Origin of the sequence: Nonomuraea indica (assembly GCF_002850745.1) — a bacterium.
Taxonomy (GTDB): domain Bacteria; phylum Actinomycetota; class Actinomycetes; order Streptosporangiales; family Streptosporangiaceae; genus Nonomuraea; species Nonomuraea indica.
The window spans coordinates 55234-167942 of the sequence record NZ_PJOK01000049.1 but is presented as its reverse complement, the minus strand read 5'-3'; the positions used below and the strand labels follow the sequence as shown (position 1 = coordinate 167942).

The following is a 112709-nucleotide window of genomic DNA, read 5'->3' as shown; positions in this document are numbered from 1 at the left end:
CGGCCTGGCCGCCCAGCCGTCCCTCGGTGCCCACCTCGCGGGCCACCCGGGTCACCTCGGAGGTGAACAGGGAGAGCTGGTCCACCATGCCGTTGAACACCTGGGCGATCTCGCCGAGCAGGCCGCCCGCGTCGTCGGGCAGCCGGGTGCCGAAGTCGCCGTCCCTGACCGCGGTCAGTCCGGCCAGAAGCTGGCGCAGCTCGGGCTCCATGGCCTTGCTGACGCCACGACCCGCCTTGTCCCGCGTCGTCGGACGCGCGCCGCTGGCCGCCATCTCGCCCATCTCCACTCTCACTCCAGTCAACGGCATGCCACGGCGCATACCAGCGCCTCATTATCGTCATCAGGGGCACAGCGGGCAGGCGAACAGCCTTCCGCTCCCGTGACTCTACCGGCCGAGTTGTGGGTGTTTCGCGAAGTTTGGGGACTAGCACCCTTTATTCGCAAGAGTGATATTCCTGTTGCGAATGGGCCTGCCGTCAGCCGTGAGGCAGCCGGAAGGTCCCGTCGGGCAGGTGCTCGGCCAGGCCGTCGGCGACCAGACCGTCCAGGGCCCGCTCGCGTTGCACCGCGTCGTCCCACACCACGTCGAGCGCCTCCTTGGGCACCGGGCCGTGCGCCGCCCGCAGCACGGCGAGCAGACGGCCCCGGCACTGCCGGTCGGTGCCGGCGTACGTCTGGCCCTTGCGCGCCGGGCCCGCGTGCGGCGGCTTGCCGGCCAGCCGCCACGCGCAGGTGTGCGCGATCGGGCAGTCGGCGCACCGGGGCGAGCGGGCCGTGCACACCAGGGCGCCCAACTCCATCACCGCCACGCCCCAGCGGGCCGCGCCCAGCTCCGGCAGCAACGCCTCCGCCAGCCGCCGCTCGGCCGCGGAGGTGGCCTGCGGCGGGTACTCCTCGGCCCGTACGGCGCGGGCGAGGACCCTGCGCACGTTCGTGTCGAGCACCGCGTGCCGCCCGCCGTAGGCGAAGCTGGCCACCGCGGCGGCGGTGTACTCGCCGACGCCCGGCAGCGCCAGCAGCGTCGCGTGGTCGGACGGCACCTCGCCGGCGTGCTCCTCGGTGATGGCCCGGGCGCAGGCGTGCAGCCGCAGCGCCCGGCGCGGGTAGCCGAGCCGCCCCCAGTGCCGCACCGCCTCGCCCGGCGGTTCGGCGGCCAGCGCCTTGGGCGTGGGCCACCGTTCCATCCACTCGCGCCAGACCGGCAGCACCCGCACGACCGGGGTCTGCTGAAGCATGATCTCGCTCACCAGCACGCCCCACGGCGTCGCGCTGGCGGCACGCCACGGGAGATCCCGGGCGTTGGCGTCGTACCACTCCAGAACGGGGACGTGTAGGAGGTTCGGCTCAACCACGCGCCCCAGCGTATTGCGAGATGGCAAGAGACGGCGTGTCGTCCACGTCAAGCAGCCACTCCGTCACCATGCTGTGCGTATGGATCCGGATACGATGCGTGACGGCGGCGACGGGGGTGGCGACGTCTACTGGCGGCGGCGCATGAGCGTGCTCATCGCCGTGCTGGTGGTCGTGGCCGTCGTGGCATGGGCCTGCTCCAGCGGGGGCGACGGGCCGCAGCGCTCCTCCAGCGCCGACTCCTCGGCGAGCGCCACCCCGGCCGCGGATCCCCTTCTCGCGGGACTGCGCACCCTCGCCCTCGGCACGGCGAGCCCCACGCCCACGCCGAACCCCACCCCCAGGACCACCGCCCCCGCCGCCAGGCAGAAACGCCCGGGGGAGCCGTGCGACGAGGCCGAGCTGGTGCTCAGCCTGCAGGGCAAGCAGGAGGTGTACGCGGCGGGCGCCTGGCCGAACTTCCTGGTGACGCTGGTCAACACCGGGCCGGTGATGTGCCGGGCCGACGTGGGGCCGCGGGCCGTGGAGGTCCGCATCACCTCGGGGGAGGACCGGATCTGGTCCACCTCCGACTGCGTGAGCGGGTCCGGCGCCGAGGTGCGCGAGCTGCAGCGGGGCGTGCCGTTCGTGCGCTCGGTCGACTGGGACCGGCGCCGCTCCACCGCCGACTGCCGCTCCGACCGCCCCACCGCCCTGCCCGGCACGTACGTGGCCGTGGCGCGCATGGGCAAGCTCAAGAGCCACAAGGGCGTCTTCCACCTGCGCTGACGACGCCGGGACGAGCCTGCCGGTCAGACGTAGCGTTCGAGGATCGAGGACTCGGCGAGGCGTGACAGGCCCTCGCGGACGCTGCGGGCGCGCGACTCGCCGACGCCGCCCACGGACTGCAGGTCGTCGATGCTGGCCGCCAGGAGCTTCTGCAGGCTGCCGAAGTGGTTGACCAGACGGTCGACGACGGTGGCCGGCAGGCGCGGCACCTTGGCCAGGAGGCGGAAGCCGCGCGGGCTCACCGCGCCGTCGATCTCGTCGTCGTGACCGAGGACGTGGGCGACGGCCGACAGGTCGAGCAGCTCGCTGCCCGAGAGCCGGTCGAGCTCGTGCATGGCGTCGGACAGGCGGCGGGCGCGCCGGGCCGGCGAGGCCGGGAGGTAGTCGCGCACGACCAGCTCGCGCTCGGAGTCGACGCCCGCCACCAACTCGTCGAGCTGGAGCGACAGCAGCCGCCCGTCGGTGCCGAGCTCGACCACGTAGCCCTTGATCTCGTCGGAGATGCGCCGGACCATCTCCAGGCGCTGGGCGACGGCCGCGACGTCACGGACCGTCACCAGGTCCTCGATCTCCAGCGCCGACAGCGTGCCGGACACCTCGTCGAGGCGGTGCTTGTAGCGCTCCAGCGTCGCCAGGGCCTGGTTGGCCTTGGACAGGATGGCCGCCGACTCCTCCAGGACGTAGCGGATGCCGTCGAGGTAGAGGGCGATGATCCGCATCGACTTGCTGATCGCGATGATCGGCAGGCCGGTCTGCCGGGCGACGCGCTGGGCGGTGCGGTGGCGGGTGCCCGACTCGTCGGTCGGGATGCCGGGGTCGGGGACGAGGTGCACGGCGGCCCGCACGATCTTGTGATCGTTGCTCACCACGATCGCGCCGTCCATCTTGGCCAGCTCGCGCAGCCGGGTCGCCGAGAACTCGACGTCGAGCTCGAACCCGCCGCTGCACACCTGCTCGACGAGGCTGTTGTAGCCGAGCACGATCAGGCCGCCGGTCTGCCCGCGCAGGATCCGCTCCAGACCGTCGCGCAGCGGCGTGCCCGGAGCCACCGCGGCCAGGGCTTCGCGACGGCGGTCGTCCAGACTCCTGTCGTTTGGCACCAGACCCCCGTGTCGTTCGTCACGCCCAGCTTAGCGGCGCTATGTGACGTGTGTGAGAGCGTCCCAGACGTTCTCCGCCTCCACCACCTCGAATCCCGGGGCGAACGCCACCGGCCCCACCCGCACCAGGGACCGCTGACCGTTGCGCTTGCCGCCGCCCTCGTCGAGGGAGCCCGCGGGCACCAGCCCGCGCCGGAACCCGAGCCGCGCGGCCTCGCTCAGCCGCCGGCGGACGTCCTTGACCGGGCGCAGCTCGCCCGCCAGGCCCACCTCGCCGAGCGCCACCAGCCCCGCCGGGAGCGGCTTGTCGCCGGCGGCGCTGGCCACGGCGAGCATCACCGACAGGTCGACGGCCGGGTCGGCCAGCTTGATGCCGCCCACGGTCGCGGTGAACACGTCGCAGCCGCCGAGCTTCGCGTTGAGCCGGCGCTCCAGGACGGCCAGGATCATCTGCACCCGATAGGTGTCGAGCCCCGAGGAGGTGCGCCGGGGCTGCTGCGCCTCCGTGCGCGCCACCAGCGCCTGCACCTCGGCGGGCAGGGGGCGGGTGCCCTCGACGGTCACCGTCACGCAGGTGCCGGGCACCGGGCTGCTGCGCCGCGAGACGAACAGCCCGCTCGGGTCGGTGATGCCCTCGATGCCCCGCTCGTGCAGGTCGAAGCAGCCGACCTCGTCGGTCGGGCCGTAGCGGTTCTTGATCGCGCGGACCATGCGCAGCCGGGAGTGCCGGTCGCCCTCGAAGTTGAGCACCACGTCGACGAGGTGCTCCAGCGTGCGCGGCCCCGCGATGGAGCCCTCCTTGGTGACGTGGCCGACGAGCACCGTCGCCATGTTGCGCTCCTTGGCCAGCCGCACGAGGTTGGCGGCGACCTCGCGCACCTGGGTGACGCCGCCGGGCACGCCGGTGGCCTGCGCGGAGCCGATGGTCTGCACCGAGTCGACGACGAGCAGCCGGGGCTGCACCTTCTCGACGTGGGTGACCAGCGCCGACAGCTCGGTCTCGGCGGCGAGGTAGAGGCGGTCGCGGATCGCGCCGATGCGGTCGGCGCGCAGCCGCACCTGTGCGGCCGACTCCTCGCCCGTGACGTAGAGGACGGTCTCGCCCTCGGCCATGCGCGCCGCGGCCTCCAGCAGCAGCGTGGACTTGCCGATGCCCGGCTCGCCCGCCAGCAGGATGACGGCGCCGGGGACCAGGCCGCCGCCGAGCACCCGGTCGAGCTCGGCCACGCCGGTGCTGCGCGCGGCGGCCACCTCGGCCTTGACCTGGCCGATCGGCATCGCCGGGGCCGTGGTGGCGCCCGCCTGGACGACGTTGACGCCGGCGCGGGCGCCCTCCTCGTCGACGGTGCCCCACGCCTGGCACTCGCCGCACCTGCCCACCCACTTGGTGGTGCGCCAGCCGCACTCGGCGCAGCGGTATCCGGGCTTCGGGGCTGTCTTGGCCATGCGGAGCAGGCTAGCGGTCCGCGCCGACAATCCGCGGCGCCGACGGCGCGCGCCGGGTCAGGCCAGGCCGAGGTCCGAGACGAGCATGCGCTTGGGGCGGGCGCCGACGACCTGCCTGACGGGCTCGCCGTCCGCGAACAGCAGCAGCGTCGGCAGGCTCAGCACGCCGTAGCGGGCCATGATCGTGGGGTTCTCGTCGGTGTTGAGCTTGCCCACGGTCAGGCCGTGCTCGGCCTCGATCTCCGCCAGCACCGGAGCGACCATCCGGCAGGGCGGGCACCACTCGGCCCAGAAGTCCACGAGCACCGGCCTGTCGCTCTGCAGCACCTGCTCGTCGAAGTTGTCCGCGGTCAGCGTGATCATCGTTCTCCCTTGAAGAAGCAGCCGGCGCACGACTCGCCGAGCTGGGCCGCCACCTCGGCGCGGCGGGCGAGCAAGACGCGGATCTCGTCGTCGATCTCGGCCAGCTTGCGCCGGTAGACGGCGACGGAGTCGCCGCAGGCGCCGCCCGAGCCGTGCCCGGCGCGCAGGCAGTCGACGAACGGCCGGGTGTCCTCCAGCGTGAAGCCGACCGACAGCAGCGAGCGGATCTCGGCCACCAGCCGGATGTCGTCCTCGGTGTACTCGCGGTAGCCGTTGGCCCCGCGCCGGGCGGTGAGCAGGCCGTGCTGCTCGTAGTAGCGGAGCGAACGGGTGCTCACTCCCGTACGCCCGGCCAGCTCTCCGATGCGCATGCCACCACCGTAAACATTGACACCGGCGTCAAGGTCAAGCCCTAGAAGTGCCGCCAGCGCAGCACGTTCGGATAGGCCAGCTCCAGTCCGGGCGTCTCGGCGATCGCCTGCTCGGCCACCTTCGGCGCGAACTCGATGCGCAGCACCGCCTCCAGGTCGGCGCGCCGCTCGAACACCATCCGCAGGTCGAGCGGCTGCCGCTGCCAGCCGTGCCGGTCCCAGAAGGCCTCCACCTCGCGGACGGAGTAGCCGGGCACCGTGCGGGAGAACCACCGGCCGAACGCTCCACGGCTCGCGTCCAGGTCGATGACGAAGGCCGCGCCGCCCCGCCGCACCACCCGCGACAGCTCGCGCAGGCCGGGCTCGCAGCCGGGGCCGAAGAAGTACGCCCAGCGCGCGACCGCCACGTCCACCGAGGCGTCGGGCAGCGGCAGGTCCTGGGCGGCGGCGGCGTGCACCTCGACGCCGGCCAGGTCGGCGCAGCGGCGGCGGGCCAGCGCAACCAGGTCGCCGTGCGGCTCCACGCCGATCACCCTGGCCGCCTCGGCCGCGAAGGCGGGCAGGTGGTAGCCGGTGCCGCAGCCGATGTCGAGCACCGTGCCGCCGGCCCACGACCGCAGCGCCCGCATGGCGGCGTCGGCCGCGCCGTCCGGGTCCACGGCGCGGTTCTCCAGCTCGTAGACCTGCGGCGTGTTCCAGATGTTGGGACTCGGGACGGCGCCTTTGGCGATCCGGGGCATGACCCAACCGTAGGGGTCGCGCGCCAGAACCGTGTCACCGGCTTAGGCTGGCAACGTGGCTGATGTCATCCGCGTGCCCAATGCGAAGATCGCATTGTCCACCGCCTCGGTATACCCCGAACGCACCCCCGACGCGTTCGAACTGGCCGCCCGCCTGGGCTACGACGGTGTCGAGATCATGGTCGGCGCCGATCCGGTGAGCCAGGACATCGACGTGATCGAACGGTTGTCGGACCACTACCAGGTGCCCGTGCTCGCCATCCACGCGCCGTGCCTGCTGGTCACCCAGCGCGTGTGGGGCCGCGACCCGTGGGCCAAGCTGGTCAGGGCGCGCAAGGCGGCCGAACGGCTCGGCGCCTCGACGGTGGTGGTGCACCCGCCGTTCCGTTGGCAGCGCGACTACGCGCGCGACTTCGAGACCGGCCTCGCCCGCATGCGCGAGGAGACCGACGTCACGTTCGCGGTGGAGAACATGTTCCCGCTGCGGGCGAGGAACAACGACGTGGTGCCCTACTCTCCCGACTGGAATCCCATCGACTACGACTTCCCGCAGGTCACCCTCGACCTGTCGCACACCGCCGTGTCCGGCTCCGACGCGATGGAGATGGCGACCAAGCTCGGTGACCGGCTGGCCCACCTGCACCTGGCCGACGGTCTCGGCGTGACCAACAAGGACGAGCACCTCGTGCCCGGCCGGGGCAACCAGCCGTGCGCGCAGATCCTCGAACGGCTGGCCGGCTCGGGCTACACGGGTCTGGTCGTGCTGGAGATCAACACACGCAAGGCGGCCAGCCGCTCCGAGCGGATCGACGACCTGGCCGAGGCGCTCGCGTTCGCCCGGCTGCACCTGGCGGCCTCCGCATGAGCGTGGGGCCGATGCGCGAGCTGGCCCGGGTGTTCGACGGGGTCGCCGACGCCTACGACGCGGGGCGGCCGTCCTACCCCGACGAGCTGTTCGCCGCGCTGGCGGAGGTGTCGGGGGTGGACCTGGCCGGGGCGACGACGGTCGACGTGGGCGCCGGCACGGGCATCCTGACGCGCGCCCTGCGGGCCCGCGGGTCGCGGGTGGTCGCGGTGGACCCGAGTGCGGAGATGCTGACCCGCCTGGTGTCCCGCTCCGGAGAGGAGGGCGGCACGACGGCCTCCGCCGCGGTGCGGGCCGACGGCAACGCGCTGCCGCTGGCCGACGGCGTGGCCGACCTGGTGACGTACGCGCAGTCCTGGCACTGGCTCGACCCGGTGGCCTCGATCGCCGAGGCGAGGCGGGTGCTGCGTCCCGGCGGCGCCATCGCCGGCTGCTGGAACCTCACCGACGCCCGGCAGGCCGAGTGGCTGGCCGCCCACGAGGCGCTGCTGGCCGAGGAGTGCCCGGCCTACTGGGGGCAGGCGCTGGAGGAGTGGTCGGTGCCGCCCATCGCCGAGGCGTTCGAGGTGGTGGCCGAGCGCTGGATCCCGTGGACCCGGCTGGCCGGCATCGAGGAGTTCCTGCTCGGCATGCGCTCCCACTCCTACATGGCCGAGCTGCCGCCGCAGGCGGCCGACGCGCTGGTGGAGCGGCGGCGCGCGGAGCTGCGCAGGACGTTCCCCGGCGGGGTGGTGTCGGTGCCGATGCGCGTCTACCTGGCGGTGGGCCGGTGACGACCCGGCGGCGGCCGGGCCGCAGGCCCGGTTCGGCCGACACGCGTGGCGAGATCCTGGCGGCGGCCCGGCGGGTGTTCGCCGAGAAGGGCTTCGACAAGGCCACGGTGCGCGGCATCGCGCGGGAGGCGCAGGTGGACCCGGCCCTCGTGCACCACTACTTCGCGACGAAGGAGGGCATGTTCGCGGCGGCGCTGCAGCTGCCGCTCAGTCCCGAGGTGGTCGTGCCGACGGTGCTCGACGGTCCGCGCGAGCAGGTCGGGGAGCGGCTGGTCCGGCTGATCCTGAGCGTCACCGCCGCGCCCGAGACGCGCGAGCCGATGCTCGCGCTCATCCGCTCGGCGATGACGCACGAGCAGGCGGCCGCGATGTTCCGCGAGTTCGTCTCCAACGCGCTGCTGCTGCGGGTGAGCCATACGCTGGACGTGCCGCACCTGCGCATCGAGGCGGCGTTCGCCCAGATGTTCGGCGTGGTGATGGCCCGCTACGTGCTCAGGCTGGAGCCGATGGCCAGCGCCGACCCGGAGGAGCTCGTCGAGCTGCTGGCCCCGACGATCCAGCGCTACTTCACGGGGTAGAGCACTGTTCCGGAGGGTCGGCGGCCCGTAGGGTGGGTCGCATTACCCCAGAATGTTACTCGTGGGTAGGATTCTGGGGTGACCTGGTCATTGCGTGGATGACCGGCGTCCGTACGCTGGCAGCCAACGTCGTCTGTGGGAGGGCCCGTGCTCTGGGTAGCCATCATCGGACTCATCATGACCGTCCTGGCGGTGGCCGCGGCCGGCCGTCGGACGATGTTCCTGTACAAGCTGGCCACCGTCGGCCCACCCGCCCCCGAGCGGGTCGAGTACGCCAGGGCGCACGCGGCCGACGAGGCCAAGGCGCAGCTCGTCGAGGTGTTCGGCCAGAAGAAGCTGCTCAAGTGGACGCCGTCCGGCGTGGCCCACTTCTTCGTCATGTGGGCCTTCTTCATCCTGCTGACCGTCTACATCGAGGCGTACGGCGCGATCATCCAGGGGGCGATCACCGGCCGGCCGGACTTCCACATCCCGCTCATCGGCCAGTGGGCGGTGCTGGGCTTCCTGCAGGACTTCATCGCGGTCGCCTGTCTCCTCGGCCTGGTGGCGTTCGCCGTCATCCGGGTCAGGAACTCGCCGAAGACGCTGGGCCGCAGGTCTCGCTTCTCCGGCTCCCACCTGGGCGGCGCCTGGCTCGTGCTGTTCATGATCTTCAACATCATCTGGACGCTCTTCCTGGCGCGCGGCGCGGCGGCCGCCAACGGCAACCTGCCCTACAGTTCGGGCGCCTTCGTCTCGATCGCCCTCGGCGACGTCCTCCCGGCCAGCCACCTGCTGGAGCAGATCGCGCTGCTCCTGCACATCGGCTTCATGCTGGTGTTCCTGGTCATCGTGGTGAACTCCAAGCACCTGCACATCTTCACCGCGCCGCTGAACGTGCTCTTCTCGCGCCGCCCCGACGCCCTGGGCGCCGCGCCGGAGCTGCGCGTGGACGGCAAGCCGGTCGACTTCGAGGACGAGGACCTCGACCCCGAACGGCTGGGCCGCGGCAAGATCGGCGACACGACGTGGAAGGGCTTCCTCGACTTCTACTCCTGCACCGAGTGCGGCCGCTGCCAGTCGCAGTGCCCGGCGTGGAACACCGACAAGCCCCTGTCGCCCAAGATGCTCATCCTCGACCAGCGTGACCACGCCTTCAAGGTGGCCCCGTACCTGCTGGCCGGCGCGTCCACGGAACACGCCGACACCGACGTGCTGGCGCTGCTGGAGAAGCCGCTCGTCGGCGAGGACGGAGTCATCCACCCGGACGTCCTGTGGTCGTGCACCAACTGCGGCGCCTGCGTCGAGCAGTGCCCGGTGGACATCGAGCACATCGACCACATCCTCGACATGCGCCGCTACCAGGTCATGGTCGAGTCGTCGTTCCCGTCCGAGGCGGGAGTGATGGTGAAGAACCTGGAGAACAAGGGCAACCCGTGGGGCATGTCCGAGATGAAGCGGGCCGACTGGATCGCCGAGCTGGACTTCGAGGTCGAGGTCGTCGAGGACAAGATGCCCGAGGACGCCGAATACCTCTTCTGGGTCGGCTGCGCCGGAGCCCTGGAGGACCGGGCCAAGAAGACGACCAGGGCCGTCGCCGAGCTGCTGCACATCGCCGGCGTGAAGTTCGCCGTGCTCGGCCCGATGGAGGCGTGCAGCGGTGACCCGGCGCGCCGCCTGGGCATGGAGTACCTCTTCAACATGCTGGCCCAGCAGAACATCGAGACCCTGAACGAGGCCGGCGTCAAGAAGATCGTCGCCACCTGCCCCCACTGCTTCAACACGCTGGCCAACGAGTATCCGCAGCTCGGCGGCACGTACGAGGTCGTGCACCACACGCAGCTGCTCGCCAAGCTGGTGGACGAGGGCAGGCTGACGCCGATCACGCCGATCGAGGAGAAGATCACGTATCACGACCCGTGCTTCCTCGGCCGCCACAACAAGGTCTACTCCCAGCCGCGCGACATCATGTCCAAGGTGCCGGGCGTGCAGACCCAGGAGATGCACCGCCACAAGGACCGCGGCTTCTGCTGCGGCGCGGGCGGCGCGCGCATGTGGATGGAGGAGCGCATCGGCAAGCGCATCAACACCGAGCGGGTGGACGAGGCGCTGACCACCGATCCCGACACCGTCTCGACCGCCTGCCCGTTCTGCATGGTGATGCTCGGCGACGCCATCAACGAGAAGAAGAACAGTGGCGAGGCCAAGGAATCCCTTGAGGTCGTGGACGTGGCCCAGCTGTTGATCAAATCGGTCAAGACCCCTTCCTGACCCGCGAAAGTCGGACTCCTCCACAGCTCCTGTGGAGGAGTTCCGCATGTCAGGAGGCGGATGCGGAGAAAATCCGCCATCCACATAACGGGAAAATCACGGTAACCTCAACGACGCATGGCTTCATTCGACGGGGAGGGGGCTCGCGATGCGCGTCGTCGTCACAGACGCGGAAGTCACGCTAGCCGACGTGCTCTCCCTGAGACTCGCCATGGAAGAGCCGTTGGGGGACGGCACCGAGCTCGTGCTCAGACACCGGACCACGGGGGTCGAACGTGACGTGCTGCTCGGCACACCGGGAGCCCGGACGGGGGAGGCCAGCGTGGCCGTCTCGCTCGCGCCCCTGAAACTCACCGCCGGGCGCTGGGACACCTACCTGCGCCGCGACGGCAAGCGCACCCGGCTGCACAGCATCGACCCGGGCTTCTCGCTCGACCATCTCGACGCGTACGCGCTGTGCAAGCGGACCATGGCCTACCGCTCCTACCGCACGCGCAACGGCTACCTCGCCCTGAAGATCTCCGACGCCGAGCCGGTCGCCGAGGTGCGCGCGATCTGGTTCCGGGAGGGCCGCTTCGAGGTGACGGGGCTGCTGGCCTTCACCGGGCTGGCCGACGACGACGTGCGCCACGAGGCCCGGCTGTCGCTGCAGCGCAGGCAGTCCGACGGCTCCGTGCTGCGCGCCTCGGCCACCGTGCAGGGGGTGCGCTTCCACGCGGCGTTCTCGCTGGTGGACGTGCTCGCCGCCGATCCCGGCGGGTCCGGCACGTGGGAGCCCTCGCTGGAGGTGGAGGGCGTGACCCGGCCGCTCAAGCTCGGCTCGCGGCTCGACGACGTCGACGGCAAACGCCGGCGCCTGCACTACCCGTCGGCCCGGATCGACGGCGTGCCCATCCGGCCCTGCTACACCGCCGACGACGAGCTGCGCATCGAGGTGGGCGGGTGAGGATCAGCCTGATGCTCTCCTCCGCGTACGGCATGCGCGGCGACGTCCGCTCCACGCTCAACCTGGCCGGGGCCCTCGCCGAACGGCACGACGTCGAGGTGATCAGCATCAGGCGGCACCGGGACAAGCCGTTCTTCCCCGTGGCGCCCGGGGTCACCATGCGTTCGGTGATCGACGTCAGGCCCGGCGTGCGCCACCTGCTGCCGCGCGGCCAGGTGCGCACCGAGGTCGCGCTGTGGCGGCTGCTGCGCGGGATCAGGTCGGACGTGCTGATCACGACCAGGCCGTCCCTGGGCGTCCAGGCGGCCAGGCACGCGCCGCGCGAGGTGCTCAAGCTGGCCCGCGAGTGGAGCCGCCCCTCGGTGCCCGCGCCGGTGAGAAGGTACTATCCCCGGCTCGACGCGGTCGTCACCGCCACCGAGAGCACCGAGGCCGAGTGGACGGGGCTGCTGGACGGCGGGCCGGCCGTGCGCACCGTGCCCGACGCGCTGCCGAGCGGGCCGTGGCCGCGCTCCCGGATGGACAACCGCATCGTCGCCGCCGGCGGCAGGTGGGTGCCCGTCAAGGCGTACGACCGGCTGATCAGGGCGTTCGCCACGGTGGCCGACAAACGGCCCGACTGGCGGCTGAGGCTCTACGGCGGCGGCCCCGAGGAGCGGCGGCTGCGCGAGCTGGTCCGCGACCTCGACCTGCACAACCACGTCTACTTCATGGGCACCACGCCCGACCTGGCGGGGGAGTTCGCCAAGGCGTCGATCGTGGCCAACACCTCGCGCAGCGGCGACCTGGGCATGACCGTGCTGGAGGCCATGGGGTGCGGGGTGCCGGTGGTGGCGTTCGAGGGGGCCAGGGGGCCGGCGGAGTTCGTGGCGACGGGCTACAACGGGGTGCTGGTGCCCGAGGCCGCCGCCGCGGACCTGGAGCTGCTGGCCGCGGCGCTCCTCGCGCTGATCGACGACGAGCGCAGGCGGCGCTCGCTGGCCGCCGGCGCGCTGGAGACCGCCGTCCGGCACGCCGCGGACGAGGTCGCCCCGCAGTGGGAGAAGCTGATCTCCGAGCTTCGCTGACACGATACGGGATCCGGGTATCGTGGAGGCATGCATGGCTACACCGCGGAGAAGCAGGCGTACCTGACGAGGCTCAGGCGGGTCGAGGGCCAGATCAGGGGCCTGCAGCGCATGGTCGACGAGGACGCCTACTGCATCGACATCCTCACCCAGGTGTCCGCGGCGACGCGCGCCCTGCAGGCGGTGGCCCTGGGGCTGCTGGAGGAGCACATCTCGCACTGCGTCGCGGACGCGATCAACAACGGCGGACCCGAGGCGGACGCGAAGGTCAAGGAGGCCTCGGCCGCGATCGCACGACTCGTCCGTTCCTGACGCGCTCCTGCGGTGATCCGGAGTTCATGCGGCGTCTCGATGGCGTCAAAGAGCTGCCGGGGACGAATCCGCCAGCAGAAAGATCGCTTGAATGACTAGTCATCTGGGATGAAGTCAGCCATGCCCCAACGCGGTCCCGGACTCCTCAGGAGTCCGGGACCGAATGTGTTGATCTTTTTCAGGCCGAAGTCCGCAATCCGAGCGCGTCGTCGAGCTCGTCCAAGGTCAGCCGCCGCTCGCTGATAGCGACAGCGGTAAGCACCTCGGCGTAGAGCGCAATCTCGTCCAACGCGACACGGTCGTGGACCCGAGAGTCCAGGTCGTCGTGCCCCACCGCGTCGTCCTTCCTTCCGCAGCCCACACCCTCTACGAGGTTACGGCGGAGGCCTCTTCGGCGACATGGCCCATCGGAGTCATTCCTTTCGGCGTCACCCTGGCCCCACCGGGATCATTTCCCGAAGCAGAGATCACAATTCAGCGAATTGTCTGCTGTCTAGAGTGATAAGGGGATATGGGCGAGGTAAGGGGGAAATAGCGGTGTTAGTGGTTTAGGGGTGGATGTCGTCGCGTTCGTGGACGATCCGCAGCACGAGCGCCGACTGCCCCGCGAACCCGCGATCCGGCACCCGCGCCCCACTCACGCCGCGCCACGCCAGTCCGGCGGCGTACGCGGCCCCCAGCACCGCCGCCGCGCTCGCCCGGTCGGGCGGCTCGATCTCGAACCCCGACACGACGGGCCGGTGCGGCATCCGCGACAGGGCCTCCCGCGCCTTCCTGGCCGCCGCCGGCACCGCGCTGACGCCCCACCGCGTCTTGAACCCCCCTACCCGCCCCACCCCACCCGGTACGGCACCCCCAGGCCCCGGAGTCCCAGGTACCGGGCTGCCAGGCACCGGGCTGCCAGGCATCGGGGTCCCAGGCACCGGCGTCCCGTCGGTCCCGTGGGTCCCGGTTCCGGGCATGCCGGTTCCGGGCATCGGGGTCCCGTGGGTCCCGGTTCCGGGCATGCCGGTTCCGGGCATCGGGGTTCTGGGCGTCCCGGCCGCAGGCATGCCGGTTCCGGTCCTGGGATGCCCCGGCCCCGCACCGGCGCCGGGCGCGCGCTCACCGGCGCGGGACTCACGGGCCGGGTGCCGGACGCCGCCGGGACCGCCTGTCGGGCCGGAGACCGCGGGACGGCCCGTAGCGGTGCCGCCGCCCGCTCCGGTGGGGTCTCCCGCCCGCCCGTCCCACCAGGCGCCTGAGGGATGCCCGGCACCCGAGGCGGCCGGACCCGTGAAGTGGCCGGTGGCGGGGATGCCCGGACCGGCGGACGCTGTCCCGCCGGTCGGCTGGGCGTGGCCTGGGGGGTGGGACGGGCCGGTCGGACCGGCGGTGGGGCGGTGCGGCGGGGGGAGCGGCTGGGCGGGGCCGAGGACGGGAAAGCCGTCGGGCTGGGTGGCCTCGGCGGCCGAGGTGCCGGTGAGCCCCGCGCGGGACAGTTCGTCGTAGGCGTGCCTGAGCCGGTGGTCGAGCATCCCCGGCAGCAGCCCCTTGGAGTCGGACAGGTCCGCGAGCAGCGTCGCCGCGGCCCGCGCCGGGTCCGGGGTGAACGACAGCGCCTCCACCAGGTCGTAGACCGTGTGGCAGAAGTGCGCCCGGGGGTCGGTCTCCACCAGGAGGGCGCGTCCCAGCCTTGGCGGGCAGCGTTCCAGCCACGCCCGCCGTAGCGACTCGTCGTCGCGCCGGGCGGCCGGCTCGTCCAGGCCGGGCCGGTTGAGCGCGGGCTCGACCATCGTGAGCAGCGCCAGGGCGCGGGGCCTGAACCGGGCGTCGGCCAGCAGGATCTGGGCCGTGTCGGCCATCACGGCCGTCAGTCGCAGCGCCTCACGGTGCCGGCCGGCGCGCATCCGTTCGGCGACGAGCCGGACGAGGTCGAGCAGCGGTGGGGCCGGCACCCAGCGCACCCACTCGTCGCCGGGCAACGGGCGGCGCAGGTACTCGCCGAAGACGGTGAGCAGCCGCTCGTTGCCGTCGAACGCGGGCGCGTACGCGCACCACATGACGGTCCCCCAGACGGCGGCGACCGTGCTCGGCACGTCGCCGGCGAGGATCTCGTCGAAGGCGGTCAGCGGGAAGTCCAGCTCGGACCTGCGGCCGGCGGCGCGCACCAGCACGCGGATCTGCTCGGTTACGTGGGCGGGCACGTCGGGACCGACGAACGCCTGCGTCGAGCCCGGCTCGGCGGCGAAGTCGGGACCCCGGGGGATGACCCGGGCGGGCAGCACCGCGGCGGCGTGCCCGGCCCGGCGCACGTGGGCGCCTCGGGGCGGTGGGGCCAGGTGCCAGCGGCCGTCGGCCGGGTCGTGCAGGTGCCAGCGCGCGTGCGCGCCGAAGAGCCAGCGGTCGCCGTCGGGCGTCACCAGGGTCCTGGACGCGATCACCTCGGCCCGCGCGGGCACGGGAAGCCGCTCCCAGCGCGGGTCCGCGACCAGCGCGCGGACCTCCGCTTCGGTGGCGGTGAACGCATCCCACGGGGGCACGGCGGCCATCGTACTTGCCGCCTGTGGAGCGGCGGCGAGCATCTACCCGGCAGATCCTCCGTTATGGTGACAAAAGGTCGGCATGTCGAGGGGGCCGCCGCGTGGCGTCACGAAAGCGGTGTCGCCTGGCGGTGCCGGAGTGCCTTGGCCATGTAGGTGTCGGGTGTGCGGGCGAAGGAGGCGCGATCGTCGTCGGTGAGCTCGCGCACGATCCTGCCAGGGACCCCGGCCACGAGCACCCCGGCCGGGATCGTCTTGCCGGGGCCGACCAGGGCTCCGGCCGCGACCAGGGTGCCCGCTCCGACGCGGGCGCCGCCGAGCACGATCGCGCCGATGCCGATCAGCGCGCCGCGCTCGATGTGAGCCCCGTGCACCATGGCCTTGTGGCCCAGGCTCACGCGGGACTCCAGGATCGCCGGCTCGCCGGGGTCGGCGTGCAGGCAGCACAGATCCTGTACGTTGCACTCCTCGTCGATCTCGATCCGCTCGTCGTCACCCCGGAGAACGGAGCCGTACCAGATGCTCGACGCGCGGCCCACCTGCACGTTGCCGACCACGACGGCGCCGGGCGCGATGTACGCCTCGGGATGGATGTCCGGGGACGCCCCGCCGTCCAATGCTGCGATGTACACCCGTCACATCGTAATTCCCGCCCCAGGTCTGGCGTTCGGGTTGCGGACGTGGGCAGATGGCAGGAAAGTCGTTTCCTGACGTCTCGTTGCCAGACCCTCACAACCCGCAGTTTTCCCCCGCCTCACGCGAATCTTTAGGTATCCCCATGACAAACCAGCACGAGAGCTTCCCCGACCTGATGCAAGAGGACACCTTCGAGGTCGTCATGCGCGGCTACAACCGCCGCCAGGTCCACGACTACATGATGCGCACCCGCAACCAGATCCGGGATCTGGAGGAGCGGCTGGCTCGGGCGATCGAACAGGCGGAGCAGGGTCGCCTGGAGCTGGCGGAGGCCAGGCGGCGCATGGTCGAGGGACCGCAGAGCTACGAGGACCTCAGCCCCAGGCTGGCGCAGATACTCAAACTGGGCGAGGAGGAGGCGGCGGCCAAGCGGGAGGAGGCCGAGGCCGAGGCGGCCAGCGTGCGTGACGCCGCCAGGTCGGAGGCCGACCGGGTGCTGACGTCCGCCCGCGAGACGGCCGACAACCTCCTCAGCTCGGCGCAGACGGAGGCCGAGCGGCGGGTGAACGAGGCGACCGCGGCGGCGGAGCGGATGCTGGCGCAGGCGGGCGCCGACGCCGACGAGAAGCTGGGCAGCGCCCGCCAGGAGGCCGAGGACACGCTGCGCGGGGCGAGCGCGGAGGCCGAGCGCCTCGTGACGGTGGCCCAGCAGGAGTCCGAACGGCTCCGCGAGGCCGCGAACGCGGAGGCGGCGCAGACCGTGGCGGCGGCCCGCCACGAGGCGGAGACGACGCTCACGGCGGCCCGGGAGCGGGTGGCCGCGCTCGACGAGCACGCCGGCCGGCGCGTCGAGTACCTGAGCAACACGCACAGCGAGGTCGTGCGCCGGCTGGCCGAGATCGGCTCGGTGCTGGGCGACCTGATGCACGCCGAGAAGGCGGCCGGGCCGCTGGTGGTGGAGTCGGCCGTCCCGCCGCGGGAGATCGCCGGCCCGGAGGGCGCGACGCGGCCGCAGGCGGCGCCCACCCAGGCGGCCCAGGGACAGGCGCCCGGGAGCGTCCAGGAGGCGCGTGCCCTGGCGGCGGGCGAAGCGGGGGAGCCCCGGGAGGCCGGTGAGCCCACGCCTGACGACGACGTGCGGATCATCGTCGCGGACGAGCACGAGCCCGTGACAGCGCCGGCGCGCCGCGAGGTCTCCGACGACACCGACGTCAACATCGGCCGACTGTCGGAGGTGCGCAAGTAACGGCACCGGCCGCGAGTGCCCGGCGCGGGCGGTGCCTGCTGGTCGGACGGTACCTGCTGGTCCGGGGGTGCATGCGGGTCGGCGGTGCGTGGTGGTCGAGCGGAAGCCTCCGCCCCCGATCGGGTCGGAGGCTTCCGCGTCCGTGGCCCCGTCCTCGTGGGGGCCCGGTGCCGGGGCCGCCGAGACGCTGGACCCGGCACCGGGCTGCTCGTGCGCGCCCGCCGTGCCGTCCGGCCGGGGTGGGTGGGGGCGGCGGCCGGGCGGGCTGGGGCGAGGCGGGCTAGGGCGAGACGGGGCCGGTGCACCCCTCGCTCTCACCGGCCCCGCAGTCGTGGTCGTCGGTCCTGTCCTCCTGGTCCCGGAGTTGCTCGCGCAGCGCGGCGGGGTCGTCGGCATCGATGGTCATCGCGCATCCGGCGTCGCGCTGCGCGTCGCTGAGCGGATGGTGGCGTGTCGCCCACCAGCGGCCCGCGTCGCTGCGCCAGATGGTCCACTGGGGAAACTCCCGGGCGATGTCGGCGAGGTGCCGGTCAAAGGACATCTGCTCATCCTTCCGGGGCCCCAGGTGAGGTGCCGTCTCCCTTGCAGGGTGCGGCACATCTCTAGAGATGTCTAGGATCTCGGAGGACAGGTCAACCTATCGCTTGACAACACCTTGACCTACGCGTCGAAGTCGTATTGCAGGACGTACGCGGCGGAGTCGAGCACCATCTCGTTGTACTCGACGGGCCTGCCGCCGGCGGTGTAGGCGGTGCGGGCGATCACGATGACCGGGGTGCCGCCGGGCAGGCCGAGCAGGTCGCTCTCCCGCGGGCCGGGCATCCTGGCGCGCACCTCCTCGGTGAAGTGCGCGGGGGCCGCGCCGAGATCGGACAGCCGGGCGTAGACCCCGCCGGGGCCGGTGTCGGATGCCGTGATGGCGCTGTTCTCGACCAGCTCGGCGGGGAAGAAGGACGTGGCGAGCTGCACCGGCCGCCCGTCGACCGAGTAGCGGCGTCGCCGCACCCACACCTCGGCGCCGTCGAGCACGCGTGCCACCTCGTCCGAGGCCCGCTCCCGTACGACCTCGACCTCGTCCACGGAGAAGGGGCGGCCGCGGGCGTCGGCGTCCCAGATGGCGTTGCCCTCGCCCCACTGCTCCCGGGACAGCCGGCGGGAACCGTGCCTGCGGATCGGCTTGAACAGCCGGACGTAGACGCCGGAGCCGCGTTTGGGCACGGCGAGGCCCTCGTTGATGAGGACCGCGAGTGCCTGTCTGGCCGTGGCGCGGGCGATCGAGTAGTCGGCCATCAACGCGTTCTCGCCGGGCAACCGGTCCCCGTCGCGCAGTTCGCCGGAGAGGATCCGGGCGCGGAGGCCGTCGGCGATGCGTCGATAGATCGGAAGATCGTGGGGAACCGGGGATTCAGACACGTTTGACCACCCTCTGTCACCAACCGGGTTTGGCGTCTCCAGAGAACTTGCCCCCTCTTGTCCACGATCGCACAGATACGGAGGTTGGTCCCGAGCTTTGTTTGAGCGGATCGTGCCCATGTGGTGAACAAAACCCGGTTTCGCCCGACCGTTAATGCGGAACAGGTCGGGCCGGTATCCGGCGGGCCCACCAGCGGTGGGTAACCAGCGCGGCCAGCACCCCGCCCAGCGTGTTCACCAGCACGTCGTCGACCGAGGAGTGCCGGCCGAGCCGCAGTGCGTACTGGAGGGTCTCCACCGTGACGGAGGCGAGGCAGGCCACGGCCGCCACCCGGGCGAGGGAGGCGAGGCGCGCGCTGCGCACCGGCAGCAGCGCGCCGAGCGCCGCGAACACCAGCAGGTTGCCGCCCACCTGCACCGACACGGTCTGCCACGGCTCGTGGGCGAGTGTGGCGAGGTCGGTGAACGGCACGAGGCTGACGCCGGTCGGGCCGCTCGACGGGGTGAGGATCATCCAGACCCACGGCAGCGTGCCGGCCACGACGCCGACGTCGGCCAGCGCCGTGCGGGCGGGCGCGGGATGCCCGGCGCGGGCACGGTGGCGGGCGAGCAGGAACGCCACCGCCGCGGCCGGCGGAAGAGCGAGAACCCCTGCGATGATGACATTTCCCCATAGCTCCCAGGTTCGCGTCACCGGCCCATGATGGCGGCGTCCCGATGGTACGGAAAGGTGGCCTTACGGATAGGGCCTCCGCACCGCTGTCAGGGGCGGGCGGGCAGGTGCTCGTCCAGGAACGCCGTGGCCGCCTCCCACGCCCGCGCCGCCGGCTCCGGCTGGTGGAACATCGGCGACTCGCTGTTGTGGAACGCGTGCCCCGCCTCCTCCTCCACGTGCGTCCGCACGTTCGCCCGGCCCGCCGCCGCGCTCTCCACGGCGGCCACCCGGTCGCGCGAGATGTACGGATCGCTGCCGCCGAAGACCAGCAGGAGCGGCGAGTCGATGCGCTCCATCAGCCCCGTCGCCTCCGGCACGGCGGAGCCGTAGAAGGACAGCACGGCGGCCGGCCGCGCCTGGGTGGCCAGCATGTACGCCACCGAGCCGCCCAGGCAGAACCCGAGCACCCCCAGCCCGCCCGTCACCTCGGGCAGCTTCCCGAGGTGGGCCAGGGTGAGCGCGCAGTCGGCGACGCCCTGGGGCAGGTCGAAGCCGGCGGCCAGGTCGATCGCGGCGGCGGTGCCCTCCGGGGTGTGCTCGCCCACCCAGTGCGGGCGCAGCCGCCAGAACAGATCGGGTGCGGCCACGACGTAGCCCCGCGCCGCCAGGTCCCGGGCCACCTTCTCGATGTACGGCCCGACGCCGTAGATTTCCTGGATCAGCAGGATGCCGGGCCCGCTGCCGCCGTCGGGAAGCCACAGGTGGACGTCGAAGGAGCCGTCGTGGGCGGTCACGTGATCGATGCGCTGCTGCATGGTGTCCAGGATGACGGGCCGGATGCACGGTTGTCCTCAGCCCCTTGTCGTTCTATACCCGGACATGAGGGGATTGGGAGCCAGGGTGAGGAGCGGTCCGCATGTATGACGAATGGTCCGAAGCGGTCGACACGCGCGGCCAGGCGGCCGACCGGCTCGCCGAGGCGGCCCGCTCCGGCAAGCCGTGCCCCCCGGTCCGCGACCTGATCGGCACGGCGAGCGACGCGTACGCCGTCCAGGAGATCAACGTGCGGCGGGCTCTGGAGGAGGGGCGCAGGCCGGTCGGCCGGAAGATCGGCGTCACGAACCCGCTGGTGCAGCGGCAGCTCGGCGTCGGCGAGCCGGACCACGGCACGCTCTTCGCCGACATGGCCTTCCTCGACGGGCTGCCCGTGCCGGTGGAGCGGTTCCTGCAGCCGCGCGCCGAGGCGGAGATCGCGCTGGTGCTCGGCCGGGATCTGGTGGGCGGGCCGTTCACGGTGGCGGAGGTGATCCGGGCGGTGGACTTCGCGCTGCCCGCGATCGAGATCGCCGACTCGCGCGTCGCCGACTGGGACATCTCGCTGGTCGACACGATCGCCGACAACGCCTCGGGCGGGGCGTTCGTGCTCGGCGGCACGCCCGTCCCCCTGGCGGGGCTGGACCTGCGGCGGGCCGCGATGACGATGACCCGCGGCGAGCGGGAGGTCTCGGCGGGGACCGGCGCGGCGTGCATGGAGCATCCGCTCAACGCCGCCGTCTGGCTGGCGACGGCACTGGGCCGCGGCGAGTGGCCGCTGCGGGCGGGCGAGGTGGTGCTGACCGGCGCGCTCGGGCCGCTGGTGCCGGTGGAGCCGGGCGACGTGTTCGAGGCGCGCATCGAGGGACTGGGGTCGGTGCGCGCGGTCTTCTCCGCGTGATCGGCCGACGAACGCAGAGCCGACGAACGGGAAGCCGACGAGCGCGGAGCCGACGAACGGGAAGCCGACGAGCGCGGAGCCGACGAACGGGAAGCCGACGAGCGCGGAGCCGACGAACGGGAAGCTGACGGATGGAAAGGAGTCGCCGGATGCCGGATCGGGACCACTGCCTGGCGCTGGACGCAGCGGATCCGCTGCGGGAGTTCAGGGACGAGTTCGCGCTGCCCGAGGGGGTCGTCTACCTCGTGGGCAACTCGCTCGGCGCGCTGCCCCGCCGCACGGCCGAGCGGGTGCGGCGCACGGTCGAGGAGGAGTGGGGGCAGCGGCTCGTCGGCGGCTGGAACCACGACGGCTGGTTCGCCCAGCCGCTGACCCTGGGCGACCGGCTGGCCCCGCTCATCGGCGCCGGCCCGGGACAGGTCGTGGTGGGCAACACCACCTCCATCGTGATCCACCAGGCGGTGTCGGCGGCCCTGCGGCTGCGCCCGGAGCGCCGCGTGATCGTCTCCGACGCGGCGAACTTCCCCACCGACCACTACATCGTGCAGGGGCTCGCCGCGTTCCTGGGCGGCTACGAGGTCCGCGACCTGGCCGAGGGGCGCTTCGACGACGCGGCGGTGGTGCTGCTGTCGGAGGTCGACTACCGCACCGGCGCGCGGCAGGACGTGCCTGGGGTGACCGCGCGGGCGCACGCGGCCGGCGCGCTGATCGTCTGGGACCTGTGCCACAGCGTGGGCGCGATGGAGGTGGACGTCTCCGGGGCCGACTTCGCGGTCGGATGCACGTACAAGTACGTGAACGGCGGTCCCGGCTCGCCGGCCTTCCTGTACGTCAACCCGCGCCACCTGGCCGACGCCGAGAACGTGCTGTCCGGCTGGCACGGGCACGCCGAGCCGTTCGCCTTCGAGCGGGACTACCGGCCGGCCGAGGGGATCAGGCGGTTCACCGTGGGCAGCCCGCACGTGCTGTCGTCGGCGGCCCTCGACGCGGCGCTGGACATCTGGGAACGCGTGCCGATGGCCGAGGTGCGGGCCAAGAGCGTGGCGCTGACCTCGCTCTTCCTCGACCTGGTCGGCGGCCGGCTCGAGTCGGCCACGCCCGCCGACCCCGAGCGGCGCGGCAGCCAGGTGAGCCTGCGTCACCCCGACGGCTACCCGGTGATGCGGGCGCTGATCGATCGCGGCGTGCACGGCGACTTCCGGGCGCCCGACATCCTCCGCTTCGGCTTCGCGCCGCTCTACACGCGCTACGTGGACGTCTGGGACGCCGCCGCGACGCTGACCGAGGTGCTGGACAAGGAGCTGTGGCGCGACGAGAGGTACGCCCACCGGCTGCCGGTCACCTGACCGAGGGAGTGATCCCTCGCGAGAGTGAGCCGGCGGATCGCCTGCGACGGCGATCCGCCCGAGGAGCGTGATCGACAGGATGAGGACATCACCGGAAACCCACCTCTTCCTGGAGATCCACCATGAAGCGTGCTCGCACCCTGGCCGCCGGCCTCGCACTGGCCGCCCTCGCCGGCACCGCCGCGGCGGGCCCCGCCCTCGCCGCGACACCGGCGTACGCCATGACCCACACGATGGCCCGTCCCGTCACCGCCGAGCTGCCGCCGGTGAACGCGGCGGCGCTGGAGCGGAGCATCGCCGACCTGCCCGCCGCCGACGCCACGGCGGCCGAGGTGCGCGTGGGCGGCTCGCGGGGCTCCTGGCGCGGCGTCGCCGGCGTGACCGACCTGCGCACCCGGAAGCCGGCCCGCGAGGGCGCCAGGTTCCGGGCGGGCAGCGTCACCAAGATGTTCACCACGGCGGTCGTGCTCCAGCTCGTCGCCGAGGGCCGGCTCTCGCTCGACGACACCGTCCAGAGCCGCCTGCCGGGGCTGCTGCCCGGCGACTACCCGGACATCGCGGTCGGCCGGCTGCTCAACCACACCAGCGGCCTGCCCTCGCCCGACGTGCCCGGCGACCTGAAGTCGGTCTACGACACCCGCTTCCGGACGTGGACACCGCACGAGTACGTCGCCCTGGCCGTACGCAACCCGATCGAGTTCGCCCCCGGCACGCGCCAGCACTACGTGAACATCAACACCTTCGTCGCCGGCCTGCTCATCGAGAAGGTCACCGGCCGGACGTACGAGCACGAGGTGACGACCAGGATCCTGCGGCCCGTCGGCATGCGCGACAGCTACCTGGCCGGCGACTCGGTCCGCGTCCGCGGCCGGCACAACCGCGGCTACCAGGTGGTGCCCGAGGGCTTCCGCGACGCCTTCCGGTACGGCGACGCCCAGGTGGTGGACATGACCGAGATGAGCTCCACCTCGACCTGGGCCTCCGGCGACCTCGTCTCGACCACCGCCGATCTGGAGAAGTTCGTCAGGGCGCTGTTCTCCGGCAAGGTCGTGCCTCCGGCCCAGCTGGAGCCCATGTTCACCGTTCCGCCGGTCAAGACGTACGGCAGCGACAAGCCCGCGACGTACACCTCGGGCATGTCGCGGATGGTCCTGCCGAACGGCGTCGTCGGCTACGGCAAGACGGGCGCCAGGTACGGCTTCTCAGCCGGCGTCGGCGCCACCCGGGACCTGAGCCGCACCCTCGTCTACGCGGTCAACTCCACCGACTCCAAGGCCCAGGGCCAGAACCAGCGCACGCTCGGCGTGACGCTGGCCGCGTTCACCGAGTGAGCGCTAGCCGCGTTCGTCGAGCAGCCTGACCGCCCGCTTGGGAGCGATCGCGCGGTAGCTCTCCTCCACCCAGTCGAGCAGCACCTCGGTCGGCGGCAGCTCGGCCAGCAGCGGCACGGTGACCCATCCGGCGCGGCCCAGTCCGTAGCCGGTCGGCGCCGCCCCCTCGACGGTGAGCGCGTGGCCGTGGGCCTCCGACAGCAGCTTCACGCTGAACGACGGGTCCCACTTCTCGGTCGGCTCGTCCACGCCGAGGAAGACGAACACCTTCTTGCCGACCTTGACGACGGTGTCGCCCCACGGGTGGTCCTCGTGGGCCTCGGGCAGTCCCACCGCGAACTCCCGCAGCGCCTCACGCACCTGGTGCCAGTCGGTCATGTCTCTCCTCGGAACTCGGCCAGCTTGCGGTCGATCGTCTCCCTGATGCGGTCGCGGGCCTCCATGCGGGGGACGCCGGCCATCAGCAGACGGTCGTAGTCGGTGTCCAGGTGGCGGATCGAGGCGACCACGGCCAGGGTGATCGCGTTCGCGTCGAGCGCCCTGGCCGCGGCCGTCCGGCCGACCCGGCCGCTGCCGCGCAGGGCGGCGTGCGCCGCGATCTCGCCGGCCCGTTCGGCCGGGCAGCGGGGGAAGAGGCGGGCGATCTCGGCCGCCATCCGCTCCTGGTACTCCACGTCCTGCTCCGCCCGGCGCTCCCGGTCCCGTTCGCGGCGGCGCAGGCGGACCTCCTCGTCGGCGAGGCAGCGCTCCTCGGCCGCCTCCAGCGCGCGGCCCTCCACCAGCAGGCCCTGCCGCTGGTAGACCTTGCGCCGCCGGTTGTAGCGGACGACCACGGCCGCGAGGCCGCTCTCCTGCTTGGCCCGCCGGCTCAGCGCCGCGTCACCCGACGGCAGGAACACCAGATGGTCCATGTCGGCGCAGGTCAGGCAGTGCGGCCGATCCTCCTCCATGATCAGGTACGGTCCGGTGTCGGCGCACGACGCGCACGTCCACGGCTCCAGCGGCGCCACCACGAACAGGTCCGGCGCCTTGCTCTGGCGTTCGGTGAGCTGCCGCGCCCGCGCCTCGCTCAGCCCGGGGGAGAGCCAGTGCGTGCGGAACCCGTCCTGCGGGTGCGCCGTCGCGGTGAAACGCAGCTCGCGCCGGTCGCGGCTGCCCGACACGTAGGGCGTCTCCACCCGCCGCAGCCCCCTGGCCTCGGCCCAGTCGCGCAGCAGCGCGGCCGCCTGCAGCAGGCGGTCGTCGTCGACCGCCGCCAGCTCGGCCAGGGTGGCGGCCCGGCCCTGCCGCCAGGTGTCGACGTGGCGCGAGTGCAGCCACCGCAGCCCGGTCACCACGTCGATGAACGTCACGTACTTGCGGTTGGCCAGCGCGATCTCGGCCGCGTCCGCGACCCTGCGCGCCAGGTTCGGCTTGCTCACCCGCTCCAGTGTGCCGGACTCCGCGAGCGCTGTGCGGGACTCCGCGAGCGCTGTGCGGGAGTCCGTGAGCGCTGTGCGGGAGTCCGTGAGCGCTGTGCGGGCCTGCGCGAGCGCTGCGCCGGGCCGCGCGTCGCCGTCTTCGCGCGAGCGCGTCAGACGGCCCTGGCGCGCCGCGGATGTCGGCGGCGCTCGCCAGGGCCGTCTCGGGCGGTCAGATGATCAGCCGCAGTGCTCGAACGGGCTCGTGTACGTGGCGGAGCCGACCGAGCCGCCCCACTTCACGCACTTGCCGGGAGCCTTGGCCGTGACGGGGCCCGCGTAGTAGGTGAAGTTGCCGGAGTCGGTCTTCCGGCTCGACCCCTGGGGCTCCAGGAAGGCGCTGGCCGCGCTGGCCTTGCCGAGCGAGGTCTTCTTCAGCGTGGCCACGCAGTTGTAGCCGGTGGAGGTGTTGTACAGCAGGTACGCCGTGCCGGCCGTGCCCAGTGCCTGCGAGTCGACGACCTTGTAACCGGAACCGCAGACCTTCTCGGGCGTGTGCGGGTTGGTGGGAGTGCCCGACCCACCCGTCACGTAGCCCATGTACTTGGTCCAGTTCCAGTGCGGACCCGGGTCGGTGTGGTCCGCGCCGGGCACCCCGTGGTGGCCCACGATGTGGGTGCGGTCCTTCGGGATGCCGTACCTGTCGGCGATGCTGCGCGTGAGCGCGGCCGAGGCGCGGTACATCTGGTCGGTGAACCACGAGGCGTTGTCCACGTAACCCTCGTGCTCGATGCCGACCGAGCGCCGGTTCCAGTTGCCCGCGTGGAAGGCGCGGTTCTTCTCGCGCACCATCTGCGTGATCTGGCCGTCGGAGGAGCGGATCACGTAGTGCGCGGAGGTCGGGTTGGCCCGCGGACCGGTCTGGAACCACGAGATCGCGCCGGCGTACGAGCCCTGCGTCACGTGGATGACGATCCGGTCGATCTTGTCGCTGGTGGGGCGGTTGGACACGGCGTAGTTGGTGCTGTGCGCCGCCTTCCAGAGCGCGCCCGGATAGTCGGTGGCCGCGGCGAGCGTGCGGGGCTCGGCGTCGGCGTAGTCGCCGAGCTCCGGTTCCACCGCCCGCGGGGCGGTCCGGACGCCTGCCGCGCTGACGCCCGCGGCGAGCGCCTCGTAGACCGCGTCGGCGTAGAGCTTGGCCGTGCTCTCGTCGGCGGCGTTGCCGTACGCGGCGACGGCGCCGTACCACTTGCCCGGGTCCTTGCGCGCGGCCGCGTCCAGCCCGAGCGCGTCGGCGCGGGCGCGCAGCACCGCGGCGCCGCCCAGCACGTTGGCCGCGTCGTCGGACTTCAGCTCGGCGACGGGCCGCGAGGTGAGCTTGGCGGCCTCCTCGAGGGTCTTCGTCCTGGGGTTGCTGACCAGGTGCATGACCCCGTAGCCGCCGCTCGCGCTGGGCTCGCCGCCGTGGCCGTCGAGGTGGGTCTCGGCGTAGCCCAGGGCGACCAGCAGGTCGTGCGGCACCTCGTAGCTCGCGGCGGCCTTGGTGAAGGCCTCAGCCAGCGGGGCCGCGGTGGACGCCGAGGAGCGGGAGGGGGAGGGGGAGGGGGAGGGGGAGACGGTGGCGGCGTACGCCACCTGCTGGCCGGACACGGCGATCAGCCCGGCGAGTGCGAGGGTTCTGAGTTTCATGATCCGCAATGCTCGAAGGGGCTGGTGTAGGTGGCGGAGCCGGCCTTGCCGCCCCACTTCACGCACTTGCCGGGGGCCTTGGCGGTGACGGGCCCGGCATAGTAGGTGAAGTTGCCGGAGTCCGTCTTACGGGCGCTGCCCTGCGCCTCCAGGAAGGCGGCGGTCGCGGTCTGCGCGCCGAGGGACGTGGTCTTCAGGGTGGTCACGCAGTTGTAGCCGGTGGCGCCGTTGTAGAGCAGGTAGACGCGGCCTTCGGTGCCGAGCGCCTGCGAGTCGACCACCTGGTAGCCGGAGCCGCAGACCTTCTCGGGGGTGTGCGGGTTGGCGGGGGCGCCGCCGGAGCACTTGTTCTTCGAGGTCACGTTCGCGATGGGGTAGGCGAACGCCTTGCCGTCGAAGACCGCGCGCTGGATGTTGGAGGGGTAGCCGGTGCCCTTGCGCACCTCGAAGTGCAGGTGCGGGGAGATGTTGTTGCCCGGCCTGCTCGTCTTGCCGACCGTGCCGATCTTCTGGCCCTGCGCGACCGTCTGGCCGGCGGAGACCGTGCGGGCGTTCAGGTGGGCGTAGTAGGTGATGTAGCCGCCACCGTGGTTGATCGTCACGAGGTTGCCGAAGCCGTTGGCGCTGCCCTGGTGGGCGGAGATGCCGACGGTGCCCGCGGCGGCGGCGACGACCGCGTCGCCGAGGTCGGCGCCGGCCGTGCTGCCCCGGTTGAAGTCGATCTCGTACGCCTTGTGCGCGCTGCTGGCGCTGTTGTTGCCGTTCCAGGTCTGGCCACAGGGGAACGGAAGCTGGAAGTTCGGCGCGGCCAGCAGTTGGGCGGGGGACTCCGTGCCCGTGGGGGTCGGGGTCGCCGTCGCGGTGGCCGTGGGGGCCGGGCTCGCGGTGGGGCTGGAGGGGGGGGCCGGCGCGAGGTTCGCTGCCGCCGCCGTCGCCGTGACCGTGGCCGTGGCCAGGCCGAATAACAGTGTGCAACCGGCGACAAGTGCTCCGTTGAGCTTCATGTGGTGATCCTTTCCCGTGGGATCTCTGAGACAAGGGTCTGCATATGGCGCACAAGAAACGTCCAGACCCGATACAAAGAGCTGTCACGCCTCCAAAAGGAGCAGATGCGGTCATGACGGTCACTTTTCATGTGCTCGGGCCGCTGGAAGTCCGGTTATCGGGCCAGCCCGTCCGGATCTCCGGCAGGAAACCCCGCCTGTTGCTGGCCACGTTGCTGCTGGACGCGGGCCGGGTGGTCGGCGCCGACCAACTCGTCGAGGTGCTCTGGCCGGAGCGCCCGCCCCGCTCGGCCCAGGCCAACGTGCGCACCTACGTCAGCTCGCTCAGGTCCGACCTCGGCGGCGCCGGCGAGCCCGCCGGCGGTCTGCTGCGGGGCGACGGCTCCGGCTACGCGATCGACGTCCCCGAGGGCGCGCTCGACCTGCACGTCTTCGAGGAACTGGTCGGACGGGCCCACTTCGCCGAGGCGCTGGCCCTGTGGCGGGGCTCCCCGCTGGCCGACCTGCCCGGCAGCCCCCTCTGGGACCGCCGCCTCGAACCCCTCCACGAGGTACGCCTCCGGGCCGCCGAGGAGGTGATCAACCAGCGGATGGACCGCGGCGACCACGCGGGCGCCGTCACCGACCTGCGCGGCCTGCTGACCGAGCACCCCTACCGCGAGGACCTGTGGGGCCGGCTCATGTGCGCCCTGCACCGTGGCGGGCGGAAGGCGGAGGCGCTGCGGGCCTACGCCACGATCAGGGAACAGCTCGTCGACGAGCTGGGCGTGGAGCCCGGGGCGGAGCTGCGCGCCACGTACGAGGCCATCCTCGCCGACGAGGCGCCGCCGCCCGCCGCCCCCCGGCAGCTGCCGCCCGACCTGCCCGACTTCACCGGCCGGGACGACGACCTCGCCGTGCTGGCCGAGCCGTTCCAGATCGCGGTCATCTCCGGTCCGCCGGGAGCCGGCAAGTCGGCGCTGGCCGTACACGCCGGGCACGCCCTGCGTGACCGCTTCCCCGCCGGGCAGCTCTACCTCGACCTCGACGGGCGGGAGCCGGGCGACGTCCTCGCGGAGGCGCTCCGGGCGCTCGGCGCCGAGACGCCGCCGCCCACGCTGCGCGAACGCTCGGCGTTGTACCGGTCGCTGCTGGCCGAGCGGCCCATGCTCGTCCTGCTGGACGACGCGCTGGACGCGGCGCAGGTGCGCCCGCTGTTACCCGGCAACGACAGCGCCGCCATCGTCACCAGCCGTCGCCGCATCACCCAGCTTCCGGGCGCCGTGCACGTCCACCTCGGCGAGCTGACCGGGGACGACGCGATGCTGCTGTTCGCCAGGATCGCCGGCGCCGACCGGGTGGCCCGCGAGCGGGAGGACGCCGAGGCCATCGTCGAGGCGTGCGGACGGCTGCCGCTGGCCGTCCGCAGCGCCGGCGCGCGGCTGGCCGGGCGGCCCGGGTGGTCCCTCGCCGTGCTGAGGCAGCGGCTGGAGGACGACCGGCTCAGCGAGCTCACCGAGGTTCGCGACAGCCTCGACCGCAGCTACCGGCACCTGACCGACGAGGCCGCCCGCACGCTCGGCACGTTCGGCCAGTTCGGGACGCTCGCCCAGCCCGGCTGGGTGGTGGACGCAGCGCTCGACCGCCACCGTGCCGACGACGTGACCGACCTCCTGGTGGACGTCAACCTGCTGGAGCTGGTCGGCACCGACCCCGTCGGACAGCCGCGCTACCGGGTGCCCGACCTGATCCGCCGGCACGCCCTCGCACGCGGCCCCGACCGCGCCGGGCTCGCCCGGGTGCTGGCCGCCTGGACCGCGACCACCGAGCACGCCATGGGCAGACTGCCCACCACCGTCTTCAGCCTCACCGCCCCCCGCACGCCGCGCTGGCGGTTGCCCGAGCAGACGCTGGACCGCCTGACCTCGGACCCGCTCGGCTGGTTCGAGGCCGAACACGACTCGCTGGTCGGCGCCGTCGGCGTCGCCGCGGGGGCCGGCCTGGCCGAGTCGGCCTGGGGCCTGGCCGCCGCCATGGTCCCGTACCTCGACCTGCACTGCCTGCTCGACACCTGGAAGCGCACCCACACCGTCGCGCTGGACGCCGCCCGCGCCGCCGGCGACACGTACGGCGAGGCCGCCATGCTGCGCGGCCTCGCCCAGGTGGCGCTCTACCAGGACCGGTACGACGACGCGGTGGAGGGCTTCACCCGGGCTCGCCGGCTCTTCCACGACCTCGGCGACCCGCGCGCCGAGGCCACCTCCATCTGCGGGCTCGGCGCGGTCAGCCAGTTCCGGGGCAGGCACCAGCAGTCGCTCGGCCATTTCAAGCGCGCCCTCGCCATGTTCCTCACCGCGGGCGACACCCAGGGCGAGGCGTTCGCCCGGCAGGCCATCGGGCGCGTCTGCCTCAAGGCCGGCGACTACGCCCAGGCCGACGCCTCGCTCCGGCAGGCGATGCGGCTGGCCCAGGAGCTCGGCGACGCGCACCGCGAGGGCTGCGTCTGCCTGCAGATGGGCCAGCTCCACCAGGCCATGGGGTTCCACCGGCACGCGCTGGACATCTTCGAGTCGCTCGGCGACCGGCACTGCGGCGCCTACGCCCTGCAGAGCCTGGCCGGGCTGCAGGTGGCGCGCGGCGAGCTGGCCGGGGCCTCGGTGCGCCTGGAACGGTCACTGGTCGTCTTCCGCGAGCTGGGCGACCGCAGCGGCGAGGCGTCCACCACCCAGATGCTGGGCGAGCTGCACCGCACGGCCGGCCGTACCGGTCTGGCGCTCGACTACCTGCAGCACGCCGGCGCGCTGCGCCGCGAGATCCCGGCGTAGCCGATCGGGCGGCCCCGCCTCACCGGCCGGACGCGCGTCACTGGCAGGACACGATCACCGGCAGGACACGATCACCGGCAGGACACGATCACCGGCAGCGCCCCGCGTCACGACCGGACGCGCGTCAGGATCCCGACACGATGCGGCGGACCAGCCGCCTGAGGCGCGACTGCTGGGGGATGCCCTGCAGCGCGTCGAGCGCCTCGGCCGCGGTCGGCCGCTTGGCCGGCGAGTGGTCGAGCATCCCGCGCACCACGTCGGGCACGTCGGGGCCGTGGGCGTCGGCACTGGCCGGCAGCTCGCCGGTGAGGAGCTGGTAGGCGATCACCCCTGCCGCGTAGACGTCGGAGGCGGCGGTCATCCGGTCGGGCCGCTCGTGGCACTCGGGCGCCACGTAGTGGGCGTCGAGCACGTTGCTCAGCTCGTGGGCCACCGTGAAGTTGCGCGGCCCCGGCTTGGCGTAGTCGAACCCCGTCAGCACCGCGTGCCCGTCGTCGGTCACCAGCACGCAAGCCGGGGTCAGCGCGCGGTGGACGACGCCGTGGGCGTGGGCGTGGGCCAGGCCGCGCAGCAGGTCCTGGATCACGCCGAGGCGCGCGCCCTTGCCCAGGCTGAGGTGGAGCGCCTCGCCGTGCACGTCGTCGAGCACGAGCACGAACCGGCTCTCGTCGTCGATGGCGAAGAAGTCGCGCGAGCGCACCAGGCACGGATGCGGCGGGATGCGGGCCAGCGTCTGGTAGGCGTTGGCGATGCGCTGCCGCTCGGCGGCCCGCGACTCCTCGTCGGCCAGCGGGTCGGCCTGGTAGACGCGCAGCAGCACGGTCTCGCTGCCGGGCAGGGTCGCGTTGAAGGCGCGGTATTCGGTCACCCGGGCGTCGCCGCCGAGCTGCTCCTCGACCTCCCAGTTGCCGAAGCGGGGCGGGGCGGTGCTGCGCCGCACGGTCTGGTTGAGCGCGTCGAGGATCTTGGTGAGGTACGGGCTGATGTCGGGGCTGCAGCCGCGCCTGATGCGTGAGGCGTCGCTCAGCGTGGCCACCAGGCGGGACAGGTCGGTGACGTTGGGCCTGTCGCGCCCGGCCGGGTCGATCAGCTCGGCGTCGGGGGAGGTCAGCACGACGAGGTTGTCGACGTACACCCGTTCGAGCTGGGTCGCCCTCGACACCAGCAGGCCCTTCAGCGCCTTGGCGGTGCCGCGCAGCTTGGTCACGGGGGAGCCGAACGCCTCGCGGCGGGGCGGGAACCACCGCGCGCCCGAGACCTCGATGCGGCCGCGCGTGCCCTTGACGTCGATGACCACCAGGGAGTGGCCGGTCAGCACGAGCAGGTCCACCTCGAACACGTCGTGGCCGCGGGGCACCTCGACGTTGTGCAGCAGCAGCCAGTCGGCGGGCGCGTGGTCGCGGAGGTATGCGATCACCCGCCGCTCCGCGTCGTTGACCGGCTGCCCCCCGCCGACGATCTCTGCCATGGACCTATCCTCGCACGTTCCACACTTGACAACATGCTGTCTTAATGACAAGATACTGTCATGACCACGACGAAGAAGCCCGTCCACCTCGCCGTCTACGACACCCTGGCCGACTGGGAGAGCGGGCACGCGATCGCCCACCTGCGCAGCGACCGCTTCCACCGCGAGCCCGGCCACTACGAGATCGTCACGGTCGCCCTGACCGCCGAGCCGATCACCACCATGGGCGGGGTGCGCGTCGTCCCCGACATCACGCTCGACGAGCTGGCGCCCGAGGACAGCGCGCTGCTCATCCTGACCGGCGCCGACCTGTGGGACGCGGGCGACTCGCTCGCGCCGTTCGCCCGTGCCGCCCGCACGTTCCTCGACGCGGGCGTCCCGGTCGCCGCGATCTGCGGCGCCACCGCGGGACTGGCCCGTCAGGGGCTGCTCGACGACCGCGACCACACCAGCGCCGTGGTGCAGTATCTGGAGGCGCAGGAGGGCTATGCGGGGGCCAAGCGCTTCCGCGAGGCCGACGCGGTGACCGACGGCGACCTGATCACCGCCGGGCCCACGGAGCCGGTGGCCTTCGCCCGCGAGATCCTGGGCCGCCTCGACGTCTATCGGCCCGACGTCCTCGACGCCTGGTTCCGGCTGTTCGCGAGGAGCGACGCCTCGGCGTACGAGGTGCTGATGACGGCATGAGCGAGCCGGCTGACCTGCTCTCGGCCAGCGCGCTGACCGTCTTCCGGCTGAACGGCCAGTTCCTGGAGGTGTCGGAGCGACTGGCCGGTCCGGCCGGGCTGACGGCGGCCTGGTGGCAGGTGCTCGGGGCGGTGCTGCGCGAGCCGCTGCCCGTGGCGGGGATCGCCCGCGCCATGGGCATGACCCGCCAGGGCGTGCAACGGGTCGCCGACCTGCTGGTCGAGAAGGAGCTGGCCGAATACCGGCCCAACCCCGCCCACCGCCGCGCCAAGCTCCTCGTGCCCACGGAGGCCGGGCGTGCGGCCATCGCCAGGATCGTGCCAGGGCACCGGGCGTTCGCCGAACGGCTCGTCGCGGAGCTCGGCGAGGACGGCGCCCGCGAGTCCCTGGCCGCCCTGCAGCGGCTGTCGGGGGCGCTGGCCCGGCTCGCCGAGACGGCGCCCGGCCAGGCGTGACCTCCGGCTCGGAAAAGCGGCGCGCGTCTTGACGCTTTCCGGCGCCCGGCGTCCCGGCCAGGGTGATACGCGGACCGATGTTTTCGCCGGAGGCGTCCAGCCGAAGGCGGCGGCCAAGTTTAGGGTGATCATCGCCAAACAATGCAGCCGCCTCGCCGCCGCATTCTGTATATGGCGGGAGTTCGGTGCCGGACGAAACAGAGTGCCAAGAAATCGAGGCGGCTCCTTGACTCCGGCGAGGCTTTCTTGGGTTGCGGCGCACGCATGCCGTTGGGGATTGTTATTGGCGGCACCTTACAGCCCTGCGCAATCGACTATGGCGCCGCCCATTGTGCGCCGATCAACGGAGGAAAACAAACATGATCCGTCGTATTCTCGTCGGTGCTGCAATCGCGGGCGCCGCGTTCGGCTTCTCGGCCACCGCCGCCTCCGCCGACTCCGCGCCGTTCAACAGCGGCAACAGCGTGCTCAGCCAGTTCAGCGCGCTCGACAACCTGACCGCCCTGAACAACGTCCTCAACGACTCGGTGCACGACGTGTACGTGCTCAACGTCACCCGGGCCTCCGAGCTCAACGTCAGCGCCCTGAACAACGGCTGACCACCACCGGGGGCGCGGGCGCGAAGTCTCCTCCGGGGGCCCGCCGGTCACGAGCCGGCCGGTCACCGGACGCCATCTCCTTCGCGGTCCAGAGCCCCGTGACGCACATCGTGACGACCGTGGATTCTCGCGAGGCCACGGTTCGGCCCGGTCTCCGGGCCTGATGCGCGCGGCCCGGGACGCCACCGCTCCGGCGTGACGTCCCGGGCCACCGGTTCCCACCACCGAGCCGGGCCACCGGTTCCCGCCGACGGACCGTGCCACGCAGGTCCCCACCACCAGTCCGTGCCACGCGGGTCCCTGCCGCCGGTCCGTCCTACCGGGCCGTGCCCTCGGCAGGTGTCACCGGGCGGACCACGCCCAGAAGATCCGGTCGCTCCAGCGGGGCGACGCGGACGACCTCCCCGGTGGACGGCGCCGCCACGACCCGCTCCCCGTCGACGGCCAGGGCCACGTGCTCCGGTCCCGGCCGCTTCGGCTTGCTGTCGTAGAACACCAGGTCACCCGGCCGCACTGTTCCCTGGACACGTGGCCGCCCGACCGCCACTGCTCGTACGTGGTCGAGCCGACGGGCACCCCAGCGCCGGCCCACGCGTACTCGGTGAGGCCCGAGCAGTCGAAGCCCTTCGTGCTCCTGCCCCGCCCGATCCCGTAACCCGGGCCCTCCGGCCCGCCGCCACCCCACGAGTACGGGACCCCCAGCATGCCGAGCGCGGCCCGCGCCGCCACCGCTCCGGGCCCTTTCCCCCGGACGACCGGCTGACCCGTGGCCTCGCCCTTCCCGGCCTCCACGATGGCGCCCTTCCCGCTCCCGGCGGCCCCTCGCGTGCCCGCGCCCGTGGCTCTCGACGCCTCCCCACGCCGTCGCCCGCCGTCCTCCGCGCGCCCGTCCTGTACGCGCCCGTCCTCCGCGCGCCCGTCCTGTACGCGCCCGTCCTCCGCGCGTCGGTCCTCCGCGCGTCGGTCCTCCGCGCGCCCGTCCTGCGAGCGCCCGCCGGTCGCACGTCCGGCCTGTGCGCGCCTGTCCTGTGCGCGTCTGCCGTGCGCGCGTCCGCCGTGCGAGCGCGCGCCGGACGGTCCCCGATGGGGCCGGCCGGCAGGTCCTTCGCCGTCCCCCTGCCCGCCGTGCCGCTTCGGGCGTCCCTCCGGTACGGGTGCGGAGGCCGGCGGGGTGGCCGTGGCCGGGCGGGCGGGGTCCGGCGGCCGGTGGGCATTCGCGGCGCGTGCCGGGAGGCCATTCACGTTGATCAGCATGAGGCAGGATCCGCTTGTCACCGCCTTAAGGAGAAGCGTCCGTATTCGGTCCATGGCATATTCGGCGTTCCCGTGCTCGTATTCCGTCTCGCGCCTCCCCGCCGGTGCGGTATGAGGGCCCCGTCGGGAGTATTCCTCCCGCCGTATGGGGATAAAACGCCCTTTGATCAGGCCGGTAGCGCATATGGCGATATGCTGAAAAATAGCCGTCGATACCCACCTGCCAAGTCTGGAGTATGCGGGACATATCCGGACAACGCATCATCAAGTGCCAAGCAATTGAGGCCCGCATTTGACTCCGACTTAGCGAATTTCGGTTGCGGCGACCGGCCGGGGCGCGGGATCTTTATTCGGCCCTCGCAGACCTGTGAGAGCGATCCAGATGAAGCGCAAACCCCTCCCGCGCTGAATCCCCAACAAAGGAGAAGTGAAATGATGCGTCGCATTCTCGTCGGTGCAGCCATCGCCGGCTTCGCGTTCGGTATCTCGGCCACTGCCGCCTCTGCCGACGCGAACCCCGCCCCGGTCAAGAGGACGTCCGACTGCGTCGCCAAGCCCGCCGTCACCACCGACGTGTGCGCTGTCAAGCCGGTCATCAGCACGACCCACTGCGTCGCCAAGCCGGTCGTCGCCACGACCAACTGCGTCGTCGCCAAGCCCGCCGTCGCCGCGCCCGTCGCCACCAGCTCCATCAGCGCGACCTGGTGCGAGGCCAAGTCGGCCATCACCACCACCCACTGCGTGGTGACCCCCGTCGCCTCCTCCGGCGCGGTCAACACCGGCAACCAGATCGGCGGCCAGTGGTCGGCGCTCAGCGGCGCGAGCCTGCTGAACGGCGTGGCCAACAACTCGGTCAAGAACATCCACGTCCTCAACGTGGACAAGCTGTCGAAGGTCGACGTCTCCGCGCTGAACAACCAGGCCGCCTCCGGTCTGGCCACGCAGGGCATCGTCTGCGCCGACCCCTGCTGAACGACCGGCAGACCCGGACGGCCAGGGGAGGCGCGTGCCTCCCGTACGTCCATCCGCGCAGCACATGACGCGGTCAGGTGACCGTGGTGCCCCGTGCGGACGGCCCCGGCCGGACCGGTGCCCGTGCTCGCCGAGCGCGGAGCGGTACGGAACAGACGGCACCCGGACGACCGCGGCACCCGCGTGATGGCGGCGGTGCCCGCGGCGGACCGGGCAGGCCGGACCGGTGGACCGTGCACATCCATCAGGACCCCTGCCGCATCCGTACGAGGACGAGCCCGAGACCGGCGATGACCGGCGCTCCCAGGAGTCGAGACCGCGACCCGGCAGGGTGACGGCGACGGGCGACCGGCGTTCAGACGTGAACACCGGAGAAGGAGCCGTCGCCCCGGTGCGGGATGACGACATGACCGCCGGAGGGCGCGGGCGTGAGATGGCGGCCCGCAAGGGGCGCCCGGCCCGGACCGGCGGACATCACCGCCAACGTGAGTGCGGCGGCCCCAGGCCGTCCGCGGCGACGAGCACGACGGGCGCGGTGATGACGATGGCGGCACCGGCACCGAGTCCAGGCTCGGGCCGCGACCCCTGGGTCACGACGGTCGGTCAGGACAGTCCGTACGGCCTACGGCGCCCGGCCGGGATCGAGGTCCTCCTCGGTCCCGCCGGGCGTTCCGTGCGTTGACCTGCGGATGCCTGGTACCACTGCCTGATACCACGTCTTTATCCGGCATATCACTAACGAAAAGACATTTCAGATAATCTGGTTCCGGGTCATCGTCCCGCGAAGGCGATCACCCTCCGTCCGAGGCAGGGGTGCTGGCTGTCCGGCGGCAACCCCCGCGCGAGGGAGATGGGGGTGAGGCCGATGGGCGGTGACACGGGCATGACCGAGCGCCTCGTCTATGCCGACAGGCTGGTCCGGATCTCCCTGCGGGCAACCGAGGACGACCCCGTGCTGATGGTCGCCGGCGAGGTGGACCGCACCAACAGCGAGGCGCTGGCGCGGGCACTCGAACGCTGCCGGCCCGGCGGCGGGCACGTGACCGTCGACACCGGCGCGCTCACCTTCGTCGACCTCTCCGGCCTGCGGGTGCTGCTCCTGCCGGCGACGCCCGCCGCGCAACGATGGATCCGCCTGCGCAACCTCACCCCGTCGCAGCGGCGGATCATCGCCCTGCTGGGCTGGTGCGAGGAGCCCGAGCCGGGTCAGCCTCTGGAGACCAGCGCCGCCGAGGTGCCGAGACCGGTCGGCCCGCCGGGCAGGGCGCGCGGCGGCCGGTGGTGGCGGAGCAGGGACGCCTCGTCGTAGCGGCGGCACTCGCGGTGCCACACCAGGATGCCGGACATCCAGTTCTGCAGCTCCTCGACGTAGCCCCGCAGCACCCTGCGGGCCTCCTCGTCCAACCCCGCGTCGTCGTACAGGACCGGCAGCTCGTGTTCGGCCACGTGCTGGAACTGGCGCATCCGCGAGGTGAGCAGGTCGTTGACCACGGTGAGCGCCGTGGGGTAGTCGCAGCCGAAGAAGGTCTGCACGACCAGCACCACGTTGTGCGCCTCGCCCTCGAACTCCACCTCCTTCTGGTAGGAGAACACGTCGTTGAGCAGGGCGGCGTAGTCCATGGCGGAGTTCTGGAGCGACCGCATCGGCCCGCTCTCGTAGATCTCCGGCGGCACCCGTTCGCCGTGGGCCAGCCGGCACAGGCTCATCGTCAGCTCCGAGCCGAACGTCATCCGGCGCATCTCGACGTAGTCGACCGGGTCGGGCACGCGGTGCTCGATCTGGTTGGCCAGCTCCCACAGCCAGCTACGGACCATGTCCTCGACGGCCTTGCGGAACGCGCGTCGCGCGGCCGGCCGCATCGGGCCCGCCGTCCGCGCCCACAGGTCGGCGAGGCCGCGTTCGAGCGCGGTGACCGGCTGGGCGACGACCGGGCCGTCGATCGGCATGAACGCCGGCAGCCGGTCCACGGCGACCTTGGCGGCGGGCAGGTTGCGGGTGCGGCCGTAGACGACGGGGAAGTAGTCGTCGCCGTAGGTGCCCCACGCCAGCCAGGCCGACGACAGGTCGAGCTGCTCGGGCGAGGCGTCCGGGTGGATGCCCGCCGCGCACAACGGCAGGTCGTAGTCGAGGAGCTTCTCCTCGTCCCACACGGCGGACCCAGCGACGCCCGGCTGCGCTTCGAGGATGCCCATCGCGTGCGCCCAGGCGACCACGTTGGTCCGCGCCGTGCCGAGGTGCGGCGACAGCCTGGGCGTGAACGGCATGCACAGGTCGGGGATCACCGACGGCCCGACCCGCTGGTGCGGCACGTGGGTGCGGGCGCGCACCCGCTGCGGGGCGAGCAGCCCGGCGATCGCACCGCTGATCGAGCCGGTGACGGACCCCATGCCGAGCCCGCCGCCGCGGTCGGCGCGTTCGTTCATGTAGCGGCTGGAGCGCAGGTGCCACTCGTGCCCGCCCGCCTGCCAGTCCTGCAGCCCCTTCACGTACGCCAGCACGCCCGCGCACGTCAGCGGGTCGAGGCCGTGCTCGACGAACAGCGGCCCCAGCTCGGTGGCGACGGTGTGCTCGAACTGCTGCAGCCGGGAGGTGAGCAGGTCGTTGACGGCGTCGGCGGCCTCCTGCGTCGTGCAGCCGAAGAACGTCTCCAGGACCAGCACCCCGTTGCTCAGCTCGCCCTCGTCCTCCACCTCGCGCTGGTAGGAGAACAGGTCGTTGCGCAGGTGCACCCCGTCGGAGAACGTGTCGCGCAGCACCCGCATCGGCCGGGAGCCGGCGACCCGCTCGGGCACCTCGGCGCCGACCGCGTGCTCCACCAGGGCGGCCGACCACGGCGCGCCCCCGACCTTGCGGCGCATCTCGATGTACTCGACCGGGTTGGGCACCCGGTGGGCGTTGATGTTGGACAGCTCCCAGAGCGACTCGTTCAGCAGGTTGCGGGTCGTCTCGGCGAACCTGGCCCGCCAGTGCCGGGACCGGCCCGGCACCGTGCGCGCCCACAGGTCGGCCAGCCCGGCCGCGACCGGGTCGGCGGGCTCCGGGAAGCCGTCCGCGAGGTCCATAGGCATGCAGGCCGCGAGCCGTTCGAGGTGGTCGCGGCCGCCCTCGCGGTCGCCGGTGCGCTTGTACAGCTCCAGGAAGTGGTCGTCGAAGAAGAACACCCACACGTACCAGTCGGTGATCAGGCCGAGCGTGGGCGCGTCGCAGTCGGGATGGGTGTACGCGCACAGCAGGGCGTAGTCGTGGGAGTCGAGGTCGCGCCGCACCCAGATGCCCGACCCCTCCAGCATGCCCATGTCGTGGGCCCACTGCCGGGAGTGGCTGCGCGCCTCCTCCACGTGCGGGTTGAGCCGCGCGGGGTACGGCAGGTAGAAGTCGGGGAGCTCGAACGGCTGGTCGGTCATGGGGTCACTCCGGTTTCGCACAGCTCGACGTCGTCGAGCACGCCGAGGGCGTCGGGCACCAGCACCGCGGCCGAGTAGTAGGCGCTGACCAGGTAGGAGGCGATGGCCCGCGCGTCGACGCCGGTGTGGCGGACGCTGAGGCCGGGCTCCCGCTCGCCCGGCAGGCCGGTCTGGCGCAGGCCGACCACGCCCTGGTCGGCCTCGCCGGTGCGCAGCACCAGGATCGAGGTGGTGCCGTGGCGGGAGATCGGGATCTTGTCGCACGGCAGGATCGGCACGCCGCGCCAGGCGGGAACCGCGCGCCCGCCCACGTCGACCGGCTCGGGGAGCACGCCGCGGCGGTTGCACTGGCGGCCGAACGCGGCGATGGCCGCCGGATGGGCGAGGAGGTAGCGCGACTTCTTCCGGCGGCACAGCAGCTCGTCGAGGTCGTCGGGCGTGGGCGGGCCGGTGCGCGTGGTGATGCGCTGGCCCGGGTCGGCGTTGTGCAGCAGCCCGAAGTCGGGGTTGTTGAGCAGCTCGCGTTCCTGCGACTCGCGCACCGCCTCGATCGTCAGGCGGAGCTGCTCCTCGGTCTGGTCCATGGGCTCGCCGAACAGGTCGGCCACCCGGGTGTGCACCCGCAGCACCGCCTGGGAGACGCTCAGCGGGTACTCGCGGGGACCGGGGTCGTAGTCGGCGAACGTGCCCGGCAGCACGGGCTCGCCGGTGTGCCCGGCGGCCACCTCGATGGCGGCCTCGCCGTGGCGGGTGCGCGGCCCGCCGGGCCGTGCCCGGTGACGGGCGAGCTGGGCCTCCAGCGACGGCGACCGGCCGGCCACCGTGCGGAACGCGGCCCACGGCAGGAACAACACCGTGCAGGTGGTGGTGCGGGCCTGCAGGGTGACCGGCCAGCGCGCGTCCGGCGCCGGCAGGCCGTCCCCGGCCGCCGGGAGGTCGGCGCCGGCGTGGTCGCCGGCGGACAGCGTCGCGCGGACGACGCTGCCGCCGTACGGGCCGGCCTGGCGCACGGCCACCTTGCCGTGCGCCACGAGCAGCAGCCCGCCGGCCGGATCACCCGCCCGCACGATCACCTCGCCGGAGGCGTACGCGCGCTGCTCGAACAGTCCGGCCAAGGTCTCCAGCACGGGTACGTCGGTGTACCCGCGCAGCGGCGGCAGCTCGGTGAGGGACGGCGGGACCACGCCCAGCCGCGCGCCCGCCCCGGTGAAGCTCACCCGCCCGCCGCCCACCGGGTAGGTGAGGCGGCGGTTCACCCGGTAGGTGCCGCCGGGCACGTCCACCCACGGGAGCACGCGCAGCAGCCAGCGCGGTGAGATCTCGCTCGTCTGCGGAGCCGACTTGGTCGTCGTGGCGAGCGTGCGCGCCGCCGCGGTGTCCAGGCTCAGCCGCTGATCCCGTTCGATCAACCGAAACACCACCCTCTCGGCCGGACCGGCACCGTCAGTTGTCGCGGCCGAGCTCGACGTCCTCCAGGACGGCGAGCGCGTCGGGCACCAGCACGGCGGCCGAGTAGTAGGCGCTGACCAGGTAGGAGATGACCGCCTTCTCGTTGATGTTCATGAACCGGACCGACAGACTCGGTTGGTACTCGTCGGGGATGCCCGTCTGGTGCAGGCCGACGACGCCCTGGTTGTCCTGGCCGACGCGCATCAGCATGATCGAGCTCGTCCGGGCCTCGGAGACGGGGATCTTGTTGCACGGGAAGATCGGCACACCGCGCCAGGCCGGCACCCGGTGCCCGTTGAGCTCGCTCGACTGGGGGTAGAGGCCGCGCCTGGAGCACTCCCGGCCGAAGGCCGAGATCGCCTGGGGGTGCGCCAGGAAGAAGGCGGGCTCCTTCCACACCTTGGCCAGCAGGTCGTCGAGGTCGTCGGGGGTGGGCGGGCCGGTCCGGGTGCGGATGCGCTGGCCGAAGTCGGCGTTGTGCAGCAGGCCGAAGTCGCGGTTGTTGACCAGCTCGTGCTCCTGCCGCTCGCGCAGCGCCTCGATCGTGAGCCGGAGCTGCTGGTCGAGTTGGCTCATCGGCTGGTTGTACAGGTCGGAGACGCGGGTGTGCACGCGCAGGATCGTCTGGGCGACGCTCAGCTCGTACTCGCGCGGGCTCAGCTCGTAGTCGACGAACGTGCCGGGCAGCGTCGGCTCGCCGGTGTGGCCGGACGACAGCTCGATCGCGGCCTCGCCGTAGTCGTTGCTGGCCCTGGCCTGGCGTGCCTGGATGTCCGCCAGGTGCTCGCGCAGCTCCGCCGACTGCTCCAGCACCTGGCGGAAGTCGTGCTGCGACAGGGTGAGCACGGTGCACGCGGTCGTGGTCCGCGCGGTGAAGCCGTGGCGGCCCGCCCCGGTCAGCAACTGCTCGCCCAGGTGGTCGCCGTCGGCCAGCACGCCGAGGCTCTGCTCGTCGCCGTAGGCGCCGTGGCCGGTCATCGCCACCCGGCCGTGGGCGATGAGGACGAGCTGGTCGATCGGCGTGTCCTCGGTGACGATCGCCTGGCCGGGCTCGTACTCGCGCTGGGTGAAGCGCTCGGCCAGCGCCTCCAGCACCTCCATGTCGGCGAAGCCGCGCAGCGGCGCCAGCTCGGTCAGTTCGGCCGGGATGACCCGCACCTCGGCGCCGGTCGTGGTGAACGTGATCCGGCCGTCGCCCAGGGTGTAGGTGAGCCGCCGGTTGACCCGGAAGACGCCTCCGGAGGTCTGCACCCACGGCAGCAGCTTCAGCAGCCACCGCGAGGTGATCTCCTGCATCTGCGGGGCCGTCTTGGTGGTCGTGGACAGGTTGCGCGCCGCCTCGGTGCTGAGGCTGAGCTGCTGCCCGCCCGGCAGGGCCGGCTCGGTCGTCTCTGTCATGGTCGGTGTGCCGCCGTTCTCCATAGGGGACATGAAAGGGTGGAACGTTCCAAAGGGGCCGAGGTGGCCGCTCAGCGGTCGCGGTGGGCCAGCTCGCCGGCCAGCACGGTCAGGGTCTCGCGCACCGCGGCTTCGATCGGCGCGGCTGCGATGGCGGCCTCCGCCTCGCGGACCCGCTCGGCGATCATCTCCTCGACCTCGGCCAGCGCGCCCGTCTCGACGAGGATCGCGCGCAGGTCGTCCGCCCGCTCCTCGGTCAGCTCGGGATGGCCGTGCCAGGTGCGCAGGTAGGTGCGCTGCGCGGGCGTGGCCCGCTGCACGGCGTGCGCGAACAGCACGGTGTGCTTGCCGTCGCGCAGGTCGTCGAGGGCCGACTTGCCGGTCTCGGCCGACGAGCCGAACGTGCCGAGCACGTCGTCGCGCAGCTGGAACGCCTCGCCGAGCGGCAGGCCGACGCGGGAGTAGGCGTCGAGCAGCTCCGGCGGCGCCCCGGCCAGCGCGCCGCCGATCTGCAGCGGCCGCTCGACGGTGTACTTGGCCGTCTTGTAGCGGATCACCGTGAGCGCCTGCTGCACCGACACGCCGGCCCGGAGCTGGGCGAGCATGTCGAGGTACTGGCCGCTGATCACCTCGCTGCGCATGGCGTCGAACAGGTGGTGCGCCACGCGCAGCCGGGCGGGCTCGACCCCGCACGACGACAGCAGCGCGTCGGCCCAGGCCAGGCTGAGCGTGCCGAGCAGGATGCCGGCCGCCTGGCCGAAGGTGTCGGAGCCCGGCCCCTGGTGCAGCGCGGCGAGCCGGCGGTGCACGGTCGCGTGGCCGCGCCGCAGGTCGCTGCCGTCCATGATGTCGTCGTGGATGAGCAGCCCGGCGTGGCACAGCTCCAGGGCCGCCGCCGCGCTGATGATCTCCTCGCAGTCGTCGCCGCCGGCCCCGCACCACCCCCAGTAACACAGCTGCGGGCGGATGCGCTTGCCGCCGCTCATGATGAAGTCGGTCAGCAGCTCGTACGCCGCCACGACGTCGGGGTCGGAGACGGGGGCACGCCAGGAGTCGAGGAAGCCGAGCAGGCGCTCGTCGATGCGCGGCCCGACCAGATTGCGCGTGAAGCTCAATGCCATGACCTGGCGCCCCTTCCGGCAACGGTTTCGCTACGCGACGTTATTGTTTGGATACACATTGTGTAAACCCCCTTGCGTAGCTCGATTACTCTGCGCATCCGAAAGGTGTCTACTTGTGGCCATACGCTGAGTGCTCGAAACAAGTGGGGATTCCATGTCGATGCGCCGTTCGCACCTGAGCCTGCTTCTCGCCACCCTCGCCGTCACCGCTGCCGCGGGCTGCGGGGGAGCCACCACCGACACCGCCGCCACCGACGGCGCGCCCGCCAACGCGCCCGCCGCGGCGGCCGCCAACCTGTCCGGCCAGGACCGCACCTGGCTGCGCACGATCCATCAGGGGGGCATCGCCGAGATCCACGTCGCCCGCCTGGCGCAGAGCCGGGCCAAGAGCGCCGAGGTCAAGGCGCTGGGCGAGACCCTGGTCGCCGAGCGCGCCAAGATCGACGGCGAGCTGCTCCGCAACGCGCAGCGGTTCGGCGTCGACCTGCCCGGCACGCTGACCGAGGCCCACCGCAAGCAGGCCCAGGCGCTGGCGCAGGCCCCGAACGCGCGGTTCGACCGCAGGTTCGTCGCCGAGATGCTCAAGTCGCACAAGGACGCCATCGCCGCCACCCGGCGCCAGATCAACCGGGGCAGCGCGCCCGAGGTGGTGGCGCTGGCCAAGTCCACGCTGCCCTCCCTGCGCAACCACCTCGACATGCTGCGCAAGGCCGCCGACTCCTGACCCGGGGACCGTTTGACGCCGGGTGTGTGGGTATGCGGGCAGACAGCCGACCGGAGGAGCAGACCCATGAAGGCTGTCACATGGCACGGCAAGCGGGACGTGCGGGTCGAAGAGGTCGCCGACCCGGCGATAAAGGAGCCGACCGACGCCGTCGTCAGGATCACCTCGACCGCGATCTGCGGGTCCGACCTGCACCTGTACGAGGTGCTGGGCCCGTTCATGACCGAGGGCGACATCCTCGGGCACGAGCCCATGGGCGTCGTCGAGGAGGTCGGCGCGGAGGTGCGGCACATCAGGCCCGGTGACCGGGTCGTCGTGCCGTTCAACATCGCCTGCGGCCACTGCCCCATGTGCGACCTGAAGCTGTACGCCCAGTGCGAGACGACCCAGGTGCGCGAGCACGGCATGGGAGCCGCGCTGTTCGGCTACACCCGGCTGTACGGCCAGGTGCCCGGCGGGCAGGCCGAGTACCTGCGCGTGCCGCAGGCCCAGTTCGGGCCGATCAAGGTGCCGGAGGGGCCGCCGGACGAGCGGTTCGTCTACCTGTCGGACGTCCTGCCGACCTCCTGGCAGGCCGTCGAGTACGCCGAGGTGCCCGAAGGCGGCAGCGTCGCCGTCTTCGGCCTCGGTCCCATCGGCCAGATGTCGGCCCGCATCGCCCGGCACCGCGGCTACCGGGTGATCGGCGTCGACGGCGTCGCCGAACGGCTGGAGATGGCCCGCAGGCACGGCGTCGAGGTGGTCGACGCCCGGAGCGCGGGCGACGTGCCGGACGCGATCAGGGAGCTCACTGGGGGGCGCGGCACCGACTCGGTCATCGACGCCGTCGGCATGGAGGCCCACGGCTCGCCGGCCGCCAAGCTCGCCCAGACGCTCACCGGCTTCCTGCCCGACATGGTGGCCGCGCCGCTGATGACCCAGGCGGGCGTGGACCGGCTGGCGGTGCTCAACCAGGCGATCGACGCGGTACGGCGGTGCGGCGTGATCTCCGTCAGCGGCGTCTACGGCGGCATGACCGACCCGCTGCCCATGCTGCGCATGTTCGACAAGGGCATCACGCTGCGCATGGGACAGGCCCACGTCAAGCGGTGGATCGACGACCTGATGCCGCTGGTCGCCGACGACGCCGACCCGCTGGGCGTGATGGACCTGGCCACCCACCGGCTGCCGCTCGACGCGGCGCCGCACGCCTACGAGATCTTCCAGAAGAAGCAGGACGGCGCGATCAAGGTGCTGCTCCAGCCGTAGGGTTTCGGGACCCGGCGCCCGGGCAGCGAGACACCTCATGAGAGTGATCGTGGTCGGGGCGACGGGCAACGTCGGCACGAGCGTCGTGCGTGCCCTGGAGGCCGACCCGGACGTGACGTCCGTCGTCGGCGTGGCCAGGCGGGCGCCCGGCTGGCGGGGCGCCCGCACCGAGTGGCGGCAGGCCGACGTGGTCACCGCCGACCTGGCCCAGATATTCGACGGGGCCGACGCCGTGGTGCACCTGGCGTGGCTGTTCCAGCCGACCAGGGACGCCACCGTCACCTGGCGGGCCAACGTGCTGGGGAGCATGCGGGTCTTCCGCGCGGCGGCCGAGGCGGGGGTGCCCGCCCTCGTGTACGCCTCGTCGGTGGGGGCGTACTCGCCCGGAGCCGGCGAACCGCCGGTCGACGAGACCTGGCCGACCCACGGCTGGCCGGGCGCCGCGTACGGGCGGGAGAAGGCGTACGTCGAGCGCGTCCTCGACGTCTTCGAGCACGACAACCCGGACATCCGCGTGGTCCGCATGCGGCCGGGCTTCATCTTCAAGCGCGAGGCGGCCACCGAGCAGCGCCGGCTGTTCGGCGGTCCGTTCGTCCCACGCCGGCTGGTGCGGCCGGGCCTGATCCCGGTGGTGCCGGACATCCCGGGACTGCGGTTCCAGGCGCTGCACGCCGACGACGCGGGTGAGGCGTACCGGCTGGCGGTCACCCGTCCCGTCTCGGGCGCGTTCAACCTGGCCGCCGAGCCCGTGCTGGAGCCGGCCGAGCTGGCCCGGCTGCTCGGGGCGCGGACCGTGCCGGTGTCGGCGTGGGTGGCGCGCAGCGCCATGGCGGCCGGCTGGCACCTGCGGCTGCTGCCCGCGGCGCCGGGACTGCTGGAGATGCTGCTGCAACTGCCCCTGATGGACACCCGGCGGGCCCGTGAGGTGCTGGGCTGGACGCCGCGGTACTCGGCCGCCGACGCCCTGATGGAGATGATGGAGGGGCTGCGCGAGGGGACCGGGATGGACACGGCGCCGCTGGCCCCGGACGGCGGCCCGGCCGGGCGGCTCAAGGAGCTCGCCTCGCGCGTCGGCGGCCGCCCGTAGCGGGAGGCCGGTGCGCGTATCGGCGGGCGCCTGCGGCGGAGGTCGCTGTGCGCGTCGGTGGGCGCCCGTGGCGGGGGTCAGGCGGCGCTCGTGCCGCTGCCGCTGCCCGTGCTGTCGATCGTGTCGCTGATCGGGCGGCGAGGAGGTTCGGGCGGGGTGCGGACGGCCGTCAGCGCGTCCTCGACCGTCCTGTGGACCGGCAGGTGCGTGTCCACCCGGGTGATCTCGACGATCCGGGCCGGCATGGCCTGGAGCGCGGCCAGCCTGACGCTGCCGCCGAGCCGGGCGGCGGACGTGTAGGAGTTGAGCAGGGCGCGCAGGCCGGCGCTGTCCATGAAGTGGATCTCGGCCAGATCGAAGACGAGGTGGTCGCCGGGCCGCCGTACGTCCGCGAGGAAGGTCTCCAGCCGGCCGGCGTTCGTGGCGTCCAGATCGCCGGCCAGGGTGACCACCGTGATGCCGGGCAGATGCCGGTGCGCGAACGTCAGCCGGGACATCAGGGGTCCCACGGTGCGGAGGGACGGGGTCGAGCGCAGGTCGCCATGGACGAACCATAGCCCGTCACCTGCGTCGCGGTCGGCCAAGGAAACTTGGCATTCCAATGACGAATATCGCCTGCCGCCTACGCAGGGATACGCGCAAGATGTGCCACTAGGCCGATATGCGGCCTTTGTCTGCTTTTAGGGCTGGCGGACGATCGACCCGGAGCCGGTCAGCTCTTTCCCGTGATGGCGGCGGTCGCCTGCTCGGCGCTCGGGTAGAGGTCGAACGCCTGCGAGAGCCCCGTCATGCGGAAGACCCGGTCGAGCCGCGCGGTCAGCCCCGCGAGCGCGACCGTGCCGCCCCGCTGGAGGATGAGCTTGCGGAACACCAGGAACGTCCGGATGCCGGTGGAGTCGCAGAACTCCAGCCCGCTCAGGTCGAGGACGAGATGCCGGTGGTCGGGCGTCAGCGCGCTCTCCATGTCGGTGCGAAGCTGCGCCGCGCTGATGTAGTCGAGCTCACCGCTCAGGGCCAGGACGCACGTGCCGGTGGCGGCGTCGGCCGAGATCTGCTTCAGCTGAACAGGTGCGGTCACCGGGATTGCCTTCTCACGATCGGAGGGACGGTCATGGACAGGATGGCCGTGTCGTCGGTCAGGCCGGGGCCGAACGCGGACAGCGTCTCCTCCAGCCGCGACACCATGGCCTGCGCGGGCTGCCCGGCCAGCGACGCCGCCAGGCTGATCAGGCGGTCCTCGCCGTACATGTGTCCGGCGCGGGTGCGCGCCTCGGTGAGCCCGTCGGTGTAGAGCAGCAAGCCGTCACCCGGATGCAGGAACGTGCTCGCCACCGAGAACCGGGCCTCGGGCAGCAGCCCGACCAGCATCCCGCCCTCGGTGTGGACGGCGTCCACCGTGCCGTCGGCGCGGACGGCCAGCGCCGGCGGATGGCCGCCTCCGGCCAGCCTGATCCGCACCCCGTCGTCGCCCGGCGTGAGCACGCCGTACACGACGGTGCAGTAGCACGGGTCGGCGCCCAGGAACTCGTCCATCAGCACCGCGTTGAGGTTGGTCAGCACGTCCTCGGGGTCGCCCGCGTAGACGGCGGCGGCGCGCAGCGTGTGGCGGGCCAGGGCCGTCACCACCGCCGCGTCGGCGCCCTTGCCGCACACGTCGCCGAGGAAGAAGCCCCAGTCGTTCTCGTCGACCCGGAAGACGTCGAAGAAGTCGCCGCCTACCTGATCGGCCGAGGCCACGTGGTAGTGGGTGGCGATGTCGAGACCCGGCACCTTGGGCGGGGAGGGCGGCAGCAGCACCCGGCGCAGCGTCGAGGTCAGCAGCTCCAGCCGGCCCCGCTCCGCCTCGGCCTGCTCGCGCAGCCGGCGCTCGCGCTCGACGGCGGACCGGGCGGCGAGCCGCGTCTCCAGCTCACCGGCCACGAGGGCGGCCAGGTCGGTGAGGGTGCCCAGCTCCTCCTCGCTGACCTCGCGCGGCCGGACGTCGAGCACGTTGACCGTGCCCAGCCGGTGGCCGTCGGCCGTGGTGATCGGGGCGGCGGCGTAGAAGCGGACGCGCGGCTCACCGGTCACCAGCGGATGGTCGGCCGTCCGGGGGTCGGTGAGCGCGTCGCTCACCACGTAGGGGCCCGACTGCGTGATCGCGGAGGCGCACAGACCCCCGTCGCGGGGAAGCTGCGTCAGGCCGCCGGGCAGGCCCGTCCGAGCCTTGAACCAGATCCGGTCCTCGTCCACGATCGTCAGCGAGGCCATCGGCACCCTGAAGACGCGCGCCGCGAGCTGCACGACCCTGTCGAACGCGTCCTCGGGGGGCGTGTCGAGGATCTGGTAGCGCCGGACGGCCGCCAGCCTCGCCGCCTCCACTCCCGGATCGATCAGCGTTACCGTCATCTGCTCGTCGTCACCGTCTTCTCTTCCGCGATCACACGCAGTTTAGTCGGCTTCACGGCAGGAAGGGCAGGCCTGGGGCACGGGTGACCGCGATACGGGCTCAGGGGCGCGCCTCCGCAGGAGGGGACACCAGGAAACGGCCGCGCTCCGCGACGTGACCGGCGGAGGTTTCCGCTGATCGAACGGGGATAGTGGCCGTCCATGACCATTCTGGGAACGCCTCCGAGCGAGCACGCCGCGGTGACCGAGCACTTCGGGCCGTCCGTGTCCGGTGTCGGCCCGGACGACACCGTGGCCTTCCGGCTCAGCCCCTACACCTACATCGGCGACCGGGCGCGGGCGCTCGGCGTCGACGTCTTCGACACGCGGCTGCTGCTGCGACCGACCACGTGCATGACGGGGGCCGAGGCCGCGCGGGTGTTCTACGATCCCGAGCGGTTCGTCCGGCAGGGCGCGGCGCCGGGGCGGCTGCTGCGGACGCTGTTCGGCGAGGGCGGCGTCCAGTCGCTCGACGGCGAGGCGCACCGGGCGCGCAAGGCGATGTTCATGTCGCTGATGACGCCGGCGGCACGCGGCCGGCTGGTCGAGCTGACGGGGCGCGGCTGGCGGGAGCGCATCCCGATCTGGGCGCGGATGCCGCACGTCGTGCTGTACGACGAGGTCAACAGGCTGCTGTGCCAGGCGGTGTGCGAGTGGGCGGGCCTGCGGCCGGCGCCCCGGCACGTCCCGTGGATGACCGGCGAGCTGCTGGCCATGATCGAGGCTCCGGCCGCCGTGGGGCCGCGCTACCTGCGCGGGCGGCGGGCCCGCCTGCGAGCCGAGCAGGGCATCGCCCGCCTGGTCGAGCGGGTGCGCGAGCGGCCGGAGCCGTACGAGGGCACCGCCCTGGGAACCGTCGCCGGCCACCGCGACGCCGACGGGCGGCAGCTCGACCCCCGGGCGGCGGCCGTCGAGGTGCTGAACGTGCTGCGCCCCACCGTGGCGGTCGGCCGGTACGTGACGTTCGCCGCCATGGCGCTGCACGCCCAGCCCGGCTGCCGGGAGCGCATCCGCGACGGCGACGACGCCTACCTGGAGCACTTCGTCCAGGAGGTGCGCCGCTTCTACCCGTTCTTCCCCGCGGTCGCGGCCAGGGTGGCCCGCTCGTTCGAGTGGCGGGGACACCACTTCCCGCAGGGGCGGCGCGTCCTGTTCGACCTGCACGGCACCGACCACGATCCGCGCCTGTGGGACCGGCCGGAGGAGTTCAGGCCGGAGCGGTTCGCCGGACGCGAGCCCGGGGCGTACGAGCTGGTGCCGCAGGGCGGCGGCGACCACCACCGGGGGCATCGGTGCCCCGGCGAGTGGATCACCGTGGACCTGATGAAGGTGGCCGTGACGGCGCTGACCCGCTGGATGACCTACGGCGTGCCGGCCCAGGACCTGCGCGTCGAGCGGTGGCGGGCGCCCGCCCTGCCCAACAGCCGTTTCGTGATCGACCAGGTGGCGCCGACCGGTTCCTAGCGGGTCTCGTGCCGGTCGCCGACGGGCCGCCCGTCGAGCAGCCGGGAGAACAGGTCCACCCACATCGGCATCACCGCCTCCGGCGCGTACGACCGGGCGGTGCGCGCGGCCTCGGCCCCGAGGCGCAGCCGCAGGTCGCGGTCGCCCATGAGCCGGTCGAGGGCGGCCGCCAGGGCGGCGACGTCGCCCGGCGGCACGAGCAGACCGTCGATCTCGTGCGTCAGCACGTCGGCCGGGCCGGTGGGGCAGTCGAAGGCCGCGACCGGCAGCGCATGGCCCATCGCCTCGATCATCACCATCGGCAGCCCCTCGAAGCGGGACGACAGCGCGTAGATCGAGGCGCGCGCCAGCTCGCCGTCGAGGCGGCTGGTGCGGCCCATCAGGCGGACCCGGTCGCCGAGCCCCTGGGCGTCGATGAGCGCGGCCAGAGCCGCCTTCTGGCTCCCCGAGCCGAAGATGCGCAGCTCCCACTCCGGGTGCCGCCGGGCGGCCTGCCCGAACGCCGGGACGAGCAGGTCGAAGCCCTTCTGGCGGACCAGCCGGCCGGCCGCGACCACGACGGGGTTCTCCTGCCGGGACGGCTCGCCGGACGGTTCGACGGCGTTGGGGATGCGCAGGACCGGCGTCCGCGGCAGCAGCTCGCGGTAGGCGAGCTCGTTGGAGCGCGTCAGCACCACCACGGCGTCGAACCGGCCGTAGTGGCGGGCGATGTCCTCGCGGACCGTCGCGGGGTAGGCGTCGAGGTTCATGTGGTCCTGCGCCACCCGGACGACGCTCTCCGGCGCGCGCCGGGCGGCGATGAGGTTGAGCGCGGGCCGGGTGGTGACGAGGACGCCGTCGCGCAGCGAGGAGACGTAGTCGATGACGGCCCGCTCCACCCGTTCGGTGAAGTAGCCGGCGGCGAACTCGCCGCGCGGCACCATCCTGCCCCGCAGCCGCCGCCAGACCCGGCGGCCGAGGGAGTCGGGCCGCACCCCGCCGCGCTGGTCGACCAGCGCCTCGATCCGCACCCGGCTGTCGAGGCCGAACTGCGGGGTGTTGCGACGGCGGACGACGCTGACGACCGTCACCTCGTGACCGAGCGCGGCCATCGCGCCCGCCTGGTTGAACACCGTGCGGATCGTGCCGCCCACCCCGTAGGCGTGCAGCAGCAGGTAGCGGATCTTCACAGGTAGCCCCAGGTCTCGCACATCGGGCGAAGGGACTCGGGGATCTCACCGGGGTCCGGCAGGTCGCGGCCGGGCTGGACGGCGCCGGAACGGATCTTGTCCTGCCAGTCGCCCAGCCCCTTGCGCACCACGCCCGGCGTGCCGTAGTCCAGCATCTTCCGCGTCCACGGGACGCCGAGGAACTCACAGACGGCCCTGGTGACGCCCTCCGGGTCGGCCGTGAGCCGTTCGTAGCGGACGGTCAGGCCGGGCAGGGCCTTCCTGGCACGTTCCACGGCCTTCATGTAGCGCAGCGCGTCGGCCGCGGCCTCCTCGCGGGAGCGCCTGCCGGGGCTCGCCTCGTACCAGGAGGCGGCGATCGAGGCGGGGTGGCGCAGCAGGAAGACGAAGCGCGCGTCGGGCCAGCAGGTGGCGATGCGCCGGTAGGCGAACGCGTTGGCGGGCGTCTTGTCCACGATGTACTGCTTGCCGCTGCGGACCAGCTCGCGGTGCAGGACCCGGTCCCACAGCAGGTGCTCCAGGTCGGCCTGGTTGTGGCCGAGCGCCTCCATGGCGTTCCTGGCCAGCGGCGTTCCGAAGCCGACGGTCAGCCGGCGCACGTGCAGCTCGTGCGGGGCGTGCAGCAGGGGATGGGCGTCGAGCATCGCGCGCAGCAGCGTGGAGCCGGACCGGACCGGCGACAGCACGAACACCGGCGCGATCAGCAGCCGGTCGAGGCCCGGGTCGGCGGGCGGCCTGATCTCCGGCCGCTCCCGCTGCTCCGGCTCGGCGGGCGGCGACGGGGCCGGTCTGACCCGCTCCAACCGGACGCCGGCGAGCCTGCCGAGCGCCTGGTTCACCTTTCGCTGCCAGGTCATGACGTGGGACGCTACCTGTGGATCCCGCTGATTACCTGCGAATCTCACCAGTGAGATACCCCGGCGCCCGCATTTCCACCCTTCGTGGGGAAAGGTGCGCGCCGCTCGTGGTCCGGATCGACGGGCGATGCGTCGCGGCGGGGCCCAGCGGGAGCGACGGGAGGAGCCGCGCTCGGCGACGGGCCGAGCGACCACCGGGAGAGGACCTGACCGTGATCGTAATCGCGCACCTCAGTGACACCCACCTCGACGGCGGGGCCCGCGCCTCCGAGCGGACGCGCCGGGTGGCCGCCTTCCTGGACGCCCTGCCGTACGACCTGGACGCCGTGCTGGTCACCGGCGACATCGCCGACAACGGCCTGGCCGCCGAGTACGAGGAGGCGCGCAAGCTGCTCTCCCTGCGCCACCCCACGTTCCTCTGCCCGGGCAACCATGACGACCGGGCGGAGTTCCGCCGCGTGATGCTCGGCGAGCCGCCGTCCGGCGAGCCGATCAACCAGGTGCACCGGACGGCCGGGGCCGTCTACGCCCTGTGCGACTCCACGATCCCGGGGCAGGCCGGCGGCCGCCTCGCCGAAGAGACCCTCGACTGGCTCGCCGGTGTGCTGGCGGAGACGCCCGGTGACGTCCCGGTGTTCGTCGCCTTCCATCACCAGCCGGTCGTGCTGCACCACCCGGCCCTCGACGCCATCGGGATGCGGGCCCCCGACGGGCTCGCCGCCCTGGTGGCCCGGCACCCGAACGTGGCGGCCCTGCTGTGCGGCCACTGCCACGCGGCCGTCGCCACGACCCTGGGCGGGCGCCCGCTGCGCACGGCTCCGGGCGTGGTCAACAACCTCAGGCTGCCGTGGGAGGAGGGGCCGGGGCCGGTGGACCTCGACGTGCCGCCCTCTGTCGCCGTTCACGTCCTCGACGACGACGGACGGTTCCTCACCTACTACCGGATCGTCCCGTGAGCGTCAGTCGTCATGGTCCGGGTCGTACCTCGTCGGCTCGGACGGCAGCGTGTAGCGCTCCTCGATGAGGGAGGTGACGCGGCGCCGGCTCTCACCGGCGTCGCCCTCGTCCCGCTCGACCGCGGCGACCTCGTCGGCCAGCTCGTCGTCGCCCAGCGACTCGCGGATCCACGCGGAGTAGTCGCCGCGGCCAAGGTGGTAGGTCCAGGTCTCCTCGTCCACGCCCTCGCCCAGTTCGATGAACGTGTGCAGGTTGCGGGCGCGCAGCCGCAGGCGGTCCTGCGGGCCGGTGAAGTAGAAGCTCTTGTCCTTGGACATGGTGCCCGCCGCGTACTTGCGCCGGTGCCGCGTGCGCTCCGTACGGGCCGGTTCCACCTCGACCGGCTGGGCGCGTCCGGAGCCGCACCGCCACAGCACCACCCCGTGCTCCGGCAGGCCGTCCCCGGCCGGGCCCGGCTCACCGAGGGCGTCGGCGAAGGCGGCCAGCGTGCGGCCGGGCCGGTCGCCCACCGCGAGCACGTGGCCGACCAGGCGCAGCGCCGCCGGGCTCAGCGCCTCCGGATGCACGGTGATCATCAGGATCGAGCCGAGGTCGCGCACGTCCTTGATCGGCACCTCCTGCAGCTCCGCCGGCATCAGGTGGTGCGCCTCGTCCACCACGACCCAGTGCGGGTGGCCGAGCCGCGCGCGCAGGGCGGTCAGCCGGGGCAGCAGCTCGGTGAAGAACGCCGGCCGGTCGCGCAGCGGCATGCCGATCATGTTGACGACGGCGCTCTGCTCGGGTGACTCCAGCAACCGCAGCACCTCCTCGATGCCCGGCGGCCGGTCGGGGTCGCCCAGCACGGCCGCTTCGGGGAACTCCGCGTAGTCGCCCTCCGGGTCGATCACCACGCACTGGTGGCCCCCCTCGATGAGCCGTTCGAGCAGCGCGGTCGTGGCCGTGGACTTGCCGCCGCCGGACGGCCCGGCCACGACGAGCCCCGTCCCGTACGGCGGCAACCGCACTTCACGGCCGTCCTCACCGGTGCCCCCGTCGCCGTCCCCGTCCCCGCCGTCGCCGCCGCCGTCGCTCCGACCCAGCAGCACGTCGTGCCGGGGCACCCGGCGCTCGTCCAGCTCGCCCGACAGCAGCAGCTCGGCCAGCTCGACCACGCCCGCGCCGGCCTCCCCGTCGAGCGGCAGGTCGCACTGCGAGCGCAGCGCCGGCACGGCGTTGGCCACGGCGGCGCCGCACTCGGCGGCGGTCAGGAAGGCATGGTCGTTCTCGGCGTCACCGACGGCCACCACGTTGTGCTGCGACAGGTTGAGCCGCTGGAGGCCGGTGGCCAGCCCGCTGGCCTTGTTCACGCCGGGCGGCAGCACCATGACCGCGCCCTTGTTCCTGATCACCTGGAGTTCCAGGCCCAGGTCACGGATGGCGTCGTTCACCTGCTCGTCGTACGGCTCGCGAGTGGCGACGATCACGGCACCGACGCCGAGCGGTGTCACGCCCTGCCCGCGCAGCCGTTCCACGAAGTCACGCGGCGGCGGCTCGGCCAGCGCGTCCCTGGTCCGTTCGCCGGGGTCGTAGAGCAGCGCCCCGTTCTCGGCCACCACCAGGTCGAACAGGTCGGCGTGCGGGAACACGGCGAGCAGGTCGTCCAGCTCGCGGCCGGTCACCAGCAGCAGCCGCCGGCCGGAGCGGGAGACCCGCTCCAGCGCCTTGACGGTCTCGTCGGCCACCGTGCCGTGCGTGGCCAGGGTGTCGTCGAAGTCGCAGGCGAGCACGTGATATCTCATGGGCCCGCCCCTACCCGGGAGCGCGCGGTCGAAAGGCGTCCCGCCACGCGCGCCGAGGCGGGTCAGGCGCCGGTGGGCCGGTCGTAACCCTCGTCCTCGCCGTACACCCGCTCGTGCGGATCGCCCTCCGGCTGGTTGGCCGGGTCCGTGGGCGAGGGGACGAACTCCTCGGCGAAGTCCGCCTCGTCGTAGTCCTCCGGGTTGTCGCGCCGGTCGGCCAGCGGGCGGTCGTCGGGCTCCGACATGGGGTCCTCCTCCGGTAGTGGACGCGTACGGGGCACACCCTGCCCCGATCGGGCGAACCCATGTCGAAGGCCGCACCAGGGACCGGCGCGTCGTCGATCAACGCCCGGACTCATGAACGTTCGTATTCGTAATCGGGCCCTAGCCGTTTCCCACACCGGGGGATACCTTCCAATAAGGCTGCCTCGGGGGATCTTGCGGCCGTTTCTGCTGTTGGAGGAGTCCTATGCGCGTATCCGTTTTCAAGGGCACTGCCGCCCTGATTACGGCAATCGCCCTGCCGCTGGTCATGACCGGCCCGGCCGAGGCGAAGACGGCCGACGAAATCTTCGCCAGGCACCTGGTGAGGGAGGTCACGGGGGCCAACGCCAAGAAGCACCTCGACGCCCTGCAGGCCATCGCCACGGCCAACGGAGGCAACCGCGCCGCGGGCACGCCCGGCTACGCGGCCTCCCGCGACTACGTGGCGGACAAACTGCGCAGGGCCGGATACCGGGTCACCCTGGACCCGATCAACTTCGTCCAGGGCTGGACGGAGAACAACCCGCCCACGCTCGCCCTGACCGCGCCCGGCCAGAAGACCTACACCCCGAACGAGGACTTCCACACCTTCCGGCCCTCCCCGGCCGGCGACGTGACCGCCCAGGTCCAGGGCGTGGACCTGACCCTGCCGCCCACCCCGACGCCCAGCTCGACGAGCGGCTGCGAGATGTCCGACTTCGAGGGCTTCGTCAAGGGACGCATCGCGTTGATCCAGCGCGGCACCTGCGCCTTCGCCCAGAAGATCCGCAACGCGGGCGCCGCGGGGGCGTCGGGCATCATCGTCTTCAACGAGGGCCAGCCGGGCCGCACCGACGCCTTCCCGCTCGACATCGGCGAGTGGCGGGCCGGCGTGCCGATGGTGTTCGCCGACTTCGCCGTCGGCAACGAGCTGGCCGCCACCGCCGGCGCGACCGTCCGGCTCAAGGTGGACGCCACGCTGCAACTCGGCACCGACCACAACGTGATCGCCGAGACCCGCCACGGCGACCCGCGCAACGTCGTCATGGTCGGCGCGCACCTCGACAGCGTCCCCGAGGGTCCCGGGATCAACGACAACGGCTCCGGCAGCGCCGCCATCCTGGAGACCGCCCTGCAGATGAAGCGGTTCCCGGTGCGCAACAAGGTGCGTTTCGCGTTCTGGGCCGCCGAGGAGCTCGGGCTGCTCGGCTCCGACCAGTACGTGGCGGACCTGTCGCAGGCCGAACGTGACCGGATCAGGCTGTACCTGAACTTCGACATGGTCGCCTCGCCCAACTACGCCATCAAGCTGTACGACGGCGACAACTCCGACAACGTCGGCTCGCCGGCCGGTCCGCCCGGCTCGGCCGAGATCGAGAAGCGGTTCGAGGCCTTCTACGACGCCCGTGACCTCGGCCACGTCGGCACCGACTTCGACGGCCGCTCCGACTACGGCCCGTTCATCGCGGTGGGCATCCCGTCCGGCGGCATCTTCACCGGCGCCGAGGGCATCAAGACGCCCGAGGAGGCCGCCCTGTTCGGCGGCACGGCGGGCACCGCCTACGACCCCTGCTACCACCAGGCGTGCGACACCATCGCCAACATCGACGCGACCGCGCTCGACGTGAACTCCGACGCGATCGCCGACTCCACCGCACGGTACGCCTTCAACCTCAGGACCATCCCGAGGCGGGAGGCCGCCGCCGCGGCCCGCGTGGCCGTACAGTCCGCGAGCTGACCAGCCCGGACGCGGGGGGACACCCGTCCTCCCGCGTCCGGCATGGAGCACTTCGCCGGCACCAGGAACCGGCTACTACTTCGTGGACGTCGTCACGGGAGAGGCCGAACACCATGCCCGGCCCCCGATGCGTGGCCGCGAACCGGACTTCTCCGGCGGCCCGAGCGACGACGACAGCCGGCAGGACCTGGGGTGGAGCGCTGACGGCTCGCTGATCTGGGAGCCGAGCGCCCTGAGGCAGCCGAGCCGTGTCCACCGGACGCCGGACGGGCGGCCGCACGACGCGCCCGCCGAGGACCGCTACCCCGGCCGCAACGGCTGGTCACGTCTCTCGCCCGACGGGACCCGCCTCCTCGGGGCACCCGGCCTGCCCACCCGCATCACCGACGTCCGGACCGGCGACGCGGTCGGCCGCCAGCGGGTTCTCCAGCTCCTGGCGTGGGCGGACGACGACACCGTCGTCGCGCTGGGCTGCCGGGGGGCCTGTCCGAACGAGTGCGACGCGGGACTCGTGCTGGTCAGCGTGGACGGCACCAGGATGACGCCGTTGACCGGCACGGGCGACAGCCGGAAGGAGGGCGCCCCGGAGTGGGTTCTCACCCCCCGGTGACGCACTTTTCACGCCTAAAGCCCGCGTTCCAGGGCACTCGGGAGTCCTTCGGGCGATCCCCTAGGAGGAGCGGTGACGACAACGAACGCGGGCCGGCAGGCCACGGCCGCGGCGCGGCGGGCGGTCCGGCACCCCATGATGGACCGGCTCACCCGCGTCGGGCTGGCCTGCCGCGGCGTGCTGTACGCGCTGATCGGCGTGCTGGCGGTGCAGATCGCCTTGGGCGGGGCGAAGGAGCAGGCAGACAAGGGCGGCGCGATCGCCACGGTGGCGGAGCTGCCGTTCGGGTCGGTGATCCTGTGGGTGATGGTCGCGGGCTTCGTGGCGCTGTCGCTCTGGCAGGCGTCGGAGGCGCTGTTCGGCGGGCTCAAGACCCTCGACCGCGTCGAGGCGGCGCTCCGCACCGCCGTGTACGTGCTGATCGTCTTCACCCTGCTGAGCGTGCTGCTCGCCGGAGGGGCCGCCTCCGAGGACAAGAAGTCGCAGGACGTGACCGCCAAGCTGCTCGACCTGCCCGGCGGGCCGCTCATCGTGGGCCTCATCGGCCTCGGCATCATCGGGCTGGGCGTGTACTGGGTGCGCTCCGGGCTGACCAAGAAGTTCCGCGAGGACCTGGCCACGGAACGGATGTCGCCGCGGGCCAGGCAGCTGATGGACCGCCTGGGCACGGCCGGATACCTGGCCAGGGGCGCCATCGCCGGGCTGGCCGGCATCTTCGTCGTGCAGGCGGCGTTCACCGCCGACCCCGACAAGGCCGGCGGCATCGACGCGACGCTGCGGGCGTTCGCCGAGACGCCCGCCGGGCCGTGGCTGCTGGTGCTGGTGGCGCTCGGGCTGCTGCTGTTCGCCGGCTACTGCTTCGGTGAGGCGCGCTGGCGCCGCACCTGAGCGCTCACGCCGTCCTCGGCGGCTGGTGGCCGAACCTGACCGGGACAGGGCCGCCCAGCCGCACGGCGGGGTCGGTCATCAGCTGCCGCCCGGATCGTGTTCCGGTGCGGGCTCGATGACCGGCTCCGCCTCGCCGGCTTCGGTGATCCGGCGCGCCAGCCGCTCGTGCGGCAGCGCCGCCTGCTCCCGGTGCGAGCGCAGGCCGATCAGGGTGGACAGCTCGTGCGGGTCGCCGGACAGGTCGTACAGGGCCTGCTCGCGGTAGCGCGGCGCGGCGGCGTCGTGCCACGGGTGGGCGTCCTCGGCGACGGCGTAGTACTTCCACAAGCCGAGAGAGCCCGTCGTGCTGTCTGTCGATCGTTCAACAGCCGCCACGGCGGATGGCGGCTCAGCCGTAGAGGACGGACAGGAACCGCACCAGCACCGCCTCACGCGAGGCGGCCGGCAGCGCGTCGAGGACGGTGTTGACCACGGCCATCTCCGGCTGACCGGAGCCGGGCCGCAGGTCCACCCCGACCGAGGCGGCCAGCTCGGCGAACTCCGCGTCGGTCAGCGCGTCCAGGTCCAGCCCCGCCACCAGTTCCACCAGCCCCTCGGGAAGCCGGACGGGGCCGCGCCGCCGGGCGGCCCCGGCCGACTCGGCGATCACCTTCAGCATCGCCTCCACCCCGGCCAGGGTCACGCCCGTGACGGTGATGTGCAGGTTGGCCGGGATGCCCGCGTACGAGAGCTGCGGCTGCAGGAACCACCCGCGCGCGCGGGCCTCGTCGGCCAGCGTGAACACGTCCACACCGTCACCGGCGAAGGCGACCAGCGCCGACTCGGGCTCGCCGAGCACCCGCAGGCCGGGCACGCGGGCGAGGCCGGCGCGCAGCGCGGCCGACGCCTCCAGCGTGGCTCGGGCCAGCTCGACGTAGCCCTGCCGGCCGAGGGCGTGCAGCGTGGCCCAGGCGCCGCCCAGCGGTCCGGCCGACCGGGAACTCTGCACGGTGGCGTTGACCACGGTGTAGCCAGGCCAGGCGGCTGAGGCGAAGTACGCCCTGCGGCGCATGGCCGGGTCGGCGAACAGCACGACCGACGCGCCCTTGGGGGCGTAGCCGTACTTGTGCAGGTCGCAGGAGAGGGAGGTGACGCCCGGCACCGACAGGTCGAACGGCGGGACCGCCGCGCCCGCCTCGCGTAACCAGGGCAGCAGCCAGCCGCCCACGCAGGCGTCCACGTGGCACGGCACACCGGCGGCCGCCGCCACGGCGGCCACCTCGGTCACCGGGTCCACGACGCCCTGCGGGTAGGAGGGCGCGGAGGCGACGACCAGCACGGTGTCGTCGTCGATCGCGTCGCGGACGGCGTCCGGCCGGACCCGGTACGTGCCGAGGTCCACGGGCACGGCCCGCACGGTGAGGCCCAGGTAGTGGGCGGCCTTGTGGAAGGCGGGGTGGGCGGTGACGGGGACCACGAGGTTGGGCCGCTCGCGGCGGGCCGTGTCGCGGGCGGCCTTCACCGCCAGCATGATCGACTCGGTGCCGCCGCTGGTGAAGACGCCGTGGCCGCCGCCCAGCAGGTCGGCGACCGCGCCGACGACCTGCCGCTCCATCTCGACCACGCTCGGGAAGGCGGTCGGGTCGAGGGCGTTGACCTCCAGCATCTCGGCGTAGGCGCGGGCCGCCGCCTCGTGCGCCGCCGGCCGGCCGGTGTCGTAGACGTAGGCGGTCACCTGACCGCCCCTGACGGGCAGGTCGTGCCGCTTGAGCCGGGCGATCTCGGCCAGCAGGTCGCCGACGGGTCTGCCGGTCTCGGGCAGGTTCACGAGCGCTCCTCGCCTTCGGGTGCGCCGAATGTAGTTCGGCCGGAAGGCGGCGGTCAATCGGTCGCGACAGGGGCGCGGCCGGTCAGGTCAGGGCGCCCGTCCCGGAGGAACCGGTGAGGTCCAGGTCGGCGCGCTCGTCCGAGGCGGCGGTGCGGTCGCGCAGGCGGTGGATCGTCAGCCGGTCGCCCCAGCGGGCGACGGCCGCCTCGTCGGCGAAGGCCAGCGCGCGCATCATGTTGCCGCCGTCGCTCGCCTCGACGGCCTGCCGCAGCCGCCGGCGCAGCGGCTCGGGCAGCCTCGTGGTGCCCGCCTCGACCGTGTCGCCGTAGTGCGGCGCGTACGCGACCCCCTCGAACCCGGTACGGCGCAGCAGCGTCCTCAACGTCTCGGCGCTGTAGAACATCAGGTGGTTCTTGGTGAACCCGCTCCACGCCGACCCGTACGCCTTGAGAAGCAGCGACCGGGCGTTGACCGTCAGGATGAGCAGCACCCCGCCCGGGGCGAGCAGCTCCCGGAACCTCGCGAAGTCCTCCAGCGGCCGGGGCAGGTGGGCCAGCACCGACCACAGCGTGATGACGTCGAACCCGCCCGCCGCGATCTGCGGCACGTCCTGCGGCGCCCCGAAGTAGGCCCGCGCCCGCTTCAGCCGCGCGTTCGCCTGCGTCACGGAGTCGGGCGACAGGTCCACCCCGTAGCCGTCGAAGCCCCGCTGCTCCGCCAGCTCCAGGAACAGGCCGACGCCACAGCCGAAGTCGAGCAGCCGCCGCCCCTCGCCGTCGTCGAGGACGGGGGAGAACGCCTCCATCGTCAGGTTGTAGCGACGCTGCCGGTTGGCCGCGTACGTGCCGGTGAGGAAACCGCTGTAGCCGCTGGAGTAGAGATCGCCGAGCCGCTCCGGCCGGATGTTGGGATTGCGGTAGAGGAAGCCGCAGGACGGGCAGCGGACCACGTGGTAGCGCCATGTCCTGCCGGTGCCTCCCTTGCCCGCGCCGGTCGGCTCGAACATCGGCTGCTGGCGGGACTCGCCGCACATCATGCAGCTGAGGAACTCCTCGATCTCGCCCAGCGGCAGCTCGGAGGCGTACTCGGCAAGGGACAGCACGGGAGCCCGCCGGATCCGCCACCGCCACTGCGCCTCCCGGAGCAGCCGTTCGCCGGGGCGGACGTAGACGCGCTGGCCCCAGGGCACGCGGTCGTATCGGGAGCCGTAGAGCAGACCGCGGAGCAGTCGTCGTGCAGGGACCATGGCGAACACCTCAAAAGAGCGGAATGCCTGGGATCTCCCCTGTCGGTAATGCGACTATTCCATCGCTTCGGTCAAAAGGCCATCCCGCTCTGGACGCCATGGGGGCCCGCTGCCTACTATTTGGTCGAACGCCCAAGACAAATGACCAAGGCGTACGACCAACTCGGAGGTTCGCGTGGCAGAGGTGTCGGCCGAGCGGGGCCGGGCGACGCGGGAGCGGCTGCTCCGGGCCGCCGTGTCGCTGATCGGCGAGGTGGGGTGGAGCGGCGTCTCGACCCGGATGGTGGCCCAGCGGGCGGGCGTCAACGCCGGGGTGGTGCACTACCACTTCGCCTCGGTGTCCGACCTGCTGGTGGCGGCCGGTGTCGGCTTCGCCCGGGAGCTGCTGGAGCAGACAGGAGCCGAGCTGGCGAGCCGGCCGAGCGTGGCCGACGGGATCGACTGGCTGCTGCGGGAGCTGTCCCGCTACAGCGGCACCGACCCCGCCTCGCTGCTGCTCGCCGAGATGTTCCTGGCGGCCGGGCGCGAGCCCGGGCTGCGCGCCGAGCTGGGCGCGCTGGTCGACGGCTTCCGGTCACGGGTCGCCGGCTGGCTGCGCGAGCACGGGCAGGGCGCTCGGGCCGAGCAGTCAGCCGTGGTGATCGCCGCCCTGATCGACGGCCTGGTGCTGCACCGCGCCCTCGACCCGGCCCTCGACCCGGCCACGCTCGCCGGACCGCTGCGCGCCATGCTCGGCGTCCCGCCGGAGGGAGGGCAGCGGTGAAGGTGCTCGTCTGCGGCGCCGGCGTCGCCGGGCTCACGCTGGCCTGGTACCTGGAGCGCTCGGGCTGGGAGGTGGAGCTGGTCGAGCGGGCGCCCGCCTTCCGCGACGGCGGCTACATGATCGACTTCTATGGGCCGGGCCACGAGGTCGCCAGCCGGATGGGCCTCGGCGACCGCCTGGAGCGGGCCCGCCACCCGGTCACCGAGCTGGCCTACGTCGACCGTCACGGGCGGCCGACCAGCCGGCTCACCATGCCGGCGGAGTTCGCCGAGAAGGTCGTCAGCCTGCCGCGCGGCGAGCTGGCCCGCGCCGTCCACGACGACGTGCGCGCCCCCGTCCGCTACGGCGTCAGCGTCGAGGCCGCCGCCCATGACCGCCACGGCGTCACCGTACGGCTGACCGACGGCACCGAACGGCGGGTGGACCTGCTCGTGGGCGCCGACGGCGCGCACTCCCGGGTGCGCGGGCTGGCCTTCGAGCAGGACCACCCCTTCGTGCGCCACCTCGGCCACCACGTGGCCGCCTACACCCTGACCGACCCGGAGCTCAGCCGGCGGGTGGGCGAACGCTACGAGATGCTCACCGTGCCCGGCCTGATGGCGGGCACGTACGCGCTGGGCGACGGCCGGCTCACCATGCTGTTCCTGCGCCGCGAGGCCGACCCCGGCCTGCCCGCCGACCCCCGCGCCGCGCTGCGGCACCACTACGGCGACCTGGGCTGGATCCTGCCGGAGGCGCTGCGTCACTGCCCGGACCCGCCCGTGCTCTACTACGACCAGGTGACGCAGGTGCACGTGGACGAGTGGAGCAGGGGGCGGGTGGTGCTGCTCGGCGACGCCTGCCAGGCCGTCTCGCTGTTCGCCGGGCACGGCGCCTCGCTGGCCATGGCCGGCGCCTGGGTGCTCGCCGACGAGCTGGGCGCCACCGGCGAGCGGGGTGCCGCCGGCGACGTCCTCGACGCGCTGGCCCGCTACCAGCGGCGGATGCGGCCGGTCGTCCTGGAGGTGCAGCGCTTCGGCCGCCGGTTCGTCCACTGGATGGCGCCGTCCGGGCGGTGGCGCATCGCCGCCCGCGACGCGATGCTGCGCCTCGCCTCCCTCCCCGGCGGCGGCCGGATCCTCGTCGGCTCCCTCATCAACGAGGGACACGACCTCATCAGCTCGGCCCGCGGACCCCGGCAGGGGTAGGTTGGGCCTCGGCTGCATGCGGCCCGACGAAGGGAGGAGACGTGCGGACCAGGCTCACCGCTGCGCTGCTCCTCCTGCTGCACCTGCTCGTCCCCGCCGCGGGCCACGCCACACACCGCGGCCTCGCCGCGCAGTCCGCGCTCCTCCCCGCCGACCAGGCGATGGGTCACCCCCGCGACGAGCGCGCGCCCCGGGTCCACCTGCCCACCGGCCCGCACGCCTCGATCGGCGGCGTGGCCGTCCTCCCGGCCGCCGCGGGCCCCGCCGGGCGCCCGCGGCCGGTGACCGCCGCACCCGGCGGACACTCCGCGCCTCCCCAGCCGGGCCACGCCGCCGCCCCGGCCAGGGGGCCGCCCTCCACGACGCGCTGACGTCCATCCCATCGACAGCCTGTGGAGGCTTCCATGTCCCGTGCGCCCCTGTGGCGCGCGGTGGTCACGTGTGTCCTCGTCGCCACCGCATTCTTCCTGGCGTTCTCCATGTCGCCGCGCCTCGGCCTCGACCTGCGCGGCGGCACCCAGCTCGTCTTCGAGACGCGCGACTCGCCCACCGTCAAGGCCGACGCCGAGGCCACCGACCGGGCACTCGACGTGCTCCGGCGGCGCGCCGACGCGCTCGGCGTCGTCGATCCCACCCTCGTCAGGTCCGGCGAGCGGCGGATCATCGTCGAGCTGCCCGGCGTGCTCGACCCGCGCAAGGCCGCCGAGGTCATCGGCCGCACCGCCCAGCTCACCTTCCATCCCGTGCTCGGCGTGGCCGCGGCCGACGACAAGAAGGCCGTGGCCGACGAGTCGGGGCAGAAGCTCTCGCTCGGCCCGGCAGCCATCACCGGTGACGGCGTGACCGACGCCGCCGCGCGGACCGACCCCCAGCAGGGGCCCGGCTGGTTCGTCACCGTCGACTTCCGCGACCCCGGAGCGTGGCAGCGGCTCACCGGAGCCGCCGGGTGCGAGCCGGTCGGCGACCCCAAGCGGCGGCTGGCCATCGTGCTCGACAACGAGATCATCTCCTCGCCGCAGGTGGACCCGTCGGTGCCCTGCCGGGCCGGCATCCCGGGCGGGTCAACGCAGATCACCGGCTCCTTCACGCCTCAGGAGGCGCAGGACCTCGCCGTGCTCATCAAGGGCGGCGCGCTTCCCGTCCCCATGGAGCTGATCGAGCAGCGGACCGTCGGCCCCACGCTCGGCGAGAAGGCCATCGAGGCCAGCGCCAAGGCGGGCGTCGCCGGCGTGCTGCTCACCGCGGTGTTCATCATCGCCGTCTACCGGTTGGTGGGCCTGCTCGCCGCCATCGCCCTCGCCCTGTACGGGCTCCTGTCCTACGCCGCCCTGGTCGCCATCGGGGCGACGCTCACCTTGCCGGGACTCGCCGGCTTCGTGCTGGCCATCGGCATGGCCGTGGACGCCAACGTCCTCGTGTTCGAACGGGCCAGGGAGGAGTACGCCCGCTCGTCCCGGCTCGGCCTGCGGACGGCGCTGGACCGGGGCTTCAAGAACGCCTGGAGCGCCATCGCCGACTCCAACATCACCACGCTGCTGGCCGCCGGGCTGCTGTTCTTCCTGGCCTCGGGGCCGGTCCGCGGCTTCGGCGTGACCCTGGCCATCGGCGTGCTCGCCTCGCTGATCTCGGCCATGCTCATCACCAGGGTCCTGACCCACCTCGTGATCGGACGGGTGGGCCCCCGCCTGTCGGGGCTCGGCTCCGTGGGCAGGGTCCGCACCTGGGTGACCGCCCGCGACCCGCAGCTCATGGCCCGTGGCCGGCTCTGGCTGGCCGTCGCCGCCGCGGTGGTGGCCGCCGCCGTCGCCGGGCTGCTCGCCCAGGGCCTGAACTTCGGCGTGGAGTTCACCGGCGGCCGGATCGTCGAGTTCGCCGCCACCAAGCCGGTCGGCGCCGACCTGGCCCGGCAGGCCGTGGCCGAGGCGGGACACCCGTCGGCGGTCGTGCAGTCGTCCGGCAACGTCGTCACCGTGCGCGCCGGCCAGATCAGCGCCGACGACGTGGCCGGCATCGAGGCCGCGCTCGACGGCCGGGTGGGCGAGGTGACCAAGCAGCGCGACGAGCTGATCGGCCCCAGCCTGGGCGAGGAGCTGCGCCGCAACGCGCTCATCGCACTCGGCGTGGCGCTGGCCGCACAGCTGCTCTACCTGGCGGTCCGGTTCAGGTGGACGTTCGGCGCGGCCTCGGTCGCCGCCCTGGTGGTGGACACGGCCGCCGTCGTCGGCGTCTTCGCCTGGCTGGGCAAGCCGATCGACGGGGTCTTCCTGGCGGCCATGCTCACCATCATCGGCTACTCGATCAACGACAAGGTGGTGGTGTTCGACCGGGTGCGCGAGATGTGGACGGCGGACCGCACGGCGCCGTTCGCCCGCATCGTCAACGGCGCGATCCTGCAGACCGTGCCGCGCACGGTCAACACCGGCCTCGGCGCGCTGTTCATCCTCAGCGCGCTCGCCGTCTTCGGCGGCGACTCGCTGCGCGACTTCGCCATCGCGCTCATCATCGGCATCGTGGCCGGCACGGCGTCCTCGTCGTTCGTGGCCGGACCGCTGGCGATCGAGTTCGAACGGTTCAGCAAGCAGCCGCCTCCCGAGCCGCCCAAGCCGCGCGAGAAGCTCCGGCGCGACGGCTCCGGCGCGGTCGTGTGAGGCACCGGCGGCATCGCGGGGCTCCGCCGCCCGGGCCCGCGTGCCGCCGGCCGCCGACGCCCTGACGGGGTGTCCCGGCGGCTCGCCCTGGTGTCCCGTCGCTCGGGGTGTCCCGGCGGCTCGAATCGGGTGTTTCGCTGCTCGCCGCTCCGTGGCCTGCCGGGTCAGGGCTCCTCGGCGGCGGGCACGGCCGCCGACGTGCCGTGCGTCAGGCCCTGCCGGTGCGCCCACGCGTCCAGCTTCCTGATGGCCGCGTGGTCGGGCGTGCCGGCGGGCGCGCTCATCAGCACGATGACCTGCGCCTGGTCGTCGACGCCCGTCAGCACCTGCCAGTCCACGTTGAACCGCCCAGCCACCGGGTGGTCGAGGCGGCTGCTGCCGGAGGTCCGCATCGTCACCAGGTGCTGGGCCCACCAGGTGCGGAAGTCGGGGTCGCGTACCGACAGCTCGCCCACCAGCTCCCGTAGCCGCGGCCGGGCGCAGTCGGCGCCGGCCGCGAGCCGCAGCGCTGACACCGTCTCCTGCGCCCGCTCCTTCCAGTCGACGAACAGGGAGCGGACATGGGGGTCGAGGAACGTCATGCGGGCGTAGTTGCGGTGCTGCGGCGGCATGGCCGCCAGGTCGCCGAGCAGGGCGGTGGCCAGCCGGTTCCAGGCGACGATGTCGAGATAGCGGCCGAGCACCAGGGCGGGGGTGTCGACCAGGTTGGCCAGCAGGCGTTCGACCTGCGGCTTGACGCGCCGGCGGCCGTCACCGCCCCGGTCGTCCGCCTCGTCGGGGTGGGCGAGCTGGATGAGGTGGCGCTGCTGGTCGTCGTTGAGCAGCAGGGCCCGCCCGATGGCGTGGAGCACGGCGCGTGAGGCGGTGCGCACCCGCCCCTGCTCCAGCCGCGTGTAGTAGTCGATGCTGATGCCGGCGAGCTGGGCGACCTCCTCACGCCGCAGCCCCGGCACGCGCCGGGGGAAGCCGGTCTCCGGCAGCCCCACGTCGGAGGCGCTGACCAGGGCCCGCCGGCTGCTGAGAAAGTCTCCCAACGGGCCCCGGGGGCTCGCGTCCGCAGGTCGCATCAGGGCGATTATGGCACCTAACCGGAGGTGTCGCCGGGGAATCCCGTTCCTGGGAACGACGTATCCTTCCAGCTCAGCCGGGTAGCCGCCATGCTGGTCGCGGAGGGGGGGAGGAGCCGGCCGCCGCGGACCGGGAGGGGATCCACGACGGCCGGCTCCTTCTGCTTGCGCTCCGCCCCCGTGCGTCTCAGGCGCGGCGGGCGGCCAGCAGGTCGGCGTACGGCGAGAACGGCTCCTGGACGGCCGGGCGGACGGGCCGGGTGAGCATCGCCTGCGCCAGCGTGGCCCTGACCAGCGCCATGCCCCGCACGACGGGCGGCAGCGTCACCGCGAACAGCGCGCCGACGGCCGTGTTGAAGATCACGAACGTGGCCGTGCCGTCGCCGAGGCCGAGCAGTTCGGGCAGGCCCTCCATGCCGGGGATGGCGGCGAGGATCCACCCGTAGAGCGGGAAGGACAGTCCGGCGATCGCGCCGACCCACCAGGTGAGGGTGACGGCGAAGGACAGGACGGCGAAGGGGAAGGCGATGACGGCGTGCAGCATGTCGAGCCAGCCCTGCGCGCCCGCCACCGGGTTGGCCAGGCGGCGCAGCAGGCCGGCCGACGGCGGCGCGTCCGGGTACACGGGGCGGCCGACGGGGTGTTCGAGCACCTCGGCGACCATCTCGCGCTCGGTGTCGGCGAAACGCCGCGCCGTCGCGGCGGTCGCGCCGAGGATGGGCACGCCGACGACGGCGACCAGGCTGCCGATCCCCGCCGCCATGCCGGACACGACGAGGGCGAACGAGATGGTGGCGGCCGGGAAGCCCCCGAGGGCGTAGCGGGTGTCGGTGGCGATGCGCTGGCGGAGGGTCGTCATGCCGTAAACGCTACGGACGCCGGCCCCGCCGCCGCGATCCCGCGGACCGGCGTACGGGGGTGGGGCCAGCCCTACCCCCGAGAGCCCCGCCGGGATCAGTGCCCGGTCGCCTTGCGGATCACGTCGCGCACCCGGTCCATCATCGCCACGGGCGTCCCCACCAGGACGTTCTTGGTGGCGGACTCGGTGCCGGGATGGGGGTGGGTGGGCGCCATCGCCTCGGCGGCCTTGACCCCCACGGCCATGGCCCGGCGCTCGGCGGCGCTGGTCCTGGCGCGCAGCTTGGTGAACTCGTAGCGCTCCTCGCTGCGGGCGTGCGCCATCACGGCGGCGCGGAGCACGGCGAGGTTGGCCATGAAGTCGGGATCGTCCGGGCCCGCCTGGTCCATGTGCTGGAGCAGTTCCTTGGCCTGCCGCTCCTCCTCGAGGCGGTCCTCGACCACGCCGTCGCCGCCGTCGAGCGTGCGGCGGGCGTAGGGGTGGATGATCTCCTCCTCGGCGGTCTCGTGCACGGCGAGCAGCCGGACCAGCCGGGTGAACGCCTCGCCTCGCTCGCCGGCCGGGGCCCGCTCGACCTCGTCGAACAGGTCCCGGATCATCGCGTGCTGGGCCAGCAGCAGGTCGATGACGTCCGTCTCCTTCATCGTCTCGGGCCGGGTCGAATGCTGGGTCATGAGGCCTCCTCCTCGGATACGGGCGACTGCCTACCCGAGCGGGTGCGGCTCACGCGCGTCGTTACGCATTCCGGAAGGTTGCCGGGTGCGGCCCGGACGCTGCCACGGTGAAAGTTTCATGCCGGACGGCAGGTAGGACGAAGCGCTGCGGGGCAGCGGCCGGCGGTGCGTTGACATGTGGGCGAGGCCCTCCACAATGCTACGTGGGAGCGCTCCCAAAGTCGCGCTCCCTGACGGACCCCAGGAGGTGAGGCCGCCCCCGTACTCCGTGCGACCGTTCATGAACCATCCCGCCCGGATGGCGAGACGCGGCCGGCGAGACCTCCCCTCTCCGCCGGCCGCGTCCCCATGTGGGCCGTCCTACTGGCCCGTGGCGGCGGCGAACCGGCGACGGGCCGCCTCGATCGCGTCATCGTCGCCGAACCCGCCGAACGCCGCGGCGTGGTGCCGCTCCGGGACGAGCCGCCTGACCCGCTCCGGGTAACCCGCCCCCGGCTCCGGCACCCGCACCACCGGCGGGTCGCCCAGCCGTACGGCGATGGGGCCGGATGCGCGCACGGACCGGGCCCAGCCGGCGCCCGGACCGGTGATCGCGCACATGTGGTGGGCGTACACCCACTCCACCTCCGCCACCGTCGCCGCGCCGGCCGGTTCGACACCGAAGGGGTCCACGGCGCAGACGACCTCGCCGGCCCCGTGCACGGCCCCCTGCCCGCGGTCGTGGCCGAAGTCGTGCCCGTGCCGGCGGTGCTCGTCCGCGGTGGCGCCTTCGAGCAGCCCGGTCACCAGGACGGCGAGCCGTCCCTCCAGCTCGTGCTGCCTGGCCTGGTGGCCGGCGACGAGCAGGGCGGCCCCGGCGACCGGGACGAGGAGCAGCGCGACCACCGTCGCGATCCTCACCCGGCGCGCCGGCGCCGCCACGCCCGCATGCTCCGCCGATGTCGTGCCCGCCGATGTCGTGCCCGCCGGTGTCGTGCCCGCCGGCATCTGGTCCGCAGGCGTTCGGTCCGCGGGCATCGGGTCTACGGGCTGGTGCACGACAGCGCGGGCGACGGCGACGGTGGCGTGCCCGTGGCGTTGAAGCCGAATGTCGTCGTGCCGTCCGCCGCCAGGTTCCCGTTGTGGCCGGCGTTCTTCACCACGACCTGCGGTGGCTGCCCGGTGAGGGTGGCGTTCCAGGGCGAGCCGGAGAAGCCCTGGCCGCCACCGTAGGTCCAGCCGACCGTCCAGCCGTTCAGCGGACTCGTCCCGATGTTGCGGACGGTGACCTCGGCCTGGAAGTGCCCGCTCCACGTGTGGGCGGTGCGCCAGGTCGCGGTGCAGGAGCCGGCGGGCGTGGGACTGACGGTCGGGGTCACCGTCGGGTCCGGCGGCGTGCTGCCGCCGGGGCCCACGCCGGTCACCTCGCCGTTGCCGCCGTCGAAGACGACGTCGGCGCAGCTGTAGAAGTTCTCCTGGCTGTCGGACCTGATCCAGTGGGTGAAGATCATGTGCCGGCCGCTCTTGCCGGACGGGAGCTGGACGTTCCAGTAGTAGTAGTTGAGACCGCCGGTCCCGCCCGACTGGGGCGGGTCGGTGACGCTGCCGAACCGCTCCAGATCCGACCACTTCAGCGGCGCGTTCGGGTTCCAGCCGTCCTTGGTGATGTAGGAGACGAACGAGCCGGGGTGCGCCGCCCAGTTGCTGTGGCGCACCCGGATGGTGGCGCCCGCGGTCAGGTGGGTCAGCGGCCAGTCGGAGCGGACCGCGTTGTAGGCGGAGAAGTCGTACGGCCCGCCGGTGCCGCCGCTGCAGATCTGCCCGTCGGGGATGAAACCCGCGGTGCGGCCGGCGCCGTCGGAGCGCAGCACCGCGAACCAGTTGTAGAGCGGAGTCGTGCCGCTCTGCGCGACGGCCGCCGCGCAGGCGGGGTTGTAGGAGATGATCTGGCCGTTCTCCCTGAGCCCGTCCTGCCAGCACAGGTACGTGCGGCTGCCGGGGAACATCGTGACGCCGTGGGCCTGCGCCTGCCGGGGCACCATCAGGGCGGTGGCGATCAGGGCCACGGCCAGTGCGGCCGCCAGGGCCGCCGACCGGATTGCTCTCATGAGGATCCCTTGTTCGCGAACGACAGAGGAACCCGCTCATGGCCCGCCCGCCCGGCAGCACCGTGTGAACGCATTGAAACACGCCGGCCGTGCCCCGGCAACGCGTCCGGGCTCGCCGGCCGCGCGGACATTCCCCGACATGAGCTGTAGGTGCGCCGCCAAGAGAAACTGCCCGAGTGTTTGGGATGGAAGGGTGGACCGGTCACGCTGTGTCTGATCTCCTCGGCGAGAGAGATGAGTCATCATCCAAGGTCCAGGAAGAAGATGATGACAATGCCCGACATCACATGCGGGCGCAGGCTGGCGATCGCGGCCACTGCTGGAGCCCTCGCCGCTGGAATCGTCGCCGCCCCGGCGAATTCCGCGAGCCCCCAGGTCTCACCATCGGCTGCGGTCACGGCCTCTGTCGTCACTGGTGCGGCCAAGGTCGCCACGGCGGATCCGCCACCCCGGTGTAAAAACCGGAAATGCTACATGAAATGGTACAAGAAGACCCGTGAGAAGCAGGCGCGGGAGAATCTCAAGCGGTGGCTGAAGAGGCAGTGGGAGGACTGGTTCAGCCTCAATCCCTGGAAGCGCGAAAGGGACCGTGGTGAGCACATAGGTCCGTTCAAAGAGGGTCGCCCGCGCGTGGATCCCGACCATGAGCCGGGGCCGCCGCGTAACTGAGGTCTCCCGCTCGCTGGATGACGTTCGGGGCATCCTCCCGTAGTGGTCGGCGCGGCGCGCTCATCCGCCGGCGGCGCCTCACCTCACCGCGTTCAGGCGCTTCTGTGGTTCGGCAGCGGCTTCTGCTCCCCGTAGCCGATGACTTCCGTGTCGAACTCTCCCAAGAGCGGCAGTACACCTGCCGCACCCATGACGATACTCGCGGACAGGAACACGCTTCTCACCCTCTTCCCGAATGCGGCGAGCGACGCGGCGAGCTGCGCGGCCGACGCCTCCTTCGCCGTCATGAGCGTCGGGTTGTACGTCGAGAGGGCGAAGAGGACGAGCATGCGCACCACCTGCGCGCCCACCACTCCGAGCATCACGGCGTACGCCTTGTCCAGCGCCTCGACCGTGATGCGGAGAGACTCGCCGCGCAGGATCAGATATGCCTCGTACCTCTTGAGCGCCTCGTTGAAGTCCTCCAGGCGATCTCCGGCCGCCTTTCCGGCCGCCCCCTTCCACTGCTCGAACCGGGCGGGAATCGCTGACGCCGTCCCTTTGAGGTCCTTCACCTTGGATCCCGCATCGGCGTAGGCGTAGAGCGCCCTGTCGATCGCCTCGTCGGAGGGGATGACGAAGAGGCCGGCCAGCGCCATGACCATGAGGCCCTGCACGGTCATCCGCGAGGCGAGTGTGCTCAACGCGTACATTCCGGCGCTCGTCCTCGCCAGTTGCGACACCGGTCCTCTGATCTTGTGCCAGTCCATCACGGTGAGAGCTGCGGCGGACACCGCCATGGTGCGCAGGGGGTTCCTGTCCCCGAAATGACCATCGTGACGGTTCGACTTGAGCCACGAAGGCTCGGTGGGCTGATAGGTGGCGGGCGGCTTCGTTGCGAACAGTTCGCCGATATCGCGCTTGAGATTGGTCATCTGGGCGCTGGTGATGTTCTCGACGTCCACATAGATGACGCCGTTGTTGTAGAACGCCGCACCCATCTGGTGGGCCGCCTTCCATCCACGCACGGCGTTGTCGAAGTCCGATTCGACGACCTCGTTGTACTTCCAGCGGAACAGCTCGCCGACCACTCCCATTCCCACTACGGGCAGCTTGGCGACGGACAGGTCGTCGGCGACCAGCTTGAATCCCGGCCGCATGGACGCCGAATCCTCGGCGGCGCCCATGGGCGCCGCGAAATTGACGTCGATCCCGTCGAACTCGCCCATGCCGGCCCTCCATGCCACAGCCACGTAGGTCCGGGACAGGGTATAGCTACATGTCGGGAAATCAAGGGCGAATCGCTTGACGGCTTCCGCCTGGTCACAGCTCGTGCGTGTAGCGGCCTTCACCGCGCGGCCCGCGTCACGTCCCGGGGGCGTCCCGCGGGCCGGCTCGTCACGTGCCGGGCCGCCACATGGGCCAGAACGTGGACCCGTCCGGCAGGGCGAACGGCTCCCGCGGCCGGTAGCCGTGTCGCAGGTAGAGGTCACGGCTGCGCCGGCTGCTGGCCTCCAGATAGGCGGGCAGCCCGGCGAGCCGGGCGTGGTGGTGGCGCAGCAGCGCGCTGCCGAGACCCCGGCCCTGCCGCTCGGGATGGACGGCGAGAAAGGCCAGGTGGTGGTGCGGCTCGGCCGGGTGGTGCTTGTCGAACAGGGCGTCCAGGGTGCGGAAGCGCTCCGCCCACGGTCCGGTCGCCTCGGTCAGACGGCGGTCGTAGTCGGGCGGCTCAGGCAGCGGCGCCGTACGGGGGAGCCAGACCGCGACGGCGGGGCCGTCGTCGATGACGTGGATCTCGCCGTGCTCGGCCGCGTGGTCCACGAGAATGCGGAAGTCGGCGGTCATGATCTCGTGGCGGTGGGCCGGATCGGGCACCAGGTAGCCGACCGCGTCCAGCGGGGCGAAGGCGGTCGCGATCAGCTCGGCCACGAAGGCGGTGTCGCCGGCGCCCGCTCGCCGCACGACGGGCGCGCCGGCGGGAACGGCGGGGGTGCCTGCGGGAACGGCTGGAGCGGCGGGCACGTCAGGTGTGGCGGTGGGAGCGGCGGGGGTGCCGGCGGGATTGTCCGGCGTGCCGGCGGGAGCGGCGGGGGTGCCGGGCGGGTGCGTGGTCAACGGATCTCCTCCTGCACGGTGGCGGCCTTGGCGCCCAGCCCGACCCGCGAGTAGACGGCCGGCTGGCCGGCCCGCAGCACGAACGCCCAGGCCAGGCCCACCACGGCGGCGGCGACGTACACGGCGGGCAGCAGCCACGTGAGCGGATGGCCCTCCTCGACCCCGAGCAGCGCCGAGAAGTTGCCGACCGCCAGCGTCACCATGACGCCCAGCGCGACGGCCGCGGGCACCGGGGCGACCAGCCGGCGGCCGACGCTCTCCCCGCTCGGCTCCCGCGAGAAGAACGCGATGACGGCGATCGAGGTCGTGAAGACCAGCAGCAGCACGCCGAACCCGCCGAAGGCGCCGCCGTAGAAGAACAGGTGCACCAGAGGGTCGAGGCCGAGCACGGCGTACAGCACGATGACGAGCAGGCCGACGGCGCTCTGGGCCAGCGAGCCGGCCTGGGGCGCCCCGGTGCGCGGCCGGATCCGGCCGAAGGCGGCCGGAAGCACCCGTTCGCGGCCGAGCGCGAAGAAGTAGCGCGAGGTGGTGTTGTGGAAGGACACCATCGCGGCGAACAGGCTGGTGACGAACAGCACCCGGGCGATGTCCACCACGACGGGCCCGAGTTGGGCGGCGGCGATCACGAAGATCGTCTCGGCGCCGTCGCGGCGCGCGGTCTCCACGATGTTCGCCGGACCTGTGGCGACCGTCATCGCCCAGGCCGAGAGCGCGTACAGGCCGGCGATGACTGCGATGGAGGTGTACGTGGCGACCGGCACGGTCCGGCGCGGATCGCGGCTCTCCTCGGAGAAGACCACGGCCGACTCGAAGCCCACGAACCCGAGCGTCGCGATGACCACCAGCGCGCCCACCCCCGGCGCCAGCAGCCCGCCGGGCGAGAGCGGCGCCGCCGACAGCCCCGCCGGGCCGGAGGCGACGAGGTCGGCGGCGTCGAACAGCAGGATCACCGCCACCTCGGCGGTGAGCAGGACGGCGAGCAACCGGCCGTTGAGGTCCACCCGCATCAGTCCCAGCAGCGCCACCAGCGCCCAGGCGACCAGGGAGACGGCCCACCAGGGCGGGGTGACGCCGGCCCAGCGCTCGACCAGCGGTGTGGCGGCCGCCCCGAACGCGCCGTACAGGCCGACCTGCAGGGCGTTGTACGCGATGAGCGCCACCCAGGCGGCGGCGATGCCCGCGGGGCGTCCCAGTCCCCGGCTGACGTAGGTGTAGAAGGCTCCGGCGTTGGCCATGTGGCGGGCCATCGCCACGTACCCGACGGCGAACAGGGCCAGTACGGCCCCCACGGCCAGGAACGCGACGGGCAGGCCGGTGATGCCGGTGACCGCGTACGCCGTGGTGACCACGCCGGCCACGACGGTGAGCGGCGCGGCGGCCGACAGCACGAAGTAGACGACCGAGGGGGCGCCGAGCCGGTCGGCGGCCAGGGCGCTGACGATCGGGTCCGGTCCGGTGCTCGTGTGCGCGGTGCGCATGGGCTTCCTCTCTGGTGCCGGTGGGACCGCGTCCGGGGCGCGGGGGGCCCGTCCCGGTCGCGGTGTGCCGTGCGGAACGGGATCAGGAGCGGTAGGTGAGGACGGCGTCGCCGACGGCCGCCCGGACGTGGCGGGTGAGGTCGCCGACCGGTTCGGGCAGCGCGGTGAGCATGCCGGCGAGGCGGCGGCGGGCGGCCTGCCGGTGGTCGGGGTCCTCCACGACGGTGTCCGTCATGCCGCAGGCGTCGAGGAGGGCGGCGAGGACCATGTCGTCGTGCGACAGCGGCCTGCCGCGGGCCAGGGACAGCCGTAGCCTGGTGGACGGCCACACCGCCCGGCCGAAATCGGTGGCGAAATAGCGGCTCGGCCGGCGCCTGCGCATTCTCGTCGTTTCCCGGTCGAGTAACCCGGCACGCGCCATTCGCGCGGTGACGTCGGCGACGGCGCGTCTGGCGAGATAGGCGAGCCAGGTGCGGACGTCCGTGTGCTGGGGCGCGTTTCCGATGTCGGCCAGAATTCTGTCGGCGAGGTGTTCGCGCACCGGCCGCGGGTCGGTGACCTGGAGCGAGACACCGCGCACGAGGACGCGGTGCTCCAGGACCAGCTCGGCGATCAGGGCCCCGGCCAGGCCGAGCGCCAGGGCGGGCCCGTTCAGTCGGGGCTTTCCGGAGCCCGTCGTGTCCCAGGCGATGAGGAAGAAGTCATCGGCGAGCAACGGCGTTCTCCCGTCGTCGAGAGAGCCGCCTCCGGCGATCTGCGCCCGTCCACCGAGCTCGGTGCTGAATCGGTTCGCTCACTATCGCCCTTAATGGATAGCCGGTTCAGGAAGGCCCCTGCGAGGCGGCGCGTGAATGTTTATCAAGAACGCCGTCGCGAGGGCTACCCCCCTTCACCATCAGGGCGCGATAAAGGAGTCCTTAATGCTCAATATGGTGACTTATCCGCATTATTGAAGATCGTCGGGTGCGGAGAGCGGGGCCAGGGTGCCTGGCGCGCGGCCCTCCTCGCCCGGTTGGACGATCAGGAACCGGCCTGTCGTCCCCGCCCCGCCGAGGGCGCGCAGGTCGTACAGGTACGGAGCGCCCGGGTCGGCCAGCCCGCCGAAGCGCACGGCCAGCCGGACCGCCGCGCCGCCGGGCAGGTACACCGTGTCCTTGTGGCCCTGGGCGTACGGCGGCGCCGGATCGCCGTCCACGTCCAGCACCTGGAAGAAGGCCCCCTGCAGGTGGAACACGGCGGGGCCGGCCGGGTTGCCGATCTCCCAGACCTCCGTGCCGGCCGCGGGCACCACGGCGTCGGCCCGGGCCGGGTCCGCCCCTGTCGAACGCCGCTCGGCCACCTCGAACCGGCGCACCCGGGCGCCCGGCGGCACCTCGATCGGCAGCAGGCCCACCGCCGGCCGGCGCGGCACCGGGCGCGCCGCGGTGAGCCGGGACGCCACGACGATCTTCAGGAGGTCGACGCCCTCCCGCTCCGGACCCTGCCCGGCGCCCGGCCCGCCGTCCGGCTCGGGGTCCTGCTCGGCGTCCTGTTCGCTCTCCGCGCGGCCGTCGAGGGAGCGCAGCAGCACCGTCTCGCCGTGCGCGAAGGCCGCCACGAGCTCGACGCGCTCGCCGGGCGCGACCGAGACCCTGCTCACCTCCACCGACGCGGCCAGCAGGCCCGCGTCGTTGCCGACCACGTGGAACGGCCTGCCGTCGGCGAAGGCCAGGTCGAACACCCGGTCACCGCAGCCGTTCACCACGCGGAACCGCACCCGCTCCGCGGTGACGGCCAGGAACGGGTCGGGCGTGCCGTTGACCAGCACCCGCCCGCCCGGCCACGCGTCGCCGCCGGAGGAGTCGTCCGGGCCGAGCCGCGGGCTCTGCAGGATGAGCGGGATGTCGTCCACCCCGTACGCCGACGGCAGGCCACGGCGCCTGGCGTAGTCGTCCACGACGATCATGCCGGCCAGGCCCCGGTCGGTGTGCCCGGCGGTCCGGCCGAGCTGGTAGGGGTGGTACCAGGCCGTGGTGGCGGGCTGATCCACGACCCAGCGCCCGGTCCACGTCGCGCCGGCCGCGATCGGCCGGGGCGGTCCGCCCGCCACGGCGGCGGGCGGGCGCATGCCGTGCCAGTGCACGGTGGTCGCCTCCTCCAGGGCGTTCGTGACGGCGAACCGCACCTCGTCGCCGCGCCGCACCCTCAGCGTCGGGCCGAGGAGGTCGCCGTTGTAGCCCCAGGTGGGAGCGGTGTGACCGCCCGGCAGGAGGGTCCGCCCCGACTGCGCGGTCAGCTCGAAGCGCCGCACGCCGTCCGGCCCCGGCTCCGGGTCGATCAGCGGCGGGATGCCGAGCGGGTTCCGGAATCCGCCCTGCTCCCCGGTGTCCACGGGGACGCCGGGGGTGACGCGGGGCCCATGGCCGCCCCCGGCCTCGGGCGCCGCATGCGACCCGCCGCCCGGCGCGTCCCGTCCGAACCCGGGGCCGGGGACGGGACCGCAGGCCGCCACCAGCCCGGCGGCCGCGGCGAGAGCGAGGAAATGACGGCGGTTCACGAGCGCCCATTATGATCGCCCCCGCACCCCGCCCACGACCGGGCGGCCGCGCGCGGGGGCGTGGTGAGGCGGTCGCGCCGCGCAGGATCGGCGGGCGCGTGGGGGCGGGGTGAGGCGGACGCGCGGGGGCGGGGTCAGGCGGTCGCGCCGCCGTCCACGACGAGATCGTGGCCCACGGCGAAGCCGGCGTCGTCCGAGGCGAGCCAGAGGATCGCCCCCGCCGCCTCCCGCAGCGTCCCCACACGTCCGATCGGCATCCCCAGCCGGGCCGCCCGCTCGTCGTCCGTCTCGCCCGGCAGCCGGGACATGGAGGTGTCGTGCGCTCCGGGGCTGACCGTGTTGATCCGGATGCCGTCCCCGATGCACTCGAGCGCCGCGGTGCGGCTCAGCGCGCTGACGGCGGCCTTGCTGGCCGCGTACGCGCCCATGCCGGGCACCCGCTTGTACGGCCCCAGGTTGGAGCCGACGTTCACGATGACCCCGCCCCCGCCGGCCCGCATGTGCCTGATCTCGTGCTTCATCGACAGCATCACCCCCGTGACGTTCACCTCGAACGTCCGGGCCCAGTCGGCCTCGTCCATCTCCGCGACCGGCCCAGCGGTGAGGACGCCGGCGTTGTTGACGGCGACGTCCAGCCCCCCGTACGCGGCGACCGCGCCGGCGACCAGCCGTTCGACGTCGGCGGCCCGGGTGACGTCGGCCGTGATGGCGGTGGCCCGCCCGCCGGCCTCCTCGGCCAGCTTCACGGTCTCCTCCAGCGGCTCCCGGCCGCGCCCGGCCACCACGACCCGGGCGCCCTCGCGGGCGAAGGCCAGGGCGGTGGCCCGGCCGATGCCGGAGCCGCCACCGGTGACCAGGACGGACTTTCCTGCGAACCTCATCATGGTTGCCTCATTCCAGGTGATCGCGCGACGCCGACCAGCGCCGCGGTGAGAGTGAAGACGAGGGCGGCGACCGCCAGCGCGGCGGCGTAGCCGTCGGTGACCGCGGCGGGGTCCTGGCGGGGCCCGGTGACGGCGGCGGCGACGGCGGCGAGTGCGGCCAGCCCGGCGGTGGGCCCGGCCTCCATGGCGGTGTTGAGCAGCCCGCCGCCGAGACCCGTCTGCCGGGGCGGCACCCCGTCGAGCGCGGCGACGGTCGCGCCGGAGAAGGCCAGCCCGGACGCCACGGGGAAGAGCAGCAGCCCGGCGAGCACCACGCCGGCGTACGGCGTGTCGGCCTCGATCAGGCTGAACAGCGCCATGGCGACCGCTCCCAGCAGGAGGCCCGCGACGGTGACGGCGCGCGCGCCGAACCGGCCGGCCAGCCGCCCGGCGACCGGCCCCATGACGAGGACCAGCAGGTACGGCGTGAAGGCGGCGCTGGTCAGCAGCGGCGACAGGCCGCGCACCTGCTGGAACCACAGGGTCAGGAAGAACGTGTGGGTGGCGCTGGCCGCCGCCGTGACGAGCACCGCGAGCAGCGCCGCGGCCCGCGCCGGAGACGCCAGGAAGGCGGGCGGCAGCAGGGGCGCGGCCGCACGGGCCTCGACGGCGACGAACGCCGCCAGCAGCAGCCCGCCCGCGACCGCCGGGACGGCGGCGGCGTGCAGCAGTCCGTAGGTCAGCGCGACCATGCCTGCGGTCGCGAGCACCGCCCCGGCGACGTCGAGCCGGCCCGGCCGGGGCTCGGGCGCGGGCAGCCGCCGGACCGTGGCCAGGGCGAGCGCCGACACCGCCACCGGGAGGGCGAACGCCCATCGCCACGAGGCGAGGGCCACGATCACGCCGGAGAGCAGGCTGCCCGCCGTCGCGCCGGAGACCGACAGCGTCCCCCACACGGCGAGCACGCGCGGCAGCCGCGCCGGGTCCGGCGTCAGCGACCGGACGAGGGCCAGCGCCGCCGGCGCCGCGAGGGCCGCGCCGGCCCCCTGGGCGAACCGGCCGAGCAGCAGCGCGGCGAAGCCGGGGGCGGCGGCCGACACGGCCGAGGCCGCGGCGAACAGGGCCACCCCGGTCGTGAAGAGGCGCCGGTGCCCGTACAGGTCGGCGAGCCGGCCGCCGAGCAGCAGCAGTCCGCTGAACGACAGCCCGTAGGCGGAGGTGAGGAGGGCGAGGTCGGGACGGCCGAGGCCCATCTCCCGTTGGATCGCCGGCAGCGGGACGACGAGCAGGGTGATGGAGGCGATGAGCGTGACCTGGACGGCTCCCAGGACCACGAAAGCCCGCCTGGCCATATTAGACCGATCGGTCAAGATTGAGGGCATGCGAAAGCCTTCCGACGGCATGGCGGGGTCAGAGCACGCTGAGCGCCTGCGCGGCCGCGTCGCGCAGGCGCGCGGGGTCGGCGGACGCCTTGCCCATGAGCCGCATGCCCTGCAGCATCACGAGCAGGAACCTCGCCAGGGCCCGCGGGTCCTTGTCGGGAGCCAGCTCGCCCTGCGCGCGCGCCCGGATCAGCGCCGAGGTCAGCGCCGTCTCCAGGGCGTCCCAGTTGCGGTCGACCAGGCGGCACACCTCCTCGTCGCGGGGCAGCAGCTCGGCCGCCGCGTTGACGATCATGCAGCCGCGTCGCCCCTCCTCGGACGAGGACTGGGCCGCGTACAGCTCCACCAGGCGCCGGACGGCGGGCAGGGCGGGGCCGGGCTGCGAGAGCAGCTCGACCGGCGACGGGTGACGGGTCTCCAGGTAGCGGTGGAGCGCCTTGACGTACAGCTCGTGCTTGCCGCCGAAGGTGGCGTAGAGGCTCGCCCGGCCGATGCGGAGCCGCTCGACGAGGTCGGCCATCGAGGTCGCCTCGTAACCGCGCTCCCAGAACAGCTCGAGCGCGGCCTGCAGGGCGGCGTCGGGGTCGAATTCCTTGGTTCTGGCCACGGGGGAGACCTTAGTCTTATCTAGAACGATTGGTCAAGATAGCTGGGGGGTAGGCGTCCTCACAGCCGGTATTCACCGTGGGTTCACGGCCGGTGTCTACGGTGCGTGCCCATGAGCTGGAGGTACAGGGCCAACGCCACCCTCGAAGGGCTGACCGGATACACGCTGACCCGCCGGGTCCAGAAACGGCCGGCGCCGCCGCCCAAGCCGGCGCCCGAGGCGCAGCGGATGCCCGGCGACGTGGTGCGCCCGCCCGTGGACCCCGCCTGCGACCGGCTGCTGCGCGGACCGGTGTTCCTGCTGTCGTCCGTGCGCTCCGGCTCCACGCTGCTGCGGGTCATGCTGAACAGCCACTCGCGGATCCACTCGCCCATCGAGACGCACTTCCGCCGCACGACCGTCGGCCTGACCACCGACCCGGTACGGCAGGCGATGGCGCACCTCGGCCACACCCACAGCGACATCGAGCACATCGTCTGGGACCGCCTCCTGCACCGGGAGCTGGTCCGCAGCGGCAAGCCGATCCTGGTGGAGAAGACGCCCAGCAACGTCTTCGCCTGGCGGCGCATCGCGACCTGCTGGCCAGACGCGCGGTTCGTCTTCCTGCTGCGGCACCCCGCCTCCATCGTGCGGTCGTGGCACGAGGCCGACCCCGAGAACCGGCCCATGGAGGAGGCCGTGCCCCGCACCCTGGCCTACATGACCTACCTGGAGGAGGCCCGCGCCCACCTCCAGGGCCCGACCGTCAGGTACGAGGACCTCGTCGCCGACCCCGAGGCCGTGCTGCGCGGCCTGTGCGATCACCTCGGCGTCGGCTGGGAGCCCGCCATGCTGGACTACGGCAGGCAGGATCACGGCGGATTCGTGAAGGGCATCGGCGACTGGCGTGACAAGATTCGCAGTGGCACGGTCGTCGAGGGCCGCCCACTGCCGTCCCCAGCCGAGGTCCCGGCCGAGCTGAGGGAGATCTGCGGTCTGTGGGGCTACCTCTGACCCGCTCCGCCGCAGTGTTCCCCTCCCGTCCTCCGGGTGTTCGCTCGCCGATCGCCCGGTGCCCAGAAGGTATCCCCCATGATCGTCGGGCCCTCGCGCCGCACCTTCCTCGCCGGCACCCTGGCCGGCCTGACCGTCCCGCCCGTCACCGGGACGGCGGCCCACGCCGCCGCAGCCCTGCCTGACCGGCCCAACATCGTCGTCGTCCTCGCCGACGACCTGGGCTGGGGTGAGATAGGCAGCCAGGGGCAGCGCAAGATCCGCACCCCGTTCCTGGACCGGCTCGCGGACGAGGGGGTGCGGTTCGAGGCCGCCTACTCGGGCGCCCCGCTCTGCGCGCCGTCGCGCTCCGCCCTGCTCACCGGCCTGCACGCCGGCCACGGCACCGTCCGCGAGAACCCCGAGGGCGGGCAGCAGCGCTCGTTCACCGAGGCCGACCTCACCTTCGCCGAACTCCTGCGACTCGGCGGCTACCACACCGCCTGCGTCGGCAAGTGGGGATTCGGGCCCGAGGAGGCGGACCAGGCGTCGCATCCCAACGCGCGCGGGTTCGAGGAGTTCTTCGGCTACATCGGGCACCGCCACGCCCACCAGTACTACCCCGGCCATCTCTGGCGCGACGGCGAGCGGGTGCGCCTCGACGGCGCCGCCTACGCCCCCGACCTGTTCAGGCGGCGGGCGATCGACTTCATCCGGCGCCGGTCCGGCGGGCCGTTCCTGCTCTACTACGCCAGCAACCTGCCCCACTCGCCGAGCGTGGTCCCCGGCGACGCCGGCCCGTACGAGGACCGGCCGTGGACCCGCGCCAACCGCGGGCACGCCGCCCAGGTGTCGCGGCTCGACTCCGACGTGGCCGCGCTGGTCGCCACGCTGCGCCGGACCGGCGTGGCGGGACGGACCCTGGTGCTGTTCACCAGCGACAACGGCCCGCACCACGAGAAGGGCGTGACACCCGAGCTGTTCGACTCCAACGGACCGTGGCGCGGCGACAAGCGCGACCTGTACGAGGGCGGCATCCGCGTCCCGATGATCGCCTGGTCGCCCCGGCTGGCCCCGCGCGTGGAGCGCACGCCGGTGGCCTTCTGGGACGTGCTGCCGACGCTGGCCGACCTGGCGGGCCTGCCGGTGCCGGCGGGCCTCGACGGCCGCTCGTTCCGGGGGCTGCTCACCGGCGACGAGGCGCCCGAGCGTGACCACCTGGTGTGGAACCGCCCACGCAAGATGCAGGCGATCCGCCGCGGCGACTGGAAGCTGATCCGCTTCGCGCCCGGCATCGCCGGTGCGGGCCCGAAGGGCCGCGTCGAGCTGTACGACCTCGACGGCGACCCCGGCGAACGCCGTGACCTGTCGGCCGAGCGGCCGGAACTGGCCGAGGAACTGCTGGCCCGGCTCGACGCGTCGATCGGCCCCGACCCGCGTCTGCCGTACGGGCTGGACGTGCTGGCCGTGGACGGGCAGATGATGGTGACGCTGCGCAACGGCTCGGCGGTGCCGTGGCGGCAGGTCGAGCTCGTCCTCGACGGGCGGCGCGCCGCCGGGCCGAGGTCGGTGACGCTCACTCCCGGCGAGTCGTACACCGCCGTCTTCGACGTCCGCGGGGGAGGCAAGCGGGGCCGCGCCATGCGGGTGCGGGCGCGGGCGAGGTTCCGGGCGGAGGGCAGGCGGCACCTGTTCCGCCGCTCGGCGACGGTCCGCCTGTGACCGGCCCGGCGGCTACGTCCGCTGATCCAGCTCGCCGGCGAGGCGGGCGGCGCGGGTGGTGAGGTAGTCGCGTTCCGGGATGCTCGTCGTACGGCCGGCCGCCGTGCGGTAGTCGGCCACCGCCGCGGCGAGGTCGCCGGCCATCTCGCGAAGATGCGCCCGCGTGGCGTGGAAGCGGTGGTGGCCGCCGAGCCGGTCGGCGAGATCGTCGAGCAGGGCGAGCCCCGTGGCGGGGCCGTGCGTCATGGCCGCGGCGACGGCCTTGTTGAGCGAGACCATCGGGTTGCCGGACATGCGTTCCAGCAGGCCGTACAGGGCGAGGATCTGCGGCCAGTCCGTCTCGGCGGCGCTGGGCGCCTCGTCGTGGACGGCGGCGACGGCGGCCTGGAGCTGGTAGGGCCCGACCGCGCCGCGCGACAGGGCGGCGGTCACCAGGGCGACGCCCTCGGCCACGGCCTTGCCGTCCCACAGGCCGCGGTCCTGCTCGGCGAGGGGGATCGGGATGCCGTGGGCGTCGGTGCGCGCGGGCCGGCGCGCGTCCGTGAGCAGCATGAGCGCGAGCAGCCCGGCCACCTCGGGGTCGTCGGGCATCAGCCGGTGCGCCGTCCGGGCCAGCCGGATCGCCTCGCGCGACAGCTCGACCCGCTGCAGGTCGGGGCCGCCGCTGCTGGCGTAGCCCTCGTTGTAGATCAGGTACAGCACGTGCAGGACCGACGCGAGGCGGCGGGGCCGCTCCTCGGGCGCGGGCATGCCGAACGGCACCCCGGACGCCTTGATGCGCTGCTTGGCCCGGCTGATCCGCTGCGCCATCGTCGCCTCGGGCACCATGAACGCGCGGGAGATCTCGGCGGTGGACAGGCCGCCGACCGAGCGCAGGGTGAGGGCGATGGCCGAGGCCGGGGACAGCGCCGGATGGCAGCACAGGAACAGGGTGGCCAGCGTGTCGTCCCGGCCGCTCTCGTACGCCTGGTCCGCGGCGGGCGCCGCCTGCCGGTCGGCCGGTGTCCGGGCGGCCACCAGCTCCTCGCGGCGGCGGCGCGCCTGCTCGTTGCGGATCTGCTCGGTCATCCGCCGGTAGGCCACCTGGATGAGCCAGCCGCGCGGGTTGCCCGGGACGCCCTGCTCGGGCCACTGGGCGGCGGCGTCGAGCAGCGCCTCCTGCACGGCGTCCTCGGCGGTGTCGAAGTCGCCGAAGCGGCGGGTGAGCACGCCGACGACCTGCGGCGCCAGCTCGCGCAGCAGGTCGTCGACGGGGGACCGGTCAGGGGTCACAGCTCCTCCGGCGGCCCCGCCATGACCTGACGCACCTCGATCGGCATGTTGAGCGGGCCGCCGTCGGGGCCGGGCGCCGCCGAGATGCGGGCGGCCAGCTCGATCGCCCGCTCGTGGCTCTCGACGTCGACGATCCACCAGCCGACCAGGAACTCCTTGGTCTCCGGGAACGGCCCGTCGGTGACGACCGGGACGCCGCCCGCGCCGGCGCGCACGATCCGGGCCTGGTCGGGCTCGGCCAGGCCCTCCCCCGAGACCAGCTCGCCGGCGTCGGTGAGCGCCTGGTTCAGCTCGTGCATGAACGCGATGTGGGCCCGGACGGCCTGCGCCGGCCAGGTGTCGATCGGGGGCAGGTTGTCCTTCTGGCTGAACTGCATCAGCAGCATGTACTTCATGTCCCGCGTCCTTCCCTCCGCGCCCCTCGTGGGCGCTGACGTCTGAGGTCGAAGCAGGTGGGCCGCCCTTCGACATCCTGACGGACATCTTTTCAAGATTTTTTCGCCGCCGGCCACGGAGGTACCTACCTACGCCGGATAGGTACACATTTAGGGGTTTTCCCCGTACCAGGGGCCACGGGCCACCCGCAGTCTGATACCGAGAGCTGACGAGGACCATTCGGTGAGGACGGCATGTTGAGAGACCTGACGCGCATCAGCCGCGAACCATTCGTCCCGGCCGTGGAGACCGAGGACGCCTGGACGGTGTCATGGGTGTTCGCGGCGGGGCCGTCCTCGGTCGACGGCGCCCGGCACGCGACCGCCGACCGGCTGGCCCGCTGGGGGCTGCACGACCGCGCCGAGGCCGCGCGCCTGCTCGTGGGCGAGCTGGTGGAGGCCGCGCTGGGCACCTGCGACCGGATCCGGCTCACGCTCATGACCGAGGACGGCCTGCTGCGCGGGGAGGTCGAGCGGCTCGATCCCGTGCCGCGCCGCTCCGAGGGACGCGGCCACCACCTGCTCGCCCGGCTGGCCTGCTGCTGGGGCCGCGCCGCGACGGTCGAGGGGACGGCCGACTGGTTCGAGCTCCCCGCGCCCGCCTCCCCCCATGCCTGAGTCCCACCGGAAGGAACACCTGGCCGTGCGGAAGATCCAGATCCAGGTCCGCAAGCCGCGCAGACCGGTCCGGGACCAGGACCTGCGTACCCCGTCGGGACGCCCGCTGCCCTACTGACGCCGCCGCCCTACGGGCCGCCGCCCGGTTTGCCCCTGCCCGGCCGGCCGCCGCCCTCCAGGCTGTCGGCGGTGTCCGCCTGCTCGCCCACCCAGACCGCGATCTGGGAGCGGGAGTGGAAACCCAGCTTGGCGAGGATGTGCTCGATGTGGCTGTCCACGGTGCGCTGCGAGATGACGAGGCCGGCCGCGATCTCCTTGCTGGTCAGGCCCTGCGCCACCAGCCGGGCAACCTCCATCTCGCGGCGGGTCAGCGGCGCCTGCGCGCCGGGGGCCGCCCGGCCGGCCGGACCCGTCGCGGCCGGAGCGCGCTCGCCGGCCGCGGAGCCGTTGCCGGGGAGGGACCCGCCCCCCTGCTCCTCCTCCTGCAGCGCGTAGGCCAGCGCCTCGTCGTCGGACAGGCGGCACCCCTGCTCGAAGGCCGCGTCGAAGGCCTCCGGGCCGAGCGCCTTACGGGTGAGGCGGACGCACTCGTCGTGGTAGTGGGCCAGGTGCCCGTAACCGGACAACGGAGCGCCGAGCGTCTCCCAGACCGTGTCGAGGGCGCCCAGCAACCGGGCCGCCCGCTCGTGCCGCCCCTCGGCGGCGGCGATCCACGCCAGCACCTCCAGGTTGACGCCGGCTCCGAGGGAGTCGTCGACCATGCGGTTGAAGCGGAGGCTCTGCGTCTCCAGCTCGGTCGCCCGCGGCAGGTCGCCCTGCCGCCACACGTCCACGCCGAGCGCCATCATCATGTACGCCTTGTGCCAGCCCTCGCCGTGGGCGTCGGCCACGGCGAGGCACTCGTCGCCGACCGCGATGGCCGACTCGGAGTCACCGCGGAAGGAGTAGGCCAGGGACAGCCGGATCAGGGCCAGGACGGTGCCCACCGGGTCACCGGTGGCGCGGTGCCGGTCCAGGGCCTCCTCGTAGCAGGCGATCGCCCTCTCGGTGTCGCCGTCGAACATGGCGACCATCCCGTCGTAGAGCGCCACGTACGCCAGCACCGAGTCGAGCCCGAGCCGCTCGCCGATGGCCCGGCTCTCGCGCAGCATCGCCCGGGCGGACGGCAGGTCGGCCTGGATGACGGCGAGCCAGCCGGCGGCCCACAGCGCCCGCGCGCGGGGCTCGCCCGGCCGGGGGCAGGCGGCGAGCCCGCGCTCCAGCCAGCGCCGGCCCTCGCCCAGGGAGAGCCCGGTGATCCAGTGATAGAGGAGGTCGGCGGCCATGGTCAGGCCGGCTTCGGCCTCCTCGCGGTGGGCGAAGCAGTGTTCGAGGGCGGTGTGCAGGTTGGCGTGTTCGAGCCGCAGCCGCGCGAACCAGGCCACCTGCGCGGGTCCGAAGAGCTGCCGGCGCGCCTGGGCAGCCAGCTCCCGGTAGTAGTCGCGGTGCCGCCGCTGGAACGTCTCGACCTCGCCGTGCTCGGCCAGCCGTTCGAGGCCGTACTGGCGGATGATCTCCAGCAGCCGGTAGCGCACCCGCGAGCCGTGCTCCTCGCGCAGCAGGATCGACTTGTCGACCAGGCCGCACACCAGGTCGAGCACCTCCTCGCGGGTGATGCCGTCACCCGCGCAGACCGCCTCGGCCGCGTCGAGGTCGAGGCCGCCGGCGAACACCGACACGCGGGCCCACATCAGCCGCTCCTGCTCGGAGCAGAGGGAGTGGCTCCAGTCGATCAGTGCCCGCAGCGTCCGCTGGCGCGGCAGCACCGCCCGCGACCCGGCGGTCAGCAGGCGGAACCGGTCGTCCAGGCGGTCGAGAAGCTGCTGCACGGACAGCGCCCGCAGCCGCACCGCGGCCAGCTCGATGGCGAGCGGCAGGCCGTCGAGCCGGCGGCAGATGCGTGTGACGACGTCGCGGTTGTCCGCCGTCACCTCGAACGTCGGCAGCACCGCCCTGGCCCGTTCGGTGAACAGGCGGACGGCGTCGAACCGGGCCAGCGACTCGGCCGGCAGCCGGTCGCTGCCGGGCAGTTCGAGCGGGGGCACGGACAGCGTCTGCTCGCCCACGAAGCCCAGCGGCTCGCGGCTGGTGGACAGGATGCGCAGGCCGGAGGAGGCGCGCAGCAGCGTCTCGGCCAGCACGGCGCACTCCTGCACCAGGTGCTCGCAGTTGTCGAGGATCACCAGGGCCTGCCTGTCGCGCAGGTGCTGGAGGAGCACGTCCATCGGCGGGGAGGCGCTCTGGTCGCGGATCTCCAGCGACTCGACCACGACCTGGGCGATCAGGTCGGGGTTCTCGACGCCGGCGAGCTCCACGAACCACACGCCGCCGCGGAAGTCGCGGGACAGGTCGGCGGCCACCCGCAGCGCGAGCCGGGTCTTGCCGACGCCGCCGACACCGGTCAGCGTGACCGCGCGTGAGGCGCACAGCAGTCTCCGGACCTCGGCCACCTCGTGCCGACGGCCCACGAAACTGGTCACCTCCGCGGGCAGGCGGAGTGCCTGCCGCCGGGTGGAGATGCTTGCCGTCACCGCTGTCATTTCCGCCTCGCAGACGCGGACCATGGAGTGCCGGACCGGCCGTCTTCGTTCAGGGTATGTGCTGGTCGTCGCGGGTGCGCATCCGCGTCACCGGTGCGGGCGCGCACCCCTCCCGGTTCTCCTCGGCCCCTGCGGCCGCCCGTCCCGACGCCGGGACCCTCGCACGTGTGGTGGGCACCACGAGCCGCTCCCCGAGGTGCCGACGGTGTGAGAGATTGAAGAGGTTCCGGGCAGGGTCGTCACAGCGGGATCTCAGGAGTACGGGTGAAGTCGCGTCCACGCACGACCGGCGGAGCCACCAGGCGCCAGGCGATGGCCGAGCACGTCATGCGACAGGGGTCGGCGTCGATGACCGAGCTCGCCGAGACCTTCGGCGTGAGCGTGATGACCGTCCATCGCGACCTCGACCTGCTCGAAAGCCAGGGCATGGTGCGCAAGTACCGCGGCGGCGCCAGCGCTCTGGCCTCCAGCGTCTTCGAGAGCAACATCGCCTACCGGATGACCGCGCAGACGGCCGAGAAGGAGGCCATCGCCCGGCACGTCGTCGGGCTGATCGAGCCGGGAAGCTCGGTGATGTTCGACGACTCCACGACCGCGCTGGCCGTCGCCCGTCACCTCGGCGAGGTGGCCCCGCTGACCGTGGTGACCAACTTCCTGGAGGCGATCAGGCTGCTCGCGCCCATGCCCGGCATCCGGCTGATGGCGCTGGGCGGCGAGTACTACCCGACGCATGACTCGTTCCTCGGCGTGGCCTGCGTCGACGCGGTCGAGGCGATGAACACCGACACGGTCGTCGTCTCCACCTCGGCGGTCTCCGACCGGCACGCCTTCCACCAGGAACAGGAGATCGTCCTGGTCAAGCGCGCCATGCTGGCCTCCGGCAGGCGCTGCGTCCTCGCGGTCGACCACACCAAGCTCGACCGGGTGGCGCTGCACCGGGTGGCCCCGCTCGACGCGTTCGACATCGTGGTGGTCGACTCGCGGGCGCCCGCCGAGGCCGTCCAGCGGCTGCGCGACCGTCACCCGCGCGTCGAGGTCGCCGAGGTGCCCGACGCCTGACGGGGCCGGCGGGTCACCACTCGACCGGCAGGGACGCGAGGCCGTACACGACGTGGAAGGCGCGGAAGCGCCCCTCGGGCTCGGCCGCGCGCAGCCCGGGGAACCTCTCCAGCAGGGCCGGGAAGGCGATGCGCATCTCCATCCGCGCCAGCGGCGCGCCCAGGCAGTGGTGGACGCCGTGGCCGAAGGCCAGGTGGCCGGGTGCGCCACGGGAGATGTCGAGCGCCTGCGGCTCCGGCAGGACGGCGGGGTCGCGGTTGGCGGTGGGCAGCGAGCACATCACCAGCTCGCCGGGCCGGATGGTGTGGCCGGCGATCTCGACCTCGGCGGCGGCGACCTTGAGCGTGCCCGAGTGGACGATGCTGAGCCAGCGCAGCAGCTCCTCCACGGCGGCGTCGATCCGGTCGGGCTCCTTGCGCAGCAGGTCGAGCTGCTCCGGGTGCCGCAGCAGGGCGAGGGTGCCGAGGCCCAGCATGTTGGAGGTGGTCTCGTGGCCGGCCACGAGCAGCAGGCTGCCGATGCCGACGAGCTCGTCGTCGGTGAGCGCGTCGCCGTGCTCGCGCACCAGCATGCCGAGCAGCTCGTCGCCGGGTTCGGCGCGCACCCGGCCGACGAGCTCGGTCATGTAGGCGCGCGACTCCAGCTGCGCCGCGACCCGCTCCTGAGGCGGCGCGGACATGTCGAGCATGCGGCTCGTCCGGCGCTGGAAGCCGTCGCGGTCGGCGTACGGCACCCCCAGCAGCTCGCAGATCACCAGGGACGGGATGGGCAGGGCGAAGGCCGGCACCAGGTCGGCCGGCGACCCGGCGCGCTCCATGGCGTCGAGGTGCTCGGCCACGATGCGCGTGATCCGTGGCTCCAGCCGGCGCATCCGGCGGAGGGTGAACTCTCCGGCCAGCAGCCTGCGCAGCCGGGTGTGCTCGGGCGGGTCGTGCGCCAGCAGGTTGCCCGCCTGGAGCTGGGCGAGCTGTTCCTCGGTGAACTCGGGCGCGCCCGGCAGTCTGGCCAGCCCCTGCCTGGCCAGCGGGAACCGCTCGGCGTCGCCCAGCACCATGCGCACGTCGGCGTGGCGGGTGACGATCCAGGCCTGCTGGCCGAGCGGCGTCATGACACGCCGGACGCCCTCCTCCTCGCGCAGCCTGCCCAGCTCGGGATCCGGGTCGAAGCCCGTCCGGCGCATGTGCAGCGGCAGTGTCACGGTCTCGCTCATGCGGCCCCCTGGGTGCGTCGCCGGCGGGAGGTGCTCCGACTCGAACCCTAACAAGCAGTGGCGATCATGCAAGGGATCGCGGGCGCGTGGCCTTACCCGTGAGTGGGACTCTCTTGACCGGCGCCCGCTTGACCGGGTCACTCCCGGCTGATCGGCTGGAACGAACGGGAGGGGGTCCGCGATGGCGGAACAGGCGCTGGCGCGCAACCCGGGGGAGGGCAGGGCGTACTGGGTGCTCGGCGGCCTCTACGAGGTCAAGGCCACGAGCGAGGAGACCGGCGGCCTGATGACCGTCATGGAGATGACCATCCCGGCCGGGATGGGCCCGCCGCCGCACATCTGTCCTGGCACCGAGACGATCTACGTTCTGGAGGGCAGGGTCCGCTTCCACGTCGAGGGCGGGAAGATCGACGGCGGTCGGGGGTCGTTCTTCCACGCCCCCGAGCGGACGTGGGAGAACTTCGAGCCGCTGACGGACGCCCGGCTGCTGGTGATCTACACGCCCGGGGGGATGGAGCGCTTCTTCGCCGAGATCGGCGAGCCGGCGCCGGTCCGCGAGGTGCCGCCGGGCGACCATCCGCTGCCCGCCCTGCGGTGGGTCACCAGCATCGGGCACAGGTACGGGATGGAGATGCGCCTGCCCGACTGAGCCGCGCCCGTTCCGGCACCTCCCGGGAACGGGCTGGCGTAATGTGAGTTTTGTCGCCTTCAGTCCTGATCGTCATCAATCGCCTGGACTGGGTGTATGGAGCACACATGAAATCGGTAGTGACCGATACGGGGCGCGCAGGGCTGCCCGCCGAGCTGACCAGCTTCGTCGGGCGGCGACAGGAGATCGCCGGGGTCAAACGGCTGCTGTCCGGCTCACGGGTGGTGACCCTCGTCGGCGTGGGCGGCGTCGGCAAGACACGGCTGGCCCTGCGGGTCGCCGCCGACGTGCGGCGGGCGTTCCCCGACGGTGTCGGCCTCGTCGAGCTGGCCACCCTCGAAGGTCCGGAGCTGCTGGTCCGGGAGGTGAGCGAGGCGCTGCAGATCGTCGACTTCACCGCCCGGCCCGAGCTGGACGTGCTCGCCGAGCGGGTGCGCGGCAAACGGATGCTGCTCGTGCTCGACAACTGCGAGCACCTGCTGCACGACTGCGCGGTGCTCGCCGAGAGGCTGGTCCGCGCGGGGGCCGACCTGCGCATCCTGGCGACGAGCCGGCAGGCGCTCGGCGTCGCCGGAGAGCAGACGATGGTGGTGCCCGCCCTGCCGCTGCCCGAGGGCGAAGGCTCCCGCCTGTCGGCCGAGGCGCTGGAACGGTCCGACGCGGTGCGCCTGTTCGCGGAGCGGGCCGCGGCCGTCGTGCCCGGTTTCGAGGTGACCGAGGAGAACCGGGAGGCGGTGGCGCGCATCTGCTCCAGCCTGGACGGCATCCCGCTGGCCATCGAGCTGGCCGCGGTGCGGCTGCGCGCCATCTCCGTCGAGCAGCTCCTCGCCCGGCTGGAGGACCGGTTCGGGCTGCTCACCGCGGGGTCACGGGCGCTGATGCCGCGCCAGCGGACCCTGCGGGCGCTGATCGACTGGAGCTACACCCTCTGCACCGAGCAGGAGCAGCTCCTCTGGGCCCGCCTGTCCGTCTTCGCCGGCAGCCTCGACCTGGAGGCCGCCGAGCAGGTGTGCGCGGGCGACGGCATCGCCGCCGAGGAGGTCATCGACCTCGTCATCGGCCTGGTGGACAAGTCCATCCTCATCCGCGAGGAGCACCAGCCGAACGTGCGCTACCGGCTGCTGGAGACGATCCGCCAGTACGGCCGCGGCCGGCTGCGCGAGTCCGGCGAGGAGGAGAGGCTGCGGCGGCGCCACCGTGACTGGTTCCACGAGCTGGTGCTGGACTCCCACCGCGAGTGGTTCGGCCCGGACCAGGTGAGGTGGTACGCCCGGCTGCGCACCGAGCACGACAACCTGCGCACCGCGCTCGACTTCTGCGCCACCACGCCCGGCGAGTCGGAGGCCGGCCTGACCATGGCCACGGCGCTGCGCTACTACTGGATCGCCTCCGACTTCACGCAGGAGGCGCGCACCTGGCTGTGCCGGCTGCTCGCCCTCGACCCGCGGCCGACGCCGGCCCGCGCCCGGGCCCAGTGCCTGCAGGCCCGGCTGGCCGTCCTGCAGAGCGACTTCTCGGTGGCCGAATCCCTCATCGCGGAGTGCCGCGAGCTGGGGGAGCGGTTGCGCGACCCGGCCCTCACCGGCGCCGCCGCCTATGTCGCCGGGCTGGAGGCGCTGCTGCGGCAGGAGCTCGCAACGGCACGGTCCCAGCTGGCCGAGGCGCTGGAGTGCTGCCGCCACGCCGACGACCAGGTCGGGGTCGCCAACGCGCTGATCTACCTGGCCACCACCCACTCGCTGCTCGGCGCCTCCGACGAGGCCTGCGCGTGCTTCGAGGAGTGCCTGGCGATCTGCGAGCCGCGCCACGAGCACTGGTTCCGGTCGTACGCGCTGTGGGCGTACGGGATCGAGGTGTGGCGGCGCGGCGACACGCAGCGGGCGATCGAGATGGAGCGCGAGGCCATCCGGCTCAAGGAGCCGTTCGACGACGGGCTGGGCACCGCGCTGTGCGTCGAGGCCCTGGCGTGGATGGGCTGCGCCGAAGGGCCCCAGGAGACCGAGCGCGCGGCGCTGCTCCTCGGCGCCCTCCGGGAGATCTGGCGCTCCTTCGGCGGTCCGCTGTTCGGCTACCTGGCCGAGTACCACGACGCCTGCGAGCTGACCGCGCGGCAGGCCCTCGGCGCCCGCAGGTTCGACGCCGCCGTCCGCAAGGGCGCGGCCCTCACCGCCGGCGAGGCGGTGGAGTACGCGATGCGCCCCGACCTGCCGGAGCCGGAGCCGGAACGCGAGGCGTCCCCGCTGACCCCGAGGGAGATGGAGATCGCCGGGCTCGTCGCCCAGGGCATGAGCAACAAGGCGATCGCGGCCACCCTGGTGATCGCCCAGCGCACCGCGGAGGGGCACGTCGAGCACATCCTCAGCAAGCTCGGCTTCACCTCCAGGGTCCAGATCGCCGCCTGGGTGGGCCGGCAGGAGCGGCCCGAGGACGGGCCCGGCACCGGGACGCCGCCATGAGCGCCACCGGCAGCCGCCCCCTCCCCACGGTGGATCACGCCGGCGAGCTGTCCAGCTTCGTCGGGCGCAGGCACGAGCTGGCCACGGCCAGGAGGATGCTGGCGCAGGCCAGGCTGCTGACCCTGACCGGCACCGGCGGGGTCGGCAAGACGCGGCTGGCGCTGCGGCTGGCCGAGACCGTCGGCGGCGCCTACAAGGACGGCGTCGAGCGGGTCGAGCTCGCCACGCTGGAGTCCGGAGACCTGCTCGGGCCGGCCGTCGCCGCCACCCTGGGGCTGTGCGACGAGGGCGGCGACTCGGTGACCCTGCTCATGGAGTACCTGTCGGACAAGCGGATGCTGCTGGTCCTCGACAACTGCGAGCACCTGCTGGACGACTGCGCCCAGCTCGTGGACCGCCTCCTGCGCCGCGCCCCCCACCTGCGGGTGCTCGCGACCAGCAGGCAGACGCTCGGCGTGTACGGCGAGCAGGTGCTGGCCGTGCCGTCGCTGTCGGTGCCGGACCCCGCGTACCCGCTCCGCGACATAGCCCGGCACGACTCGGTGCGGCTGTTCGTGGACCGCGCCTCGACGGCGCTGCCCGGCTTCACCCTCGACACGGCGAACGCGGCGTGCGTGGCCCGGCTCGCCCAGCGCCTGGAGGGCATCCCCCTCGCCATCGAACTGGCCGCCGCCCGGCTGCGCACGCTGCCGCCGGAACGGTTGCTGAGCGACCTGGACGCGTGCCTGGACGCGGGCGCGGAGAGCGGCACCGTGACGCTGCCGCGTCACCGCACGCTGCGCGAGACCATGGACTGGAGCTTCCGGCTGTGCTCGCCGGGTGAGCAGCGGATGTGGGCTCGGCTGTCGGTGCTGCCCGGCGGCGCGGATCTGGAGACCGCCGAGGAGGTGTGCGCGGGCGACGGGATCGACCCCGGCGAGGTGTTCGACCTGCTGTCGGGGCTGGTGGACAAGTCGGTCGTGACGGGCGAACGCCGGGCGGGCGGGATCCGCTACCGGATGCTGGAGAGCATCCGCGCGTACGGCGCCGGACGGCTGGAAGCGGGCGAGACCAGGGCGCTGCGGCGCCGGTGCGTCGGCCACTACCGCGAGCTCGTCGAGCGCAACCGGGTCGACCAGGTCGTCCCCGACCAGGTCGAGCGTTACCGGACGCTGCAGGGCGAGCGGCCCAACGTGCGAGCCGTGCTCGATCTGAGCCTGGGCGACCCCGCCCAGGCGTCCGTCGGGCTGGAGGTGGCGACCTCGCTGTGGGGCTACTGGCTGATCACGGGCGCCTTCACCGAGGGCCGCTACTGGATCGGGCGCTGTCTGGAGAGGGTGCCCGCCCCGACCGCCACCCGCGCCACGGCGCTGTGGGTGGACGCGATGCTCGCCCTGCGCCAGGGCGACGCGGCCGCCGCCACGCCCAGGCTGGAGGAGTGCCAGGTCATCGCGCGCCTGCCGGGCAACGAGGACGTCCTGCCGTACGCCATCCGCACCTCGGGCGTCCTCGCGTACACCACCGGCGAGCCGGAGCGCGGGATGGCGCTGCTGGAGGAGGCGCTGGCCCTGCACCGCGCCGCCGGCGACGTCTCCGGGGTGGTCTTCGCCCTGTACTACCTGGCCGCGTACGGCTCGGTCGAGGATCCCGACAGCTCGGCCGCGCTCGGCGAGGAGCTGCTGGAGCTGTGCGAGGCGCACCACGCGGTCGTCTGCCGGGGGTACGCGCAGCTCTCCCTCGGCCTGGCGTCCTGGAACCAGGGCGACCTGCGCCGGACCGAGGCGCTGGTGAGCGCCGCCGCCCGGTTCACCGAGGAGGTCAACGACCGCTGGTGCCTCACGCAGTGCCTGGAGGTGCTGGCCTGGGCGGCGGGCGCCCGCGACGACCACCGCCGGGCCGCGTGGCTGCTGGGGGCGGCCCATTCCATGTGGCAGGCGGTCGACGCCTCGCCCCGGCGGCTGTGGTACCACGCGGTGTGGCACGAGCGCTGTGAGGAGCAGGCGCGACGCACGCTGGGGGAGCGGGCGTTCAGGGCGGCCTTCCTGGAGGGCTCCAGGCAGCGGGTCGCCAGCAGAGCGGTTCACGCCCTCAGCGTGTGAGAGCCGGGCAGAGCGGGAGGACGTCAGAGGCCGTGACGGCTCTCCTATTTCCCTAAAAGCAAGTAGGAAATGTTGACTTCAAGGTCGTGGGCGGCGTAGGTTCGCCGCATGAGCCAGGAAGTTCTCCTGACCACGCGCCCGCACGTGGACTTCGGCCACGTCGCCAGCGCCCAGTGTCGCTGATCACGGACCCCGCACCCCTTCTCCCTACCCAGAGGAAGAACCCGTGATCACGCTCAACCGTGTCATGCCATCCGTACTGCTCCTGGCCGCGCTCACCGCCTGCGGCCAGGCCGAGGGGGCGACCGGGGGAGGTCCGGAGGTGACCGAGCTGCGCTACCAGGGCAGCCCGGGCGCCGTGACCTTCCCCGAACTGGCCGCGGACCTCGGCTACCTCGGCGACGTCAAGCTCACGTGGGTCGGCAACACCACCAGCGGCCCCCAGGACATCCAGTCGGCCGCCACCGGCCAGACCGACTTCGGCGGAGCCTTCAACGGCGCCGTGATCAAACTCAGGGCGGCCGGCGCGCCGATCAAGGCCGTCATCGGCTACTACGGCTCCGACGACAAGAGCTACAACGGCTACTACGTCCGCGACGACAGCCCCATCCGGACCGCCCGTGACCTCATCGGCAAGAAGATCGGGGTCAACACGCTGGGCGCCCACCACGAGGCCGCCATCAAGGAGTACCTCAGGCGCGAGGGCCTGACTCCCGGCGAGATCGAGCAGGTGCAGCTCGTCGTGATCCCGCCCGCCGGCACCGAGCAGGCCCTGCGCCAGGGCCAACTCGACGCGGGCACCCTCGGCGGCGTGCTGAAGGACAAGGCTCTGGAGCGCGGCGGGCTGCGGCCGCTGTTCACCGACGTGCAGCTGTTCGGGCCGTTCACCGCGGGGTCCGTCGTGCTCCGCGAGGACTTCATCGCCCGCAATCCCACGACCACCAGGGTGTTCGTCGAGGCGTACGCCAAGGCCATCCACTGGACGCAGACCCGGCCACGCGAGGAGGTCGTCGACCGGTTCAGGCAGATCATCGCCAGGCGCGGCCGCAGCGAGGACTCCACCGCCGTCGCGTACTGGAAGAGCTCCGGTGTCACCGGGACCGGCGGCGTGATCGCCGGCAAGGAGTTCCAGACCTGGATCGACTGGCTCGGCCGCGAGGGCGAGATCGAGCCGGGCGACGTCAAGCTCGCCGACCTCTACACCAACGTGTTCAACCCCTACGCGAAGGGGAACGCGTCATGACCCTCGCGCCAGGACGTGCCGACACCAAGATCAGTATCCGGGGGGTCACCAAGACCTTCCAGGCGCGTGGGGCCGGGCGGCCGTTCACCGCGCTGGACCGGATCGACCTCGACATCCGCGGCGGCGAGTTCCTCACCCTCGTCGGGCCGAGCGGCTGCGGCAAGTCCACGCTGCTCGACCTGGTCGCCGGCCTCACCACGCCGACCTCCGGGCAGATCGTCATCGACGGCACGCCCGTCACCGGGCCGGGCCTCGACCGCGGCATCGTCTTCCAGCAGTACGCGCTCTTCCCCTGGCGCACCGCGGCCGGGAACGTCGAGTTCGGGCTGGAGGCCAAGGGCGTGGCCAGGCGTGAGCGGGCCGAGCTGGCCCGCCACCACCTCGCGCTGGTCGGGCTGACCGGGTTCGAGGACCGCTACCCGCACGAGCTGTCGGGCGGCATGCGGCAGCGCGTCGCCATCGCCCGCAGCCTCGCCTTCGACCCCGACGTGCTGCTCATGGACGAGCCGTTCGCCGCGCTCGACGCCCAGACCCGGGAGTCACTCCAGGAGGAGCTGCTGCGCATCTGGGAGCGGACCGGCAAGACGATCGTCTTCATCACGCACGGCATCGACGAGGCCGTCTACCTGGGTCAGCGGGTCGCCGTCATGACCTCCAGGCCCGGCCGGATCAAGGAGGTCGTGGCGGTCGCCTTCGACTCCCGCGAGGGCGACCTGCGGGCCGACCGGCGTTTCGGCGAGTACCGGCACCACATCTGGACGACGCTGCGCGACGAGGTCGCCGCCGCCCGGCGCGAGGAGGCGACCCCCGTTGGCTGACCCCGCACTCGCCACCAGGGCCGTGGACGAGCAACCACCGCGTCCCGGCGACCAGCACTGGTACGACCTCCCCGACGACGACGCCGAGCCCGAGGAGGAGCCGGAACCCGTCGTGCCCGCGCCGCGCCGGGAGTGGCGTCCGGAGTGGCGGAGCGGCGTGGGCCGGCTGGTCCACCGGTGGTCCGCCGTCGCGCTGCTGCTCGCCCTGTGGGAGGCGCTGCCGCGGCTCGGCGTGGTGGACCGCGTCTTCGTCCCGCCGCTGTCGGACGACCTGGCGGCCGGGTACGACCTGCTCGTCACCGGGCAGCTCGGCGAGCATCTCGGCGCCTCGCTGCTGCGCTCGCTGGCCGGGTTCGCGCTGGCCGTGGCGCTGGCGATCCCGCTCGGCCTGGCGATCGGCCGGTACCGGCCCGTGGCCGACTTCCTCAGCCCGGTGCTGGAGCTGTTCCGCAACACCTCGGCCGTGGCGCTGCTGCCGGTGTTCACCCTGCTCCTCGGCATCGGCGAGACCACGAAGATCACGTTCGTGCTGTATGCCTGCTCCTGGCCGATCCTGCTCAACACGATCAGCGGCGTGCGGACCGTGGAGCCGCTGCTGGTCAAGTCGGCCCGGTCCATGGGACTCGGCCCGGCCCGGCTCTTCCAGAAGGTCATCCTGCCCGCTGCCGTCCCCGCCATCTTCACCGGCGTCCGGCTGGCCGGCGCGTACTCGATCCTCGTCCTGTTGTTCGCCGAGATGGTCGGCGCCAAGGCCGGGCTCGGCTACCTGATCCAGGCGTCGCAGTCCAGCTTCCGCATCCACGACATGTACGCCGGGATCATCGCGATCTCCGCCGTCGGCCTGACCTTCAACCAGCTCCTCGTCATCGTGGAGCGCCGCTTCTCCACCTGGAGGACCTCCTCATGACCGCCCGCACCCTGCACCTCAACGCCTTCCTCATGGGCGTCGGCCACCACGAGGCGGCCTGGCGCCATCCCCGCACCGAGCCGTCCCGCGTCACCGACGTCCGCCACTACCAGCAACTCGCCCGCACCGCCGAGCGGGGCAGGCTCGACTCGGTCTTCCTCGCCGACGGCCTGGCCCTGTGGAACAACGTCCGGCACAACGCCCTCGCCGGCCTCGAACCCCTCACCCTGCTGGCGGCCCTGGCCGCGGTGACCGACCACATCGGCCTGATCGCCACCGTCTCCACCACCTACAACGAGCCGTTCCACGTGGCGCGCAAGTTCGCCTCGCTGGACCACATCAGCGGTGGCCGGGCCGGGTGGAACATCGTCACCTCCGCCGGCGAGGCCGAGGCGCACAACTTCGGCATCGAGCGTCCGGCGCACGCCGACCGCTACGCCCGCGCCGAGGAGTTCCTCGACGTCGTCACCGGTCTGTGGGACAGCTGGGAGGACGACGCCGTCGTCGGCGACCGGGCGGGCGGCGTGTACGCCGACACCGGGCGGATCCACCCGATCGAGCACCGGGGGCGGCACTTCCGGGTCCGCGGGCCGCTCAACACCTCCCGCCCGCCGCAGGGCCACCCGCTGCTGGTCCAGGCGGGCTCGTCGGAGGACGGCAAGGAGTTCGCCGCCCGCCACGCCGAGGCCGTCTTCACCGCCCAGCAGACCTTCGCCGAGGCGCGCGACTTCTCCACCGACCTGAAGGGGCGACTGTCCCGGCACGGCAGGCGCGCGGACGAGCTGCTCGTGCTGCCCGGCATCTCGCCGATCATCGGCTCCACCGAGCGGGAGGCCCGCGACCTCGCCCAGGAGCTGGAGGAGCTCATCATCCCGGCCTACGGCCTGACGCAGCTCGCCACGCTCATCGGCGTCGAGCTGGGCGAGGACGCCCTCGACCGGCCGCTGCCCGACGTGCCCGTGGAGACCGAGGGCGCGCAGAGCCGCCGCAAGCTCGTCATCGACCTGGCCCGGCGTGACAACCTGACCGTCAGGCAGCTCCTCGGCCGGCTGGCCGGTGGCCGCGGCCACCGCGTCGTGGCCGGCACGCCCGAGCGGATCGCCGACGAGATCCAGGAGTGGTTCACCGGCGGCGCGGCCGACGGGTTCAACGTCATGCCGCCGCTGCTGCCCGCCGGACTGGACGACTTCGTCGACCACGTCGTTCCGGAGCTGCAGATCAGGGGCCTGTTCCGGACCGAGTACGAGGGGCGTACCCTGCGCGAGAACTACGGCCTCGCCCGGCCCGCCTCCCGCTTCGCCGCCGCCCCCGCGGTGGCCGGCCTGGTGGCGGCGTCGTGAGCGGGGTGGTGAGCGGTCCCGCGGGCGGGGTCGTCGCCCTGGCCGGGAATCCGCGGGAGGGGTCGAGGACGCTGTCCGTCGCCGTCGAGGCGGCCGAGACGCTCGGCAGGCGGCTCGGCCACGACCGGCCGGCCGAGGCGGTGGACCTGTCGGCGCTCGGGCCGCAGCTGCTGTCCGCCGTCCCGTCCGCGGGGGTGGAGGTGGCTCTCGACCTGGTGCGCGGGGCCGGCGTCCTGGTGGTCGCCAGCCCGACGTACAAGGGCACGTACACGGGGCTGCTCAAGGCGTTCCTCGACCGGCTGCCGCCCGCCGCGCTGGCGGGCACCGTGGCGCTGCCGTTGCTCGTGATGGGCGACGCCAGGCACGCCCTCGCGGTCGAGGTGCACCTGCGCCCGCTGCTGGTGGAGCTCGGGGCGACCGTGCCGACCCCGGGACTGGCCGTGCTGGAGGCCGACCTGCCCCGGCTGGGCGAGGTGCTCGGCGCCTGGCACGACCGGATCGTCCCGCAGGTCGCGGCGACCCTCGGGCAAGGAGTGACGGCATGAGCCGCGAACCGTCGCGGCCGTGACCCTCCCGAGGTCACGACGGGCGGCCCCGCGCGGGGGGCCGCCCGTTGGCCTGGCGTTCGCGGTCCCGTCACGTGACGCCCCTAGGGTCCCCGCCATGAGACGTTTTCTGAGCTCCGCAGCCCTGCTGACCTGCGCCGGCGCGCTGGTCGCCGGCCTCGCCGCGCCCGCCGCCGCCGACCCCGGCCGGGACCGCGGCGGGTACGGCAGGGCGACGCTGACCGGCTTCGCCGCGCTGCCCGCCGAGACGTACGTGCCGGACAGCGAGCCGTCCGGCGCGCGTCTGGGCACGAACCCCGTCAACGGCATCACGCCGCCGTTCCCGGGCCAGCCCGTGCAGGGGTTCAGCGGGATCGTCCGCCGGGACGACGGCACCTTCGACGTCCTGTCGGACAACGGGTTCGGGGCCAAGGACAACAGCGCCGACTTCCTGCTCCGGGTGCACCGGATCAAGCCGGACTTCGCCGGGCGGACCGTCGAGGTGCTCGGCGGGTTCGGCCTGTCGGACCCGCGCGGGCTCGTGCCGTTCCCGCTCACCCGGGCCGACCGCAAGCTGACCGGAGCCGACTTCGACGTCGAGTCGATCGTGCGGGCACAGGACGGCACCTACTGGATCGGCGACGAGTTCGGCCCGTTCCTGCTGCACGCCGACCGCGAGGGCCGGCTGCTGGACGCGCCGGTCGAACTGCCCGGCGTGCGGGCGCCGGAGAACCCCGGCCTGGGCGGCGCGACGCCGAACCTGGGCCGCAGCAAGGGCTTCGAGGGCATGGCCAGGTCCGTGGACGGCCGCCGGCTCTACCCGCTGCTCGAAGGCACGGTGGCCGGCGACCCGGCGGGGACGCTCCGGATGTACGAGTTCGACCTGCGCAGGCGGGCCTACACCGAGCGGCGTTGGACGTACCGGCTGGACGACCCCGCGCACGCCATCGGCGACGCCATCACGGTGGACCGGCACCGCTTCCTCGTCATCGAGCGCGACAACCTGCAGGGCGACGCCGCCAAGGTCAAGCGGATCTACCTCGCCGACACCCGGGACCGGGACGGCGACGGCGCGCTGGACAAGACCCTGGTCGCCGACCTGCTCGACCTGGCCGACCCGCGCGGTCTCGGCGGCTCGGGCGCGACGTTCAGGTTCCCGTTCCAGACGATCGAGGACGTGGTCATCCTCGACGACCGCACGCTCGGCGTGCTCGACGACAACAACTTCCCGTTCTCGTCCGGGCGCACTCCCGGCAGGCCGGACGACAACGAGTTCATCACCGTACGGCTCACCCGCGGCCTCGGGGCCGACCCCCGCGTGCACCGGTGACCGGACGGCCCGCGCGGCCGGGTCAGGGCAGCCAGCTCACCCGGCCGCGCAGGGCCGCGTACCCGACGAAGGCGACGGCGTCGATGAGCGTGTGGGCCACGACGAGCGGCATCGCCCGCCCCCACCGCTGGTACAGCCGTCCGAACACCACACCCATCACGACGTTGCCGACGAAGCCGCCGAACCCCTGGTAGAGGTGGTACGAGCCGCGCAGCAGCGCCGACAGCGCGACCGCGCGCCACGGGCTCATGCCCGCCTGGTCCAGCCGGTGCAGCAGGTAGCCGGCGACCAGCACCTCCTCCAGGACGCCGTTCTGGGCCGCCGCCAGCAGCAGCACCGGCACCCGCCACCACTCGTCCGGCAGGTTGCCGGCGACGACGGCGAGGTTCACCCCCAGGGCGTAGACGAGGAGGTAGAAGGCGAGGCCGGTCCCGCCGATCACGGCGGCGAGCGCGGCGCCGCGCCGCAGGTCGCCTCCCGGCTCGCGCAGGTCCACGCCGATGGTGCGCATCGACTCGGCCGACCGGACCAGCAGGTAGGCGACGAGGGCGACGGGCGCCAGGTTGACGGCGATGCCGACGAGCTGCAGGGTCAGGTCGTACCACGGCCGTCCCGGCGCCATCGACCCGACGAGGACCGCCTGCTGGCCCTTGAGGTCCTTCGGCGCGGTGAGCGCGCCGATCAGCCGGACCAGGGCGACCAGGCCGCTGGCGCCGAGCGAGACGGCGAAGACCACGAGCAGCTCGGCACGGATCAGGCGGGGCCCGAGCGCCGGGAGACCGGTGGCGGGGGACTGCGTGTGCATGAGCGCAGAGTAACTTCCGTCCCGTCCGTCCCGGATAAAACCCCTGCTCGTGGTGTTGCCCGCCGAGTCGGGCATATTGTCCTATATAGGCACATTTGGGATGAGTGACTCCGCCGGGAAGCGAGGCGGCACAGGATGCAGGAACAGACCACCGCTGCCCTCACGGGCCTCGGGCCGCTGGCCCCGGGGCTGGACGAGCTGCTGATCGCGGCCGTCGCCGGCACCAAGGCCCACATGGGAGCCCTCTACCTGCTGCCGCCCGACGAGCGGGTGCTGCTCATGAGCTCGGTCGTCGGCATCCCCGCCCCCATCGCCCACCAGTGGGCCAGAGTCAGGCTGGAGGACCCGGTCCCCGCCGCCGCCGCCGTCCGCGAGCGGCGCCTGGTGTGGCTGGCCGGCCACGAGGACGTGGCCCGCCGCTTCCCCGGCGTCGCGCTGTCACTGCCGTACCACTTCTCCGTGGCCGCCATGCCCGTCCACGCCGCGGGCGCCGACTGGGGCGCGCTCGTGCTGCTGTGGCCGGAGCCGCACCCGGCCGAGTTGACCCCGCACGAACTGGAGGCCATCGAGGCGGCGGCCCGCCGCATGGGCACCCTGCTCCGGCGGGCCGCCGACCGCGGCCAACCCCTGCTGCCCGCCTCCCGCCCGCGCATCCTGTCGCCCCGGCGCGACGCGCCCGGCGACCCCGCCGACGCCGCGGCCGCCTACGACTACCTCAACCGGCTGCCCTGGGGCGCCTGCGCCATGGACATGGAGGGCCGCATCACCTTCATCACCCCCCAGGCCGCCGCCCTGCTGGGGGTCGAACCCGCGGACCTGCTCCACATGCGCCCCTGGGAGGTGCTGCCGTGGATGGGCGACCCGGTCTTCGAGGACCACTACCGTCAGGCGGTGCTCAGCCACCAGCCCACGTCGTTCACCGCCCGGCAGCCGTCCGGGCGGCGGCTCGCGTTCGAGTTCCACTCCGACCAGACCGGGATCAGCGTCCGCATCGCCCCCGACCTCACCGCCCCGCCACCGGCGGGGGAGGAGCAGAGCCACACGGCCGACGGCAGGACGCTGCGGGCTGACGCCCTCTACAACATGGTCCACCTCGCGGCGACCCTGACCCGCGCGGTCACCGTGCAGGACGTGACCGACCTCGTCGCCGACCAGGTCATGTCGGTCTGCGACATCCAGGCGCTCGCCCTCATGGTCGCCGAGAACGGGCGGCTGCGGGTGGTCGGCGCGCGCGGCTACGGCCCGGGATTCGTCGACCGGTACGACGGCCTCCCGCTCGGCGCGCCCACGGGGTCCTGCGACGCCCTCCGCAGCGGCGACCCCGAGTTCTACGGCACCTGGGAGGAGTACAAGCAGGCCTACCCCGACGCCGTCCGCTACGACGACATGTCCGCCTGGGCCGTGCTGCCGCTCATCACCTCCGGCCGGCCCTTCGGCACGTGCCTGTTCGGCTACGACCGGCCGCACATGTTCAGCGCCGACGAGCGGGCCACGCTCACCTCGCTCGCCGGCCTCATCGCGCAGGCCCTCGAACGCGCCCGCCTCTACGACGTCAAACACCAGCTCGCCGAATGCCTGCAGGCCAGCCTGCTGCCCAGCGAACTGCCCGCCGTCCCGGGCCTGCAGGTGGCCGCCCACTACCTGCCCGCCACCCGCGAGATGGACATCGGCGGCGACTTCTACGACCTCATCCGCCTGGACGACACCACGGTCGCCGCCGTCATCGGCGACGTCCAGGGCCACGACATGACCGCCGCCGCCCTCATGGGCCAGGTCCGCACCGCCATCCACGCCCACGCGACCGCGGGCGCCAGCCCCGGCGAGGTGCTCGCCCACACCAACCGGCTGCTCATCGACCTGGCGCCCGAGCTGTTCACGAGCTGCCTGTACGTCACCCTGGACCTCGCACGGCACCGGGCGACGCTGGCCAGCGCCGGCCACCTGCCGCCCCTGCTGCGCACCCCCGGCTCGGCCGCCCGCTGCCTGGAACTGCCGCCCGGCCTCCTGCTCGGGCTGGAACCCGACGCCGACTACACCACCCGGGAGGTCGCCTTCCCGCCGGGCTCCCTGCTCGCCCTCTACACCGACGGCCTCATCGAGGCGCCCGGCGTCGACCTCGACCAGGGCATGGACGACCTCGCCGGGCACCTCACCCGCTCGGCCGACCGGCCGCTGCACATCCTCGCCCAGATCCTCATCGACCAGGCCGAGAGCGTCGACCACCGCACCGACGACATCGCGCTGCTGATGCTGAGATCAGCGCCCTGACCCCGTCGCTCAGGCGGCGTCGCGGTGCCCGCCTCAGCGCCCTGACCTCGGTGCTCAGGCGGCGTCGCGGTGCCCGCCCGGGCGGTCGCGCTCCTCGTACGGCGCGGCCAGGTCGGCGCCGCGCGGGCCCGGGTAGGGGTCGCCGGCCCGCAGGCCGGCCGTCTGAACGATCCGGCTCACGTCACTCGGCGTGAGCAGCCCCACCAGGCGCCCGCCGGGGTCGATGACCACGGCCCGGCCGTCGGCGGAGCCGCCCATCCGGGTCAGCAGCTCGGTCAGCGGCTCATCGGGGCGGGCCGACGGGACCTCCTCGGCCGGGCAGGCGATGTCGCGCAGCCGCGTCACCGGCCGCGCCTCGGCGGGCACGGCCCTGATCCGGTTGAGCGTCACCAGCCCGGCGAACCGGCCGTACGGGTCCACCAGCGGGTAGGTGGACAACCGGTGCCGCAGCACCGCCTGCTCGATCAGCGTCGAGACCCTCTCCTCCGGGTCGGCCACGACGAGCCGGTCCGACATGACGTCGCCCACCCGCAGCCCGTGCAGGGCGGTGCCGAGCCGGGCCTGCTGCTCCTCGGCGCTCGCGGCGTTCACCAGGAACAGGCCGATGAGGGCCAGCCACAGCCCGTCGAAGCCTCGGCCCATGACCACCTGGAGGAACCCGATCGCGATCAGCGCGTACCCGAAGCCGCGCCCGGCGCGGGCGGCGGTGACGGCGGCGCGGGTCCGGTCACCCCACCGGGCCCACAGCGCCGCGCGCAGCACCCGGCCGCCGTCCAGCGGCGCCGCCGGGATCAGGTTGAACACGGCCAGCAGCACGTTCACCCCGGCCAGATAGGCGAACACGCCCACCAGCAGCGGGGAGCCGCCCGCCGCCGCGGCCAGCAGCGCGACCCCGGCGAAGACGACCGCGCACACCAGGCTGGTCAGCGGGCCCACGACCGCGATCTTCAGGTCCGCGCCGGGACTGCGGGGCTCGCCGCGCAGCTCGGCGATCCCGCCGAGCAGCCACAGCGTGATCCGCCGCACGTCGATGCCATGGCGGCGGGCGACCACGGCGTGCGCCAGCTCGTGGGCCAGCAGCGACAGCAGGAACAGCACCGCCGTCACGAGCCCGGCCAGCAGGTAGACCGCCGTCGGCGAGCCCGGGAAGACGGCGGGGAACCGCCCGAAGGCCAGCCCGAAGACCAGGATGGCGACGATGACCAGGACGCTGATGTTCAGCCCGACCGGCACTCCCGCGATGCGGCCCAGGCGGATCGACGAGTCCATCTGGCCTCCCTGCTGGATGGCTGTCAGGTCCCTGTACCCAGGCCGGGGCCGGGCTCACGTGCCGCCGTGCCGGCCGGCCGGTTTCGCGGACGGCTCAGGAGGCACAGTCACTACGTGGACGGCGTCTGGGATCTCGTGGTGGTCGGCGGCGGCCCGGCGGGAGCGGCGGCGGCGCTGCGCGCGGCCCAGCTCCGGCCCGGTGCCCGGGTCCTCCTGCTGGACAAGGCCGACTTCCCCCGCGACAAGGCGTGCGGCGACGGCATCGCCGCCCACGGGCGTGACGAACTGGCCCTGCTCGGCCTGCCCGGCCTCCTCGACGACTACCGGCCCACTCCGCACCTGTCGGTCGTCTCGCCCAGCGGAGCGCGCGTGTCCGCCACGGCGGCCAGGCCCAACCACGTCGTCCCCCGCAGGGTGTTCGACGCCCGCCTGGTCGAGGCCGCCCGCGCCCGCGGCGTCGAGGTGCGCCGCCACCGGGTGCGCGACCTGCGCGCGAACGGCGGCGACGTCCTCGTGGACGGGACGATCCGCGCCCGCGCCGTCGTCGCGGCCGACGGCGCCCACTCGGCGGTCCGCCGCCTCATCGGCCTCCCGGCCGCCACCGCGCGGCACACCGCGATCGCCGTACGCGGCTACGCCGACGTCCCGCCGGACGACGACGCCCAGCTCATCGCCATGCAGAAGGAGGGCTGGCCCGCCTACGCGTGGTCGTTCCCCATCGGCGACGGCACCGCCAACGTCGGCTTCGGGATGCTCCTGCCCCGCCTGCGCGCGGCCGGCCGGACGGGCCGCGACGTGCTGCACGGCCGGCTCGCCGAGCTGCTGCCCGACCGGCCGGCCCGTGACCTGCGCGCGCACCACCTGCCCCTGTCCACCGGCCGCCCGGCGCCCGGGGCGGGCCGGGTCATGCTCGCCGGCGACGCCGCCAGCCTCATCAACCCGCTCACCGGCGAGGGCATCTACTACGCGCTGCTGTCCGGCCGCCTCGCCGGGGAGGCGGCCGTACGGGCGGCGGCCGACCCGCTGCCCGCCTACCGCCGTTCCCTCCGCGGGGCTCTCGGCCGGCACCTGCGCACCACCGACGTGCTGGCCCGCCTGGCCCAGTCGCCCGGCTTCATCGACGCCGCCATCGGCACGGCCGCGCACCGCAAGGAGGTGTTCGACCTGCTCGTCGAGGTGGGTCTCGGCGCGGGCACGGTGCCGCCGCCGGTCGTCCTCGCGGTGGCCAGCCGCTGGCTGCGCGACTCCCTCACCCGCCGCCTTCCGAACCGGCCGTCGCGCTGACCGGCCTGCCGGGGCGGTTGCACGCAGCCGTCCCCCTTCTGAGCCGCTTACTCTCCATCATCCCGTCTCAAAATCAAATCTCAAAACTACTTAGATTTTGAGATGACGGTAGACGGTCGCTCTTGAGACTCCGAAGCGGTCGGCTATCTCCTCGGCGGCGCGGCCCTCGGCGTACAGCGAACGTGCCTGTGCGGCCTGCTCCTCGGTGAGGACGGGGCGCCGGCCGCCGCTGCGTCCCCGGGGGCGCCCGCGCGGCCCGGGCGCCGCCGGCTCGCCCAGCAGCGCCCTGGCGCCGTCCAGGATCAGGCCTCGCAGCCGTTCGGCGGGCTCGTCGCGGAACAGCACCACCGGATCGGCCAGCCCGGCGACCACCTGGGAGGCCCGTACCCGCTGCTCGAGCCCGCCGCCCGGACCGGCCACCAGCTCGTTGGCCAGGGCGATCGCGGCGCGGAAGCGGTCGGCGACCGGCGCCTGCACCAGCAGCGTCATGTCCTTGACCAGCATGGTGAGCGTCTGGCGGTGGCGCAGATGCACGTCCACGTAGCCCTCGATCGCCCGCCAGCGCACCTCGTCGGCGCTGTCGCACGACTCGGCCCGGGCCAGCACCGCCTCGAGTTCGTCCAGCAGCGGCAGCGTGAGCCGGCGGAGGATCTCGTCCTTGGAGTCGAAGTGGTAGTAGAGGGCGGCCTTGGTGATGCCCACCTCGTCGGCGATGGCCTGCATGGACGTGGCGCGGTAGCCGCGGGCGGCGAACAGGGCGCGTGCCGCCTCCAGGATCCGCTGGGATGTCATGGCCTCACTTACCTGCGGTCAGTTTCTTCGCTAGAGTACTTACCGGAAGTCAGCCTATTGCCATGGGAATGATGTGTATGCGAACCAAGGTGGCGTTCACCTCTGCCGGCGTCCGGTGCGCCAGCTACCTCTACCTGCCCGCCGGTTCGGCCCCCGTGCCGTGCGTGGTGCTCTGCCACGGTTTCAGCGGGACGATGGACCGGCTCTTCGACTACGGTGAGCGCTTCGCCGCCGAGGGCTTCGCGGCGCTGGTCTTCGACTACCGCAGCTTCGGCGAGAGCGACGGCGAGCCACGCCAGGTCCCCGACATCCCCGGCCAGCTCGTCGATGTCCGCTCCGCCGTGGCCTTCGTCCGAGGGCACGAGCGAGTCGACCCTGCCAGGGTGCTGCTGTGGGGCAACTCGCTGGGCGGCGCTCACGTCGTCACCGTGGCAGCGGACGATCCCTCGATCGCCGCCGTGGTGGCGCAGATCCCGTTCAACGGATTCCCCAAGAAGGTCGAGGGACGCTCGACCGGCGAAACGCTGCGGGCACTGGGCGCGATCCTCTGGGACACGCTACGGGGCAAGCTCGGCCTGCGGCCGTACTACATCCCCATGGTGGGACGACCGGGCGAGCTCGCCGTGGCCGCGACCGCCGAGGCCGAACACCACATCCGGACTCTCACCGGTGGAGGAAAGACGCTGTGGCGCAACAGCGTGGCCCCCCGAGGGCTGCTGCAGATGATGCGCTACCGGCCCGCCGAGGCCGCGGCACGCCTGGCCTGCCCGCTGCTGGTCTGCGCCGCCGCGGAGGACCACGAGACACCGCTGGAGAGCACGCGGGCGCTGGCAGAGAGTGCGCCGCGGGGCGAACTGCGTGTCTACCCCGGCACCCACTTCACCTTCTACACCGACCCCAGCTTCCGGGACCAGGTGGTCGCCGACCAGATCGACTTCTACCGCCGGGCGTCCGCGACGGTGTGATCACCCGCATGGGCCCCGCTCCGCCCCGCCCCGCGCAGCCCGTTCGCGCCCCGCGCAGTCTCGCCCCGCCCCGCGCAGTCTCGCCCCGCCCTGCGCAGCCCGGCCCCGTCTCGCCCCGCGCAGCCTCACCCGCCCCGCCCCGCCCCGCCTCGCCCCGTGCAGCCCGGCCCCGCCCTGTTCGATCCACCGCGATCGACGGCAGCGGGTCCGCCTACGCGGAGCCGGTGAGGCCGGCGCCGTTGTTCACCAGGAGGACGACGTCCACCGCCGCCACACCGATCGCCGCCGCGAACGGGGCGTTCGGGAACCTGCCGTGCAGCAGCAGCCCCGCGCCCGCGATCGCGCCCGCCGCCGCCAGGGCCGGCGGGCCGAGCGCGGAGGACCCACCCGACGGGGCGAGGGCGAGCAGCGCCGACGCGGCCAGCAGCAGCACCGGCGCCAGCACCCGCGCCCGGCGCGCCCCCAGCCGCTGCGGCCACCCGAGCACTCCCGCGGCCACGTCGTCCGCGATGTCCGGCAGCGCGTTCGCCAGGTGCGCGCCGCAGCCGAGCAGGGCGGCGGCCGGCATCGCCCACCAGGCCGGCCACGGCTGCCCCGGCAGGCCCAGCGTCACGAAGGCCGGCAACGACCCGAACCCCACCGCGTACGGCGCCCATGACAGCGCGGTCGCCTTGACGCCGAGATCGTAGGCCCAGGCCGCCCCCACGCCCACCAGGTGCACGAGCCCGGCGAGCGGCCCCGAGGCCAGGGACAGCGGCACGCACAGGACCAGGGCGGCCACCGCCGCGGCCCGCACGGTCTCCGCGCGCACCGTCCCCGCCACGATCGGCTTGCCGGTGCGCCCCGCCGCCTCGTCGAGCTCCGCGTCCACGGCGTCGTTGCACCAGCCCACCGAGAGCTGACCGGCGAGCACGGCGGCGGCCACCAGCACGCAGCCCGGCAGGTCTCGCCCGCTCGCCGCCGCCAGGGCCGTGACCAGCGCGGTGACGGCGACGGTCGGGCCCGGATGGCATGCCCGCACCAGCCCGCCGGCCACCCGCCGCAGCCTCACCCCAGCGCTCGCCACACCCACGATCGTAGGCCCACCCCCGCGCCCCACCCCTGCGCTCGTCCACGGCCCACCCCACGCGGCTCGTCCAGGCGCCCGCCCACGCGGCTCGTCCACGGCCCACCCGCGCGGCTCGTCCAGGCGCCCGCCCACGCGGCCCGCCCGAGGCCCGCCGCCCGTCCTGCCTGCGCGGCCAACCCGGGGCCGCCTGTGGGGTGGGGCGAGACCTGACCAACGCTGGACGGGATTGGCGGCGCTTCGTGGGCTTATCGGGCGCCGGTCGGGGAAACGTCCGGAGAGCCGGAGCAAGCACCTGACGGGGGAGCGCCCACATGACCCGTATCGCCGCGGTACGAGCCTCGTTCCCCCCCAATCGCTACCCCCAGTCCGAGCTGACCGACATGGCGGCGCGGATCTGCCTCCCGGAGGGCGCCGACCGCAGGGTGCTCGACCGTTTACACCACAGCGCCCGGGTCGAGTTCCGCAACCTCGCCCTGCCGATCGAGCGGTACGACAAGCTCGACGGCTTCGGCGCGGCCAACGAGGCGTTCGTGGACACCGCGGTCGAGCTGGGGACGGAGGCCGTCGGGGCGGCGCTGCGGGCCGCCGGGGTCGCGCCGGACGAGGTGGACCTGATCATGTTCACCTCGGTCACCGGCGTCGCCGCGCCGTCCGTGGACGCCCGGATCGCCGGGCGGCTGGGGTTGCGGCCCGACGTCAAGCGGGTGCCCGTCTTCGGGCTCGGGTGCGTCGCGGGCGCCGCCGGGCTGGCCCGGCTGCACGACTACCTGCGCGGCTGGCCGGACCACGTGGCGGTCCTGCTGTCGGTGGAGCTGTGCTCGCTCACGGTGCAGCGCGGTGACGCCTCGCCCGCCAACCTGGTGGCCAGCGCCCTGTTCGGCGACGGCGCCGCGGCGGTGGTGGCCTGCGGCGGCGAACGGCCGGGCGGCGGCGAGGGGCCTCGGGTGGTGGCCACGCGCGGTCACCTCTATCCGGGGTCCGAGCACGTCATGGGCTGGCAGGTGCGCGACACCGGGTTCGGGGTGCTGCTCGACGCGAGCGTGCCTGACGTCGTACGCCGCTACCTGGCCGACGACGTGCACGACTTCCTGGCCGACCACGGGCTGACCACGCGCGACGTGGCCGCGTGGGTGTGTCACCCGGGCGGCCCGAAGGTGCTGGAGGCCGTGGCCGAGACGCTGGACCTGCCCGCCGGCGCGCTGGACCTGACGTGGCGGTCGCTGGCCGCCCACGGCAACCTTTCGTCGTCGTCGGTGCTCAACGTGCTGGCCGACACCATCGCGCTCCGCCCGCCCGATCCCGGCTCCCCCGCGCTGCTCATCGCGATGGGCCCGGGGTTCTGCTCCGAACTCGTGCTGCTGCGCTGGTGACCGCCATGGCCTGGTACCTGCTGCTCGTCCTCCTCGTCGCGCTGGAGCGCCTCGCGGAGCTCGTCGTCGCCCGGCGCAACGCCCGCTGGAGCATGGAGCGGGGCGGCGTCGTCAGCGGCCGGGGCCACTATCCGTGGATGGTGGCCCTGCACACCGGCCTGCTCGCCGGCGCGCCCCTGGAGGTGTGGCTCGCCGACCGGCCGTTCGTGCCCGCGCTCGGCTGGCCGATGCTGGCCCTCGTCGTCGCCGCGCAGGGGTTGCGCTGGTGGTGCATCGCCGCGCTCGGCCCCCGCTGGAACACCCAGGTCATCGTCGTGCCGGGGCTGCCGCTGGTGACGCGCGGGCCGTACCGGTTCAGGTGGCTGCGGCACCCGAACTACGTGGCCGTCGTCGTGGAGGGCGTGGCGCTGCCGCTGGTGCACACGGCCTGGGTCACCGCGCTCGCGTTCACGGTGCTCAACGCGGCGATGATGGTGGTCCGGATCAGATGCGAGAACGCGGCGCTCGCGACCGTGCCGGGAGGGGCCGCGCGGTGATCGACGTTCTGGTGGCCGGCGGCGGCCCGGCCGGGCTGGCCACGGCGATCCACGCGGCGCTGGCCGGGATGGAGGCGGTCGTCGTCGAGCCGCGCACCGCACCGGTGGACAAGGCGTGCGGCGAGGGCCTCATGCCGGGCGGGGTGGCCGCGCTGGCGGCGATGGGCGTGCACCCGGCGGGCCGGCGGCTGCGCGGCATCCACTACCTCGACGGCCGCCACCAGGCACGGGCGGCCTTCGGCGACGCCGACGGGCTGGGCGTGCGGCGCACCGTGCTGCACGCGGCACTGGCCCGCCGCGCCGCCGAGCTGGGCGTCACGACGGTCACCGGCCGGGTGCGGGACATCCGCCAGGACCGTGACGGGGTAGAGGCGGCCGGGCTGCGCGCCCGCTGGCTCGTCGCGGCGGACGGCCTGCACTCGCCGGCGCGCCGATCGCTGGGGCTGGACCTGCCCGCCC

105 protein-coding genes and 1 pseudogene (2 of these 106 only partly in view) are annotated in these 112709 nt (G+C 73.1%); 49 read left to right on the top strand and 57 right to left on the bottom strand.

From position 1 onward, the window contains the following. Both CXR44_RS35755 and CXR44_RS35750 read right to left on the bottom strand, forming a co-directional pair. Positions 1–310 carry the 5' end (the start) of a HAMP domain-containing protein gene (locus CXR44_RS35755; protein ID WP_245899846.1) on the bottom strand. 4013 nt of this gene lie to the left of the window's left edge, so 310 of the gene's 4323 nt are visible here — the first part of the coding sequence; its start codon is at positions 308–310; its stop codon lies off the left edge, out of view. Positions 311–479: 169 nt separating this feature from the next. Next, a complete protein-coding gene (locus CXR44_RS35750; protein WP_101790566.1) occupies positions 480–1355 on the bottom strand; it encodes an HhH-GPD family protein in 876 nt (291 codons plus the stop codon). 79 nt (positions 1356–1434) lie between these two features. Here CXR44_RS35750 and CXR44_RS35745 point away from each other — a divergent pair, with 79 nt between their 5' ends. Then, positions 1435–2121 (top strand): hypothetical protein, encoded by a 687-nt coding sequence (locus CXR44_RS35745; protein WP_101790565.1) that lies wholly within the window; start codon positions 1435–1437, stop codon positions 2119–2121. A 23-nt stretch (positions 2122–2144) separates the two neighbouring features. Here the strand turns inward: CXR44_RS35745 and disA are convergent, their stop codons facing one another. From disA to CXR44_RS35720, 5 genes are read right to left on the bottom strand one after another with little or no spacing between them, the layout of a single operon-like run. Next, a complete protein-coding gene (gene disA / locus CXR44_RS35740) occupies positions 2145–3221 on the bottom strand; it encodes a DNA integrity scanning diadenylate cyclase DisA (RefSeq protein WP_245899845.1) in 1077 nt (358 codons plus the stop codon). Between the two features lie 39 nt (positions 3222–3260). Then, entirely contained in the window at positions 3261–4667 is a 1407-nt protein-coding gene (gene radA / locus CXR44_RS35735; RefSeq protein ID WP_101790563.1) for a DNA repair protein RadA, read from the bottom strand. Positions 4668–4724: 57 nt separating this feature from the next. Beyond that, a complete protein-coding gene (gene trxA, locus CXR44_RS35730) occupies positions 4725–5030 on the bottom strand; it encodes a thioredoxin (RefSeq protein ID WP_101790562.1) in 306 nt (101 codons plus the stop codon). After that, positions 5027–5401, bottom strand: a complete 375-nt coding sequence (locus tag CXR44_RS35725; RefSeq protein WP_101790561.1) for a MerR family transcriptional regulator — start codon at positions 5399–5401, stop codon at positions 5027–5029. The genes trxA and CXR44_RS35725 overlap by 4 nt, the downstream gene beginning before the upstream one ends. Positions 5402–5442: 41 nt before the next feature. Further along, positions 5443–6141 carry a class I SAM-dependent methyltransferase gene (locus tag CXR44_RS35720; protein ID WP_101790560.1) on the bottom strand — a complete coding sequence of 233 codons (699 nt, stop codon included), beginning with the start codon at positions 6139–6141 and terminating at the stop codon, positions 5443–5445. A 55-nt stretch (positions 6142–6196) separates the two neighbouring features. Here CXR44_RS35720 and CXR44_RS35715 point away from each other — a divergent pair, with 55 nt between their 5' ends. From CXR44_RS35715 to CXR44_RS35685, 7 genes are all read left to right on the top strand, one after another. Continuing rightward, positions 6197–7006, top strand: coding sequence for a sugar phosphate isomerase/epimerase family protein (locus tag CXR44_RS35715; RefSeq protein ID WP_101790559.1), 810 nt, complete (start codon positions 6197–6199; stop codon positions 7004–7006). An 11-nt stretch (positions 7007–7017) separates the two neighbouring features. Continuing rightward, positions 7018–7779, top strand: coding sequence for a class I SAM-dependent methyltransferase (locus CXR44_RS35710; RefSeq protein WP_101790558.1), 762 nt, complete (start codon positions 7018–7020; stop codon positions 7777–7779). After that, the gene (locus CXR44_RS35705; RefSeq protein WP_101790557.1) at positions 7776–8357 is read left to right on the top strand and encodes a TetR/AcrR family transcriptional regulator; all 582 of its coding nucleotides are present in this window, start codon (positions 7776–7778) and stop codon (positions 8355–8357) included. Before CXR44_RS35710 ends, CXR44_RS35705 begins: the two co-directional genes overlap by 4 nt. Positions 8358–8504: 147 nt before the next feature. Beyond that, positions 8505–10607, top strand: a complete 2103-nt coding sequence (locus CXR44_RS35700) for a (Fe-S)-binding protein (RefSeq protein ID WP_101790556.1) — start codon at positions 8505–8507, stop codon at positions 10605–10607. A 190-nt stretch (positions 10608–10797) separates the two neighbouring features. Beyond that, positions 10798–11553 (top strand): hypothetical protein, encoded by a 756-nt coding sequence (locus tag CXR44_RS35695; RefSeq protein WP_245899842.1) that lies wholly within the window; start codon positions 10798–10800, stop codon positions 11551–11553. Next, on the top strand, positions 11550–12620 hold the full coding sequence (locus CXR44_RS35690; RefSeq protein ID WP_101790554.1) for a glycosyltransferase: 1071 nt from the start codon (positions 11550–11552) through the stop codon (positions 12618–12620). Before CXR44_RS35695 ends, CXR44_RS35690 begins: the two co-directional genes overlap by 4 nt. 30 nt (positions 12621–12650) lie before the next feature. Further along, complete coding sequence (locus CXR44_RS35685; protein WP_101790553.1) at positions 12651–12932, top strand: metal-sensitive transcriptional regulator; 282 nt, start codon at positions 12651–12653, stop codon at positions 12930–12932. A 178-nt stretch (positions 12933–13110) separates the two neighbouring features. Here the strand turns inward: CXR44_RS35685 and CXR44_RS39875 are convergent, their stop codons facing one another. From CXR44_RS39875 to CXR44_RS35675, 3 genes are all read right to left on the bottom strand, one after another. Next, positions 13111–13266, bottom strand: coding sequence for a hypothetical protein (locus CXR44_RS39875; protein ID WP_180903870.1), 156 nt, complete (start codon positions 13264–13266; stop codon positions 13111–13113). Between the two features lie 214 nt (positions 13267–13480). After that, positions 13481–15454 carry a hypothetical protein gene (locus tag CXR44_RS35680; RefSeq protein WP_144070210.1) on the bottom strand — a complete coding sequence of 658 codons (1974 nt, stop codon included), beginning with the start codon at positions 15452–15454 and terminating at the stop codon, positions 13481–13483. 107 nt (positions 15455–15561) lie between these two features. Further along, on the bottom strand, positions 15562–16086 hold the full coding sequence (locus CXR44_RS35675; RefSeq protein WP_245899840.1) for a gamma carbonic anhydrase family protein: 525 nt from the start codon (positions 16084–16086) through the stop codon (positions 15562–15564). Between the two features lie 146 nt (positions 16087–16232). On the opposite strand from CXR44_RS35675, the gene CXR44_RS41865 reads away from it, so the two are divergent. Then, positions 16233–17336: a hypothetical protein gene (locus CXR44_RS41865; protein ID WP_101790550.1), complete on the top strand. Its 1104-nt coding sequence runs from the start codon at positions 16233–16235 to the stop codon at positions 17334–17336. Positions 17337–17616: 280 nt separating this feature from the next. On the opposite strand, the gene CXR44_RS35665 is transcribed toward CXR44_RS41865, so the two are convergent. The 4 genes from CXR44_RS35665 to CXR44_RS35650 all read right to left on the bottom strand — a co-directional run bounded on the left by CXR44_RS35665 (position 17617) and on the right by CXR44_RS35650 (position 20219). Beyond that, positions 17617–17877 carry a hypothetical protein gene (locus tag CXR44_RS35665; protein ID WP_101790549.1) on the bottom strand — a complete coding sequence of 87 codons (261 nt, stop codon included), beginning with the start codon at positions 17875–17877 and terminating at the stop codon, positions 17617–17619. A 119-nt stretch (positions 17878–17996) separates the two neighbouring features. After that, positions 17997–18749: a GntR family transcriptional regulator gene (locus tag CXR44_RS35660; protein WP_245899838.1), complete on the bottom strand. Its 753-nt coding sequence runs from the start codon at positions 18747–18749 to the stop codon at positions 17997–17999. Positions 18750–18900: 151 nt separating this feature from the next. After that, the gene (locus tag CXR44_RS35655) at positions 18901–19443 is read right to left on the bottom strand and encodes a VanZ family protein (protein ID WP_101790547.1); all 543 of its coding nucleotides are present in this window, start codon (positions 19441–19443) and stop codon (positions 18901–18903) included. A 68-nt stretch (positions 19444–19511) separates the two neighbouring features. After that, a complete protein-coding gene (locus CXR44_RS35650; protein WP_101790546.1) occupies positions 19512–20219 on the bottom strand; it encodes a dienelactone hydrolase family protein in 708 nt (235 codons plus the stop codon). Positions 20220–20320: 101 nt separating this feature from the next. Here CXR44_RS35650 and CXR44_RS35645 point away from each other — a divergent pair, with 101 nt between their 5' ends. The 3 genes from CXR44_RS35645 (at position 20321) to CXR44_RS35635 (ending at position 23795) form a co-directional block, all read left to right on the top strand. Continuing rightward, a complete protein-coding gene (locus CXR44_RS35645; RefSeq protein WP_101790545.1) occupies positions 20321–21118 on the top strand; it encodes a 2-keto-4-pentenoate hydratase in 798 nt (265 codons plus the stop codon). 149 nt (positions 21119–21267) lie between these two features. Continuing rightward, the gene (gene kynU / locus CXR44_RS35640; protein WP_101790544.1) at positions 21268–22464 is read left to right on the top strand and encodes a kynureninase; all 1197 of its coding nucleotides are present in this window, start codon (positions 21268–21270) and stop codon (positions 22462–22464) included. 122 nt (positions 22465–22586) lie between these two features. Then, positions 22587–23795: a serine hydrolase domain-containing protein gene (locus CXR44_RS35635; protein ID WP_101790543.1), complete on the top strand. Its 1209-nt coding sequence runs from the start codon at positions 22587–22589 to the stop codon at positions 23793–23795. A gap of 3 nt (positions 23796–23798) precedes the next feature. Here CXR44_RS35635 and CXR44_RS35630 read toward each other — a convergent pair whose 3' ends face one another. The 4 genes from CXR44_RS35630 to CXR44_RS35615 all read right to left on the bottom strand — a co-directional run bounded on the left by CXR44_RS35630 (position 23799) and on the right by CXR44_RS35615 (position 27888). Next, complete coding sequence (locus tag CXR44_RS35630; RefSeq protein ID WP_101790542.1) at positions 23799–24173, bottom strand: MmcQ/YjbR family DNA-binding protein; 375 nt, start codon at positions 24171–24173, stop codon at positions 23799–23801. Continuing rightward, entirely contained in the window at positions 24170–25216 is a 1047-nt protein-coding gene (locus CXR44_RS35625; RefSeq protein WP_219602208.1) for a DUF2293 domain-containing protein, read from the bottom strand. The genes CXR44_RS35630 and CXR44_RS35625 overlap by 4 nt, the downstream gene beginning before the upstream one ends. A 219-nt stretch (positions 25217–25435) precedes the next feature. Further along, on the bottom strand, positions 25436–26884 hold the full coding sequence (locus CXR44_RS35620; RefSeq protein WP_101790540.1) for an N-acetylmuramoyl-L-alanine amidase: 1449 nt from the start codon (positions 26882–26884) through the stop codon (positions 25436–25438). Beyond that, entirely contained in the window at positions 26881–27888 is a 1008-nt protein-coding gene (locus CXR44_RS35615) for a M23 family metallopeptidase (RefSeq protein ID WP_101790539.1), read from the bottom strand. The genes CXR44_RS35620 and CXR44_RS35615 overlap by 4 nt, the downstream gene beginning before the upstream one ends. Positions 27889–28001: 113 nt before the next feature. Between CXR44_RS35615 and CXR44_RS35610 the strand changes: the two genes are divergently transcribed. Next, on the top strand, positions 28002–30692 hold the full coding sequence (locus CXR44_RS35610; protein ID WP_101790538.1) for an AfsR/SARP family transcriptional regulator: 2691 nt from the start codon (positions 28002–28004) through the stop codon (positions 30690–30692). A gap of 124 nt (positions 30693–30816) precedes the next feature. Here the strand turns inward: CXR44_RS35610 and mads6 are convergent, their stop codons facing one another. Continuing rightward, positions 30817–32160, bottom strand: a complete 1344-nt coding sequence (mads6, locus tag CXR44_RS35605; protein ID WP_101790537.1) for a methylation-associated defense system protein kinase MAD6 — start codon at positions 32158–32160, stop codon at positions 30817–30819. 60 nt (positions 32161–32220) lie between these two features. On the opposite strand from mads6, the gene CXR44_RS35600 reads away from it, so the two are divergent. The 3 genes from CXR44_RS35600 (at position 32221) to CXR44_RS35590 (ending at position 33901) form a co-directional block, all read left to right on the top strand. After that, positions 32221–32847 carry a type 1 glutamine amidotransferase family protein gene (locus CXR44_RS35600; RefSeq protein WP_101790536.1) on the top strand — a complete coding sequence of 209 codons (627 nt, stop codon included), beginning with the start codon at positions 32221–32223 and terminating at the stop codon, positions 32845–32847. Continuing rightward, a complete protein-coding gene (locus CXR44_RS35595) occupies positions 32844–33302 on the top strand; it encodes a MarR family winged helix-turn-helix transcriptional regulator (RefSeq protein ID WP_101790535.1) in 459 nt (152 codons plus the stop codon). Before CXR44_RS35600 ends, CXR44_RS35595 begins: the two co-directional genes overlap by 4 nt. Before the next feature lie 359 nt (positions 33303–33661). Then, a complete protein-coding gene (locus CXR44_RS35590) occupies positions 33662–33901 on the top strand; it encodes a hypothetical protein (RefSeq protein ID WP_101790534.1) in 240 nt (79 codons plus the stop codon). 316 nt (positions 33902–34217) lie between these two features. On the opposite strand, the gene CXR44_RS41430 is transcribed toward CXR44_RS35590, so the two are convergent. After that, complete coding sequence (locus CXR44_RS41430; RefSeq protein WP_245899866.1) at positions 34218–34415, bottom strand: NlpC/P60 family protein; 198 nt, start codon at positions 34413–34415, stop codon at positions 34218–34220. Positions 34416–34474: 59 nt separating this feature from the next. Further along, positions 34475–34606: pseudogene (locus CXR44_RS41425) on the bottom strand (NlpC/P60 family protein); the annotation flags it as partial. 981 nt (positions 34607–35587) lie between these two features. Here CXR44_RS41425 and CXR44_RS35580 point away from each other — a divergent pair. After that, complete coding sequence (locus tag CXR44_RS35580; RefSeq protein WP_101790533.1) at positions 35588–36127, top strand: hypothetical protein; 540 nt, start codon at positions 35588–35590, stop codon at positions 36125–36127. An 865-nt stretch (positions 36128–36992) separates the two neighbouring features. Then, positions 36993–37436: an STAS domain-containing protein gene (locus tag CXR44_RS35575; RefSeq protein WP_180903868.1), complete on the top strand. Its 444-nt coding sequence runs from the start codon at positions 36993–36995 to the stop codon at positions 37434–37436. Here CXR44_RS35575 and CXR44_RS35570 read toward each other — a convergent pair. The 4 genes from CXR44_RS35570 to CXR44_RS35555 form a co-directional block, all read right to left on the bottom strand. Continuing rightward, positions 37334–39532: a terpene synthase family protein gene (locus tag CXR44_RS35570; RefSeq protein ID WP_101790531.1), complete on the bottom strand. Its 2199-nt coding sequence runs from the start codon at positions 39530–39532 to the stop codon at positions 37334–37336. The two genes, CXR44_RS35575 and CXR44_RS35570, sit on opposite strands and share 103 nt — an antisense overlap. Further along, on the bottom strand, positions 39529–40941 hold the full coding sequence (locus CXR44_RS35565) for a family 2B encapsulin nanocompartment shell protein (protein ID WP_101790530.1): 1413 nt from the start codon (positions 40939–40941) through the stop codon (positions 39529–39531). Before CXR44_RS35565 ends, CXR44_RS35570 begins: the two co-directional genes overlap by 4 nt. A 34-nt stretch (positions 40942–40975) precedes the next feature. After that, positions 40976–42379: a family 2B encapsulin nanocompartment shell protein gene (locus CXR44_RS35560; RefSeq protein WP_101790683.1), complete on the bottom strand. Its 1404-nt coding sequence runs from the start codon at positions 42377–42379 to the stop codon at positions 40976–40978. 71 nt (positions 42380–42450) lie between these two features. After that, complete coding sequence (locus CXR44_RS35555) at positions 42451–43500, bottom strand: polyprenyl synthetase family protein (protein ID WP_101790529.1); 1050 nt, start codon at positions 43498–43500, stop codon at positions 42451–42453. A 160-nt stretch (positions 43501–43660) separates the two neighbouring features. Here CXR44_RS35555 and CXR44_RS35550 point away from each other — a divergent pair, with 160 nt between their 5' ends. The 3 genes from CXR44_RS35550 (at position 43661) to CXR44_RS35540 (ending at position 46559) form a co-directional block, all read left to right on the top strand. Then, the gene (locus CXR44_RS35550) at positions 43661–44224 is read left to right on the top strand and encodes a DUF4142 domain-containing protein (RefSeq protein WP_180903867.1); all 564 of its coding nucleotides are present in this window, start codon (positions 43661–43663) and stop codon (positions 44222–44224) included. Between the two features lie 66 nt (positions 44225–44290). After that, a complete protein-coding gene (locus CXR44_RS35545; protein WP_101790527.1) occupies positions 44291–45472 on the top strand; it encodes a zinc-dependent alcohol dehydrogenase in 1182 nt (393 codons plus the stop codon). Positions 45473–45509: 37 nt separating this feature from the next. Further along, positions 45510–46559: an NAD-dependent epimerase/dehydratase family protein gene (locus tag CXR44_RS35540; RefSeq protein ID WP_101790526.1), complete on the top strand. Its 1050-nt coding sequence runs from the start codon at positions 45510–45512 to the stop codon at positions 46557–46559. A gap of 77 nt (positions 46560–46636) precedes the next feature. Here the strand turns inward: CXR44_RS35540 and CXR44_RS35535 are convergent, their stop codons facing one another. The 3 genes from CXR44_RS35535 to CXR44_RS35525 all read right to left on the bottom strand — a co-directional run bounded on the left by CXR44_RS35535 (position 46637) and on the right by CXR44_RS35525 (position 48947). Further along, positions 46637–47056, bottom strand: a complete 420-nt coding sequence (locus tag CXR44_RS35535; RefSeq protein WP_101790525.1) for an STAS domain-containing protein — start codon at positions 47054–47056, stop codon at positions 46637–46639. Positions 47057–47271: 215 nt separating this feature from the next. Next, positions 47272–47637, bottom strand: coding sequence for an STAS domain-containing protein (locus CXR44_RS35530; RefSeq protein ID WP_101790524.1), 366 nt, complete (start codon positions 47635–47637; stop codon positions 47272–47274). Then, positions 47634–48947 (bottom strand): PP2C family protein-serine/threonine phosphatase, encoded by a 1314-nt coding sequence (locus CXR44_RS35525; RefSeq protein ID WP_101790523.1) that lies wholly within the window; start codon positions 48945–48947, stop codon positions 47634–47636. The genes CXR44_RS35530 and CXR44_RS35525 overlap by 4 nt, the downstream gene beginning before the upstream one ends. Positions 48948–49148: 201 nt before the next feature. On the opposite strand from CXR44_RS35525, the gene CXR44_RS35520 reads away from it, so the two are divergent. After that, entirely contained in the window at positions 49149–50450 is a 1302-nt protein-coding gene (locus CXR44_RS35520; RefSeq protein WP_101790522.1) for a cytochrome P450, read from the top strand. Here CXR44_RS35520 and CXR44_RS35515 read toward each other — a convergent pair. Continuing rightward, entirely contained in the window at positions 50447–51619 is a 1173-nt protein-coding gene (locus CXR44_RS35515; protein ID WP_101790521.1) for a glycosyltransferase family 4 protein, read from the bottom strand. The two genes, CXR44_RS35520 and CXR44_RS35515, sit on opposite strands and share 4 nt — an antisense overlap. Continuing rightward, positions 51616–52476: a sulfotransferase family protein gene (locus CXR44_RS35510; protein WP_101790520.1), complete on the bottom strand. Its 861-nt coding sequence runs from the start codon at positions 52474–52476 to the stop codon at positions 51616–51618. Before CXR44_RS35510 ends, CXR44_RS35515 begins: the two co-directional genes overlap by 4 nt. A gap of 212 nt (positions 52477–52688) precedes the next feature. Between CXR44_RS35510 and CXR44_RS35505 the strand changes: the two genes are divergently transcribed. Continuing rightward, a complete protein-coding gene (locus tag CXR44_RS35505) occupies positions 52689–53432 on the top strand; it encodes a metallophosphoesterase (RefSeq protein ID WP_101790519.1) in 744 nt (247 codons plus the stop codon). Between the two features lie 3 nt (positions 53433–53435). Here the strand turns inward: CXR44_RS35505 and CXR44_RS35500 are convergent, their stop codons facing one another. Beyond that, positions 53436–55211, bottom strand: coding sequence for an HAD hydrolase family protein (locus CXR44_RS35500; RefSeq protein ID WP_101790518.1), 1776 nt, complete (start codon positions 55209–55211; stop codon positions 53436–53438). Positions 55212–55273: 62 nt separating this feature from the next. Continuing rightward, positions 55274–55456, bottom strand: coding sequence for a hypothetical protein (locus CXR44_RS35495; protein WP_101790517.1), 183 nt, complete (start codon positions 55454–55456; stop codon positions 55274–55276). Positions 55457–55680: 224 nt separating this feature from the next. Between CXR44_RS35495 and CXR44_RS35490 the strand changes: the two genes are divergently transcribed. The 3 genes from CXR44_RS35490 to CXR44_RS35480 all read left to right on the top strand — a co-directional run bounded on the left by CXR44_RS35490 (position 55681) and on the right by CXR44_RS35480 (position 58690). Beyond that, complete coding sequence (locus CXR44_RS35490; protein ID WP_101790516.1) at positions 55681–57192, top strand: M28 family peptidase; 1512 nt, start codon at positions 55681–55683, stop codon at positions 57190–57192. 82 nt (positions 57193–57274) lie between these two features. Beyond that, entirely contained in the window at positions 57275–57802 is a 528-nt protein-coding gene (locus CXR44_RS35485) for a hypothetical protein (protein WP_101790515.1), read from the top strand. A gap of 72 nt (positions 57803–57874) precedes the next feature. Further along, positions 57875–58690, top strand: a complete 816-nt coding sequence (locus CXR44_RS35480; protein WP_245899836.1) for a DUF1206 domain-containing protein — start codon at positions 57875–57877, stop codon at positions 58688–58690. 78 nt (positions 58691–58768) lie between these two features. Here the strand turns inward: CXR44_RS35480 and CXR44_RS35475 are convergent, their stop codons facing one another. The 3 genes from CXR44_RS35475 to CXR44_RS35465 all read right to left on the bottom strand — a co-directional run bounded on the left by CXR44_RS35475 (position 58769) and on the right by CXR44_RS35465 (position 61743). Continuing rightward, complete coding sequence (locus CXR44_RS35475; RefSeq protein WP_101790514.1) at positions 58769–59017, bottom strand: hypothetical protein; 249 nt, start codon at positions 59015–59017, stop codon at positions 58769–58771. Between the two features lie 61 nt (positions 59018–59078). After that, entirely contained in the window at positions 59079–60497 is a 1419-nt protein-coding gene (locus CXR44_RS35470; protein WP_101790513.1) for a pyridoxal phosphate-dependent decarboxylase family protein, read from the bottom strand. An 82-nt stretch (positions 60498–60579) separates the two neighbouring features. Further along, positions 60580–61743 (bottom strand): class I SAM-dependent methyltransferase, encoded by a 1164-nt coding sequence (locus CXR44_RS35465; RefSeq protein ID WP_144070207.1) that lies wholly within the window; start codon positions 61741–61743, stop codon positions 60580–60582. Positions 61744–61918: 175 nt separating this feature from the next. Here CXR44_RS35465 and CXR44_RS35460 point away from each other — a divergent pair, with 175 nt between their 5' ends. The 4 genes from CXR44_RS35460 to secD are packed head-to-tail and all read left to right on the top strand — an operon-like array spanning position 61919 to position 66341. Further along, positions 61919–62506, top strand: coding sequence for a TetR/AcrR family transcriptional regulator (locus CXR44_RS35460; protein WP_180903866.1), 588 nt, complete (start codon positions 61919–61921; stop codon positions 62504–62506). Next, the gene (locus CXR44_RS35455) at positions 62503–63693 is read left to right on the top strand and encodes an FAD-dependent oxidoreductase (RefSeq protein ID WP_101790511.1); all 1191 of its coding nucleotides are present in this window, start codon (positions 62503–62505) and stop codon (positions 63691–63693) included. Before CXR44_RS35460 ends, CXR44_RS35455 begins: the two co-directional genes overlap by 4 nt. A 41-nt stretch (positions 63694–63734) precedes the next feature. Beyond that, positions 63735–64064 (top strand): hypothetical protein, encoded by a 330-nt coding sequence (locus tag CXR44_RS39865; protein WP_180903865.1) that lies wholly within the window; start codon positions 63735–63737, stop codon positions 64062–64064. Positions 64065–64097: 33 nt separating this feature from the next. Continuing rightward, positions 64098–66341, top strand: coding sequence for a protein translocase subunit SecD (secD, locus tag CXR44_RS35445; protein ID WP_101790509.1), 2244 nt, complete (start codon positions 64098–64100; stop codon positions 66339–66341). 164 nt (positions 66342–66505) lie between these two features. Here secD and CXR44_RS35440 read toward each other — a convergent pair whose 3' ends face one another. The 14 genes from CXR44_RS35440 to CXR44_RS35380 form a co-directional block, all read right to left on the bottom strand. Beyond that, positions 66506–67408: a helix-turn-helix transcriptional regulator gene (locus CXR44_RS35440; protein WP_101790508.1), complete on the bottom strand. Its 903-nt coding sequence runs from the start codon at positions 67406–67408 to the stop codon at positions 66506–66508. Between the two features lie 187 nt (positions 67409–67595). Then, positions 67596–68267 (bottom strand): sensor domain-containing protein, encoded by a 672-nt coding sequence (locus CXR44_RS35435; RefSeq protein ID WP_101790507.1) that lies wholly within the window; start codon positions 68265–68267, stop codon positions 67596–67598. 95 nt (positions 68268–68362) lie between these two features. Beyond that, complete coding sequence (locus tag CXR44_RS35430) at positions 68363–68941, bottom strand: hemerythrin domain-containing protein (protein ID WP_245899834.1); 579 nt, start codon at positions 68939–68941, stop codon at positions 68363–68365. 360 nt (positions 68942–69301) lie between these two features. Further along, on the bottom strand, positions 69302–69862 hold the full coding sequence (locus CXR44_RS35425) for a hypothetical protein (RefSeq protein WP_101790506.1): 561 nt from the start codon (positions 69860–69862) through the stop codon (positions 69302–69304). A 101-nt stretch (positions 69863–69963) separates the two neighbouring features. After that, positions 69964–71028, bottom strand: coding sequence for a lytic polysaccharide monooxygenase auxiliary activity family 9 protein (locus CXR44_RS35420; protein ID WP_101790505.1), 1065 nt, complete (start codon positions 71026–71028; stop codon positions 69964–69966). A gap of 242 nt (positions 71029–71270) precedes the next feature. Continuing rightward, entirely contained in the window at positions 71271–71426 is a 156-nt protein-coding gene (locus tag CXR44_RS39165; RefSeq protein WP_219602207.1) for a hypothetical protein, read from the bottom strand. A 363-nt stretch (positions 71427–71789) separates the two neighbouring features. Further along, positions 71790–72905: a hypothetical protein gene (locus CXR44_RS35415; RefSeq protein ID WP_101790504.1), complete on the bottom strand. Its 1116-nt coding sequence runs from the start codon at positions 72903–72905 to the stop codon at positions 71790–71792. 169 nt (positions 72906–73074) lie between these two features. Beyond that, positions 73075–73791 (bottom strand): GNAT family N-acetyltransferase, encoded by a 717-nt coding sequence (locus CXR44_RS35410; protein ID WP_281260319.1) that lies wholly within the window; start codon positions 73789–73791, stop codon positions 73075–73077. Beyond that, entirely contained in the window at positions 73788–75272 is a 1485-nt protein-coding gene (locus CXR44_RS35405; RefSeq protein ID WP_101790503.1) for an APC family permease, read from the bottom strand. The genes CXR44_RS35410 and CXR44_RS35405 overlap by 4 nt, the downstream gene beginning before the upstream one ends. 82 nt (positions 75273–75354) lie before the next feature. Continuing rightward, on the bottom strand, positions 75355–75987 hold the full coding sequence (locus CXR44_RS35400) for a GOLPH3/VPS74 family protein (protein ID WP_180903864.1): 633 nt from the start codon (positions 75985–75987) through the stop codon (positions 75355–75357). Between the two features lie 231 nt (positions 75988–76218). Continuing rightward, positions 76219–77808 carry a multicopper oxidase family protein gene (locus CXR44_RS35395; RefSeq protein ID WP_101790678.1) on the bottom strand — a complete coding sequence of 530 codons (1590 nt, stop codon included), beginning with the start codon at positions 77806–77808 and terminating at the stop codon, positions 76219–76221. A 134-nt stretch (positions 77809–77942) separates the two neighbouring features. Further along, a complete protein-coding gene (locus CXR44_RS35390; protein WP_342748636.1) occupies positions 77943–78692 on the bottom strand; it encodes an SDR family NAD(P)-dependent oxidoreductase in 750 nt (249 codons plus the stop codon). Further along, positions 78689–80023, bottom strand: coding sequence for an MFS transporter (locus CXR44_RS35385; protein WP_245899829.1), 1335 nt, complete (start codon positions 80021–80023; stop codon positions 78689–78691). Before CXR44_RS35385 ends, CXR44_RS35390 begins: the two co-directional genes overlap by 4 nt. A gap of 58 nt (positions 80024–80081) precedes the next feature. Beyond that, positions 80082–80660, bottom strand: coding sequence for a TetR/AcrR family transcriptional regulator (locus tag CXR44_RS35380; protein WP_101790499.1), 579 nt, complete (start codon positions 80658–80660; stop codon positions 80082–80084). A 111-nt stretch (positions 80661–80771) separates the two neighbouring features. Here CXR44_RS35380 and CXR44_RS35375 point away from each other — a divergent pair, with 111 nt between their 5' ends. Then, a complete protein-coding gene (locus CXR44_RS35375) occupies positions 80772–81653 on the top strand; it encodes a sulfotransferase family protein (protein WP_245899827.1) in 882 nt (293 codons plus the stop codon). A 78-nt stretch (positions 81654–81731) separates the two neighbouring features. Then, positions 81732–83354, top strand: a complete 1623-nt coding sequence (locus CXR44_RS35370) for an arylsulfatase (protein ID WP_101790498.1) — start codon at positions 81732–81734, stop codon at positions 83352–83354. Positions 83355–83366: 12 nt separating this feature from the next. On the opposite strand, the gene CXR44_RS35365 is transcribed toward CXR44_RS35370, so the two are convergent. Next, on the bottom strand, positions 83367–84626 hold the full coding sequence (locus CXR44_RS35365) for an RNA polymerase sigma factor (protein ID WP_101790497.1): 1260 nt from the start codon (positions 84624–84626) through the stop codon (positions 83367–83369). Next, complete coding sequence (locus tag CXR44_RS35360) at positions 84623–85021, bottom strand: YciI family protein (protein ID WP_101790496.1); 399 nt, start codon at positions 85019–85021, stop codon at positions 84623–84625. The genes CXR44_RS35365 and CXR44_RS35360 overlap by 4 nt, the downstream gene beginning before the upstream one ends. A 234-nt stretch (positions 85022–85255) precedes the next feature. On the opposite strand from CXR44_RS35360, the gene CXR44_RS35355 reads away from it, so the two are divergent. Further along, complete coding sequence (locus tag CXR44_RS35355) at positions 85256–85678, top strand: hypothetical protein (protein ID WP_101790495.1); 423 nt, start codon at positions 85256–85258, stop codon at positions 85676–85678. A 128-nt stretch (positions 85679–85806) separates the two neighbouring features. Here CXR44_RS35355 and CXR44_RS35350 read toward each other — a convergent pair whose 3' ends face one another. Next, the gene (locus tag CXR44_RS35350; protein ID WP_101790494.1) at positions 85807–88257 is read right to left on the bottom strand and encodes a LuxR C-terminal-related transcriptional regulator; all 2451 of its coding nucleotides are present in this window, start codon (positions 88255–88257) and stop codon (positions 85807–85809) included. A 264-nt stretch (positions 88258–88521) separates the two neighbouring features. On the opposite strand from CXR44_RS35350, the gene CXR44_RS35345 reads away from it, so the two are divergent. After that, positions 88522–89316 (top strand): DeoR/GlpR family DNA-binding transcription regulator, encoded by a 795-nt coding sequence (locus CXR44_RS35345; protein ID WP_101790493.1) that lies wholly within the window; start codon positions 88522–88524, stop codon positions 89314–89316. Between the two features lie 13 nt (positions 89317–89329). Here the strand turns inward: CXR44_RS35345 and CXR44_RS35340 are convergent, their stop codons facing one another. After that, the gene (locus CXR44_RS35340; protein ID WP_101790492.1) at positions 89330–90526 is read right to left on the bottom strand and encodes a cytochrome P450; all 1197 of its coding nucleotides are present in this window, start codon (positions 90524–90526) and stop codon (positions 89330–89332) included. A 181-nt stretch (positions 90527–90707) separates the two neighbouring features. On the opposite strand from CXR44_RS35340, the gene CXR44_RS35335 reads away from it, so the two are divergent. From CXR44_RS35335 to CXR44_RS35295, 9 genes are all read left to right on the top strand, one after another. Beyond that, positions 90708–91175, top strand: a complete 468-nt coding sequence (locus CXR44_RS35335; protein WP_101790491.1) for a cupin domain-containing protein — start codon at positions 90708–90710, stop codon at positions 91173–91175. 107 nt (positions 91176–91282) lie between these two features. After that, positions 91283–93631, top strand: a complete 2349-nt coding sequence (locus CXR44_RS35330) for an ATP-binding protein (protein ID WP_101790490.1) — start codon at positions 91283–91285, stop codon at positions 93629–93631. After that, the gene (locus CXR44_RS35325; protein ID WP_101790489.1) at positions 93628–95709 is read left to right on the top strand and encodes an ATP-binding protein; all 2082 of its coding nucleotides are present in this window, start codon (positions 93628–93630) and stop codon (positions 95707–95709) included. The genes CXR44_RS35330 and CXR44_RS35325 overlap by 4 nt, the downstream gene beginning before the upstream one ends. Before the next feature lie 247 nt (positions 95710–95956). Continuing rightward, positions 95957–96952: an ABC transporter substrate-binding protein gene (locus CXR44_RS35320; protein WP_101790676.1), complete on the top strand. Its 996-nt coding sequence runs from the start codon at positions 95957–95959 to the stop codon at positions 96950–96952. Beyond that, positions 96949–97770, top strand: a complete 822-nt coding sequence (locus CXR44_RS35315; protein ID WP_101790488.1) for an ABC transporter ATP-binding protein — start codon at positions 96949–96951, stop codon at positions 97768–97770. The genes CXR44_RS35320 and CXR44_RS35315 overlap by 4 nt, the downstream gene beginning before the upstream one ends. Next, the gene (locus tag CXR44_RS35310) at positions 97763–98677 is read left to right on the top strand and encodes an ABC transporter permease (RefSeq protein ID WP_245899825.1); all 915 of its coding nucleotides are present in this window, start codon (positions 97763–97765) and stop codon (positions 98675–98677) included. The genes CXR44_RS35315 and CXR44_RS35310 overlap by 8 nt, the downstream gene beginning before the upstream one ends. Beyond that, complete coding sequence (locus tag CXR44_RS35305; RefSeq protein ID WP_101790487.1) at positions 98674–100017, top strand: LLM class flavin-dependent oxidoreductase; 1344 nt, start codon at positions 98674–98676, stop codon at positions 100015–100017. The genes CXR44_RS35310 and CXR44_RS35305 overlap by 4 nt, the downstream gene beginning before the upstream one ends. Continuing rightward, positions 100014–100562, top strand: a complete 549-nt coding sequence (locus CXR44_RS35300; protein ID WP_245899823.1) for an NADPH-dependent FMN reductase — start codon at positions 100014–100016, stop codon at positions 100560–100562. The genes CXR44_RS35305 and CXR44_RS35300 overlap by 4 nt, the downstream gene beginning before the upstream one ends. Positions 100563–100680: 118 nt before the next feature. After that, positions 100681–101892: an esterase-like activity of phytase family protein gene (locus tag CXR44_RS35295; RefSeq protein WP_101790486.1), complete on the top strand. Its 1212-nt coding sequence runs from the start codon at positions 100681–100683 to the stop codon at positions 101890–101892. Positions 101893–101914: 22 nt separating this feature from the next. Here the strand turns inward: CXR44_RS35295 and CXR44_RS35290 are convergent, their stop codons facing one another. After that, on the bottom strand, positions 101915–102697 hold the full coding sequence (locus CXR44_RS35290; RefSeq protein ID WP_101790485.1) for a CPBP family intramembrane glutamic endopeptidase: 783 nt from the start codon (positions 102695–102697) through the stop codon (positions 101915–101917). Positions 102698–102832: 135 nt separating this feature from the next. Here CXR44_RS35290 and CXR44_RS35285 point away from each other — a divergent pair, with 135 nt between their 5' ends. Further along, positions 102833–104965, top strand: a complete 2133-nt coding sequence (locus CXR44_RS35285; RefSeq protein ID WP_101790484.1) for a SpoIIE family protein phosphatase — start codon at positions 102833–102835, stop codon at positions 104963–104965. 54 nt (positions 104966–105019) lie between these two features. On the opposite strand, the gene CXR44_RS35280 is transcribed toward CXR44_RS35285, so the two are convergent. Next, positions 105020–106234: a site-2 protease family protein gene (locus CXR44_RS35280; protein ID WP_101790483.1), complete on the bottom strand. Its 1215-nt coding sequence runs from the start codon at positions 106232–106234 to the stop codon at positions 105020–105022. 114 nt (positions 106235–106348) lie between these two features. Here CXR44_RS35280 and CXR44_RS35275 point away from each other — a divergent pair, with 114 nt between their 5' ends. Continuing rightward, entirely contained in the window at positions 106349–107518 is a 1170-nt protein-coding gene (locus tag CXR44_RS35275; RefSeq protein WP_245899821.1) for an NAD(P)/FAD-dependent oxidoreductase, read from the top strand. 90 nt (positions 107519–107608) lie between these two features. Here the strand turns inward: CXR44_RS35275 and CXR44_RS35270 are convergent, their stop codons facing one another. Next, positions 107609–108310, bottom strand: a complete 702-nt coding sequence (locus CXR44_RS35270; protein WP_101790481.1) for a TetR family transcriptional regulator — start codon at positions 108308–108310, stop codon at positions 107609–107611. Between the two features lie 77 nt (positions 108311–108387). Here CXR44_RS35270 and CXR44_RS35265 point away from each other — a divergent pair, with 77 nt between their 5' ends. Next, complete coding sequence (locus tag CXR44_RS35265; protein ID WP_219602206.1) at positions 108388–109275, top strand: alpha/beta hydrolase; 888 nt, start codon at positions 108388–108390, stop codon at positions 109273–109275. Positions 109276–109486: 211 nt separating this feature from the next. Here CXR44_RS35265 and CXR44_RS35260 read toward each other — a convergent pair whose 3' ends face one another. Further along, positions 109487–110341, bottom strand: a complete 855-nt coding sequence (locus tag CXR44_RS35260; protein WP_245899819.1) for a UbiA family prenyltransferase — start codon at positions 110339–110341, stop codon at positions 109487–109489. A 314-nt stretch (positions 110342–110655) separates the two neighbouring features. Between CXR44_RS35260 and CXR44_RS35255 the strand changes: the two genes are divergently transcribed. The 3 genes in view from CXR44_RS35255 to CXR44_RS41420 are tightly spaced (at most 5 nt apart) and all read left to right on the top strand, a layout consistent with a single transcriptional unit that may run on beyond the window. After that, a complete protein-coding gene (locus CXR44_RS35255) occupies positions 110656–111714 on the top strand; it encodes a type III polyketide synthase (RefSeq protein ID WP_101790479.1) in 1059 nt (352 codons plus the stop codon). A gap of 5 nt (positions 111715–111719) precedes the next feature. Beyond that, entirely contained in the window at positions 111720–112250 is a 531-nt protein-coding gene (locus CXR44_RS35250; protein WP_101790478.1) for an isoprenylcysteine carboxyl methyltransferase family protein, read from the top strand. Next, positions 112247–112709, top strand: partial view of an NAD(P)/FAD-dependent oxidoreductase gene (locus tag CXR44_RS41420; protein ID WP_101790477.1) — the start only. It continues 830 nt past the right edge of the window; only the first 463 of its 1293 coding nucleotides appear in the window; the start codon lies at positions 112247–112249; its stop codon lies beyond the right edge, outside the window. Before CXR44_RS35250 ends, CXR44_RS41420 begins: the two co-directional genes overlap by 4 nt.

What these genes read in the sequence shown, in the direction of transcription:
- CXR44_RS35745 (WP_101790565.1), top strand. Translation starts at nt 1,435, where the DNA reads ATGGATCCGGATACGATGCGTGACGGCGGCGACGGGGGTGGCGACGTC.
- radA (WP_101790563.1), bottom strand. Translation starts at nt 4,667, where the DNA reads ATGGCCAAGACAGCCCCGAAGCCCGGATACCGCTGCGCCGAGTGCGGC.
- trxA (WP_101790562.1), bottom strand. Translation starts at nt 5,030, where the DNA reads ATGATCACGCTGACCGCGGACAACTTCGACGAGCAGGTGCTGCAGAGC.
- CXR44_RS35725 (WP_101790561.1), bottom strand. Translation starts at nt 5,401, where the DNA reads ATGCGCATCGGAGAGCTGGCCGGGCGTACGGGAGTGAGCACCCGTTCG.
- CXR44_RS35720 (WP_101790560.1), bottom strand. Translation starts at nt 6,141, where the DNA reads ATGCCCCGGATCGCCAAAGGCGCCGTCCCGAGTCCCAACATCTGGAAC.
- CXR44_RS35710 (WP_101790558.1), top strand. Translation starts at nt 7,018, where the DNA reads ATGCGCGAGCTGGCCCGGGTGTTCGACGGGGTCGCCGACGCCTACGAC.
- CXR44_RS35685 (WP_101790553.1), top strand. Translation starts at nt 12,651, where the DNA reads ATGCATGGCTACACCGCGGAGAAGCAGGCGTACCTGACGAGGCTCAGG.
- CXR44_RS41865 (WP_101790550.1), top strand. Translation starts at nt 16,233, where the DNA reads ATGACAAACCAGCACGAGAGCTTCCCCGACCTGATGCAAGAGGACACC.
- CXR44_RS35665 (WP_101790549.1), bottom strand. Translation starts at nt 17,877, where the DNA reads ATGTCCTTTGACCGGCACCTCGCCGACATCGCCCGGGAGTTTCCCCAG.
- CXR44_RS35650 (WP_101790546.1), bottom strand. Translation starts at nt 20,219, where the DNA reads ATGCAGCAGCGCATCGATCACGTGACCGCCCACGACGGCTCCTTCGAC.
- CXR44_RS35645 (WP_101790545.1), top strand. Translation starts at nt 20,321, where the DNA reads ATGTATGACGAATGGTCCGAAGCGGTCGACACGCGCGGCCAGGCGGCC.
- kynU (WP_101790544.1), top strand. Translation starts at nt 21,268, where the DNA reads ATGCCGGATCGGGACCACTGCCTGGCGCTGGACGCAGCGGATCCGCTG.
- CXR44_RS35635 (WP_101790543.1), top strand. Translation starts at nt 22,587, where the DNA reads ATGAAGCGTGCTCGCACCCTGGCCGCCGGCCTCGCACTGGCCGCCCTC.
- CXR44_RS35630 (WP_101790542.1), bottom strand. Translation starts at nt 24,173, where the DNA reads ATGACCGACTGGCACCAGGTGCGTGAGGCGCTGCGGGAGTTCGCGGTG.
- CXR44_RS35620 (WP_101790540.1), bottom strand. Translation starts at nt 26,884, where the DNA reads ATGAAACTCAGAACCCTCGCACTCGCCGGGCTGATCGCCGTGTCCGGC.
- CXR44_RS35615 (WP_101790539.1), bottom strand. Translation starts at nt 27,888, where the DNA reads ATGAAGCTCAACGGAGCACTTGTCGCCGGTTGCACACTGTTATTCGGC.
- CXR44_RS35610 (WP_101790538.1), top strand. Translation starts at nt 28,002, where the DNA reads ATGACGGTCACTTTTCATGTGCTCGGGCCGCTGGAAGTCCGGTTATCG.
- mads6 (WP_101790537.1), bottom strand. Translation starts at nt 32,160, where the DNA reads ATGGCAGAGATCGTCGGCGGGGGGCAGCCGGTCAACGACGCGGAGCGG.
- CXR44_RS35600 (WP_101790536.1), top strand. Translation starts at nt 32,221, where the DNA reads ATGACCACGACGAAGAAGCCCGTCCACCTCGCCGTCTACGACACCCTG.
- CXR44_RS35595 (WP_101790535.1), top strand. Translation starts at nt 32,844, where the DNA reads ATGAGCGAGCCGGCTGACCTGCTCTCGGCCAGCGCGCTGACCGTCTTC.
- CXR44_RS35590 (WP_101790534.1), top strand. Translation starts at nt 33,662, where the DNA reads ATGATCCGTCGTATTCTCGTCGGTGCTGCAATCGCGGGCGCCGCGTTC.
- CXR44_RS35580 (WP_101790533.1), top strand. Translation starts at nt 35,588, where the DNA reads ATGATGCGTCGCATTCTCGTCGGTGCAGCCATCGCCGGCTTCGCGTTC.
- CXR44_RS35575 (WP_180903868.1), top strand. Translation starts at nt 36,993, where the DNA reads ATGGGCGGTGACACGGGCATGACCGAGCGCCTCGTCTATGCCGACAGG.
- CXR44_RS35570 (WP_101790531.1), bottom strand. Translation starts at nt 39,532, where the DNA reads ATGACCGACCAGCCGTTCGAGCTCCCCGACTTCTACCTGCCGTACCCC.
- CXR44_RS35560 (WP_101790683.1), bottom strand. Translation starts at nt 42,379, where the DNA reads ATGACAGAGACGACCGAGCCGGCCCTGCCGGGCGGGCAGCAGCTCAGC.
- CXR44_RS35555 (WP_101790529.1), bottom strand. Translation starts at nt 43,500, where the DNA reads ATGGCATTGAGCTTCACGCGCAATCTGGTCGGGCCGCGCATCGACGAG.
- CXR44_RS35550 (WP_180903867.1), top strand. Translation starts at nt 43,661, where the DNA reads ATGCGCCGTTCGCACCTGAGCCTGCTTCTCGCCACCCTCGCCGTCACC.
- CXR44_RS35545 (WP_101790527.1), top strand. Translation starts at nt 44,291, where the DNA reads ATGAAGGCTGTCACATGGCACGGCAAGCGGGACGTGCGGGTCGAAGAG.
- CXR44_RS35540 (WP_101790526.1), top strand. Translation starts at nt 45,510, where the DNA reads ATGAGAGTGATCGTGGTCGGGGCGACGGGCAACGTCGGCACGAGCGTC.
- CXR44_RS35535 (WP_101790525.1), bottom strand. Translation starts at nt 47,056, where the DNA reads ATGTCCCGGCTGACGTTCGCGCACCGGCATCTGCCCGGCATCACGGTG.
- CXR44_RS35525 (WP_101790523.1), bottom strand. Translation starts at nt 48,947, where the DNA reads ATGACGGTAACGCTGATCGATCCGGGAGTGGAGGCGGCGAGGCTGGCG.
- CXR44_RS35520 (WP_101790522.1), top strand. Translation starts at nt 49,149, where the DNA reads ATGACCATTCTGGGAACGCCTCCGAGCGAGCACGCCGCGGTGACCGAG.
- CXR44_RS35510 (WP_101790520.1), bottom strand. Translation starts at nt 52,476, where the DNA reads ATGACCTGGCAGCGAAAGGTGAACCAGGCGCTCGGCAGGCTCGCCGGC.
- CXR44_RS35500 (WP_101790518.1), bottom strand. Translation starts at nt 55,211, where the DNA reads ATGAGATATCACGTGCTCGCCTGCGACTTCGACGACACCCTGGCCACG.
- CXR44_RS35495 (WP_101790517.1), bottom strand. Translation starts at nt 55,456, where the DNA reads ATGTCGGAGCCCGACGACCGCCCGCTGGCCGACCGGCGCGACAACCCG.
- CXR44_RS35490 (WP_101790516.1), top strand. Translation starts at nt 55,681, where the DNA reads ATGCGCGTATCCGTTTTCAAGGGCACTGCCGCCCTGATTACGGCAATC.
- CXR44_RS35465 (WP_144070207.1), bottom strand. Translation starts at nt 61,743, where the DNA reads ATGGTCCCTGCACGACGACTGCTCCGCGGTCTGCTCTACGGCTCCCGA.
- secD (WP_101790509.1), top strand. Translation starts at nt 64,098, where the DNA reads ATGTCCCGTGCGCCCCTGTGGCGCGCGGTGGTCACGTGTGTCCTCGTC.
- CXR44_RS35440 (WP_101790508.1), bottom strand. Translation starts at nt 67,408, where the DNA reads ATGCGACCTGCGGACGCGAGCCCCCGGGGCCCGTTGGGAGACTTTCTC.
- CXR44_RS35435 (WP_101790507.1), bottom strand. Translation starts at nt 68,267, where the DNA reads ATGACGACCCTCCGCCAGCGCATCGCCACCGACACCCGCTACGCCCTC.
- CXR44_RS35430 (WP_245899834.1), bottom strand. Translation starts at nt 68,941, where the DNA reads ATGACCCAGCATTCGACCCGGCCCGAGACGATGAAGGAGACGGACGTC.
- CXR44_RS35420 (WP_101790505.1), bottom strand. Translation starts at nt 71,028, where the DNA reads ATGAGAGCAATCCGGTCGGCGGCCCTGGCGGCCGCACTGGCCGTGGCC.
- CXR44_RS35415 (WP_101790504.1), bottom strand. Translation starts at nt 72,905, where the DNA reads ATGGGCGAGTTCGACGGGATCGACGTCAATTTCGCGGCGCCCATGGGC.
- CXR44_RS35405 (WP_101790503.1), bottom strand. Translation starts at nt 75,272, where the DNA reads ATGCGCACCGCGCACACGAGCACCGGACCGGACCCGATCGTCAGCGCC.
- CXR44_RS35390 (WP_342748636.1), bottom strand. Translation starts at nt 78,692, where the DNA reads ATGATGAGGTTCGCAGGAAAGTCCGTCCTGGTCACCGGTGGCGGCTCC.
- CXR44_RS35385 (WP_245899829.1), bottom strand. Translation starts at nt 80,023, where the DNA reads ATGGCCAGGCGGGCTTTCGTGGTCCTGGGAGCCGTCCAGGTCACGCTC.
- CXR44_RS35375 (WP_245899827.1), top strand. Translation starts at nt 80,772, where the DNA reads ATGAGCTGGAGGTACAGGGCCAACGCCACCCTCGAAGGGCTGACCGGA.
- CXR44_RS35370 (WP_101790498.1), top strand. Translation starts at nt 81,732, where the DNA reads ATGATCGTCGGGCCCTCGCGCCGCACCTTCCTCGCCGGCACCCTGGCC.
- CXR44_RS35360 (WP_101790496.1), bottom strand. Translation starts at nt 85,021, where the DNA reads ATGAAGTACATGCTGCTGATGCAGTTCAGCCAGAAGGACAACCTGCCC.
- CXR44_RS35355 (WP_101790495.1), top strand. Translation starts at nt 85,256, where the DNA reads ATGTTGAGAGACCTGACGCGCATCAGCCGCGAACCATTCGTCCCGGCC.
- CXR44_RS35350 (WP_101790494.1), bottom strand. Translation starts at nt 88,257, where the DNA reads ATGACAGCGGTGACGGCAAGCATCTCCACCCGGCGGCAGGCACTCCGC.
- CXR44_RS35340 (WP_101790492.1), bottom strand. Translation starts at nt 90,526, where the DNA reads ATGAGCGAGACCGTGACACTGCCGCTGCACATGCGCCGGACGGGCTTC.
- CXR44_RS35335 (WP_101790491.1), top strand. Translation starts at nt 90,708, where the DNA reads ATGGCGGAACAGGCGCTGGCGCGCAACCCGGGGGAGGGCAGGGCGTAC.
- CXR44_RS35330 (WP_101790490.1), top strand. Translation starts at nt 91,283, where the DNA reads ATGAAATCGGTAGTGACCGATACGGGGCGCGCAGGGCTGCCCGCCGAG.
- CXR44_RS35325 (WP_101790489.1), top strand. Translation starts at nt 93,628, where the DNA reads ATGAGCGCCACCGGCAGCCGCCCCCTCCCCACGGTGGATCACGCCGGC.
- CXR44_RS35320 (WP_101790676.1), top strand. Translation starts at nt 95,957, where the DNA reads ATGCCATCCGTACTGCTCCTGGCCGCGCTCACCGCCTGCGGCCAGGCC.
- CXR44_RS35315 (WP_101790488.1), top strand. Translation starts at nt 96,949, where the DNA reads ATGACCCTCGCGCCAGGACGTGCCGACACCAAGATCAGTATCCGGGGG.
- CXR44_RS35305 (WP_101790487.1), top strand. Translation starts at nt 98,674, where the DNA reads ATGACCGCCCGCACCCTGCACCTCAACGCCTTCCTCATGGGCGTCGGC.
- CXR44_RS35295 (WP_101790486.1), top strand. Translation starts at nt 100,681, where the DNA reads ATGAGACGTTTTCTGAGCTCCGCAGCCCTGCTGACCTGCGCCGGCGCG.
- CXR44_RS35290 (WP_101790485.1), bottom strand. Translation starts at nt 102,697, where the DNA reads ATGCACACGCAGTCCCCCGCCACCGGTCTCCCGGCGCTCGGGCCCCGC.
- CXR44_RS35285 (WP_101790484.1), top strand. Translation starts at nt 102,833, where the DNA reads ATGCAGGAACAGACCACCGCTGCCCTCACGGGCCTCGGGCCGCTGGCC.
- CXR44_RS35280 (WP_101790483.1), bottom strand. Translation starts at nt 106,234, where the DNA reads ATGGACTCGTCGATCCGCCTGGGCCGCATCGCGGGAGTGCCGGTCGGG.
- CXR44_RS35270 (WP_101790481.1), bottom strand. Translation starts at nt 108,310, where the DNA reads ATGACATCCCAGCGGATCCTGGAGGCGGCACGCGCCCTGTTCGCCGCC.
- CXR44_RS35265 (WP_219602206.1), top strand. Translation starts at nt 108,388, where the DNA reads ATGCGAACCAAGGTGGCGTTCACCTCTGCCGGCGTCCGGTGCGCCAGC.
- CXR44_RS35255 (WP_101790479.1), top strand. Translation starts at nt 110,656, where the DNA reads ATGACCCGTATCGCCGCGGTACGAGCCTCGTTCCCCCCCAATCGCTAC.
- CXR44_RS35250 (WP_101790478.1), top strand. Translation starts at nt 111,720, where the DNA reads ATGGCCTGGTACCTGCTGCTCGTCCTCCTCGTCGCGCTGGAGCGCCTC.